Source organism: Nocardia sp. NPDC051929 (genome assembly GCF_044548645.1).
Classification (GTDB): Bacteria; Actinomycetota; Actinomycetes; order Mycobacteriales; family Mycobacteriaceae; genus Nocardia; species Nocardia sichangensis.
Genome location: NZ_JBIUCG010000027.1, coordinates 1 through 114,963 on the forward strand (window position 1 = coordinate 1; position 114,963 = coordinate 114,963).

Below are 114,963 nucleotides of genomic sequence, written 5' to 3' on the forward strand. Positions count from 1 at the left end.
GGTTCCTAGACAGCTCCACTTCACAGCCGGAGGCCTTCACCTGTCAGCCGGACTCACCACAGTGAGTAGGCCGGACAACCTCCCTGGACATCACAACTAGCCGCTTCCCGCACCGGGCAGACGCACGGTGAATGCGGTGTGGCCGGGTTCGCTGGCCACCGAGATGTCACCGCCGTGCGCCTTGACGACCGCCGCGACGATCGCCAGACCGAGGCCGGTGCTGCCCGCCCGCCGGGAGCGCGACGAGTCGCCGCGCGCGAAACGCTGGAACACCGTCGGCTGCAAGGTTTCCGGGATTCCGGGTCCATCGTCGGTCACCCGCAGCACGGCTCCTCCGTCGCCGTGGAATTCCAGCGAGGTGAGCACCGTTGTGCCAGGGCCGGTGTGGACCCGCGCGTTGGTCAGCAGGTTCGCCAGCACCTGATGCAGCCGGGCCGCGTCACCGGTGGTCACCACCGGCTCGTCGGGCAGCTCCAGATCCCAGTGATGTTCTGGCCCCGCGATGTGCGCGTCGCTCACCGCGTCCACCGTGAGCTGGGTCAGATCCACCGGTTCGTGTTCGAGCCCGCGCCCGGAATCCAGCCGGGCCAGCAGCAGCATGTCCTCGACCAGACCCGTCATCCGCCGGGACTCGGACTCCACCCGGGCCATCGCATTGGCCACCTCGCCGGGCACCTCGGCTCGTTTGCGTTGCGCCAGTTCGGCATAGCCGCGGATGGCGGCCAGCGGGGTGCGCAGCTCGTGGCTGGCGTCGGCGAGGAATTGCCGGACCCGGGTCTCGCTGTCGTGGCGTGCCGACAACGCACCCGTGATGTGATCGAGCATCCGGTTGACCGCCGCGCCGAGCTGTCCGACCTCGGTGCGCGGATCGGCGTCCGCGACCGGAACCCGGACGGGCACTACCACCTCGCCGCGCCGCAGTTCGAGTCCGGCCACCCGCGCGGCCGTCGCCGCGACCCGATCCAGCGGCGCGAGAGCGTGCCGGATGAGCCAGATGCCGACCAGTGTCGCGACGATCGAGACGACCGCCGTGACGATCGCCAAGATCAACAGAACACGCAACAGCGTCGCGTCGACGGCGGTCAACGGCAGGCCGGTGACGACGATGTCGCCCGACCAGGTGGTGTCCGCGACCACTCGATACCGGCCTTGGCCGCGGAGATCGACGTCGACCGGCTTCCCGTTGGCCGCCACCGCGGCGAGCTGCTCTTGCGCGGCCCGCGACAACGCTTCTTGAGTGCCGTCGGCCGCGTTGCGGCCCGCCTTGGCGACGTTACCTTCGTGGACGATGGCGCCGATCATGTCGGGCTGGATACCGCGCCGGTTGAGGAAGTCGGGTCCCGGGCCGTTGTTCGGCGGCGGTGGCGGGGGTGGAGGCAGCGGCGGCGGCTGCTCACCGCTGGGGCGGGGGCCCAGGCTCGGGCCACCGCCGACCTCGCCGAGCGAACGCTTCTGCACATCGATCAGTTCGGTGTCGAGTTGGTGTACCAGGAACTGGCGCAGCGCGAATTCGGTCGCGGCGCCGATACCGACGACCACGATCACCAGTAACAGCACCTGCCCGACCAACAGCCGTGCCCGCAGCGACCAGCGCCGTGGCATCAGCACCCGGCGCGCCGCCTCAGCCTGCGGGCTTGAGGACATACCCGGCACCGCGCAGGGTGTGGATCATCGGCGCGCGTCCACTATCGATCTTCTTCCGCAAGTAGGAGACATACAGCTCGACTATGTTGGACCGGCCGCCGAAGTCGTAACTCCACACCCGATCCAAGATCTGTGCCTTGCTCAGTACCCGTTTCGGGTTGCGCATGAAGAACCGGAGCAATTCGAACTCGGTGGAGGTCAAGACGATCACATCGCCCGCTCGGGTGACCTCGTGACTGTCTTCGTCCAGCACGAGATCACCGACCACCAGCTGCGCGTCACTGTTCTCGGTGGCGACGCCGGTTCGGCGCAGGAGCGAGCGCAGCCGCAGCACCACCTCCTCGATGCTGAAGGGCTTGGTGACGTAGTCGTCGCCGCCCGCGGTCAGCCCGGCGATGCGGTCCTCGACCGAGTCCTTGGCGGTCAGCAAGAGCACCGGCAGGTCCGGATATTGTGCGCGTAGTTTGCCCAGCACCTCCAGCCCGGTCATGTCCGGCAGCATCACATCGAGCACAACCACATCGGGGCGGGCCCCGCGGGTCTTGGCGACGGCGGTCCGGCCGTCACCCGCGGTAGTGACCTCCCATCCCTCGTAGCGCAACGCCATCGACATCATCTCGGCCAGAACGGGCTCGTCGTCGACCACGAGCACGGTGATCGGGCTGCCGTCGGCGCGGCGCATGACAATTCGTTCGGCCGGCCCGTTCCCGGTGGTCGTCGCGGACATCGTTTCACCATGGCGAGTAACGCTTGGGGTCCGCTGTGGTGCGGCTATGTGTTTGCTGTGAGGGTGCGACCAGCGGAAACGGGCTCGCGCGGCGGAGGTGCGGGTATGCGAAGCCGGTCGGTTCACAGCTGGCACATAGCTTCCGCCAACGAGGGACAAATGTTGAGACTCAACGATTCTCGCGTCGGCCGCAGAGCAGTGGCCGACGGTTTCGGACCTGATCCGACAACAGGAGGAACGCAGATGAGTTTCACATCGAAGCTGGCAATGAGCGCCGTGGCCGGTGCGCTCGCGCTCGGCGCCCTCGGCATCGGAGCCGGTGTGGCCGGCGCTGATGCGCCCCAGGGCCAGGGACCGGTGCCCGGACAACAGTGCCCGCCTCCCGGCGATCACCAGGGTCCTCCGCCCGGTGATCACCAGGGCCCGCCTCCTGGCGATCACCAGGGTCCTCCGCCCGGTGATCACCAGGGCCCGCCGCCCGGTGACCGTCAGGGTCCTCCGCCCGGTGATCACCCGGACGGCCCGCCGCCGCAGTGCCAGCCCGGACAGTGATCCGCTGCACCTCACAACACATGAGCTGAACAACTGAACAGATCGAGCGCGGCGGCGGACCGAACGTCCACCGCCGCGCTCGCGGTCCACTGTGGCGTTCGCCTGCCCGGGACGAATGCGGCTCGGTGCACACCTGGTGGAGCAGTGCGTCCCGATCGCGGTGCACCGATGAGCGGGCAGAAGATCGCGGGTGCCGATCAGCGATGGTCATTCGAATGTTCAGCCGTTTGATCACATCGACTGCCAGGGCCTCTCGATTCGGCGGATAATCCTGCTGTGGGTTGGCATTGGGGGGTTGATGACCGCAAGCAGAGACGATGAGGCCGGTCGCGAGCCGGGTGGGACTCGCTCGGATCTGTCGGGCAGCGCCGGCGATGTGGTGCAGGCCCGAGACATCGCCGGTGGGATTCACTTTCATCCTCCTGGCCGAAGCGCGGGCGGTGAGACTGTGCCCGTTCCCGCCCAGTTGCCGGCGGATGTCCGCGGTTTCGTCAACCGACTCGGAGACATCGAGCAGCTGGACGGCCTGCTCGAGAATGGCTCAGAGAGGATTGGATCAGCCCGGGTGTGTGTGCTGACCGGGACTGCGGGGGTGGGGAAGACCTCGCTTGCCGTGCACTGGGGGCATCGAGTCCGGGGCCGGTTTCCCGACGGTCAACTGTATGTCAACCTCCGCGGATACGACCCTGGTGAACCGATCACCGCCGGCCAAGCGTTGGAACGATTTCTGACCGCATTGGGAGTTGCCCCGGCGGCGTTGCCACCGGATCTGGAGACGCGGAGCGCGTTGTTTCGCTCGCTGCTCGCGCAACGCCGGGTGCTGATCGTTCTCGACAATGCGGCCACGGTCACACAGGTTCGTCCCCTGCTTCCCGGTGCCGGGCGCTGTCTGGTCTTGGTTACCAGCCGTTCCCGGCTCTCGGGCCTGGTCGCCCGCGACGGCGCGCATCGACTGACCCTCGACCTTTTCGACGAATCCGCGGCCGTCGCACTCCTGTACGAGACCGTCGATGGATATCGTTCCGGCGATACCGAACAGGACATCGCCGAACTCGCCCAGCTGTGTGCCCGGCTGCCGCTGGCGCTGCGGATCGCCGCCGAGCGCGCGGCGGTGCGACCGCATATGCCGATGGGTGAACTGATCGGCAACCTTCGAGACGAGTCACATCTATGGTCCGCGCTGTCGGCCGAGGATGACGATGAGGCCGACGCGGTGCGGACGGTATTCGCCTGGTCGTATCGAGCATTGCCTGCCGAGGTCGCGCGCATGTTCCGGCTGCTCGGATTGCATCCCAGTCCAGAATTCTCGGTCCATGCCGCGGCGGCCATTGCCGCTGTCCCTGTCGCCGAGGCGAGCCGGCTCTTGGACGTACTTGTCGGAGCGCACCTACTCGATCAAATCGGCCACGACCGTTACCAGTGCCATGACCTTTTGCGCGCCTATGCAGTAGACCAGGTCGGGCACGAGGACACCACCGAGGGCCGTGACGCCGCCATCGAGCGAGTCCTGGCATGGTACGTGCACACGATCGCGAACTGCTTGACCAATCTACCGATCCGCCTCGTCGAACCGATTCAGGATATCCACCCCGACGCGCCGCCGGACAGTGTTCAACCGTTGGTATTCACAGACTCCGGCGTGGCGTCGGCCTGGTTCGATGCCGAACGCGCCAATTTCGTTGCTTGTGTGCGACTGGCCGTCAAGAGCGGCAAGAATCGAACGGCCTGGCAGATCCCGATCTTGCTTCATCGGCTGTTCCCTGTGATCAACGCCTTCGACGACTGGTTGCTCACCACGGAACTCGGGCTCGAAGGCGCGCGACGGCTGAACGACAGCGCGGCCGAAGCGCTACTTTTGGAGTCGTTGAGTATGGCGTATCGGCAGAGTCATCATCTGGACGAAGCCGAAGCGACGGGCCGGTCAGCGCTCGAGCTGTTCCGGCAGATCGGCCATCACCGGGGCGAAGCACTGACCTCGAATCTGCTGGCACTCATGAGCATCTCCGCTCGGCGACCGAATCTCGCCTACGCGTATCTCGATCAAGCGGAGATGCTAGCCGAACAGTACGACCACTCCGACATCGTCGTGATCGTGCTGGCAAACCGACTGTGGGGTTACATAAATTTCGACCAGTTCCAGGAAGCCTACGATAGTTCGAAAGAACTCATCGGCTCAGGCCGTTTCTCAGACCACCCTACACATGAAATTGTCGCCCTGATAAGCGTCATGCGCGCCGCTCACAAATTGGGCCGATATGACGAGGCTGCTCGCTGGGCTGAGACAGTACTCACGAAGTCGCCTTCGAAACTGGGCGAAGCGACCATCCTTCTTTATCACGGCGACATCCAGAAGGACAGCGGTGACCTCGAGTCGGCGCTGGTCACGTATCACCGTGTGGTGGTCACCAGTCGGCAATTCGGCGATCGCAACCGGGAAGCGGATGCGCTCGATGCTACAGGCGTCACCTACGGGCTGCTCGGCCGGTGGGATGAAGCGGCGAGCTTCCACCTAGAGGCGATTGCGCTTTACCGCAGTATCCACAGTAGGTGGGGTACGGCAGTGGCGCTCGACCACCTCGCTCACGTGTCGGTCGAACTCGGGAAGCCGGATGATGCGGCGCGTTACTGGAGCGAAGCATTGTCATTGCTAGACGAATTCGACGATGCGGCTGCGGCATCATTGCTCGACTCGATCGAATCATCCCTTCGGGGGTCCCCTTCGCCGAATCATGGATCAGACGGTCCGGTCGACGCATAGACACAGGAACATGGCGCCCGATGCTCTGCATCTTCGAGCCCCGATACATGTAGGAGGACAGATGGACCCGATTTCCTTGAGCGTGTTGCTCGCATTGATCACGCAAGCGGCGGCGGGGGAGGCCGGTAAGAGTGCGTGGAACGGGCTGGCGCGTTTGACGCGGCGTGCGTTCGGTGACGAACATCGCGCGGATCGCGCACTGCAGCGAGCGCAGGACGATCGCGACGGTGCGATCGACTTGGCCGGGCATTTGATGAACGGTGCCGCTGCTGATCCGGTTCTCGCAGACCTCATTCGCACCTGGATCGATCACACTCAGCAAGCCGCTGCCGACGAGGCTGTGATCAACACGATCGGCGGGCAAGCCCAGGTCCACGGGCACGTCGTACAGGCGCGCGATATCGGAAACGTCCAGCTCGGCGGACGCGACAACCCCGCTGTGTAGATCCTCTCCTCGGCGTGATCGGTCGTTTTCTTCGAGATCCATATACCGCAGCCGAGTGCCGGACCGTCACTTACGCGGTGGATCGCGGCCTCCCCATAGGGTTGTGACCGACGGGCGGGTCCGCCGAAAGGAGTTGCCGATGGACGCCGAACACTTCCTGCCTTTCCGTAAGAGCGCGGTGATATCGCTGTGTGCCGACGAACTCCCCGAAGCGGAGCGCGAGTCGTTCGTGGAGTTCGCGCGTCTGCTGGCGGCGTTGGTGCACAACGAGTTCCATGTGCGCGGTGAGGCTGTGCTCGATGCCTATCAAGTGGTCGATCCAGCGGAGGACGAACGGGCGATCCGTCTTGCCACCCCCGAGCACCGGGCCGCCGCGCGGGCGCGGGTGGAGAGCGAGCTGGTCGCGCTGGCCGAGTCGGCGGATTTCACGCGCATCGATGCCGCTGAGATCGATCGCGCGTTCGCCGAGCACTCGCTGGTGAAGGTGCGATTGGAAGTCGACGCGGACGACATCGAAACGGCGATGTTCTTCCGCCGCGGGGTCGCGCAGCGCACCGAGCAGGTGCGGTGGCTGTTCGGTCTACGGCGGCGCAGCATCGAATTCACCAGCTACGGCAAGGTTCTGGTGTACGTCGCGTTCACCGAGCGCGCGGAGGCGGTCGCGGATCGGCCCAACGGCGGTGTGCTGCTGAAGTTGTTCCAGAACGTCCCGAGAAACGACCTCGAGATGCTGTATCCGAGCGTTCGCGTGCGGATGCGGCCACTGGACAAACTGCTGATCGGTGTGCCCGCGGTGGTCTCGGGGATCGTCGTGGTCGCCACCAAGCTGGTCGCTTCGCTGGGGCCGCTGCTCTTGCTGCTGGCGTTCTGGGTGGGGTTGCGCGAGGAATCCGTGCGGCTGGATCAAGCCACGCTGGTGACCCTCGGCGCCGGGTTGGCTGCCTTCGGCGGCTATCTGGTGCGTCAGTTCTCCAAGTTCAAGAACCGCAAGATCAAGTTGATGAAGACGCTGTCGGAGCATCTCTATTTCCGCAACCTCGACAATGATGCGGGAGTGTTCCACCATCTGCTCGGTGCCGCCGAGGATTCGGAGGTGAAGGAAGCCGTGCTGGCATACCACTTCCTGCGCACCGCCGATCGGCCGCTCACCGCCACCGAACTCGATCGGCGCGTGGAGGACTGGTTCCGGCGGCAATGGGGGACGACCTTCGATTTCCAGATCCGCGACGGACTGCGCAGACTCCGGAGGTGGGAACTTCTCGTCGAGGACGAGCACGGCACGCTGAGCGCCGTGCCGCCGACCGAGGCGAAACAGCGGCTCGACCATCACTGGGACAACCTTTTTTCCATGTCCGCCAACCGGCTGACGAAGGCGTGAGCCTGTGCAACCAGGCCGCCGAGCCGACGGTGTCGGCGGCGAGTTCGGCGAGCTTGTTCGAATGCTCAGTGAACTGCGGCTGACGCGAACACAGGCCTATTCAGGAAACCGGCGGCCAACCGACCGGCACAGTTCAACCACTGCTCACGGAGTGGCACGGTTGTCTCGACAACGTCGAGCCCGTCGAACATAGGTTTCGTCGATGCGTCTACCGGCGAGCGCATTTCGGGATCATGCCGTTATGGACGTGCCCTCGAGCGCGTCTACACGATGCGCGGCGAGGACAACGGCACCCAGTCGAGCGGAGTCAGGGCCGTTTGATCACCGCCGCGGGCAAGGGCTTGACATTACCCCAGGGGCAGGGTTCGAGCATGGTGGCATGAACGAGATGAACACGGAATTGCCCGAATTCGTCGCGGCGTCGGCCGGAACGTTGGGCGTACCGGGTGTCGCGGTCGGGGTGACGGTCGGCGGTCGAGAAGACTTCGCTTGCCACGGGGTTACGAGTGTGGTCAACCCGCTTCCGGTCGACCGGGACACGATGTTCGTGGTCGGGTCGGTGAGCAAGACGTATACGGCGACCGCATTGCTGCGGTTGGTCGCCGAGGGACGGGTGGAGTTGGACGCGCCGGTGCGGCGGTACGTCCCGGAATTCGCCCCTGCCGATGCGGCCACGGACGAGATCACTGTGTTGCGGCTGCTCAACCATACGGCCGGGTTGGAATGGAAGCTCGGCGTCGACACGGGCGAAGGAGACGACGCTTTGGCACGGCACGCGGTGAAACTCGCCGAGGCGCGGCTGATCGCGGAACCGGGAGGGCGGGCGTCCTACAGTCAGGCGGGGTTCAATCTGGCAGGCCGGGTCGTCGAGAACGTCACCGGGTCGACCTTCGAACGGGCGGTCGCGTCGCTGTTGTTCGAACCGCTCGGGCTGACACACAGCTGTTATTCCGTCGACGACGTCATGACCCGGCGGTTCGCGGTGGGTCACAACGTCGACGCCGACGGTGTGCTCGCCGTCGCCCGGCAATGGAAGGACAACCGCGCGAACAATCCCGGCGGTGGCGTGGCGACGTCTGTCCGCGATCTGCTGCGCTGGGCGCGGTTCCACCTCGGCGACGGCCGGACCGAGGCAGGCGAGCGCATCCTGCCCGCCGAACTGCTGCACCGGATGCGGGAGCAGACCGTGGAGCTGCGCGGGAGCACCCTGGGTGACGCGCTCGGGATCTGCTGGTTCCTGCGCGAGGTGAACGGTGTCGCGACCATCGGGCACGGCGGGTCGGGCAACGGTCAGTTCGCCGACTTGCTCATCGTGCCGGAGCGCGATTTCGCCGTCGCGGTGACGTCGAACGCGGGCCCGGACACGGGGCTGGCGTTCAACCGGACCGTGGTGAAATGGGTGCTCGAACACTACCTCGGTGTGGTCGAACGCGATCCGGAGCCGCTGCCCTACGACGTGGCGCGGGCAGGGGAGATCGTCGGGCATTACGAGAACGAGATGATGCGGCTGACGCTCGACACCGACGGGGCAAGGTTGACGATCGAATGCGCCATCAAACCCGAGATCCGTGCCGCCGCGGTGACCGATCTGCCGCCCGACCTGCCACCGGCTACCCTCGGCCTGCTGGCCGGCGACGCGGACGAGTACATCGTCACCGAAGGCGGTCTGCAAGGTCAACGCGGGTTCTTCACCCGTGACGATTCCGCCGCCGTGACCGGAATCGATCTCGCCGGGCGCTTGTTCGCCCGGGTGCGATGACGGCGGCGGGCACCGAAGGGAGACAGGCGTGATCACGATCGGGCAGCTCGCGCGGTATGCGGGCGTGACGATCAAGGCCGTGCGCGTCTACCACGAACGCGGCCTGCTGCCCGAGCCGCCGCGCGACTCCTCCGGCTATCGCCGCTACAGCGCCGAGGACGCCATCGATCTGGTCAAGATCAAGACATTGGCGCGATCCGGCGTGCCCCTGGCGCGGATCAAGGAATTGCTGACCGGAATTCCGACGAGTTCGCGGCGGCGATCGCCGAGATCGACCGCATGCTCGCCGAACGCGCCGAGGAGATACGCCGCACCCGCGAGCAGATCGCCGAACTGGGCTCAGGCGATCGTCTGTTCGTGTCCGCCGATGTCGCCGAATACCTCGCGCGCCTGCGCGAACTCGGGGTGAGCGACCGGGCGGTCCGGATGGAGCGCGACATCTGGATTCTGCTGCAATCGGTCGCTCCGGAACAGGCGTCGGACTGGGTCGCCGACAAGCTCGACGCCATCGACGATCCGCGATTCCGGGCCATCTACCTCGACTACGACGCGGCATTCGACTGGTCCCCCGACGACCCGCGGCTGGTGGACCTCGCCGACCGCACCCGCCGGTGGATCATCGGCAGACGCACCGGAGCCGGCCGGACCACCCCGGCGCTGGATCCGAAACTGGTCCGCCTGGTGAACGAATCCGTCGGAGTCACCTCGCCCGCCTGGGAACGGCTGACGAAGATCGCGCAGAAGGCGACCACCGAGTAGCAACCGCCCGGATCGGCTCGGCAATCGCATTGCGGTACAGCTGTTTCGAGAGTGCGTTACTGTCCTGCGGACCCGTGCGCCGGCGATCCGGACTGCTCGGGCGGTCATGTCGTACTCCGGAATCGAGGCAAGCGTATGAACCACAAGCTCTGGTTGCTCGGACGGTCCGTCACGGTCGGTGCTCACATCATCGGCGAGAAAGTGTTCCGGCCGAAGGCGCGCGACGTCGAGGACGTCCCGGTGTCGGGTGAGACGCTGACCCCACAGTGGCTGACGGCCGTGCTGTGCCGCGATGTCCCCGGGGCCGAGGTGCTCTCGTTCGAAACCGCGAACGGCAGCCGCGGAACATCGACCCGCGTCGCGATTCGCGTCGACTACAACGACGCGGGACGGCAGGCGGGCTTGCCGACCGACCTCTTCGCGAAGACGACGACGGCCTTCTCGCAACGCATCCTGCTCGGTGGCGGAAAGATGATCGACGGCGAAACCCGTTTCTTCCGTGACTTCCGCCCCCAGGTCGACATCGAAGCGCCGATCGGCTACTGGGGTGCCGCCGATTCGGCGTCCTGGCGATCGATCGCCTTGATGGAAGACATCGCCTCGACCCGTGGTGCGCAGTTCGTCGAGCCGAACGCCCCGGTCGCCCGGGACCAGATCGAAGACCTGGTGCGCAATCTGGCTCGACTCCACCGCACCTTCTGGAATCACCCGTCGATCGCGGACCTCAAGACCACCACCGAGGCGCTGCGGGCATACCTCGCCGCCATCGACATGAAGAAGCGTTGCGAGGTCGGTCTGCGCCGCGCCGCGGCGGTGGTCCCGGAGGCCCTGCACGACCGAGCCGACCGGCTCTGGGCCGGTGTCGAGCGGGCGATCGACAACGCGACGAACGAGCTTCCGCAGACTCTGTTGCACGGTGACCCGCACATCGGGCAGACATATCGAACCGCCGCCGGGCGAATGGGATTCGTCGACTGGCAGGTGGTGATGCGGGGAGGCTGGGCACACGACTTCGCCTATACCGTGAATTCGGGATGCGAGCCCGAGGACCGGCGTGCTTGGGACCGTGAACTGCTGGCGGCCTACCTGGACGAACTCGGAGCCCTCGGCGGCCAGGCGCCGTCGTTCGAGGACGCGTGGCTGGCGTACCGGCAACAGTCCATGTTCGCGTACGCGGCGTGGGCGTTCACGATCGGCAGGGCGGCGTATCAACCCAAGATGCAGCCGGTGGAGACTTGCCTGACGCTGTTGAAGCGAATCACCACGGCCATCGACGACCACGACTCACTGGACGCTCTCGGCGTCTGACCCCGAGTTCGTCCACTGCCTCCGTGTTGTCGCGGCCGGGTCGATTCCGGCCGCGCAGCGGATCGGCAGGCATTCTGCGAAGCTTGTTCTCGTCCGCGGTGAGGGTCACGGTCCACGCGCGCTATACCATCGCTTGGTTCCGGCACAGTCGCCGTGAGTTCGCTCCAGTGCAGTGTCCAGGCAGGGAGCGGTGGTTCAGCAGTCACGTTGTGCAACACCAATGTTTGGAGTTCGCTCTTTGAGTACGCCGCAATCTCATGCTCCGGCTGGGTCGTGCCCGGTCCTCCACGGCTCGCCGATCGAATCCGACGAACAGCGAGTGCCCATGTACTCGCCCGAGTTCGCGGCCGATCCGCACCGTGTGTACCGCGAGATGCGCAGGCGCTATGGGTCTTTGGCGCCGGTGGAGTTGGCCCCCGGCGTCCCGGCGACCTTGGTGATCGGCTACGGCACCGCGGTGCGGATCCTCAACGATCCCGACCATTTCCCGGCCGACCCGCGCGCCTGGCAGAAGAACATCCCCGCGGATTGCCCCATTCTTCCCCTGCTGGAGTGGCGGCCCATGGCCAGTCGCAGCGCCGGGACCGACTTCACCCGCTACCGTGGGGCGATCACCGCCAGCATCGATGAGGTCGACCTGTATGCCCTCCATTCCGTCGTGGAAGGACTGGCCACCCCGCTGATCAACTCGTTCTGCGAAGACGGGTCCGCCGAGCTGATCCGCCAGTACGTGTTCCCGCTCGTCTTCCAAGCGGTGAACTATCTGCTCGGCTGCCCGCCGGAGATCGGGGCGCAGGTCGCCGCCGGTACGGCCGCCCTCCTCGAGGGTGTCGACGCCGAGAAGGGCAATCAGATGCTCGGCGAGGCGCTGATGAGCCTCGTGACACTCAAACGCGCCGAACCCCAGCGCGACATCACCTCGGTACTGCTGCGGCATCCCGCCCGGCTCGACGACGTCGAGGCGTCGCACCACGTGTCCCAGGTGTACGGCAGCGGCATCGAATTCCAGCTGAACCTGATCACCAACACCCTGCTGCTGATCCTCACCGACGAGCGCTTCGGCGACAGTATCCTCGGCGGAAACCTGTCGTCCCGCGATGCCATCGACGAGGTCTTGTTCAACGACCCGCCACTGGCGAACCTGCTGATCACCTATCCCCGTCACCCGATCCTCATCGACGACGTCTGGTTGCCCGCGCATCAGCCCGTCGTCATCAGCATGGCCGCGTGCAACAACGACCCCGCGATCCGCACCGGCGACTTGACCGGCAACCGCTCCCACCTGGCCTGGGGTCTCGGCCCGCACGCCTGCCCCGCGCGTCCGCTGGCCTACCTGATCGCGCAAGAGGCCATCGACCAACTCCTCGACGCACTGCCGGAGATCGAACTGAACCTGCCGAACCGAACTCCCGAGTGGCGACCGGGCCCCTTCCACCGCGCCCTGACCGAATTGCCGGTCACCTTCCCCCCGACCTCTCCGCTGAACATCTGACGCAACGCTGTCGAGGCTTGCGGCCTGCGGCCGTCATACGACAGGTGCGCGCCGCTACACACCCGACGACAGTTGGCGGCGTGAGGTGCTGACCGCTCTCGATCGGGCGGAACTGCTTCTGCTGGCGTGGCGGGCCCGGACCGGGTCTGCTATCCGCCCGGTCTACGAACGTGCGGGTCGCGCGATGCCGGGACTTCCCTCCGACCACTGGCCGCGCTCGGAAAGATCGTTGTCGCCGTACGGTCACCGGGCTTCGCCGCGACCCCGCTCGAGTGCGGCGGGGTCGCACGTACGCACCGTGATCATCAACTGGCGCTACCCCGCGATCGGCCGGACGTGAGGCGGCCGGTGGGGGCCGCCAGGAGTGCGGTCGGCGGGGATGCTGGTGGCGCTGGCCGCGTTGCCGGGGGTGAGGTTGGTCTGGCCGCCGGGAGTCAGGTTGGTTTGCGGCCCGCATGCCAGGTTGGGCCAGGAGCAGGTCGGTAGGTTGGGGTCCTGGCCGGCCTGGGCCACGCCGGCCGTCAGCAGCCCCATGCCCAGCAGGGCGGGTGCTGCGGCGATCGCCAGGGCGCGGGCGAAGCGGCGGGTGCGGTGGGTCGAGCGCTGGTCGATGGTCATATGGGTGCTCCTTCGTGTCGGTGTGGCGGGAAGGTCCCGCTGTCGTCATTTATGACGCTGTCCAGACTCATCGACGCTGGTCCGGGCCGAAAGGACACCCAGGGTGCGCGGCAGCGCACCCTTCTCGTGGTTCGATCCCACCAAGGTGTCGGGTTCCGGTTGCCCACGCGGACACCTTTGCGCGTCGTCCACGGCATCGCGTTCTCGATCAGCACGGGCGGCGACATCGTCTGCGGCCGCGGAATCGGGACCGCCGAGGATGGCGTATCGGGATACAGCAGCCTGGCAATCGGCGGCGACCGCCGACTCCGCCGCATTGGCCGGGCGAGCGGAGTGGACCGACTACAAGGCGATCATCCTGCAGGCCACGCGCTGATCTCCGGATCGAAACGAATGCCGGTCACCCAGCGCGTGAACACGATGGCCCGCAACAGTTTTCGGCGATCGCTGCGGGCTCGCTCTGCCGACACGCCATCAAACGTGGGAGAGCTGCTCGCGCAGCACCGTACTCAAGGTGACGGGTTCGCGACCGAGCAGGGTGGCCAGTGTCGGGTCGACAGTGGCGAACTCGCCGACTCGGCTGGCGGCGAAGATGCCCAGCAACTGATCCGCCCGCTGCGCGGGAACGCCTTGGCCCACCAGCTCATCCCGGAACTTGTCGTCGGGTGTCGTGGTCCTCGTCACGGCGCGGCCCGTGATCTCGGTGGCGATACCGGCGATGTCGTCGAAGGTGAGCGCTTGCCCTCCGGTGAGCGGCGGCGTGGGGCCGTCGAAGCGGCCTTCGTCGGCCAGGATGGCGGCGGCGGCTTCGGCGAGGTCGGCGTGCGCGGTCCAGCTGAACGGCCCGTCCGCGGGGAGTTCGAGCTGACCGGATTCCACTGCGTGGCCGAGGAAGTGCGCCGCGCTGGTGGCGTAGAAGCCATTGCGCAGCGACGTGAACGGCACACCGCAGGCGCGTAGTGCGTCCTCGGTGGCGGCGTGATCACGGCACGCCTGGAAGTGCGACGAGGCACTGGCTCCCATCTGGCTGGTGTAGAGGATGCGCCGGGCGCCCGCGGCGACGGCCGCTTCGATCGCGGTGCGGTGTTGTTCGACGCACTCTTCGCCCATTTTGTCGACGGAGACGATGAGTATCTGAGAGGCGCCCTCGAAGGCGTTGGCGAGGCCGGCGGCGTCGGTGAAGCTTCCCTCGCGTACCCGTACCCCTCGCTCGGCGAACGCCCGCGCTTTTCGCGGGTCGCGGACGCTGACGCCGACTCGGTCCGCCGGTACGCGCGTCAGCAGTCTCTCGACGATCTGACGTCCCAGCTGTCCGGTGGCTCCGGTCACGATGATCACGATGCGCTCCTGTGTTACGGCGATGGTTCCAATGGAAACATTTGAATGGTATCACTGATACTAACAATGGAACCAGTGAAGCGGTATCGTTGATATATGACATCGCGCGCACGCGGCACCGATGACGCAACTACCGTCGAGTCCGGCACGGCCACGGGCCGCGAGCAGACCCGGCAGCGGGTCATCGAGGCCGCCATCGACCTGCTGACGCGTGGGGGTCGCGACGCGGTCACCACGCGCGCGGTCGCTGATGCGGCGGGCTTGCAGCCGCCGGCCATCTACCGGCTGTTCGGCGACAAGGACGGGCTGCTCGACGCGGTGGCCGAGCACGGCTTCGCCGCGTTTCTCGCCACCAAGCACGTCGACCCCGATCCGCCGGACCCCATCGAGGACCTCAGAGCCGGCTGGGACGTCGCAGTCGAATTCGGTTTGGCCAACCCCGCGCTGTACACGTTGATGTACACCGAACCCGTCGGTACCACCTCGGCTGCCTTCAAGGCCGGCATGGAGATCCTGATGGGCCGAATCCGGCGCCTCGCCGCCGGCGGCTGGCTGCGCGTCGACGAGGAACTCGCGGCCCAGATCATCCATGCCACGGCGCGCGGCGCAGTGCTCACCTGGCTCTCGCTGCGCGAGGAGCGGCGTAACCCGGCCTTGTTGACCACCCTGCGGGAGTCGATGGTCGCCGCCGTCACCAACCAACAACCGGCGGTGCGAGACGCGGGCCCGGCAGGCGCCGCCCGCGCCTTGCGCGCCGCACTGCCCGAGCAGACGACCCTCAGCAGCGCGGAGCAAGATCTACTGCGGGAGTGGCTGAACCGCCTTGCCGCCGACGGCTGATCGCCGACCCTCGATCTTCCCGGCGCCGACACCGTCGGATGCCGCGGCAATCGGGTGCCGAGCCGCGGCCAGCCGCGCGAGCGCGGTTTCGGTGAAGACCGACAACCCGAGGGCGGGGTTGTATCCGTGAATTTCCTTGACGTCGAGGTCGGCGAGGAAATAAAGGATCTCCGTCGAGACCACCTGCCCTGGAACCAGTATCGGGAAGCCGGGCGGGTAGGGCACCACGAAGGTGGCCGATACCAGGGGCTTCCCCTTGGCGAGCCGTCGCCCGGCATCGCCGAGCAGGACGTGTTCGCGGTCGGACTCCGCATACCCGGCGTAGAAGGCCGAACGCATATCGCCGAACGAGCTGGCGCCGTCGGGACGGAAAGCGCTGTCGAACTCGCTGAAATCGGGCAGTGCGGGCAGATCCTTGGTGATCTCCTCGACCCGGCGCTGTTGCAGGGCGCGATCGGCCCTGCCACCCGCGCTCCGGCTTCTCTCGAAGTCGGTGGCGACCCGGCGCAGCACGTCGAGCAGGTAGTGCACGCTCGACCAGGTGACGCCGATCGTGAAGATCAACAGCACACTGTTGATCGAGGTCTTGTTGATCTGGATGCCGAACCGGTCCATCAGGATCTTCTCGCGGAAGTCGTACCCGTTCATGCCGGTCTTGCCGATGAACAGGGTGACCCGGGTCGGGTCGAGCACGAACTGATCGGACCGCCACGCCTCGTTCCATTCCGCCAAGCCACCCTGTCTGACCTGCCGGTAGGAGATGACTTCGGAGGGGCGGAACTCGTCGGGCACCAGGTCGTCCTCGTCGAGGATGCGGAACCACTTCCCGATCAGCCGGTCCTTACGGACGCGGTGGCGGAACACGAGCGCCATGTCGTAGACGTTGCGGACCAGCTGGAAGCCCTCGATGTCGACCTGCCTGCGCGCCAGGTCCAACGACGCCAGGAGTTGCTGGTTCGGCGAGGTCGAGGTGTGGGTCAGGAACGCCTCGGCGAACGTCTCGCGGACGAGAGCTTTGAAATCCTGGTCGCGGACATGGATCATCGACGCCTGCCGAAGCGCGGACAGCGATTTGTGGGTGGAATGCGTCGCGTACACGCGCACCCGCGCACGCTCGGGGTCGGGAAGCAGCCTGCGCTCGCTCCACTCGGCACGGTCGACTCCCCGCATCGACGCACGCCACCCGCGGTACTCCTCGGCGTACCCGGGCGAGGACAACATCGATCGGAGTTGCTCGGCGGCAACCATCGCGGTGCGCTGTCGCGCCCACGGCACGGCGGTCGCGAACGCGTACCACGCCTCGTCCCAGAGGAAGCAGATGTCCGGCTTGATCGCCAGAACCTCCTCCATCACGCGCTGGGGGTTGTAGACGATGCCGTCGAAAGTGCAGTTGGTCAGCAGCAGCATCCGCACCCGGTCCAGTTGTCCGGCCGCATCGAGGTCCAGCAGTGCCTTCTTGATGGTGTGCAGGGACACGGCTCCGTAGATCGCGAACGGCGCGAGCGGGTAGGCATCCAGGTACAGCGGGTACGCTCCGGCGAGCACCAAGCCGTAGTGGTGCGACTTGTGGCAATTGCGGTCGATCAGGACGATGTCGCCCGGCCGGGTCAGGGCCTGCACGACGATCTTGTTCGCGGTGGATGTGCCATTGGTGACGAAGTACGTCTGATCGGCGCACCACGTCTCGGCGGCTTTGTCCATCGCCGCCCTGATCGTGCCGTGTGGGTCCAGCAGTGAGTCCAGCCCGCCGGAGGTGGACGACGTCTCGGCCATGAAGATGTTGCGGCCGTAGAACTCGCCCATGTCCTGCAGCGACTTGGAGTTGAAGATGCTGGCGCCACGCGCGACGGGAAGCGCGTGGAATTGGCCGACCGGCGCGGCCGCGTAGGCACGCAAGGCATCGAAGAACGGTGTGGCGAACCGGCTGCGGACGCCCGCGAGCACCGTGCTGTACAGGTCGGTGACGTCGTTGAGGCGGTAGAACGTGCGATCGTAGACGTCCGTCTCGTCCTCGGTCTCCGCGGCGATCGACTCGTCTGTGAGCAGGTACAGGTCGATATGCGGTCGCAGCTTCCTGATCCACTCGCCGCATTCGACCCAGTCGTGGTTGCGGTCGGTCACGTTCACGTCTTCGTTGGCGCCGAGCAACGTGGTCATCAACGGCGCGCGGTCGCTGGAACGGAGGGGGAGGTCGTGCCGGATGATCGCCGCCTGAATCTCGCCGTTCAACGCGACGGCGGTGATGGCGTCCTCGATGCTCGCCACGACGAGCAGTTCGAACTGCACATCGTCCGATGGGTCGCGCAGTGCCCGCAGGCTCTCCGCCAGGCCCGCGGGAGCGTCGGGCGGAGCGTCGTCGCCGAGCAGGACGGTGTAGAACTGCTGCTCTTTGGCCCGCGCCACGAGTTCCTGATCTTCCATCGGCGCGGAGGTGTCGAACAAAGCCGCACGGTCGCCGTACTCGGAGAGCAGGCGCACGGCCAGCGACACTTCGTCGGTGAGCCGCGCCGTCGCGAGATCGGCGAGATAATCGCGAAACGCCGCCAATCTCGCCGGTCCCGGGTACAGCCAGTACCGCTCATAGGTGCCGAGTCGATCGAGAAGACGCCGCACCCGAGCGGCTTCGTGGGTGGCGTCCAGCCCGGCCCGATTGACATCGGCGAGCCGACGGCACGCGTCGTCGAGCAGATTCCAGGTGTCGATTCGCGAGTACGACGGGTTCGCCACCGCCGCCAGCGCGGAAACCGAAAGCCCTTTCGGGCGCTCGCCGTCTCGGTGCATGTCGTCAGTTCCTCCCCCTCGATGGGCGAAGTGATCTGTCGAACGCGATAGACCTAATTGTGCCTCGCGGCAGATCGAATTCCTAGCCGAGCGAAGAGAGCGCCTCGGCAGGTTCCTCGCCGCGGTTCTCGCTCGATGGCCGCCCGCGATATTTCCGTGGCGCCGAAGCGAGGTACCTACAATGATCGTGTGACGACTTTTCGTCGCGATAGCGAAGTCGAACTCGGCGACTACGTCGGAGGGATCGCCGCCCGGATGAGCGAGCGGGTGACGGAAATCGGCACGACCATCCGGCGCAAACTCGAGGAAGAAATAGCCGAACTGCGCGAGGACACGCATTCGCTGGAACTGCTCGGGGCCAGCGTGCACGCGAACGTCGAGACACTGTTGCAGGCGCTGCGCCACAATATTCCGGTCGCGCGCGTCCAGGCGCCGACGGCGGCGATCGAATACGCCAAACGGCTTGCTCAGCACGAGGTTTCGCTCAATGCTTTGATTCGCGCCTACTGGGTGGGGCAGCGACGGATGAGCGAACTGGTGTTCGCGGAGGTGCGGGCCGCCGATATCACGCCGCAGCAGCGTGTCGATGCCCTGCAGACCATCACTACGACGCTGTTCAACTACATCGACTCGATCACCCGGCAGGTCGTCGCCGCCTACCAGGGCGAGCGGGAACAGTGGTTGGAGAATCAGAACAGCATTCGCACACTCCAGGTCCGTGAAGTGCTGACCGAGACGAGCGCCGTCGACGTCGACGCGGCGACCGAGTCGATCCGCTACCCGCTGCGCTGGCATCACCTCGCGCTGGTGCTGTGGTATCCGGAGCTGAGCACCGCCGGTGACGAGCTGCCCCGAATACAGCGGTTCGTGCGGGAACTGGCCGAAGCGGCGAACGCGTCGGCGCGCCCGCTGTTCGCCGCCGTCGATCGGGTCAGCGCATGGGCCTGGCTGCCCTACCGGTCGGTTCCCGCCGACCCGGTCGGCGCCGTACGCAGGTTCGCACGCGACCGGGCCGACGCTCCCTGTTTCGCGATCGGCACGCTCGGCGCCGGCGTCGAGGGCTTCCAGCGGTCCCATCGGCACGCTCAGGCCGCGCGCGCGGTCGCGCTCGCCCGCGGCACGGACGATCCGACGGTCTTCTCCGCGACCGATCCGGGACTGTCCGCCGCGGCGCTGCTGGGTGGTGACATGGCGGAAGCGCGGGACTGGGTGAGCGAGGTACTCGGCGACCTGGCCTCCGACAACGACAACGACGAGCGGCTCCGCGAGACGTTGCGGGTCTTCCTGCGCACCGGATCGAGCTACAAGGCCGCGGCCGCGGAAATGAACCTGCACTTCAATTCCGTGAAGTACCGGATAACGCGAGCGATCGCGCGGCGGGGTCGACCGATAGACGACGACCGGCTCGAGGTCGAGATGGCGTTGCTGGTGTGCCAGTGGTACGGGGGCGCGGCATTGCGCCGAGGCCCGGCGTAGCGCAGATCGTTTTCACCTCCTGGCTTGAAACCCATCACCCCAAAGCGAAGGAGAAGGCGATGTCCACCATCCACTTCAAGGAGACGACGAACTCGACACCGGAGCAGTTCGTAGCGGCGCTCACCGATTTCGGGCCGGGCCGCTCACAGGTGTTCGGCAACAGCGCCGACGAATACCTCGAAGTGCACAACCAGGGCCGCCGTGAGGCCGACGTCACGGAAGGCTCGCACGGCATCTGGGAACGCCTGCACTACGACTGGTCGAATCCCGAGCGGGTCGTCATGACGACCACCGACTCGAACGTATGGGGCGGCCACTCGGGCCACACCTACACCTTCAACCGCCGGTCGGACGGGAAGACCGATGTGGATGTCGTCATCGTGCGCGAGGGCAAGAACCTGAAAGGGCGAGTCCTCGAAGTCGTGGTCGGGACCGTCGGCAAACGCGTCCTGCGCCAGGCCCTGGACAAGACCGTGAAGGCCATCGAAACCCGCGACAACGGCGGAGGAACGGCCGAACGCCCGTAACGGGTCCTGCGTATCGGCGGTCAATCGCCGAGGTCGGGTGGGGTGGTGGCCAGCAGGCGCGGGTCCGGATCGGAGCCGGCCATGGCGAGGGCTCCGGCGGCGGCTCGGCCGAGCTTCCACAGGTCACGAGGATCGCGTTTGTTCAGTCCGTCCACCAGTTGTCGGAGAACGGTGAGCTGGTCGAAGTAGATCCGTTCGGTCACCAGGTTCTCGTGCTCGTCGAAGACGAAGTAGGCCGTCATCCTCGTGCGGTGCCGGGAGCCGGTCGGGGGAATCTTGCCGAGTGATCCGAGATGTGTTCCGAGCAGCCAGAATTCGACGATGACGGCGTCATGGCTGTGCCGGAGCGCGATGAGTTCGTGGTCCTGATCGGGGAAGGCGACGCGGGTGTCGTGATAGTAGCCGCGCACTTCGCCGTCGCCGTCGTGGACGAGCATCTGCGCGATGATCTCGTAGTGCGGGTGGGGGAATGTCGACAGGGTGGCGTCCCAGTCCTGGCGGACTTCGTCGCGGAAGTGGTCGAGAACCAGTTTCTCCCGGGCGCGCAGCACGTCTTCGGGCGGCAGGTGGAATCGGGACGACATGGGAGTACTCCTTCGAAGCCGGGTCCATCAGTGCTGTGGCCGTGACTGCGCATGGGCCTGGCGCCCGGGTTGGTCCATGTGCCGGTGAGTTCGCTGGGGGAGGAAACCGCGGGTACGGAAAGCGCATGCCTCCGATATCCACAGTGTGGGTTAAGTGAGGACGAACTTATACCCACGCCGTGGATATAATCAAGGAGGTGTGCGGTCCGGCTCCTCGATCGGGCGAAAAATAGGTATACCCCCGGGTAATTTCACCGTCGCTCGACGTGGCTCAGCGGGGCAGTCTGGAGCGGAACTTGCCAGCACCGCCTCGGGGAGGCCCGTATGCACACGAACCAGGTCGAGCACACTTCGAACGTCGTCGGAGGTGGCAGTGAGCTGCGCGCGGACGACATGTTGATGATCTACCGCTGCATGCGGTGCGAGAAGTTGCTCGCGCCGATAACGTCCGGGTGCTCGTCCTGCGGATCCGACGACCTCGAAAGTGTGCCGTCGTCGGGTGCGGGTTCCGTCGTGTCATGGCGGGTAGTGGATCGGGCCCCGACCGACAGGCAGGGCGGGTTGGTGCCGCTGACGATCGCCATCGTGGAGCTCGACGAAGGCCCGTGGGTCTACACATCGCTCGAAGGCGAGATCCCCTCGTCCGCGGGCCCGTCGGTGCGCGTTCAATTCCAACCCCATCCCCCGGAAGGCAGGTTCCCGGTCTTCGCGGTCAGCACCCGTTTGCCCTGACAGTCCGACTGCGCGACCCGCTGGATAAGTCCCGGCGATATCCTGGGGATACGTCACCGGGAGGTGTGCAGTGGTGGGTTTGCCAATGGGCTCGGATGGGGTGAATCGGTGTAGTCGATGACCGATGCCGATCCCTTCGCGACGCAACGCGACGCGTCCGGTTCGGTCGCGGCGGAATTGGCGGCGGCTGGGCTGGAGGACGCCGCCGAGATCGGCCGGGGTGGTTTCGGCGCTGTGTATTGCTGCAGGCAGGCTTCGCTCGACCGAGTGGTCGCGGTCAAGGTCCTCACCGCCGATCTGGACGAGGACAACCGGGCCCGGTTCTTACGCGAGCAGCGGGCCGCGGGCAGGTTGACCGGCCATCCCAATATCGTGCATGTCCTGCACGCAGACGTCACCGACGACGGTCGCCCCTACATCGTCATGCCGTATTACCCGCACGGCTCTCTGGACGCACGGATCCGCGGCAGCGGGCCGCTGGGACTCGAGGAAGTGCTGCGGCTGGGGGTGAAGATGGCCGGGGCTCTCGAGACGGCGCATCGCGCCGGGGTGCTCCATCGCGACGTCAAGCCCGGAAATATTCTCTACACCGACTACGACGAGCCCACGCTGGTGGATTTCGGCATCGCTCATATCGGAGGCGGGTTCGTCACCGGCGCGGGCATCGTGACCGGGACGCCCGCCTTCACTGCTCCGGAAGTGATCGGCGGCGAGGCGGCAGGCCCGGCCGCGGACGTCTACGGCCTCGGCGCCACCTTGTTCGCCGCGATCACCGGCCATGCGGCCTTCGAACGCCGCGACGGCGAGCAGTTGGTGGCCCAGTTCCTCAGAATCACCTCCGAGCCGGTACCGGACCTGCGCGAGCACGGCATTCCCGAGGCCGTGGGAGCCATCATCGAACGTGCCATGGCCGGTGACCCGAACAGCCGACCTTCCGCCGCGGAACTGGGTGAGCAACTCCGAGAAGCGCAGACCCGTCATGGTTTCCCTGTCGATGAAATGGCGTTGCACACTCCGCTCGCGGGGGAGCCCGAGGCCGAGTCACCAGGCCGGCAGTTGCCTGCGACGGGGTCGCGGCAGCATCGAGCGACGGAGGCGTCGTCGGGTTCGGGGAAGCTTCCGCTGGAACTGACCAGCTTCATCGATCGACGAACCGAGCTGACGCAAGCGACGAACTCGTTGTCGACCTCGCGGTTGGTGACCCTCACCGGGATCGGCGGAGTGGGCAAGACGCGGCTCGCGGTGCAAGTCGCCACCACTGCGCAACGCGACTTCGCCGACGGTGTGGTGTTCGTCGAGCTGGGTGAGCTGCGTGACGAATCGCTGTTGGCGAGCGTCATCGCGGGCGCGCTGAACTTGCAGGACCGATCGATGCGGCCGTTACGCGACGTACTCGCCGAGTTCCTCGCCGATCGCGAACTGCTGCTCGTGCTGGACAATTGCGAGCAACTGGTGGCCGCGGTGGCGGAACTCGCGGAGTCGCTGCTTCGCGCGTGTCAGCGAGTGCGCATTCTCGCGACGAGCCGCGAGCCGATCGGCCTCGCAGGGGAAGCGGTTCTGCCGATCCACCCGCTGGCCGTCCCCGATCCGGATCGGCTACCCAGGAACCCGGCCCGCAATGACGCGATGAGGTTGTTCAGCGACCGGGCCGCCACTGCCGTGCCGGGGTTCGAACTCACCGAGGACAACCAACGCCCCATCGCCCGGATCTGCCGGCAGCTGGACGGCTTGCCGTTGCCGATCGAGCTGGCGACGGCCTGGTTGCGGGTGATGTCGCCGGAACAGATATTGCGACGCTTGACCGATCGGTTCGCCTTGCTCACTCGCGGCAGCAGGAGCGCACCGCCGCGGCAACAGACATTGCGCATGTGCATCGACTGGAGCTACGACCTGTGTACACCGGTGCAACAACGAGTGTGGGCTCAGTTGTCGGTCTTCGCGGGCAGCTTCGACCTCGAGGCCGCGCAATACGTCTGCGGAGAGGATCTGGCAGCGGAGAACATTCTGGATACGGTCGCGTTCCTCGTCGACAAGTCGATCCTCATTCGCGAAGAGTCGGCGGGCGTGGTGCGGTTTCGGATGCTGGACACGGTGCGTGACTACGGCCGCGAAAAAGGGGAGCGGACCGGCGAATACCTCGAACTCTGCCGTCGCCACCGTGACTGGTACGAACAGCTGGCGCTCGATGCGAATGCCGACTTGATCAGTCCTCGGGACTTCGAGTGGGTCGGACGGTTGCGCCGGGAGCAGCCGAACATGCGGCAAGCGCTGGAATTCTGCGTGTCCGACAGCCCCGAAGCCGGAATCCGGATCGCCAACGCTCTGTTGCCCTTCCGGTTCTCCCACGGCTCCCTCGCCGAGGAGCGTCGCTGGCTGGAGCGTCTGCTGGCCCGCCGCACCGGCACAGTCACCGTCGACCAGGCCGCGGCGATATTCGCGACCTCCCTCATAGCCGCAGTACAGGGCGACGTCTCAGGGGTGGCCGATCTGGTACGCGAAGGGCACGCGTTCGCCGAGCGGTCGACCGACCCGCTGATCCGCGCACACATCGACTTCGCCGATGGACTCCTCGCACTGTTCAACGGAAACCTTTCCGACGCCCGCCTGTATCTCGAGAAGGCCCTCCAGGTGTATACCGAGCGAGGCGGCCCTCTCCTCTTCCGAGTCGACGCGCTGACCTTTCTCGGTCTCACGCACGGGCTGGGTGACGACAGCGCGCGGGCCATCGAATATTTCGAACGCTCTCTCGCGCTCATCGAAGAACACGGCGGGACGGTATATCAGGCCTACGCGATGTGGGCGCTGGCCATTTCGTTGTGGCGTCGAGGAGATTCCGTGCGGGCGACTCGACTCATCGTGCGAGCACTGCGGGTGAGCAGGAAGGTGGACGACCGCACGAACCTCAGCATGTGCCTGCAAGCACTGGCGTGGATCGCAGCCGACCACGAAGCTGCCGAGCGTGTGGTCGTCTTGTTCGCGGCCGCCGAACAGATCGGCCGGTCCGTGGGTACCGCGCCGACCCAATTCCCAGAGCTGCTCGCTTATCAGGAAGAGTGCGAGCGCCGAACTCGAGAAGCCATCAGCGAGCACGCCTACGCCGCGGCCCACCGGGAAGGCGCCGCGCTCGATCTCGACGCCGCGATCGCCTACGCCCTGGGTGAACCGGCCTCACCCTCGGCGCGAAATCCCCTGGGCAGCAAATTGACCAAACGCGAGCGGCAAGTCGCCGAACTGGTCGCCGAAGGCCTGACCAACAGGGAGATCGCCGCTCGCTTGGTGATCTCGCCCCGCACCGCACAAGGCCATGTCGAACACGTGCTGACCAAACTGGGCTTCACCTCGCGAACACAGGTCGCGGCGTGGATAGCGGCCTCACGGAACCCTTCGGGAACATGAGCGAACCGTCACGATCGACTACGCATTTCTCTGTCAGGCCGACTGGACGATGACCACGCGGCCGATCCGTCGAGTCGGTGCGAGAAAGCCTGCGCGACAAGCCGCGTCCGTGACGATGCTCGGTCGGCGGCTACGCTCATCGCGGTATCGGCATAGGTCACGTGATCGACAAGGGGAAGGCGTAATGGAGGATCTCGCCGCGCGATTCGAGGAGCTGGGTCGCCTGGTACCGATCCCCCACCCATGGGACGTAACGGAGTACATCGCGCGGGTGGCAGAGTACCGGGAACGGCCGATCACGTTGTGCCCGATCGATGTCGGCGCACTCTCGGAGAACGGATGCGGCACCGGAAGCGGCCTGTGGATCGCCCGTGCAGGCGACGACGTGATCATGTACGGAGCCGACACCGAATGGCATGCCGATCACATCATCGCCCACGAGATCGGTCATATGTTGCTCGGCCACGGAGGAACCGCGAGCGGTACCGATGGTGCCGCGGCCGATCTGCCGTTGCGCGAATTGATGCCCTCGCTGTCGCTGGAAACGATCCGCAGCGTACTGCGCCGCCAGGATTACGGAAGTGAGCGCGAGCGCGCCGCCGAAACCTTCGCGGACCTGTTGCTCGTCGAAGCGATGCTGCCGAAGCGGTCGGCGAGCCGGTTCCGCTCGACGTTCTTCCGAAACCGGCATCGGTGAGATGACTTCCCCGATCCCGGGTTCGATCACCTGGCCCGTCCTGACAGGTATCGCGTTGGCGCTCATCGGTCGGTGGTGGCTGTTGCCGGACAGCGTCGTCGACCGGCTCGTCAACCGCGCGCTCGCCGCGGCTCTCGTCGAACACCTGTTGCGGGAGTCGTGGTTCGAACAGTCACTGACCCGGCTGCTGCCCGGCGACAACAGCGACGTGGTGAACATCGCCCGGCAGCTCTCGCTGGGAGCAACCGTGCTGGCCGTCTCGAATATCTACGGCATCGCCAAGCTGTGGGCAGGCGCAGACCCCGCCCACACGTGGCACAGGCAGCGGCGCTACTACCTGCTCACCCTCACCGCCACCGTTGTCATCCTGATCGCAGGGACGCCCGCCCGCCGCGCCGACCAGTTGATCGACCAAGCCCTCGGCTGGCCTGCCGTCGTGATCTGGATCGCGTTTTCCCTGCCGCTCGGTGCGACGGCTGTGCTCGTCAGCCGGGCAAGCGTGCGCGAGATGCGCGCCGCGGGCGATAGCCCCTGGCAGGAACGCGCACTGTACACGGTGGTCCTGTGCACCGCGGTGGGCATGGGGATTGTCGCGGTCGCATACCCGATCGATTCGCTTGTCAGTGTCCTGACCGGCCAACCGCCATTCGATCCCGAAATGCGCTGGAAAGCATGGTGCGGGTTCCTTCTCTCGGCGGTCGGCGCTCCCGCCGTGGTCACGGTGCCGCTGATCAGCGCCTTGGTCTCCCATGTCGGATGGGACCGCACCAGCCGATATCGCCGCCGCTTGCAGCCCATGTGGGCCGATCTCACCGCAGCCGTACCGGAAATCGTCATGGAGACGCGGCGCGACCTCGACGGCCGAACAGACCCGGCCATCCGTCTGCACCGCATGACGGTCGAGATCCGCGACAGTCTGCTGCATCTCAAGCGCTACAGCGACTGCCCCGACGATCTGGCCGCCACCGGCGGCGACCCGCACATCTATGCCCGTCGCGTCGCCGAGGCCATCGCAACGAAAGCTGCCGGGCACGCCCCGCGCGCGAGCCGGCTCACGCCGCGGCACCAAATCCAACCGGGGGCAAGGGATCTCACCGCGGAGCTGCGCCAGCTCCTCGCACTCGCCAAGGCATGGCCACACGTCCGCGGCCTGACAAAATCGCCGTAGCCGTCGCGCGTCGGTGTATCCGCCGCCGTCGACTGCTCGAAATTCCTCATCGGCGCCGTCGGAGTTCGAACGTCATCCCCGCGGCCCGCATACGGTCGGAGAGCGCGTCGCCCATCGCCGTCGCCGGAGTGAGGACTCCGGCCAGTCGCGGCAACTGTGCGCTGTCGAAAGCCAGGCACAGGCCGGCCTCGCCGAGCATCACCGCGGTCGCCTGATAGCCGGGGTCGCCGGTGCCGGAGAAGGTCGCCACGTAAACCGCACCCGACGAGGTGCGGGCGAAGGTTTTCATATCGAACCATCCTTCGGCGCGGGCCTCGTCGTTCGGCCCGGTGCCCGGTTCGGGAAGCATTCGATCGAGGAGCTTGCGCCCCATCGCGGATCTGGACAGCACCGCGCCTGCCGCCATGCCGGCGGCGATGCCCGCCGTGACCGCGGCGGCGATCAGCGGCGCGGCCGGTGAGTCTCCCGCATGCATGACTTCTCGGTAGCGGAAGTTCTTGCCGTACACCCAACCGAGCAGACCGTTGCTACGCCGGACGATCTTCGTGTTGTGCGGTGCCATGACGAACGTGCCGACCCACCCCCGCAACGTCGGATCGATGGTGTTCGCCCGGTGCAAGGCCTGGTCGGACTGGCAGCCGACGTTTGGATCCTTCGACTCGTCCGGACTCAACGAGTACGGGTGGGATAGCACCGACCGCTTGGCGGGGTCGTCCGCGATGGCCTCCAACATCGCGCGTGCGGAGTCGACTGTGCCCCCGCTGACGCCGCCCTGCACTGTCGCGACGAGGGTTGTGTCCTCGAGTGCGCCGGAGTTGTCCGCGACCGCGCGGCGGTAGAGCTGGTAGACGCTCAGGTCCGACGGAATCGAGTCGAAGCCACAGGAGTTCACGATCTTGGCCCCGCTGGCCACGGCCTGATCATGGAACCGATCGATAACTTCCTTGGTGAATATGGACTCGCCGGTGAGGTCGGCATAGTGCGTGCCCGCCTTCGCGCAGGCGGCCACCAGAGGCATGCCATAGCGCTGATACGGGCCGACCGTGGTGACGACGACAGTGGTCCGCGCGGCGAGTGCGTCGAGTGCGTCATGATCGGCGGCGTCGGCCACCACCAGACTCCAGGCCGCGGCGGCCGGCGCCAAGCTGTCGCGGACTGTTGTCAGCTTCTCCAAGGAACGCCCGGCCAACGCGATTCGCGCCGTTCCCGGTGCCGCGGCGGCGAGATACTCGGCGGTGAGCTTTCCGACGAATCCTGTTGCACCGAAGAGAACAAGGTCGAATTCTGGGCCTTCTTGCATGTCCAATCCACTTCCGGTCGATGTTGTGTCCGACATTTCGGCTGGATCGCAGTCGATCCCGCCATGTGCTGCATTACGTGCGCGCCCGGCGCTTCCGCCGAAACCGGCGAATGCCCGGCCGACCCGGCGCGACCCGATGGGGCCACAGGCATCCGTCGTGCCCCCGTCCGTGTGCGGTGGGTTGCTGGTTCGCGGTGCATTCGATCTATCCTCCTGTTCAGGTGGCAGTTTCGTTTGGGCGTGATGATCGAAACCGGCACCGTTGAAGGGCTCATGGTGTTGTGAGGGCGACGACCGGCCGCATGCGGGTGGCCCGCACACACGTCGACGAGGTCGCGGCGAGGGAGATCACGAAGGCGCCGACGACCGTCGCGGGGTACATCCACCACTGGCCGGAAGGAATCGGGGACCCGGTCTTCACGATGCTGTAGGGGACAGCGGTGGCCGCCGCCGCGATCGTGCCGAGAACTACCGCGATGCCTGTCGCGGCAATGCTTTCGACGGCGACCATACCCAGCACCTGACGTCGTGTCGACGAGATCATCTGGAGCAGACCGAATTCCCGGCGCCGGTTCCAAGTCGCCGCGATCGACGCATTGATGACGGCGATGGTGCAGAACGCGATGATCATCCCCACGACCAGGTAATTCGCGGCCGCGAACTGCGGGCCGATGTCATCGGGCGCGCGATCGATGATGCTGTCTTCGGTACTCTGCATGTACAGCGTGCCGGTCGCGATGCCGACGAGTAGCGCCAACGGGCCTACGACAGTGCTCGCGACCGCGGCGCGGGCGTCCACATTCCGCAGAGCCAATCGGACGACGCTGCTCCGCGCCAGTGCGCCGACCCGCCCGACCGTCGAGACGACAGCGGGACTCAACAGTGCCGCACCGATCGCGACGCCGATGCAGGCCGGTCCGGCGACTGCGGCCAGCAGCGGTCCGTCGGTCATGAACAGTGTGCCGACCCCGGAGCCGAGGCCGAGCAGCAGGAATGCCGCGCCGATCATCGGTTTCGCCAGGGAGACCGTGCCCTCTTCCGCGCCCGCCGCGTCGGCCAGGGCGAGCACGAGTGCCACCTTCGCCGCGCGTCGGCCCGCGACCAGGGCGGCCACGATCGCGGCCAGCAGCGAGACCGCCACGCCCGCACCGACGGTCCACCAGCCGGTAACGAGCTGGATCGGCCCGTGCACGACACCCACCGCGCGCATCCGGCCGAGCAGAAACGCACCGAGCCCGACACCGGGTGCGAGGCCGGCGATTACCGCGGGACCGGCCACCATGAGCGTCTCCACCAGCACCATGGCGCGCACCTGGTGGGGAACAGCACCGATCGACCGGAGCAGAGCCAGCTCCCGCCGCCGCTGCTGGATTACGAGCGTGACGGTGGAAGCGATGCCGAACGCCACCACCGCGACGGTCCAGCCGCCCATGATCGCCGCGAGGATGGCCATGGAGTTCGCGCTGTCGTCCGGTGCGGTGAGACCGGTCTCGGCGAGTGCGGCGAACGCGGTCAACAGCGCTGTGCCCGTGCTGATGACGCACGCCGAGGCGATATACGCCGAGGAACGAGCCCGGAGCGTGCGAAATGCGAAACGCCACATCATCGGACACCGCCGTGCCGGGCGAAGCCGTCGGTCAGCCTGGTCATTCGCGCGGCGACCGCGTCGGCGGTCGGCCGCCGCACAGCGTCGACCACGCGCCCGTCCGCGAAGAACACCACGGCATCGGCGACGGATGCGGCGACCGGATCGTGGGTGACCATCACGATAGTGCGGCCGGAGCGGTCGACGGCGTCTCGGAGCAGGCCGAGTACCTCGGCGGCGGCCCGGCTGTCGAGCGCCCCGGTCGGCTCGTCGGCGAAGATCACCGCGGGTTCGCTCAGTAGTGCGCGGGCGATCGCCACCCGCTGTTGCTGCCCGCCGGACAGCGTCGCGGGGCGCGCGTGCGCGTGCTGCGCGAGACCAAGCCGGGCCAAGACGTCGCGTACGGCGTCGACGGGGATCCGCCGAGAGGCAAATTCCGCGGGAAGCGTGACATTTTGCTGCACGGTCAAGGTCGGCACCAGATTGTAGGACTGGAAGACGAAGCCGATCCGATCCCGGCACAGCCGCGTCAGTGCGGTCTCGTCGAGCGCGGTCAGCTCGATTCCGTCGACCGTGACCGACCCCGAATTCGGTCGATCCAATCCGGCCGCGCACTGTAGCAACGTGCTCTTGCCCGAGCCGGACGGTCCCATGACGGCGGTGAAAGAGCCGCGCGGGAAGGCCAGGCTCACGTTGTCGAGCACCCGCGTTGTCGTGGGGCCCGCACCGTAGACCTTGACCACCTCACGCAACACCACGCTGTGGTGCGTGAGCTCCGGCTCAGGCGCCCGGTGTGAATACAGTGTACGAGTCATAATTGTGATGGTACCGAACGTATTCTCGCGGTGGATATCGAGACGCAGATACCTACTTTGAACAGGGATTTGATCTGCAAATAGCTCGTGGCTATCAACACGGATACGGTATCGAGTAGACTTTCGTCACCAACCATTTTTCGTGACGAAAAGAGCTTCGTGATGGCGACTTGCCAGGTGTGTGGCCGCGAACTGGCGCCCGCTGTACGGGGTAGACCAGCACGGTACTGCTCGCGCGCCTGCCGTGCGCGGGCGTACCGCGAACGCGTCGCGGTGAAGCAACAGGGAGTCGCCGAGCCGATCGAAGCATCAGTTGCCACACTCACGGTCGACAACGTGGTGCGCGCTGCGATTGCGCTGGCGGACCGCGAAGGCGGCGCGGGGCCGTCCATGCGCCGCACCGCGGCCGAACTCGGTGTCGGCGTGATGTCGCTGTACCGCTACGTCCCCGGCAAAGAGGAACTCGGCGGGCTGATGATCGACACGGTTTTCGGCGACCATCCGCTGCCGGAACCCGGTCCGCTTGGCTGGCGAGCGAAGTTGGAGCTGTCGGCCCGCCAGGAATGGGACATCTACCGCGAACACCCCTGGGTACCTCAACTGTTCGCCATCACGACCCGCCCGCCGGTCGCGCCACGCATGATGCGTTACACCGACTGGCGCATCCGGGCGGTGGACGGTCTCGGTCTCGATTTCCCGACCATGGTGCGCATCGCGATCATGGTCTCCACGCACACCCAGAGCGCCGCCTATCCGCTCGCCCGGGAGCGGTACGAGAGCAGCACCCGTGAGCAGTGGATCGGCGCACGCAGCAGCAAGGTCCGGGAACTCTTCGCTTCCGGCGAGCTGCCGATGATCGCACGCTTCGACGCCGACGCGTTCGATGCCTCTCAGCCGCAGAGCATCTTCGAATTCGGCCTGCGCTGCCTGCTCGATGGTGTCGCGAAAATCGTCCGCGGCTAGTCAGGGCGCCGCAGGGTGGATGCCACCGGTGGTCACGGTAGGCCGGCGAGGGCCGCGACGACTGCCCATGCGTCGGCACGTGGTTCCGAAGTCCAAGGGGCCGTTGGTTTGTGGATCCGTAGCGAGACCACGCCGTGCAGGGCGCACCACGCGCGCAGCGCGAGGTCCGGGGACTTCTCGGCGGCCGGTAACAGGTCGGCCAGACGATCCAGCAGATCCAGTCCCGGCCCGGTACCGGGCTCGATCGAGGGATCGGGTCGTTCGAACAGCAACTGGTAGGCGCCGGGATGATTCTCGGCCCACGTCAGATAGGCATCGATCAGCGAACGAAGCCGGTCGACGCGGGTGCCGTCGGGCATGTCCGCGGCGTCGAGCGCATGCCGCAGCCGGCCGAACAATTCCTCGGTCACGGCATAGTTCAGCGCATCTTGAGACGGGAAGTGCATGTAGACCGCGCTGGGCGCGACACCGCAGGCCCGGGCGATGGCCCGCAGTGACGGCGTCGGCAACGACTGCGGTTCCAGCAGCAGCTCGATCGCGGCGGCAACCAACTCCGCGCGCAGCCGCTCGCCCTCTCCGCGCGCTCGTCGTTGGCGTGTATCGGTCATCGAGGCTCCCTTGACATAGATCACTGAACAGATGTTAAGTATAGCTAGCTGAACACCTGTTCACCTTCAGGAGGCGACATGAAGAACTGGGATGGCGCGACGGCGGTCGTGACCGGTGCGAGTAGCGGAATCGGCGCGGCATTCGCCACGGCCTTGGCGGAAAGACGGTGTGACCTGATCCTGGTCGCCAGGCGCGAGCATCGGCTGCGCGAGCTGGCGACAGACCTCGAACACACCTTCGGTATCCGGGCTCGGGTCGTCACCGCGGACCTTTCGATCCCCGCGGATGTCGAGCGCCTCGCCGCCCTGCTGAGCGCGGACGAGCACCCGATCGACGTGCTGGTCAACAACGCCGGTTTCGCGACCCACGGCCCGCTCGCCGACCACGACCGCGCGCGCGTGCGCGAGGAGATCGCGGTCAACATCACCGCCGTCGCGGAACTGACCCGGGCGGCACTGCCGGACATGATCCGGCGCGGCCGCGGAGCGGTGATCAACATCGCCTCCACCGCGGCGTTCCAACCGATCCCGTTCATGGCCGTCTACGGCGCGACGAAGGCGTTCGTGCTCTCGTTCACCGAGGCGTTGTGGGGCGAGCTGGAAGGTAGTGGCGTCACCGCGCTCGCCGTGTGCCCGGGCGCCACCGATACCGAGTTCTTCGAGGTGGCGGGCGAAGCCGCCAGTGTCGGACGACGGCAGACATCGGAGCAGGTGGTGGCGACGGCTCTGCGCGAACTGGACCGTCGCACGCCCCGGCCGAGCGTGGTATCCGGGCTGACGAACGCGGTGTCCACGCGTCTGCCGCGGTACCTGCCGCGCCGCACCACGATTCGCCTGACCCGTGGATTGGTCGCCGCGAAATGACCATGTACGCCCTGCGTCCCAGCAGCCTGCGCGATATCTCTTCGATGCGCCGCCACCTACTCAGCGAACGTATCGTGGACGCATCGGCGCAGCGAACCTTCGACATTCTCGCCACCGGGGAAGGCCAAGGGGAGTGGGCCGACGGGTACCGGGCCACCACCTGGTACGGAAATGCTGCGCATGACGTGGGAACGATCCGCGACATTCACTTGCGCTGGATCACGGTGCGCGAACGATTCCTGGCCTGGGAGCCCGCCGCCCGTTTCACGTTCTCCGCCGATGCCATGTCGATCCCGCTGGCGCGCCGAATGATCGAAGACATCACCTTCGAGCCGCTCGGCCCCGACCGCTGCCGCATGGTCTGGCAGGTACACCTCGACCCGGCGCCGGCGCTGCGCCCGGTCGAATCACTGGTGATGCGGCGCCTTTTCGAGCCGATGTTCGACTCGTTCGCCGCCGGACTCGCCGGATTCGCTCGCACACATAGTACTCGCGGGATGGTTTGACCATGGCGGCTAGTGAAGTTGGCGGTCCCAGTCTTGGGCCCATGCGGTGATCGGTTGCAAGCTGTGGATGAGTCGTTGTCCGATCGGTGTCAGCGAGTAGCCGTTCACGTGGTCGACGATGCCGGCCGCCGTGAGTTCATGGAGCCGACGGGTCAGCACGCTCGAGGAGATTTCGCCGCATGCCGTACGCAGTTCGCGGAAGGTCGGTGGGTGTGCGGCTCTGTCGAGTTCCCAGATCACTCGCAGGGTCCACCGCCGCCCGATCAGGTCGAACAGGGCCATGATCGGACGGCCGGTCGAGGAGCCGCGGACGGGATGTCCGGGTCGTGGCGCGTCGGTGGGCATGGCTATCCGGCCTGGCTGGGCAGAGGTGAATCCTGCAGCCGCCGTGCCATTTCCGCGATCGCGATGCGCAGGGTTCCCAACGGACGCAGGAACAACGTGACGTGTGTGATCCGATCGGAGGCGTCGCGTTCCTCGCGCAGCATGCCCTGCAAGTGGTGATCCTCGACCTGTGCGGTGAACGCGAAAACCCCGTCCCGTTCGGCTCTCCACTGGTTCGTCTCGGTGATACCACCGAGCACTGTCGAGATCAGTCCCAGCACGTGTGTGGCGTCCTCGCGCCCGTGATAGTCGGCGACCGGGCTGGTGAAGATCGCGTCGTCCGCAAGATGCTGTGCGAGGTCCTGCGAGCGGTCGGCTTGCCAGAAGGAGAGAACCACACTGTCGCTCATGCCTCTATTTTAGAGGCATGAGCGACAGTGTGGTAGGCGCTGGTCCGGCGGCCGCAACCGCGGCAGACGAACTCAGCGGCTCGCGCGCAGTATGCGGATCGCGCGCAGTGCGGGGGGCGGTTCGCCCTCGAAATTTTCGGATCCGTCGAGGTAGCCGGCGATGAGGTCGGGGGCGGAGTGGTCTTCGAGGTCGGTGAAGCCGAGGGCGCGCAGCTGTGCGGCGAGGTCGTCGGGCGTGAAGTAGCTGAACACGGGTTCACCGAGGCCGGCCAGCCGATCGGCGCGGGCCTGCTGGTGCGCACGGTCCACATCGGTGTCCGCGGGCTGCAGGTAGTCGAAGACCACCTCGACCGGCTGGGCCTGACCGGCGATGTATTCGAGAGTGGCGTGGGCGGCGTCGGGAGTCAGATAGAAGACGACGCCGAGCCACACGAAGACGGCCGGGTCCGTCCGTTCGAATCCGGTGGATTCCAACGCCGCTGCCAGCGTCTGGGTTTCGAAATCGACCGGCACGAAGGTCAACGTCTCGGGGCGGTCGATTCCGGCGGTAGTAAGGCGTTCGCGTTTCCACGCTTGGGTGGCGGGGTGGTCGACCTCGAAGACACGCAAGTCCGGGCGCGGATTGCGGTAGGCGAAAGTGTCCAGACCGGCGCCGAGGATCACGACCTGCCGCACACCAGCGGCGATGGCCGCGGCCACGGCGTCCTCGGCGAAGCGCGCGCGGGCGGCGAAGAACAGTCGGCGGGGCCGATCGCTGACCCCGTCACCGAGGTGATCGGTTGTGGGTGTTCCCTTTTCGGCCAGGTCCTCTGCGGTGACGCCGAGTAGACGTGCCGCCAGGGGGTCGGTGAAGATTTGTGGTCGGTCAGCGATCTGGTGATAGGCGCGGGCGTACGCGGTGATGAGCGCTGTACGGCTGGGTCCGTCGTTATCCATGTTCGACAACCTAGTCACGAGTGTGGCGCACGCTCTATGAATTACTCACGCTCACTCCGATCTGCGCACCCGCAACCCGATGATCACCTCGCGACTGGTTATCGCGATGTCCGACAACCGCCGCCGGTAACGGCTGTGAACCCGCCAGGAACACCCCGCAGCCGGAACACGCCACCGGATCCTCACCGGTAGCAGCCTCGATTCCCACTGCCGAACCCGCCGCGCGCACCACCTCGATCCGCGCATATCCCTACCGAGGGTCAGGAGCCGTCGGATACACGGTCCAGAACGCTACCGTCGGCTATCGGCTATCGGCTATCGGCTATCGGCTATCGGCTGGACTACTCCGACCCCATATTTCCCATTAGCTGGGATCGGTACGGATCGAGCCAACCGGCCACCGCCCTCCAGTCGGCTGGGGTCATTCGAGCAAGAGGATGCGCCTCTGACTCGAGACAGTATGTGTGCAGGCGTCGACGCTGATCCGCTGCCGATAGCAGCGCTCTTCTGCATCGTGAGCAGAATCTGTTCGTTGTTGTATGGATGTTCTCGTCCATTGTTCTCCCGCCAGTAAATGCGCGAAGAGGATCGGAACCGGTTGGCCGGTCCCCGATGACGGGACCACCCGGTCTTTGAGTCCGGGTTGTATTCGATCCAGTTTCAGTTGGTGGTGCAGGCCACCGGGTGGTGGCGGTGGGTGCAGCGGGCAGCGTATTCGGCGGGTGTGAGATAACCCAGCGCCGAGTGCCGATGTCCCCGGTTGTGTTCGTCCTTGAAGTCGCCGATCACCACCCTGGCCTCGAGCAGGCTGGTCCAGTGGTTGCGGTTCAGGCATTCGGTGCGCAGCCGCCGGTTGAACGACTCGATGAACCCGTTGTTCCATGGCGTGCCCGGCGGGATATACACCATTCCGACCCTGTTCGAGCAGAACCGTTGCAGTGCTTGGGAAATCATCTCCGGCCCGTTGTCCATCCGCAGCACCTTCGGCGCGCCGCGGACCGCGAACACGTTCTCCAACTCAGCGACAAGTCGCTCAGCGGTGATCGACCGCTCCACCACGTGCAGCAGCGACTCGCGGGTGTGCTCATCGACCATCGACGCGATCTTCACCGCCCGCCCATCGATGGTGGAGTCGAACTGGAAGTCCAACGCCCACACCACCTTCGGCGCATCCGCGTCGATCGGCGGCATCGATGAAACACCCGCGCGTTTGCGCGGGTGCTGCTCACGCACCTGCAGTCCCTCCTCCCGCCACAACCGGTGCACCCTCTTCTTGTTCACCGCGTGGCTCTCGCCGAACCGCAGCGCTGCCCAGGCACGTCGGAACCCGTGACACGGATGTTTCGTGGCGTAGCCGCGCAGCCAGGCCCGCAGACCGGCATCCGGATCGGCTGGTGTGGCCGCCACCGGCACACGGCGATAAGTCGAACGCGAAAGCCCGACCACTCTGCACGCGAATCGTTCCGACATACCGAAACCGTCTTTCAGCATGTCCACGACGCGGCGGCGAGCGGCCGGGCTCACCATTTTCCCTTGGCGATCTCCCGCAGCGCGTCTTTCTCCAGCTCGGCATCGGCCAACAGTCGCTTCAACCGCGCGTTCTGCTCTCGCAGCTCCTTGAGTTCTTTCGCGGCGTCGGTGTCCATTCCGCCGTACTGGCGGCGCCAGTTGTACAGCGTGGCCGCCGAGACCTCCAGCTCGGCGGCGATCTCCTCACCCGAGCGGCCCTCCGCGGCCAGCTCGTCGGCACGGCGCAGCTTCCGCACGATCTCCTCCGCGGAATGCCGCTTGCGTCCTGCCATGTCCCTCAGTGTCCCTTCCGACCCTCATCAGGGCCATCAGGACTCTAATACCGAGCGGTCTCATTCAGTGGGAACGGGCCACGGTTGTGTAGCGCTATCGAGACCGAGCCGATCAGTCGTCGGTTACGAGCACTGTGTCCATGTCCACGTAGCTGCGAACAACCATGCGAATCGGTGACGTCCAGGCGAGCTGGATCGACGCGCTCAGGATCCGGCGACGCTATCGCGCGTCGGCCATGCCATGTACGGCGAACTGGCGCGTGACGTGCGTGGCACGGCGACTCGCTGACGAGCCTGCCTGAGGGGTCATCGGTGCGAGATTGCTCGAGTTCGGAGCGGCCTCGACAATGCGCATGCGCAGTTCGCGTCGGCGATCTGACCTGAGGCGGAGCGTATTCCAGCATCGGCTGGTCGCGTCGGGTCGATTCTGTCGCACCATTGGCTGTGCAGTGTTCGCCAGCCTTCGGGGGCCGTGCGGGTCCACTTCTCTTGCAGCTCTGCCGCAGCCAAGGCGGGGTTCTCGCGCTCGACTTCGTTTTCCGCGTGTGCGGCCCGGTCGACCAGCGCGGTCCAGCGGTGGAAATCCTGATGGAGTGCCTGTTCGGCCTTCTTGTGCACTGTCAGCTCCTTAGGTGACGGTTGTCGTTGTTTCTGAACCTGCGCTTCTGGATGGTGCGCTCGGATACCACAAGTCGGATCTGTATATCGCGAGCGTTGCTGTGGGCGGTGACTGGTTTGTGACGTGTCACGGCTCCTGGCTCACCTTGATTAATTGATGCACCGCATCAGATTTCGATCTATCGGTACTCGAATGTGCCGATGCCCCTCGCTGTGCGTATTGACACAGCTACATGCTCGGTCGGCTGCATGTGCGGTAGGTGCGGCCACGGCTACCATGCCCGTGGCGCCGAGGGCGACGCCGATGCGTTCGCGATTCGCGCCGCAGCGCTGGGTTAGATGTCGGCAGTCAGACATTGTGCATCGATCTCTTGTACGGAAGGATCGGATTCCGACAGCGCGTAGGGCTGCACGGACCCTTGGAGAGAGCCGCTGAGGCTCGCCGATGGAGCGGTCTTCTGTTGTCGGATGCTCAACTCTCCGGCGTCACGCATTCGCGCGGCTACCATCCCGTCATCACGGGGCTGACCGCGGTGTCGGGTGGCCAACGTTTGATGTCGGCTTGGTCACAATTTAAGCACAGACGGTTAACTATGCACAGGGCAAGTAGGGACTTTTCTATCAAAAGCCGCAGGTCTGCCATGGCTTCGTCGCCCAACCAGCGAATTTGCTGACTGCATGTGATGCATGTCACATGCGATATCTATTGACGGTTACCTGACCCTCTGTGTCCGACTTCCGGCTCGACGGAGCGGATATGAATTCGCCACCTGAGTGTGGTGGCGTGGGCCGGCCGCGAGGGCTGAGGGCTCTGCAACGAGTCGGTGCTACGTCGGCATGGTCTATTGCCGTGCGATGTTGTCGCAGTGCGGGATTCAGCCACCGCTGTATTTTTTGGGGAGGCGGAACGCGCCGCACTCGCGGCGCCAACTGCACATCCACGGAGCCAACGGGTCCGCACCCGAACACAACAAGCGCGCACTCGAATACATCTCCTCAGGACAAGTGCCGGTGAAAGACCTCATCACCCATCGCATCCCCCTCGAAAACGTGCTGGACGCCTTCTCGATCGTCAAGAACGGCGCGGCCATCAAGGTGACCGTGGAGCCTTGAGCTGTCGGCGGCCTTCCGTGCCCGGCCGCGGGCCGGGGACGGAAGAAGCCCTCTGCGGTCCGTGTCGCGTCACGGACCCAGATGGGCGACCGTGCACACGGGTGTGCAGAAGGTCGATCGGACGGTGAAGAACACCGCACCATCGCGAGTTGCGGTGCGCCGCGATCGGAGATCACCCGGACGCCGCCTCCTCGAATAGGTCAAGGGGTGACCGGCCACGCCCGGAGTTGTTCCTACAACGGCTGAGATCACTATCGAACCGGGAACGTCCGGCAGTCCTACCGGCTTGCAGTACCTGCGACGTGTCCGTGGCCTTGGCAGCAGATGTCGGGTGTGTGCCGATTCGTCGGCGGGTACCCGCAAGTTGCGCGAGCACTGAGGTTGTGGCGCTGGAATCAGGTGCCGAACAGCGAGCGAGGTTGTCAGAGATGCCGCGGGCTGGTGCGGAGCGTGAATGCAGTGTGGCCTGTCCAGGCCCTGTGGCTGACAGGGGGTTTTCCGCCGCGCCGGTCGGTTGAGGCGGGAAATAGGTATACCGCGGGTCATTCGACCGTCGCCGGGCGCGTCTTTCCATCGCAGGCTGGAGCGGAACCTGTCAGCACCCTCTCGTGGAGGCCCGTATGTACCCGCCTGACCTGGAGAAAACTGCGAAGTGCCTCGGCGACGACAGCGGGCTGTGCGCGGATGACGTGTTGATGATTCACCGTTGCGTGCGGTGCGCCAAGCTGCTCGCGCCGATCACGTCCGGGTGTTCGTCCTGTGGATCCGGCGAGCTCGAGCGTGTGCCGTCCTCAGGTGCGGGCTCGGTCGTGTCGTGGCGGGTTGTCGACCGAGCCTCGACCGATCGGCCAGGTAGGTTGGTGCCGCTGACGATCGCGATCGTGGCGCTCGACGAGGGCCCTTGGGTCTACACCTCCCTGGAAGGGGAGATCCCCTCGTCGCCGGGCCGGTCCGTGCGCGTTCGATTCCAGCCCCATCCATGGGAGGACCGGTTCCCAGTCTTCGCGGTCAGCGCCGATCCCCGAAATTCGGCGTAGTGGCCCGCGACGCGCCTATCCGATCGAGACTGATCGATGCACCGCTCACCAGATCAATCTGTCTACCGAGGCCACTTTGCCACGGGTACGTCGGTGTCCAACCAGTGCCGTAGCGGGTGGGCCTGCTAGATAGCGTGCGCTGCGGCTCGGACCAGCGCCGCGACAGTTGCCACGCCGGGCGAGTTTTCCGATTCCCGTCGGGCCAGCATGAGATCGACCGTTTCCGGCTGCCGGAGTGGTCGGTAGGTGACGCCGTCCAGTCCTAGGCTGCGGACGGGTTCGGGGGCGAGGGCGACGCCGAGGCCGGCGGCTACGGAGACGGCGAGGGTGGCGGTTTCGCTGACTTCCAGGACGGGAGGTCGGAATCCGGCGCGGGCGCATGCGTCGAGCACCAGGTGGTGCATGGTGGATCGGTCGCCGGAGGGGTGGGTGATGAATGTTTCGCCGTCCAGGGCGGCGAGATCGACCGGATCGGTGTGGGCGAGTGGGTGGTTGACGGGGAGGACGGCGAGAAGGTGTTCGGTGCGCAGTGTTTCGAGCACGATGTTCGGCGCGTCGGGGCTCCGTGCGAGGAGGTGGTGGAGTCCTCGGGCTGGTCCCGGTTCGGAGCTCGGTTGGGGTCGGACCAGTGCCAGGTCGTATTCGCCGGTGGCCAGGCCGTCGAGCAGTTGCGGGGACAGCAGTTCGCCGCGCACTCGCAGGTCGATGTCGGGGAGTTCGGTGCGGACCATCCGGGTCAGGCGGGGGAGGACGTCGTAGGTGGCGGTGCCGATGAAGCCGACCGAGACGCGGCCTGCGCTGCCGCGGGCGAATGCCGCCATGTCGTCGGTGGCGCGTGCGCATGCCGCCTCGATCCGCCGGGCGTGTTCGGTGAAGCGTTCGCCAGCGGGGGTGATCTCGACGCGGCGGGTCGAGCGGTCGAACAGCTGAATCCCGAGTTGGGTTTCGAGTTGTTTGATCTGCTGGGACAGGGCGGGTTGGGCGATGTGGACGCGAGCTGCGGCCCGGCCGAAATGACGCTCGTCGGCGAGGGCGAGGAAGTAGCGCAGGGTCCGCAGGTCGAAGTCCACACAGCAATCCTATCGCCGCTACTTATCAATGCGCGTTAAATGAGTATTGGACTGCATCAATCGAGGTGTTTACCGTCGAGGCGTGACCGATTCCTTCGTCTATGCCGCGGCGCGTACGCCGTTCGGGCGTTTCGGGGGTGCGCTGGCCGATCAGCGCCCCGATGATTTGGCCGCCGCGGCCCTGTCCGGTGTGCTCGCCAAAGCACCGCACCTGTCTCCTGATGCGGTGGGGGATGTGATCTGGGGGTGTGCGAATCAGGCCGGGGAGGACAATCGCAACGTCGGCCGGATGGCGGTGCTGCTGGCCGGGCTGCCGACCGGGGTGCCGGCGACCACGGTGAACCGGCTGTGTGGCTCATCTTTGGATGCGGTGATGAGCGCCTCGCGGATCATCGAGGCCGGTGACGCGGAGGTGGTGGTGGCCGGGGGTGTGGAGTCGATGACGCGGGCGCCGTGGGTGCTGCCGAAGCCTTCGCGGGCCTTTCCTGCCGGGAACGTCACCGTGGTCTCTACCACGCTGGGCTGGCGGCTGGTCAACGACAGGATGCCTGCGGAGTGGACGGTGTCGCTGGGTGAGTGCAACGAACAGCTCGCGCAGTTTTTCGGGATTTCCCGTGCCCGCCAGGACGAGTTCGCTTCCCGCTCACACCTTTTGGCGGACGCGGCGTGGGATGCGGGTTTCTACGACGACCTCGTGATCGCGGTCGGTGGCCTGGCCCGCGACGAGGGCATCCGTCCCGGCTCCACTGCCGAGAAGCTGGCCGGATTGAAACCGGCGTTCCGGGATGGCGGGTCGATCACCGCCGGGAACGCTTCGCCGTTGAACGACGGCGCGGCCGCGGTCCTGCTCGCGAGCGACTCAGCCGAGTTGGGTATCGATCCGCTGGCGCGGGTCGCGGGCCGGGGGACGTATGCGCTGGATCCGCAGGATTTCGGCTTTGCGCCGGTGGAGGCGGCGAACCGGGCGCTGGCTCGCGCGGGGATCGGCTGGGCCGATGTGTCCGCGGTGGAACTCAACGAGGCTTTCGCGGTGCAGTCGCTGGCTTGCGTGGATGCCTGGCTCACGCAAGGGCTGGCCGACCCCGAGATCGTCAATGCCAAGGGCGGGGCCATCGCGATCGGGCATCCGCTGGGTGCTTCGGGCGCGCGGATCGTGGGCACCTTGGCGCACCGTCTCATCGAATCCGGGCAGCGGTGGGGTGTGGCCGCGATCTGCATCGGTGTCGGTCAGGGATTGGCGGTCGTGCTCGAGAACATGCGGGAGGTGTGGTGATGGTGGAGGTCTGTGCGACGACCGCGGCGGCGGTCGCCGGAATCGCCGACGGCAGTACTGTGCTGATCGGCGGTTTCGGTATGGCGGGCATGCCCGTGCAGCTCATCGAAGCGCTCATCGAGCAGGGCGCGACCGATCTGACGGTGGTGTCGAACAACGCGGGCAACGGCGACACCGGCCTCGCCGCGCTGCTGGCCGCCAAACGGGTGCGCAAGGTGATCTGCTCATTCCCCCGTCAGTCCGACTCGTGGGTCTTCGACCGCCTCTACCGGGCTGGACAGATCGAGCTCGAGGTCGTGCCGCAGGGTACCCTCGCCGAACGCATCCGGGCGGCGGGTGCGGGGATCGGCGCGTTCTTCTGCCCCACCGGCGTCGGCACCCAACTCGCCGCAGGTAAGGAGACCCGCGAGATCGACGGCCGCGCTTACGTTCTGGAGTATCCCCTGAGCGGGGACGTCGCCCTCATCGGCGCCTATCGGGCCGACCGAATGGGCAACCTGGTCTACCGCAAGACCGCCCGCAACTTCGGCCCGGTCATGGCGACCGCCGCCACCACGACCATCGTCCAAGTCCAAGAGATCGCCGAAACCGGCGCGCTCGATCCCGAAGCGGTCGTCACCCCCAGCATCTACGTCGACAAGGTGGTCGCGGTATGAACACCGGCCCGCTCAGCAAGGATCAGATCGCGGCCCTGATCGCCGAGGACATCCCGCCCGGCGCGTATGTCAACCTCGGCATCGGCCAGCCCACCACCGTCGCCGACCACCTGCCCGCCGGTTCCGGCGTGGTGCTGCACACCGAGAACGGCATGCTGAACATGGGCCCCGCAGCGGTGGGTGACGACATCGATCCCGACCTCACCAACGCGGGCAAGATCCCCGTCACCGAGCTCCCCGGAAGCGCCTACTTCCACCACGCCGACTCCTTCGCCATGATGCGCGGCGGGCATTTGGATGTGTGCGTGCTCGGCGCCTTCCAGGTCTCCGCGACCGGTGACCTGGCGAACTGGCACACCGGCGCACCCGACGCCATCCCCGCGGTGGGCGGCGCGATGGACCTGGCCATCGGAGCCAAGCAGATCTTCGTGATGATGACGCTGTTCACCAAAGACGGCACCCCCAAACTCGTCCCGACCTGCACCTACCCCCTCACCGGCCTCGCCTGCGTATCCCGGGTCTACACCGACCTCGCGGTCTTCGACATCGAACCCGACGCAGTCGTCGTGCGCGACACCTTCGGCATCACACTCGAGGAGCTGGCGCGCCGCTTGGACGTGCCCCTGCGAGGCCGACGAGTAACGGCCTGACCGGAGTCACGTCCGGTCTTCCGGCTTCCCGAGTTGCGACCGCCGCAAGACAGCGTGTCACCGGTCGCCGACCGACCACGCGCGCGGTCCTGGAACGAACGGTCGCATCAGCGTTCACCAGGCACCAGCTTCCGGTGGACCGTTCAGCACCGGGAAAGAGGTCAAGTCCGAATGCGTGGTTTAGCGGATGGTGGTCCGCGTCAGGGCCAGGCGTGGCACTGACCAGACGTGAACGCCAGGTCGCAGAGCTTATCGCCCAAGGCGGCACCAACAAACAGATCGCCGCTGAACTGGTGATCTCTCAACGCACCGCCCAGGGCCACGTCGAGCACATCCTCACCAAGCTCGGATTCACCTCCCGCGCTCAGATCGCGGCGTGGATCGCAGAAGGCGCCGATCGACAAAATCAGTGAGCGCCTCGACCAGTTGTCGGTGTGCTGTACCTAAAGCAAGGTCGATACTCGGACACGCCCCACGCTAGGGATGTGTTGAGCGCTGGTGTTCCGCGCCTGAAATCCGTTGATTGATTCTAGGATTGCCGCGATCGCGGTCCGCCACGGCGAACACGTCGTGCAGGCGCATGCCGGTGCCGGTCCATCGGGACGTCCTGGAACGCTGGGCCCGCGGCGACGAGGGCGAAAGTATGAGATTTTGACTGGCTCGGGTCGAATCCGGCCCCATGCCGATGAACGAGAAAACCCCTTCCGACGCTGGTCGGAAGGGGTTTCCTGTGTCGGGCTGACAGGATTTGAACCTGCGACCACTTGACCCCCAGTCAAGTGCGCTACCAAACTGCGCCACAGCCCGTTGCGTCCGCTGTGCGGGCGCTCGAAGAGATTACCGCACGAGGCTGGAGGGGTGCTAATCGGCTGGTCAGAGGGGGTTGAAGGGTTGGGCTGGCCGGGGTGGATCGCCGGTCGGGGAGGAGTGGGCGGTCAGCGGTAGTCGTCCACGTGGTCTACGGCCCATTGGGCGAAGGTGCGGGCGGGTATGCCGGTGACCGACTCGGAAGTGGGGCCGACCGGGCTCGGTTCCGAGCCGGCCTTCGCCCACATGTCGAGGACGGGGCGGTAGTAGACGTCGGCTGCTTCCTCATAGGTCAGTTCGATCAGTCGGACCGGCTCGCCCAGGGCGGCGGCGATGGCGGCGACCTGCTGGTGGTGCGACAGGGATTCGGGGCCGGTGAGCGGGTAGGTCTTGCCCGCGTGGGAGGAGTCGTCGAGCGCCGCGATGGCCGCGTCGGCGATATCGGCCTCGTGGATGGGGGTCAGGTGCAGGTCGGGGAAGGGGACGCGGACGACGCGCTCGGCCCTGATGGTGGGAAACCAGGTGCGGGCGTTGGCGGCGAAGGCTCCCGGCCGCAGGACGGTCAGCGGCAGGCCGGATGCTCGCAGCGGGTTCTCGACCGCGAGATGCCTTGCGCCGATGGGGTTCTGGTCGTTCTCCACCGCGATGGACGACAGCAGCGCGACGTGGGCGACACCAGCGGCCTCGGCGGCGTCGATGAAGTTGCCGATGCCTTCCGCGGCGGCGTAGCAGAAGACCTTGTCCACGCCCGCGAGCGCGGCGGTGACCGATTCCGGGTCGGTCAGGTCGAGTCCGACGAGTTCGACATCGTCCGGCACGGTGGTCTCGGCGGGACGAGAGCTGGCCGCGCGCACCGGTTTTCCGGCCGCGCGCAGCTGGTCGACGACGGTCCGGCCGACGATGCCGCGAACGCCGGTGACGAGGTAGGTCATGAAATATCTCCTTCGGAGCGGGAATCGGTGAGATGGGCGAGAATGCGGCGCAACTGTTCGCCGTAGCGCTGCTCGAATTCGGCGGTCCGGGCCTCCACGCCGAACAGTTCGCGAACCTGGACCGGCAGCAGCAGTGGGGCGATGACCATCCCCATCACCGCGAGCTGGAACGCGGCCGGGTCGAGGTCGGCGGCGACCTCGCCGCGCTCTTGCCGGCGCCTGGTCTCGGCGATGTCGGTCTCGGAGATCGGGTGCGTACCGGTCGGCGCGGCATCGGACAATCCCCGCCACATGAGCAAGCGGATGCCGCGGGGGTCGCGCAGACCATCGCGGAGATAGTTCGTGACCACCTCCGCCAACGGCAGCGCCGGATCGCTGAAGGCGGCCTCACGCTCCAGCCAGTTCTGCTGGAGCGCCCGGTAGAGACCTTCCTTGCCGCCGAAGTAGTAGGTGATCAACTGCTTGTTGACACCGGCCCGCTGGGCGATGTCACCCACCCGGGCACCGGCGTAGCCCTTGGCGGCGAACTCCTCCAAAGCCGCCTCGAGCAGGCAGCGTTTGGTGCGTTCGGCGTCGCGGACGCGGTGAGCGGGATCAGGTGTGCGGTGTGTCGCCACATACCCAGATTAGGCCAGTATTTTACAACTGGCTAATTGTTTTAGACGCTCGGTGGATAGTCGAGGTGCGTTGCCTCGCACCGCGACCCGCCCCATCGCTGTCAAACGAACGCCAGGGGCGGAGACGCCGGAAAGGTCACCGGAACGGCCGCCGGTGCGCGGTGGAAGGAGCTCGGCAGCCACTCCAGTTCGTCGGCGGGGACCGACAGCCGGATCTCCGGAAGGGCGTCCAGCAGTTGGTCGAGCGCTTCCTGGACGATGACCATGGCGACCGACTGGGCCGGACAGGTGTGTGGCCCGGCGCCCCAGGCCAGGTGCGACCGGTTGCCCTGGCGCTCGCCCGCCACCGCCGCGGGATCGTTGTTGCACGCCGCCAAACCGATCAACACCGGTTGGTGCTGGGGCAGCCACACATTCCCGACGATCTGCGGCTGGTTCGGGTATCGCACGCAGGAATTCGCAGTGGGAGGATCGGTGAACAGCACCTCGTCGATGGCGTCCCGGGTGGACAGCGCTCCGCCGAGCAGTTCGCCGCCGAATCGTTCATCGGTCACCAGCAACAGCACGGTGACCGCGATGAGGTTCCACGTCGGTTCGGCGCCCGTGGTGTACAACGAGGCCATCTGCTGCACGAGTTCGGTTTCGCTCAACCGAGCCGGATGCTGTACCAGCCAGGACGCCACATCCGCCGCGGGCGCCGCGCGTTTGGCCGAGATCACCTCGAGCATCGCCGCGGCGAGCGTTCGATGGCTCGCCTCCGCCGAGGCCGCGTCGGCGGCGTCGCGCAGGCTCATCATCGCCGTGTAGGCGTTCTGCCGGACCTCCGGCGGGAATCCCAATACCTCTTCCAGCACCCTGACGGTGAGCGGGATCGCGTACTCGCTGAGCAGATCCGCCGAACCGGCCGCGCAGAAACCGTTGATCAGCGACAGCGCGGTGCGTTCCACGGTGTCGCGCAGCGTGTGCAGGTCGATGCGATCGAGGCTGCCGGTGACGGCGTTCCGGTAGCGAGCATGCTCCTCTCCCGCCGTTCGCGACGCGTCCGGCCGCCAGCGCATCGCCCACGGCACCGGACATCCTTCCGGCACGTTCTGTTCCCATTCGCTGGGATCGGCCGAGAAATGCACGGCGTCGGTGAGCACGTCCAATGCCGTGCGGTAATCGATGATCAATGTCGCGGGCACCTCCGGCGCTACTTCGACCGGGACGAGCGGGCCGTGATCGCTGCGCATCCGCCGGTATGCGGCGTGCGGGTCGGCCGCGAACTCGTTCGAATACAGCTTCATCCTCGCGCACCGTGGCGATCGAAGGGCAGCGCAAGAGACGAGGGATCAGTCAAGACAGGCTCCTGGAAGGAAATGCACGATCGGGAGCGGGATCCGCGCGACTTCTCTGGCGTACGCGAATCCGGCCCTGCGCGGAATAGCCGGGTCGGCTACCGAAGGAAAGCGTGTGCGAGAGAACGACGACACGCAGTGGGTGAAAATAGTCGCAGGCCTGCCGATCGGATCGTGAATCCTGGTGATCCGTGTACCCGGTGCCACCTCGACACTTCTGAACTCCCCTGCTTACGCCGCCGGCATTCGGTGCCACGGCCGAACCCGGCCGTCATACCGACCGGTCCGCCAAAAGTGTTCGACCGCAGCGTAATTCGACTAACGGGGGGAGCATACCGAGGTCTGTCGTCCTTCGCAGCGCGAGCAATTCGAGACAGTCATGCCCCGCGAGACATTCGCCTCCGCGACGTTCTGCCCGGGCATGAATATTTGTAAACGCATCTCTAACAAAGCGTGAACTGATCACCCCCCGACGTGGTGCGTCAAACCATGACACTCGTGGGCGACGACTGCGCAGGGGCCTGCACGACAGTCAATTTCGAACGTTTGCGCAGCGTGAATCCCAGCGTCTCGTACAAATGGATCGCCGACGTATTGCCGGCGGAAGCGTGCAGAAACGGTGTCTCACCCCGCGCGCGGATGCCCGCGCCGACCGCGCGGACCAGGCGCGTAGCGAAGCCGCGGCCACGGAATCCGCCGTCGGTGCACACGGCGCTGATCTCGGTCCAGCCCGGCGGGTGCATGCGCTCTCCGGCCATCGCCACGAGTCTGCCGTCGACCCGCAGCCCCAGATAGGTGCCCATCTCGATGGTCCGTGGAGCGAATGGGCCGGGTTGGGTGCGAGCGATCAGCTCGAGGATCTCGGGCACGGCCGCCGCGGTGAGCCGTTCCAGTTCCGGGTCGTGGGCGACGCGCAGGGCGGTGCCGTCCATCTGCACCGAGTCCATGTGGTTCAGGACCGTCCAGCCGTCGGGCGGCACGTGGCCGTAGCCGCGCAACGCGGTGCTGCCGCCCGGCCCGAGAAGTGTGGCCAGATCGGCCCAGTCTCGTTCGTCCAGCACCGGCGGGTGGCCGACGAACCTGGCGACCTCCGGGTCGTAGCGGCCGATCCGGCCCACCCAGCCGGCGAACCGGCGGTGTTCGCCACGCAGCGACGCCCGCACCGGGTCGTCGAGCGGGTGTAGCGAGGTATCGACGTCGACAATCGAATCAGTGGTCACCGCGCACTCCTCCACAACAGCGTCCGACGAGAGAACGTTAGCGAGGCGCACGATCACCCGACACGGGTTGCGCTCACCGCGATTCCGATGCATCGACCGCGTGGAGGCGCGGGCGGGTCATCGCGCGTGTGTCGAAACCATCGACGTCTGCGGCGTATTCGCGCCGGTGCGGAAGTCGGGCGCGAACGCCGCCACTGTCGCCAGGGCCGAGGCCGCGAAGCACAGCAGCACCGCCCAGCCCAGTGACGCCGACGACGCGGTTCCACCGAATGCCAGTAGTACGCCGGTGGTCAGGGCGATGCAGAATGTGGCCGACAGCCGCTGCGTCAACTGCAGGAAGGACGCGGCCACCCCGTGCAACGACGAGGGGGAGAACGCCAGCGTCACCGCCCGCAGCGGCGGCTCCACCACGCCGCTGGTGAGACCGCAGGCGACTTGGATCGCGGCCAGCACGAGGAACAGAATCCACCCGTCCAGGAACAGTGTCGTGGCGGCGGTCGCCGCCATGCAGGCGGTTTGGACGACGAGCCCGTAGGCTACGACCACGGACCCGTGCACCGCGAAAAGCCGTTGCGCCCAACGCGCCGCGAAGATCCGGGCCAGCGCGGAGGGAATCAGTGCCAGCGCGACCACCAGTGCGGGGATCTTGTGGACCTGGAGGAAGTACACCGTCTTCACCGTGGTGAACGCGAGCATCGATCCGAACCACAGCAGCGCCACCACATTTCCCGTGACGTAGCCCCGGGAACGCATCAACGGCGGCGCGAACAGCGGCAGACGGCCGCGGCGGGCGTATGCGCGCTCCCAGAGGGCCAGTCCGATGACGAGAAGTCCGCTCGCGACGACGATGGCGGCGACTGCTGGGGCGGGGAGACCCGGATCGATGACGGGGATCGTGACGATGACGACGAGCAGTCCGAGCGCCGCGATCCCTGGGAGGTCCAGATCGGTCGAGCGGCGCCCACGGACGTCGCGAGGGAGCCCGCGGAGGCCGAGCGCGACCGTCGCGAGCGTGAACGGCACGGGCAGCACCAGTACGGCGCGCCAGCCCAGATCCGGCGGCAGCATCCAGAGTGCCGTTCCGGCGAGGACCGGCCCGGCGATCGCGGCCAGCGCGCCCGCGGTGGTGTACGCAGCGAGAGCGCGCAGGCGGGCGGCTCCGGTGAAGACGTCCTGGATGACGCCGAGCACCTGCGCGCTGATCACCCCCGCGCCGAAGCCCTGCACCAACCGGCCCGCGATCAGCGGCCACGCGCCGGGGGCGAACGCGGAGACGACGGCGCCCACGAGGAACAGCCCGAGTCCGGCGACGAACAGGTTGCGGCGGCCGTACGCGTCGCCGAGCCGCCCGGCGGGGGCGAGCCCGAGGCCGAAGGTCAGCGAGTACGACGCCAGGTACCACTGCACGTCCGAGTTCGCCAGACCGAGCGTCGACCGCACGTCCGGCGCCGTGAAAGCGACCGCCGCGGAGTCGAGCAGCGTCGCGAAGCCCGCCCCCAGGCAGCACCAGAGAGCGGCAGCCCGATCGCGGATGACCGGTGGGCGGGTGACCGAGGATTGCGGTGAGTGCCTCAACTCGGCACCTGTCCCGCACCACCGTGCGGCCTGATCCGGCCGCCGGTGGTCGTCGCATGCATGCCGGAAGTATCGAGCCGCGACGAATCGATCGGAAGCTTTAAGATCGCCCCGATCTCATGGCCGATGCCCGGCAGGCGGGCCGGAGAGGCGCCGAATCTGACGCTTTCTTGACCTGCCGGTCGAAAACTATTACGGTTCAAATCATGGGCAGGCCGCGCAACTTCGATCCGGACACGGTGGTGGAGCGGGCCATGGAGGCGTTCTGGACCCATGGGTACGCCAACACCTCGCCCGCGCAGCTGGCCGAGGCCACCGGGGTCGGCAAGGGGAGTCTCTACCACGCTTTCGGTAGCAAACGCGCGTTGTTCGACCAGGCTTTGGATCGCTACGACCGGCTCGGTGCCGAGCTGGCCGCCGAGATCCTGTCCCGCCCGGGTTCCACTCGCGACTGTCTGGCCACGTTCCTGTGCGGTCTGGTGGATTCCGACCTGGCCCAGCCGGTTCGGCGCGGCTGCTTGGCGGTGAACACCGCCATGGAACTGGGCGGACACGACCCGGAGATCACCCGCGCGGTCCGCGCCATGCAGGACCGTGTGATCGGAGCGTTGGAGGCTCGCATCGATCAGGGGCGGCGCGACGGTGACGTGCGCGCCGGGGCCGACCCTCGGGCGGCGGCCGAATTCTTGATGAACACCATCGTCGGCCTGCGAGTGATGGCCAAGACCTACGATGCGCCCACGTTGCATCGCGTCATCGATACCGCTTTGACCAGCCTCTGAATTCCGATGCCCGACCGTCGGCCCGCTTGCTGCCCACATTGTTGACCTGTAGTTCAAGAAAGAAAGGTTCCCTCATGGATCTCGAACTGTCCGGCAAGACCGCCGTCGTCACCGGCGCCGGTCGCGGCATCGGCCTCGCGGTGGCGGAGGCGTTGACCGCCGAAGGTGTCCGGGTGGTCGGCGCCGCGCGCACCATCACCCCCGAGCTCGAAAAGGCCAGTGTCGCGGCCGTTCCCGTCGACCTCTCCACTTCCGAGGGGGCGACTCGGTTGATCGATGCCGCCCTCGAAGAACTGGGCGGCGTCGATATCGTGATCAACAACGTCGGCGCGGTGAACGCCGCGCGCCTGGAGTTGGGCGGATTCCTCGAGGTCGATGACGCGCAGTGGCGCGAGCTGTTCGACCTGAATCTGTTCAGCGCGATCTGGGTCACCCGTGCGGCCCTGCCGAGCCTGCTGGAACGGCGCGGCTCGATCGTCACCATCTCATCGATCAACAAGCATCTGCCCGCCGCGGGCCCGGTCGGTTACAGCGAGGCCAAGGCCGCGTTGACCGCGCTCACCAAGCGGCTCAGCGAGGAGTTCGGGCCGCGCGGAGTGCGGGTCAACACCGTCTCTCCCGGCGTGGTCGGCACGCCGCTGTGGCGTGGACCCGACGGCGTCGGCGCCAAGTTCGCTGCCGCGCAGGGACTTTCGCAGGAGGAACTGCTCGCGGCCGTGCCCGAGCAGTTCGGCATCGCCTCCGGCCGGATCAGCGAGCCGGAGGAGGTCGCCGCTCTCGTCGCCTTCCTCGCGTCACCGAAAGCCGCGAATATCGTCGGTGCGGACTACGTCATCGACGGAGGCACCTTGAAGATCGCCTGACGAGGTCCGCGACGGGAGTGCTCTCGTGCTCCCGTCGCATGGTCTTCCGCGTCGAATACGTTCGCGCACTTGGTATCACGAGCTTCGCCGGTATCTGTCGCGTCCGGAAGCGTCAGCATGTAGCGTGGCTGGTCGGACGGCGCGGATAGGAGCGGACTGGTGCGTGTCCATCATTTGGATGCCGGGGGAACCCGTCCCTTCGGAGGCCGTTTGTTCGACGGCCGGCCGGGGTTTCGGCGTACGGCCGCCGGAGCTTGCCACTGTTTGTTGATCGAGCACTCCGCTGGATTGGTCCTGGTCGACACGGGTTACGGCGAGCAGGCGCTGTCGCGGCCGGATGTCTGGGTGGGGCGTCAACTCATCCGGCAATCGAATCCGGTTCTGGACCAGCCGATCGCACGGCAGGTCGAGGCGCTGGGCTTCTCCCGCGACGATGTCCGCGACGTCATCGTCACGCACCTCGATCTCGATCACGCCGGTGGCCTCGCCGATTTCCCGCAGGCCACCGTGCATGTGCACCGGGCGGAACTCGATGCCGTCGCGGGCCCCTTCGGCAGGCGCGAGAAGTTGCGGTATCGGCCGGTGCAATTCGAGCACGGACCCGAGTGGTCGGTGTACGACGAAACCGACAGCGACGCGGAGCGCTGGTTCGGGTTCCAGGCGGTGCGTGAACTGCGGGGGCTGCCGCCGGAAATCCTCATGGTTCCGCTGGCCGGACACACGCGCGGTCATGTCGGCGTCGCGGTCGACACCGGAAACGGCTGGCTGTTGCACGCCGGTGACGCATACACCTATCACGGGCAGATGCGTGCGAAGCCGTCGATGCCGTTGGGCGCGCGAATCTTCCAGTGGTACGTGGACACTCGGCGACAGTCCCGCATCGAGAATCAGCAGCGGCTACGGGAACTCGTCCACGACAACGGCGACGCGGTGACGGTCTTCTCCGCCCACTGTGCGACGGAGTTCGAACGACTTCGCGGTTGACACCCGACGCCCGCAGCGGCACGCGCCTATGATCCGACACCGAAGGATCGGTGCGACGGCCGGCGCCGAAGGCCGGGTTCAGCGCCGGGCGATCGCCCGCGCCACGCTGCGGAAGAGTTTGCGCCGAAGGCTCGTCCGTGCCCTGGCGAGCAGCGGTGGCTCCGGCGCCGGTGCGGTCGCACCGAAGCGGGGGAAGAGCGCGATAGCATTGTCGCGCTGGATGTTTCGCCGCGTGCTGTCGTCACATCCGGGAAAAGTGTCGAGCCCGGCGTTGAAATAGTGGACCGCGGGTTCGGGCGCGAAGGGCCAGTCGCTGCCGTAGAGCACGTGCCCGGGTTCGGCGAACGCGAGCAGGGACGGCAGTGCCGCCGCGCTTGCCGACAACGCGGTATCGAAATAGAACCCGGCGAAGTCGTCCAGGATGTCCAGCGGGCTGCGCCCGGTGTCGTTGAAGATGGCCAGTGCCATGCGGTGTGCGGCGTAGGGGACAAACCCGCCTGCGTGGGCGAGGACGAAGCGGACGTTGGGATACCGCCGCCGAATGCCATTGCGTACGAGCAGGTACGCCGCGCGGGTGGTGTCGAGCAGGAAATCCGCGGCGAATGGCGCGACGCCCGGCACGGCGGGCGCGGGCAGGTCCGCGGGGTGGACGAACGCGACGGCCGATCGCCGGTCCAGCACCCGGAAGAGGTCGTCCTGCCCGTCCTCGCCCAGATAGGTCCCCGCCGCGTTGCCGAGCAGCACGACGCCGTCGGCGTGCAGGTCGTCGAGGGCGCGTCGAGCCTCGTCGGCGGCAGCGGTGACGTCGGGCATGGCGAGGGTTGCGAAGAACCCGAACCGGTCGGGTTCGGCCTGCGCCAGCGCGGCGGTGTAGTCGTTGACCGAGCGGGCGAGTGCGGCCGCCTGTGCCGGGTCGGCCAGGAACGTGGTGCCGGGCGTCGACACCGACAGCACCGCCGAAGCGATCCCGGCCCGCGTGATCGACGCACGCGCCGCCTCGGGACTCCACTCGGGCAGTGCACGCCCGCCCGGGGCGGTCACACCGTGCACCCGCAGCGCTTCGGCATAGTCCGGCGGGATCAGGTGCTGATGCACGTCGATGCGATTCATGGGGTTTTAGCAGTCCTTTCTCCGGGCGCACCGGGCTCGAAGAGGTCCGGACCCTCACTCTGGCGCACCCTCGGGTCGTTGCGCAAGCAATTCTGATGATTTCATCATTGTTGCTTGACAGACTATTTCTACATAACTGATGATTGCATCAGATCAACGATCTGGGAGGTAGTGGTGACAACCGACAGTGCCGCCGAGACCGGGCGGATGATCCGGGTCGGCAATCGAGACATCTTCTACAGCGAAGCCGGCGCGGGCGTCGCCGTGGTGCTCTTGCACGGGGGCGGACCTGGAGCCAGCGGCAGGTCGAACTACTCCCGCAACATCGAGGCGCTGGCCCGGCGTTTCCGGGTGATCGTTCCGGACATGCCCGGCTACGGGCGCTCGACCAAGCGCATCGACCAGTCCGATCCGTTCGGCGACTTGGCCGCGGCGGTCGGTGGGTTGCTCGACGCCCTCGATATCGACTCGGCACACCTGATCGGCAACTCCTACGGGGGAGCGGCGGCGTTGCGGTTGGCCATGGACCGACCCGAGAAGGTGCGGAAACTGATCCTCATGGGCCCCGGTGGGGTGGGCACCACGCGCGCGTTGCCGACCAAAGGCTTGCAGTCGCTGCTGTCCTATTACGGCGGTGACGGCCCGAGCCGGGCCAAGCTGGCCGAGTTCATCCGCGAGTATCTGGTTCACGATGCCGGCGGTGTCACCGAGGAGATCATCGACGACCGTTATCGGGCCAGTCTCGATCCCGACGTGCTCGCCGATCCGCCCTTGCGGCGTCCCTCGGGACCGTCGGCATTGCGAACGCTGTGGCGCATGGATTTCACCCGCGACGCCCGGTTGCCGGGCGTGCGCAATCCGACGCTGGTGATCTGGGGCGCCGAGGACAAGGTGAACCGGCCCGACGGTGGGCGCATGCTCGCCGAGCGGATGCCCAACTGTGATCTGTACCTGGCGGCGGAGACCGGCCACTGGGTGCAGTGGGAGCGCGCGGAGCTGTTCAACGCGCTGGCCGTCGCGTTCCTGGGAGCGGCGTGATGAGCGAGCGCACGGGCCGGGCAACCGGTGGGTCGGTGTTCGGCGCGGTGCATCTGGGCTATGTCGTCGTGCATTCGCGGCGGCTGGCCGACTGGCGCCGGTTCGGCGGGTTGGCCATCGGGATGCACGTCGACGAACTGGACACCGACATGTTGCGCTTCCGTCTGGACGACCACGCCTGCCGCTTCCTCATCCGGCACGGCACGGCCGAGGACGTCACCGCGCTGGGCTGGCAGGTGGACGACCACGAGACCTTCGACCGCATCCTTGCCCGGGTGAGCGACCGCGGCGTGCCGATCGAGGAAGGCACCGCCGAGCAGGCGGCCGCGCGCGGCGTGCAGCGCCTGTGGCGCTTCCCCGGCCCCAAGGGCATCGCCACCGAAATCTTCACAACGCCGGTGACCAGTCCGGAACCCTTGCGGATGCTCAGTTCCGGCTGGGTCACCGGCGAGGCGGGGATGGGCCACGTGGCGATCGTCTCCCGTGAACCGGAGTCGATGCGCGGCTACTACGACACGGTGTTCGACGCGCGGTTGACGGACTACATCGACGAAAACATCTCCGGCTTGACGATGAAGATCCGGTTCTTGCGAGTGAACGAGCGTCACCATTCGATCGCGATCGCGAACCTGCGCGGGATGAAGATCGATCCGCTGCGAACTCGGGTGCAGCACATCAATATCCAGTCCGCGAGCCTGGAGGACATGCTGGCCGCGTTCGGCCGGGTCACCGATCTGGGTTTCCGGATGGCGTGGTCGGTCGGCCAGCACACCAACGATCGCGAATTGTCGTTCTATTGCGTGACGCCGTCCGGTTTCGAGCTGGAGGTCGGCTGGAATCCGGTGGTGATCGGCCCGGAACTGGAATCGACCTGGGAACCGAGCACCTATCAGGGCATCAGCATCTGGGGCCACACCACGGTGGGGGAGACGGTGCTGGACAAGTTCGCCCAGTTCCGGCAAGCCCTGCGGACCATCAGGACTCCGGAACCCACTGTCGCCGAACTGACGGGAGGACTGTCGCGATGAGCGACTTCGATGTCGATGTGGTGGTGGTCGGCCTCGGCCCGACCGGTTTGACCCTGGCCAACCTGCTGGGACGGCGAGGGGTGCGAGTGCTGGTGCTGGAGCGGGAGCCGGAGTACTACGGGATGGCCCGCGCGGTGTACACCGATGACGAAGGCATGCGGGTCTTCCAGACCGCCGGGGCCGCGGACGAATTGGCGGCGGACATGAACGTCGATTCGACCGTGCAGTGGGTGCGCGGGGACGGCTCGGTGCTGGCGCAGTTCCATCAGACCGACCGGCCGCTGGGCTGGCCCGTGGTCAACTTCCTGTACCAGCCGTATCTGGAGAACACGCTCGAACGGGCACTCGACCGCTATCCGCACGTCACGGTGCGGCGCGGTCGCGAGGCGGTCGACTTCGACCAGGATGCCGACGGCGTGCACGTCGAGCACGCCGAATGCCGGGGTACGGGCTACGGCAAGCGCCCGGCGGACACCGATCCGCGCACGGCCGAACGGGTGCGGGCGAAGTTCCTGGTCGGCTGCGACGGCGGCCGGAGCGTAGTGCGCACCAAGCTCGGTATCGAGATGTCCGGCACCAGTTTTCCGGAGCGGTGGCTGGTCGTCGATCTGAGAGCCCGTGACGGTGTCGATGCGTTCCGGCATCTGCCGTATTTCAACTTCGTGTGCGACCCGGAACTGCCGATCGTGTCCTGCCCGCAGCCGGACCGGCATCACCGGTTCGAGTTCATGCTGTCGGAATCCCAGACCAACGAGGAGATGGAGGACCCGGAGACCGTACGCCGCTACATCGCACGCTTCGTCGACCCGGACGAAGTGGAGGTGCTGCGCAAACTCGTCTACACCTTCAACGCGGTTGTCGCCGATCGCTGGCGCGACGGGCGGATCCTCGTCGCGGGCGACGCCGCGCACATGACCCCGCAGTTCATCGGTCAAGGCATGAATTCCGGAGTGCGCGATGCGGACAACCTGTCCTGGAAGCTGACCGCGATCATCGAACACGGTGCGGCGCTGGACATCCTGGACAGCTACGAGTCCGAGCGGAGGCCGCACGCGAAGGCGATGATCGATCTGTCGGTATTGAACAAGCAGATCGTCTCGCTCGACAACAAGCTGCTCGCGGCGGCCAGGGACATCGGGCTCACCACCGCGCTGCGGGTGCCGGGGCTCGGCGGCTGGATCCGCGGCGCGAAAATGAAACCGCGGCCGCGCTTCCGTCGCGGCGCCTACCTCGGTCTGCCCCGGCGCGTGCTGCGTGGTATCGAGGGAACCCTTGCCCCGCAACCGGACATCCGCGACTACAACGGACGTCACCGGCGCTTGGACGAGGCGTTGGGCATCGGATTCGCGGTCCTGGGCTACGGCACCGATCCGCGCCGGGCCTTCGGGCCGGAGCAACTGGCATTCCTGCGTGGTCTCGACGCCGCCTTCGTCACCGTGTATCCGCTCGGTGGACGCCCGCAGGGCAAACCGGGCGACGGCCGCGACGACGTCACCGACATCGAAGACCACACCGGCACTCTGACCCGCTGGTTCGGCAAGGCCGGACTGCGCCCCGGCGGCGTCCTCGTGCTGCGCCCCGACCGATTCGTCTTCGGCGCCGCCGCGGCCGGGCACGGCGCGTCATTGGTCACCGAACTCGCACGGCAACTGGGCATCTTTCCGATGTCGCGAGTGGAACAGCACGACCTCCGCGCGCAGTACGAGCAGGCCTGACAACCTCGCGCGGCATGTTCACAGCTGCGGCCGGGGTGGCAGCGGCCCGGACGCACCGGCATCCGCATCGGGCTGCCGGTCCGAGGCCCGCGCGCTGCCTTGCCGCCCGATCCGGCCTCAGGGAGTCGGGCGAGTCGCGATTGGCCTCGAGTTTGCCGAGATGGACCGTTCTAGGACGTGCTCTCGTGGAGCGAGGTAGCGTGAAGATGTGTCGGCCGAGGCCGGCCACGGGAAACAGCGTGGTCGTCCCCGTCGGCAGCGCGTGGTCGGTGCGTTCACATCGTGGTCCGTACCCGGCAGGAAGCCGCCCGGCGGCTTCCGCTGAACAGCAGTGCCGGTTCGTGCGAAAGATCCGCCATCATGAGTGTTCACGCCCCCCTTTACCACGAGGTGCTCTCCCGCGAGGAGTTGCCGGACGAGTTCTTCGGGCTCTTCCTCGACCCGACCCGCACCTACAGCTGTGCTTTCTGGTCCCACCCTGACGACACCCTGGAAAAAGCCCAGACGGCGAAGATCGACCTGGCCTTGGCCAAGTGCGATCTGCAGCCGGGAATGGCCCTGCTGGACGTCGGTTGTGGCTGGGGCTCCACCATGCTGCGCGCCATGGACACCTACGGGGTGAACACGATCGGGCTGACCCGCAGCCGTAACCAGTACCGATACGTGCGGGACATGCTCGTCGACCGGCTGATCCGGGGCCGTCCGTACGGTGGGGTGCGCGTGCAGGGCTGGGAGGACTTCGACCGGCGCGCCGACCGGATCGTCTGCATCGGAGCGCTGGAACACCTGCCGGTGGACCGCTACGGAGAGTTCTTCGATTTCGCCTACCGGATCATGCCCTCCGACGGGGTGCTGCTGTTGCAGACCGTGGTCAGCTACAGCCGCGAACATCTGCGGGCACACGGTACCCAGATCACCAGCGACGACTTCGCGTTCTTGCGATTTCTGCGCGAGACCATCTTCCCCGGCGGCGAGCTTCCGCTGCCGACCGGTCATCATCCCAAAGGGGTCACCGAATACGCCGAGGACGCCGGATTCACCGTCGCCGACATCCAGGCACTGGGACCGCACTACACCACGACACTGGACTGCTGGGCCGACGCCCTCCACGAAAACCGGGACCGGGCTGTCGAGCTCGCCGGGCGGGACACCTATAACGCCTATATGCGGTATCTGACCGGTTCCGCCGATTACTTCCGCCGCGGGCATACCGACGTCATGCAGTTCACCTGTCTCAAACCCGACGCTCGGCGCCCGCCGCACTGAATCCGTACCCTCGCCTGCCGGGCGGCGGCCGCATCAGCGATTCGCCTCCGTGGGGAACAGGTCGTCGTCGCCGGTCGACGGGCTCATGCCGTGCGTGCCGGGGTCCGCGGCCCATCGCACGTCATCGCGCGGGTACCGGATGGGCAGCGGTAGCCTGCGTCTGCGGAGCTTGAGGTTGATGAGCGTCATGTCGCCGTTGTAGTGGGCGAGGACACGGGGGTCCATGACCGCACGCCACAACGGGGGGATCGCGGCGAGCACGACCATGGTGGCGTAGCCGGCGGGCAGTTGCGGCGCCACGTCGCAGCTGCGCAGGGTCTGATAGCGGCGGCCGGGGTTGGCGTGGTGATCGCTGTGGCGCTGGAGGTGGAACAGGAAGATGTTGGTGACCAGGCGGTCGCTGTTCCAGCTGTCGCGCGGCGAGCAGCGAGCGTAACGCCCGTCGGGTCGGCGGGTACGCAGCAGTCCGTAGTGTTCGACATAGTTGACGGTTTCCAGCAGGCCCGCGCCGATGAGCGCCTGAATGGCGAGGTACGGCGTGACAACGGGGCCGAAGGTCACGATCAGGCCGCCGAACAGCACCGCGCTCATCGCCCAGGCCTGCAACAAATGGTTACCGGGACTGAACCAACGTTTGCCGTTACGGGCCAGGCGCGTGCGTTCCAGCGCCAGTGCCGACCGGAACCCGCCCATCATGGTGCGCGGCAGGAACTGCCACAGCGATTCGCCGAAGCGGGCGCTGGCCGGGTCCTCGGGTGTGGCGACGCGGACGTGGTGGCCGCGGTTGTGCTCGACGAAGAAATGTCCGTACCCGGACTGCGCGAGCGCGATCTTGGCCAGCCACCGTTCGAGATGTTCGGCGCGGTGGCCGAGTTCGTGGGCGGCGTTGATACCGATGCCCGAGACGAAGCCGAGAGTGACCGCCAAGCCGAGCTTGTCGGCGAGGCTCAGCTCATGGCTGGCCCACATATAGCCGGCTATGAGCAGGCCGATGAATTGCATCGGCAGGAACAGAAAGGTGCACCACCGGTAATAACGATCGTTGGACAGCGCTTCGTAGTCTTCGTCGCGCGGGTTGCTTCCGTCGTCGCCGATGAACCAGTCCAGCAACGGGATCACCACCAGCACGATGATCGGGCCGATCCACCAGAACAGTTCCAGTCCGGTGTGTGCCACCAACGTGGAAGGCAGCAGTGCGCAACCCGGGGCGATCAAGCCGAGAATCCAGAGGTACCGCTTGGGGTCGCGGGCTCGCGTGTGCTCGAAGATCGTCATAGTCATCTCGCCGATCCGTGAGGACGACACTCAACCGACAGTTCCGACTGCGGACAACACCTGAACCATGCGCGCCAATCCAGGATAACTGGAAGTTCGCCAGGTGGTGGTGAACCGTGGAAAGCGCTGCCTGAGCGGGCAATCCTCATCATGCGCACACGGTCCGACGCCCGATCGGTGGGGAGGTTTTCGGGACCCGTCTCGCGTGTGTCGCCTGTTCGGCTCGGTGTGGCGTGGACGGGATCGGCAACGGTGCGCTTGTTCGCCGCTGTGACGTCGACTGTCTGGAAGCGCTGCGGATTTCGACAGCCGAGGTTCGACAGCCGGCCTTCGGACGGTCGAAGTTGCCGGATCCGACGCGGGTCGATTCGTGCCAGATGTCCGAGTGTCACCGTTGCGCACACCTGAGTGGCTCAGGTCGGCGGGGGTGAGCCAACTCCGACATCCGCACCTTTCGTCCCGATTTCGACACAGCTAGCGAAGATCAACAGCAAATTTTCTGCAAATCGATGCACCGGCTCCGAGGCATCGGGAGACCGTGGGGTGCGGCTCCGCCTGCCGCACGGACGCCTGTGCTCCTCCGGGCAGGCAGTCGGCCGCGGCTCGGTCGTGAAAACCGAACCGCGGCCGACCATGGTGCACGAAGTTCGCGGCACTACGAGCAGAACCTCTGTGCGCGGCGCGGCGCGCCGAATCTCCGATTCAGATACTGACGGTATCCGAGTTGGTCGTGCTTTCGCAAATCAGGGCAGCGCTCCGCAGTTGGTCGGCGCGGGCTGGCCCGCGAGCCGTTCGGTCATCCAGTCCTGCGAGGCACCCAGCGACGGGAAGAACGCCAGTACGTGGGTAACCCGCAACCCGGTGATGACGCTGGGTAACTCGGCATTCGCATTCAACTGGACGGGTGCGCCACCGCCGCACCATCCGGCGGCCAGTTCGCGCACGGGCACGTACGGCGCGCCCTCGTCGGCCTGGTTCGAGGCGATGAGGACGGGCACTCCCGGGGTCATCGTGCCGACCCGCTGGTCGTTGAACGCCGCCTTCAACACCGGCGACTGATCGATCACCGCCGTCAGTGGTTGCCCGCTGGTGGTCCACTGTGAGGTATTCGGGAACTGCTGGGCCAGTCCCAGCGGCACGGCGCACTTGTCCATCGACTCGCGCATGATCGCCTTACCGGTGTCGTTGAGTTCGGCGTCGAGCACCGGCCGGGTCTCGGGGTAATTGGCGGCGATGCCGTTGAGGATCCACGCGAAGGCGGGTCCGAGCGGGGCTCGTCCGTCGTTGAAGGCGATGAAGTACTCGTCATCTACCACCGGCCCGCCGACGTAGGCGCCCCGCACGTTCAGATCGGGGGCGTAGCCCGGCTGCAGTTCGGCCGCGCCCGCGGAGGCCATGCCGCCCTGGGAGTATCCGTACAGAATGACCGGCGATCCGGGATTCAAGCTGGTGCCCGGCAATTGCAGCGCCGCGCGCGCGGCGTCGAGGACCGCGTAGGCCTGAGATTTGCGGTTGAGGTAGTCGTGCACATCCGGTGTGCCCAGACCGTGGTAGTCGGTCACCATCACCGACATGCCGCGGGCCAGCAGCGTGTAGATCGCCAGTACGTCGTATTCGACGATTACGTCGAACGGGGGCTGGTATTGGACGAATTGCGCCAGCAATTTCGACGGCGCGCACTGATCGCCTTGCCCCTTGGTGCCGACCGCGTAGGAGATCAGCGGTCGCTCGCCCGGACCGGTCCACGGCTGGGACGGTTCCAGATATGTTCCCGTCACCGCTGTGCGGGCACCGTGGGTATCGCTGCTGGTGTACATGATGCGCGTCGACGTCGCGGGGACCTGCCCTGGGACGCCGGGGACCGAGATCGCCAGCCGCGACCCTTCGGTGCGGATGATGGAGCCCGGTGCGCCCGCCGGTGCCGCAGGCGGGATGTAGAAATCGTCGCCGGCGACGGTTTCCGCCGCAGGTTCCGTCCATGCGTGTGGGGCGGCGACGGCCCCACCCCCGACCACGAGGAGGGTTCCCGTCAAAGCTGTGGCCAATCTGAGTATTCGGCTCCTCACGATGCGATCCTTCCTGCGATTGGGATACCCCTGGCATCTAGAATCGGATACTGAGAGTATCTGTAAGGGGTCGAAATTGTCCGGGAATAGCGATGAGTGTCGGCGGCTCGCGGGGGCGGGGCGTTCCCGGCCGACCCGGGCGCAGAGCCAGGCGCGGACGCGCGCTGTTTTGATCGCGACCGCCGAGCGGCTTTTTCTGGAGGACGGTTTTCAGGCCACGACTCTGGACAAGGTCGCGAAAGCCGCCGGTTTCACCAAAGGGGCGGTGTATTCGAACTTCCGCACCAAAGACGAGTTGTGTCTGGCGGTGCTCGACGAAATTCACGCTGAGCGGGCGGCGGAGGTCGCCGAGATCATCGCCGCGCCGACGGCCGCGCAGCGACTGCTCCGGATGACGGAATGGGCCGAACGGGTGGTCGGCGAGCCCGACTGGACGCATCTCGAACTGGAGTTCAGCGTGCACGCTCGGCGTGACGAGCACCTGCGCGCCGAGTTGGCGACCCGGCTCGACAACATCGTGGGCATGGTCGGCGCCGCCTTGCGCGCGACGGACGATCTCGACACCCCGATGCCCCGGGCCGAAGCCGCCGTCGCCGTGCTGGCCCTCGGCGTGGGGCTGGGTCTGTTCCGGTCGATCGATCCCGGCATCCCGGTCGCGGGAATGATCTCCGCGCTGCGCGCGATCGCGGGGTTGTCTCCAGGCGACTGATCGGGGCGGCGCGCGTCCGGTCCCTCGGGGTGGCGCCGCACCGGTCTTGCGGTCACGCCGCGCGCCGCTAATATAAGTCAAAACTTATCAAGGAGGTTGTCATGGCGTTGCTCACCGATCCCGCCGCCATCGCCGGGCTCGTGACCCGTGAGGTCCGCACCGGATCCCGCGACGGCGTACCCACCCGAATAGCAGTCGCCCGTCGGAACTACCCGACCGATCGAGCGGATCTCTGGGACGCGCTCACCGATGCCGAGCGGATTCCGCGCTGGTTCCTGCCGATCAGCGGTGATCTGCGGGTCGGCGGGCGCTATCAGCTCGAAGGCAACGCCAACGGCGTCGTCGAACAGTGCGACGCGCCGGAGCGGTTCGCCGTGACCTGGGAGATGGGACCGCAGATCTCCTGGCTCACCGTCGTTCTCACGCCGACCGCGGACGGCACCGAATTGGAGTTGCTGCACGAGGCGCCGGTCGCCCCCGAGTTCTGGGCGCAATACGGGCCGGGTGCGGTGGGCGTCGGCTGGGATCTCGCCCTCATGGGTCTCGGGCTGCACTTGTCGAGCGGAGATCCGGTGGACCCGGCCGAGGGGCTGGCCTTCCCGACCACACCCGAGGGCCTGACGTTCGTCCGGACGGCGGCTCTCGGCTGGGCGCAGGCGGCCGTAAGTGACGGTGACGATCCAGACGCCGCGAACTCGGCGGCGCGGCGGACGATCGACTTCTATACGGTCGTCCCGGAGGACGGCGCCGAGTCCTGATGGATCGATCGCCGGCGAAGATCTTCGAGGCGCTCGGAGACCCCGTCCGCCGGTTTCTTCTCGAAATGGTGGCGGCCGAAGAGCAGCCCGCGGGCGCGCTGGTCGCCGCCGTGCAGCAGCGCACGCGGATCTCCCAGCCCGGCGTCTCCCAGCACCTCAAGGTGCTCCGCGACGCCGGGCTGGTACACGTCCGCGCCGAGGGCACACGACGGCTGTACGCCCTCGACCCCGCCGGTGTCGAGGCCGCGCGGGCTTGGCTGACCGGGCTGGCGGACCCGATGCGCCATTTCGCTCAACCGCTCGACGCGCTCGCGACGGAGATCGCCCGTGGAAAACGCACGCGCCGCGGGGCCGGTCGAACCGGCGGCGAGGATTCCGGCAGGCGAACTCGCCACGCATGAGTGGCGGGCGCACCGGGCGTCGCCGCGGTCAGCAGCGGCCGAACACCACGGCCGCGTTGTGGCCGCCGAATCCGTACGAGTTGTTCAGCGCGTACTCGATGTTCTGGGTGCGCGCGCTGCCGTGCACGATGTCGAGATCGATCTCGGGATCCTGGTTGTCGAGGTTCAGGGTGGGCGGCACCACACCGTCGCGCACGCTGAGCACGGTCAAGGCGGCTTCGACCGCGCCCACCGCGCCTACGGAGTGCCCCAGCGCGGATTTGGGGGCGTAGACCGAGGGGTGGTCGCCCACGGCCGCCCGGATCCCCTTGGCCTCCGCCAGGTCGCCGAACGAGGTGGCCGTCGCATGGGCGTTGACGTGGTCGATGTCTTTGCCGCTCACGCCTGCCGTTTCCAGCGCGCGGCGCATCGCACGAATGTTTCCGGCGCCCTCCGGATGCGGGAGCACCATGTGGTAGCCGTCCGCGGTCAGGCCCGCCCCCATCAGGCGAGCCAGGGGCTTCGCGCCTCGCGCCCGCGCGTGGTCTTCGGACTCCAGCACGAACAGCGCGGCGGCTTCGCCGAAGACGAAACCGTCGCGGTCACGGTCGAACGGGCGCGACGCGCGCTCGGGCTCGTCGATCCGGGTGCTCAATGCCCGCATCATCGCGAATCCGGCCACCGCCAGCGGGTTGATGCGGCCTTCCACACCGCCCGCCACGATCATGTCGGCTTCCCCCAGGATGATCGAGCGCCACGCGTGGACCAGCGCCTCGCATCCCGAAGCGCACGCCGAGACGGGTGTGATCACGCTGGCTCGCGCACCGAGCTCCAGCCCGACCACCGCGGCGGCGCCGTTCGGCATGGCCATGGGCACCGCGAAAGGGGACACCTTGCGGTAGCCCGATTCCCGCATCAGGTCGTTGGACTCGATGATCGTGTCGGCGCCACCGAGACCGGTGCCGATGCAAACGCCGAGTCGATCGGGATCGACCTCCGGGCGGCCCGCGGTGTCCCAGATCCGTTTGCCCATGACATAAGCGACCTGCTGGACGTAGGACATGCGGCGCTTCTGGACGCGGCTGAGCTCTTCGGTCGGATCGAGCTTGAACTGGCCGCCGATGTCGACGGGCACCTGGAAACGCTCGAAGTCGGGGTCCTGCACCTTGGCGATTCCGGTCTCTCCGGCGAGCAGTCCCTTCCATGTCGCATCGGTGCCGGTGCCGACGGCGGTCGACATCTCGACAGCGGTCACGACGACGCTCCGGAACCCTCCGTTGCTGGTCGAGAAGTCCGTCAAATCGGACATCAAACCCCTTCTTTCGGCTTGTCGGCTCGCATACTCGAGCGAGGCTATGTGCGCGCCGGAAGACCGGGGTAGTAGCCCGAGTGCCGTTCACCGCTACGATCGGGCCATGCAACCGGATGGGGGAGAGCGTCGGGTCACGGTGGTCATTCCCGACGAAGTAGTGCTTCTGGACGCCGCGATCCCGATCGACGTGTTCGGATCCGACCCGAACTACCGGCTCGAGGTGTGCGCGGTCTCGCGGACGGCGGCGACCTCGGTTCCGGGGCTGTCGTGTGTGACGGTGGCCGGGCTGGAGGCGCTGCGTGACGCGGAGACGGTGGTGGTGCCCGGGTACGCGTCCTTCGCGACGCCGCCGCCGGAACCGGTGCTGCGAGCGCTTCGCGCGGCCCACGGCCGCGGCGCGCGAATGCTGTCGATCTGTACCGGTGCTTTCGCGCTGGCCGCCGCGGGGTTGCTGTCGCACCGGCCCGCCACGACGCATTGGCGGGCCGCTCCGTTGCTCCAGAGCGAATACCCCGACGTCGAGGTGCACGCGGATCGGCTGTTCGTGGACGACGGCGATGTGCTGACCTCCGCCGGAGTGACCAGCGGTATCGATCTCTGCCTGCACGTGGTGCGCAAAGACATCGGCGCTGCGGCCGCCAACGAACGGGCTCGCGATCTGGTGGCGCCCCCGGTGCGCGAGGGCGGCCAAGCCCAGTACACCCGGCAGTTCGCCAAGCAGACCTCCTCAGGCGCGCTCGCCGAGACACGGGCGTGGATTCTGGCGAACCTCGACCGCAGGCACTCGCTCGAGGATCTCGCCAAGCGTTCGAATCTCTCACGCCGCAGCTTCATACGGCGATTCCGGCAAGAGACCGGAACCTCCACGCACGTTTGGATCACCAGCGCGCGCCTGAACCAGGCGCGGGAACTGCTCGAGACGACCGAACTCCCGATCGACCAGATCGGCTACCGCGTCGGCCTCGGGAACCCGGCGAACACCAGGGCTCTGTTCAAGCGCCATCTCGGTGTCAGCCCGGGGCAGTATCGGCACATGTTCACGATCGGCAACGAAAGGCAGCAGGGAAGCTAGCCGGGCAGCCGTTCCGCGGGATAGCCGTGCAGCCGCCGGTCGGTGTCGCCGACGACGACCGGGTGGCCGACCAGGTCGAACATCGCGATATCGGAGTGGTGATCGCCGAACGCCGTGCACGACGACAGGTCCACGGCCGTTCGCTCGGCGTAACGCAGCAGCGCCGCGGACTTGTCGGCGCCGACCATCGTCGCGGGCACCTCACCGGTGTATCTGCCGCCCGCGGTCTCCAGCGTCGTGCACAAGACCGACGTGGCGCCGACGGCTTCGGCGATCGGGTGGAGTGCGGGGACGAACGAGCCGGACACCAGGACGATGCGAGTCCCGGCGCGGCGCAACTCGTCCAACCGGCGCCGCACCGCGACATTGAAGAACGCCGAATCCGCGGCACGGGACGCGAACCAGTCACGGCCGGTGCGCGACACCTCGGCGACTTGGCGGCCGGCCCAGTGCCGATAGAACCACCGATGGGATTCGCCGCGGCTCATCCCCGCCGCGCGCAGCGCGCGGAACTCCTCGAGCACGGCGTCGGCTTCCTCGCCTCGAGCACGGCGTCGCGCGTCGAAGACGAACAAGGACAGGAAGGTGACATCACGGACCAACGTTTCGTCGACGTCGACGAAAGCCGCTGGGACGTGGCGGTCGTCGACCGCAGGCGCGCCGGCGGGATCGGGAGCCGCGTGCGGTTGGTTCACGAGGCCGCGGCCTCCGTCTGAACAGCGGATTCCGCGCGTCGCTCGGTTTTCCCCGTGCCCTGGGGCGCGCCGTCGTCGCGCAGGGTGTGCGGGACACCGAAGAGTTTCAGCAACGGCGCCGTCATCGCCGTGGTGATCAACGCCATCATGACCAGCAGCGAGTACAGCCGCTGGTCGATGACGCCGATCGTGAGCCCGACATTCAGGATCACCAGTTCCGTCAACCCCCGGGTGTTCATGAGCGCGGCCAGCGCGGCGGATTCCGTCCGGCCGGTCCGGCCGAACCGAGCCGCCGAGTAGGTACCGCCGAGTTTCCCCGCGAGCGCGGCGAACATGATCGCCGCGAACTCGGCGATACTGGTGCGATCCAGACCGCCCAGGTCGACCTGGAGGCCGGCCACCACGAAGAACGCGGGCAGGAAGATGCTGCTCAGCAGTTGCGCGCCGCTGTCGACGGCCGCGCGCAGCCGCCGGGGGAAGACGACCCCGAACAGGAACGCGCCGAAGATCAGGTGCAACCCGATCCATTCGGTGGTCGCTCCCAGCAGAAGGGCGCCGGAGACGCCGACGAAGACCATGTTGGACGGGTTCTTCTCGGATCCGGCGCCCGCGATGCGGTCCAGGGCGGGGCGCACCGCCCACCACAACACCACGACCAGCGGAACGAACAACAGCAACCGCCAGTGGTGACCGAGGCCGGGCCGGGCGATGCCGATGACCACCGCCAGGACGCACCAGGCGAGGACGTCGTCCAATGCCGCGCAGGTCATTGCCGTCTGGCCCAGCCGGGTGCCGAGCAGCTTGCGGTCGTGCAGGATGCGGGCCAGCACCGGAAACGCCGTGACGGCCAAGGCGCAGCCGATGAAGAGCGCGAAGTTCAGCCGGTTGCCGCCGTCGTGCCGGGCCAGCGCCCACACCGCGACGGCGGAGCCGAGCGCGAACGGTGTGAGGTAGGCCGACAGCGCGACCGCGGTGACCGATCGTCGCCGTCCCGCGACGGACCGCAGATCCATCTCGAGGCCCGCCGAGAACATGAAGATCATCACGCCGACGTTCGCGAATGCCGTGAGATACGAGCGAATATCGTGCGGGAAGACGGTCTCGGACAAGTGCGCCCCGAGCAACGTCGGGCCCGCGAGTACGCCTGCCACGATCTCGCCGATCACCGGAGGCTGGCCCAATCGCTCGGCCAGCCAACCCAGCACACGCGCCGCGGCCACGATCAGTACGAGATCCAACAACAAGAAGATCATTTGGTCGCTCGGCAACGCCTCGACTCCGTTCCGACATCGAGGGGAGGAGCGGATCCGATTCTCGCACGGGGTATTTCCGTGACGCGTCGACCGCAGTGTGAATCCCCCGAAACATGGACTGCCTGCGCTCAGACGATATCGCACCGGCCCGACGAGCGAGAGTCGAGAGTGATCTACGACACATTCGCGAGGGTGTCGGCGCGGGCTGGCGCAAAGGTGTGCATGTCTGTCGCGAAAGGTACTGGCTGGTCGCTCTTTCCGTTCGGAATACTTCGATCCATGGCGTGCGCCGGTCGGAGGGCGCAGCCGAGGGGAGTCGACGTTGTTCGAAGGTAAGACAGTACTCGTAACCGGTGCGGCAACCATCATCGGCACCGAAGTCGCTCGCGTCTTCGCCGACTATTCGGCGAATGTCGTACTGGGTGACCTGGATACGGACGGGGGAGAGAAGGCGGCCGCCGAGATCGGCGAGCGCGCTCTCTTCGTACCCGTCGACCTGCGCAGCGATTCGTCGGTCAGGTCGTTCGTCGCGGACGCGGCCGACGCGCACGGACGCATCGACGCGCTGGTCAACATCGCCTGCGTCTACGGTGACGACGGGCCTGGCGCGGATGCGCGGGCCGAGTGGCTCGAGGTGCTGAACACCAATGTCGTCGGTACGGCGATGTTGTGCGAAGAGGCCCGAAACCGACTGCGGGACACGGCGGGGTCCATCGTCAACTTCACCTCGCCCAGCGGGCGAGTAGCTCAGGCCGGGCGCGTTCGATACCCGGTCAGCAAGGCGGGGTTGTTGCAGCTGACCCGCAGTCTCGCATTGGAATACGCGGGCGACGGGATCCGGGTGAACAGTGTCTCGCCGGGCTGGACCTGGTCTCGCGTGATGAACGAGATCACCGAAGGGGACCGAGCCCGCACCGATGCGGTGGCCTCCCGGTTCCACATGCTGGGCAGGGCGGGAGACGCACGCGAGATCGGCGAAGTCGCGGCGTTTCTCGCCTCGTCCAAGGCGAGCTTCGTCACCGGAGCCGAATGGACCGTGGACGGCGGTTACTCGGCCCTCGGTCCCGAGCAGACCACTTCGGCGATCGAACTGCTCCAGCGTGAGCGGCCGGGACCGCACGCAACTTCTCTGGCTTAGGAGTTCCGCAATGACTGCAGCAACAATTTCGGCGACATCCCTGCTGACCGCGGTGCGTTCGCTGGTTCCCGATCTGGCGGCACGTCGCAGTGAGATCGATGCGGAGCGCAGGCTTCCCTCCGACATCGTCGAGCGGCTGCGTGAGATCGGTGTGTACCGCATGTGTTTCAGTGCGGAGATCGGTGGCCCCGGCCTGACGTCGCTGGAGCAATTCGAGGTCGTCGAGGCGCTGTCCTACGGCGACACCGCCACCGGCTGGTGCGCCATGATCGGCGCCGCGACCGGCATCTACGCCGGCTATCTCGACGAGCGGGCCGTCGCGGAGCTGATGCCGACCCAGGATCTGATCACCGCGGGACTGATCTTCCCGGCCGGCCGCGCCGAGCGGGTGGCGAACGGTTATCGCTTGACGGGGCGTTGGAAGTTCGGCAGCGCCATCACGCACGCGGACCTGGTCATCGGCGGCGCTTTCGTGACATCGGGCGGTCGCATGGAAGAGACCGCGGAGGGCGCGCCGGTCGTCCGGCTCTTCTTCATGCCCCGCGATCAGGTCGCCGTGTTCGACACCTGGGACACCACGGGCTTGCGCGGCAGCGGCAGCAACGATTACGCGGTCGAGGGTCTCTTCGTCCCGGAGCACCATTCCTTCGCGTTCAGTGAACGGAAGAGCTGTCGCGGGAAGCTGTCCGAACCGGAGGCGCTGGCCCGCATCATGCCGGGTGTCCCGCTCGGCACGGCCCGTGCGGCCCTCGACTACGTCCGCGGCCTGGCGGAGGGGAAGACGGTGAACGCGACCGGTCAGAAGTGGGCGGACAACTACCGCGCCCAGTACCTGCTCGGTGAGTGCGAGATGGAGTACATCGTCGCGCGCGGCGCTGTCGTCAACACGGTGGAGGAGCTGTGGAACGCGTTGGACCACAGGCGTTTCGCGGACTTGCCGACCGATCTCCGGATCGCGACCGCCTTGGCGAGGACCAACGCGTTCCGCGCCGCGCAGCGCATCCTCACCCGGCTGTGCGAACTCGTCGGCACCGATTCGATCTACCGGCCGAATCCGCTGGACATCTGGCTGCGTGACACGAACACGATGGCGCGGCACATCATCGCGCACGACCAGGTGATCCAGTCCACCGGCGCCTTCGTGCTGGGCGGCAGGCCGGAATTCCCCTTCGTCGTGGGTCTGGGCTGATCGCGATGGAAGTCGATAATCGCAAGCGGCTGCCGTCCCTGACCGGACTGCGGTTCTTCGCGGCGTTCTCGGTGTTCGTCTTCCATGTGATGCTGCCCGCCTCGCCGATACCGCCTTACAAACCGGTCAATCTGTTCGCCGACCCGGATATCGCCTACGACGCGGCATGGGTGGTCGGCAAGGCGGGTTTTCTCGGGGTGTCGTTCTTCTTCGTCTTGAGCGGCTTCGTGCTGACCTGGTCGTGGAAACCGGGATCGAGCAAATTGCAGTTCATTCGGCGGCGAGTGGTCAAGATATTTCCCAATCACTTGACGCTGTGGGTGGCCTCGATGGTGTTGTTCGCGGCGGCTATCACGCCGTGGAAGGCATGGCTGCCGAATTTATTCCTGATCCATGCCTGGTTCCCGCAGAATTACATCAACGCGGGGGTCAACACGCCGTCCTGGACATTGTCCTGTGAGCTCCTTTTCTATGTTCTGTTCCCGTTCTTGATACCGGTCGTACTGCGCATCGAGTCGAAATACCTGTGGTACTGCGCCGCCGCCATGGTGGCCGGCATCTGTGTGATCGTGCTGCTGACCGCATTCGTCATACCGAGTTCCGAGAAGTCGGAGCTCACACCCATACCCGTATTGCAGCTCTGGTTCGGCTATCTCTTTCCGCCGTCGCGGCTGTTCGAATTCTTCCTCGGCGTGTTCGTGGCACGGATAGTGCAAGAGGGGCGCTGGATACGGGTGCCGCTCTGGGCGTCTCTCGCAGCGGTGGTCGCGGGATACGTGGTGGCGATGTACACGCCGTTCTACGTCGGCTTCGTCCTGGCGACCGCGGTGCCCCTCGCGCTGTTGATCGGGTCCGCCGCCCAGTCCGACCTCGACGGCGCCTCGCGGTTCCTGTCCAGCAGGCTCATGGTGCGGCTCGGTGAGATCTCCTTCGCCTTCTACATCTGTCAAGGCGTGACGCTGTTCTACGTCCGCCGCACGATGGACGCCGCCACCTTCAGCGCGCCGGTCGCGGTATCGCTGATCGTCGCGTTGTTCTTCCTGAATATTCTCGCCGCATGGTCTTTGTTCACCTTTGTGGAATCTCCCGCGATGCGCCGCTTCGCCCGGCCGAAACGCGTCGCGGTTGTCGCGGAAAAGGTGGCGAGTTAGGCGCTTCGGTTTACTGTCGGCAACAATCGAATTACCTGTTCGGCGGTGCGTGGCGATGCCATGCACCGCCGAATTGCCTTCCCTGCGGTGGAAAACAATATGGTTGCCGCCCTGTCCGGGCGGCGCTATCCTGGTGTTATAAACCACAGAACCGTTTAAAACATGGGGGGTGCTGGATCAATTGGGGTAGGTGATTCGGATCCGGCTGTGAGCATCGGGGCTCGCGGTTCTCGGGTATCGAATGAATTTCGGCACTGAATCCGTATCCCAGCACGACGTTCTGATCGCAAGCAGATGCCGACGGCTCGCTCCGCGCTGATCGCGGGAATTTTTCTGTGCCGTCCGGTTGCGTGCGCTCTTTTTGTGTGTCCGGAAGGTAGTGATGAGTACGACTGTCGACAACGGCTCCGAGCGACTCCAGGAGCTCGAGCGACCACAAGCCCACCCGAGACCCGACGACGACGTCGAGTCGGTTGCCACCCGGATCCTTCGCATGGTCTTCGCCCGTCGGCGCAGTGCCGAGGAGAAGTCGCTGTGCGATGTGGCTCCCTGTGCGGACTGCTTCGCGCCGCACCTGAGCAAAGTGATCCGATACATCGAGGCCGGCGTGCCGGTCCATTTCATCATCCCCGCGTTCCCGGCGAAGTCGCGCAACCGCCGCAAGACGCTGGGGCGGCTGCCCGACATGGCGGAAACTCTGGCGATCGAGTCCCTGCAGGGATTCTGTGACCAGATCTCGGCCGTCTACCGGCCGGGCGCCATCGTCACCATCTGCTCCGACGGCCACGTGTTCAGTGACACGCTTGGCATCCCGGACGTTCACGTGGACGACTACGGTGACGAACTCCGCCGCGTCATCCGCTCGACCGGCGGCGGCTCCGTCGGCCTGTACGGCCTGCGCGACGCCATGCCGGAGATGTCCTGGGACGAACGCAGGCGCCGCCTGCTCGCCGAGTACTCCGACGGCATCGACGCGCTGCGCGAGGCGATCCGGACGGAACCCGCGGCCCGGCGCATGTTCAACGGAATACACCGGTTCATGGTCGAGGACAACGCCGTGCTGTTGCCCGACCTGTCGGCCACGAAGCGGCGCAACCGATCGAAGGAGACCGCTTACGCGGTGGTGCAGCGCAGTCAGGCGTGGAGCCGTCTGATGGGAGAGATCTTCCCCGACGCGGTGCGGCTGTCGATCCATCCGCAGACGAATCACTCCGAGAAGATCGGCTTCCATCTGCTGCGGACCCAGGACAGCTGGCTGACTCCGTGGCACGGCGTGGTGCTCGACGACGGAACGAACTACTCGCTGGTCAAGCGGATGCACGCCGAGGAGCTTGGTGCTCGTCTGGTGTGGCGCAACAGTCGCCCCAGTCATTTCGTCCTCGGACGGACACCAGAGATCGAAACACAGTGAACCTGAGGAGACACATGACGAAAAGCTTGAACGAGGTACTGCTCGAGGGGGAGCCGCTGCGGCCGTTCGGCCGCCTGGTGGAGTCCGGTTCGGAAGGACGAACCCTCGCCGATGTGCCGGTCGAGGAACTGCTCGCGCTGGCGCTGGATGCGAAAGTGGTCGTACTCCGCGGATTCGGCCTGCTCGGCAAGCAGGAACTCGAAAACTATTGCCGGACAGCGGGAGAGATCCTGCAATGGAACTTCGGGTCGATCCTGGATCTGGTGGTCCGGGACACTCCCGACAACTATCTGTTCGACAAAGGCGATGTCCCGTTCCACTGGGACGGCGCGTTCGCCGAGCAGGTGCCTCGATTCTTCCTCTTCCAATGTCTGCGCGGCGAGGGCGCGGGCGGCGAGACCGTGTTCTGCGACAGCGTCCAAACCTATCGGGACGCCCCGGAAGACCTGAAAGAACTGTGGGCCCGTACCTCGATCACGTACCGCACCGACAAACTCGCGCACTACGGCGGCCTGGCCGAATGGCCCTTGCTCGGCACCCATCCGGCCACCGGCGAGACGACGATCAGATACGCCGAGCCCCTGGATCCCGCGCGCTACGCCAATCCGCTGTTCTTGACCGTCGACGGCATCTCGGCCGAGGACGGCGTGCGCGTCATGGAGGACCTGCGCGAGCGGCTGCACGACGCCCGCTACTGCTACGCCCACGAGTGGCGGACCGGCGACATCGTCGTGGCCGAGAACCACGCTCTGCTGCACGGCCGGAACTCGTTCACCGGGTCGGTCTCGCGGCACCTCCAGCGCATCCAGATCATCTGAGAAATCGGCCATCAGGGAGGAATATCAATGGCTAATTCAATCTCCGGACCAGCGGACGACTACGACGTCGTCATCATGGGTGGTGGGCCCGCCGGGTCCACGCTCGCCGCGATGCTCTGCCGCGACACCGATCTGCGTGTGGCGGTGTTCGACCGCGAGGTGTTCCCGCGCGAGCACATCGGCGAATCGGGTGCGCACCCGCTGGTCCCCGTTCTGCAAGCCAGCGGCGCGCTCGAGAAGGTGCTGGCGAGCGAGTGCTGGATCCAGAAGTTCGGCGGAATCTACCAGTGGGACACCGAGCGGCCGTTCGTCGGCTTCTTCGAGCACTCGGACTATCTGGTCGACGGTGTGTACCGCTGGTCGGTGCACATCAACCGCGCCGAATTCGACACCGTGCTGCTCGAGCACGCCGAGTCCTGCGGCGCGCACGTCTTCCAGGGCGTGCGGGTGGTGCGGTTCCTCGCCGACGCGGACCGGGCCACGGTCGTGCTGGAGGACGGAACCGAGGTCACGGCACGCTATTTCGTCGACGCTTCCGGCCGGGCGAATCAAGTGGCCGCCCGCGGGTCGCAGCGCGACAAGCAGTGGCTCTCGGACTACCGCAACGTAGCCGTGTGGTCGCACTACCGCAATTGCGTGCCCGCCCAGCGGGCGGCGGGGGACTGGAACGTGTTCCGCGCGGACGATCTGTCCCCGATCTACGCGGTGGCGTTCGAGCACGGATGGGTGTGGTACATCCCGACGCCCCGGCTGGTCGACGGCGTGCGGGAGACGGTGTGGTCGATCGGCGTCGTGACCAATCCGGAGTCGATCGCGCGGGTGGATCTGCGTGATCCGGACATTTTCCTGAAGACGATCAAGTCGATTCCGGTGCTCCAGGATCTGGTGGCGAACGCGGAGCCGATCCGTGACGAGATGCTGACGGCCACCAACTATTCCAGGGTCAGCGAATGCTTCGGCTCGTACGAGGATCGCTGGATGGCGGTCGGGGACGCGTCGTACTTCGTCGATCCGCTCTTCTCCTCCGGCATGTCCTTCGCCGTCACGCAAGCGTGGGCGGCCGCCTTGGTGCTGCGCAAGACGTTCGACCAGGAGTTGGACGAGCGATCCAAGCGAGATCTGTGGCGGGACTACGACGTCGAGTGGCGCGGGATGGCGGAGACCTGGGCGCTGAGTATCGATCAGTGGTACCACGAGATCTCTCGCTCGCATCCGGACAGCCCCTACTGGAGCGCGGAAGGCAGGCGAGTCGAAGCCGACAACGCGACGGAGGGAACCTTCCAGGCGTTGCTGAACACCGCGCTGGTGCCCGACCTGCTGAACATCATGACCAAGGGCACCCGAGATCCGCGCGATCTCGCCAACGAAGGACCGTACCTGCGGGCCTTCACCGCGGCCGACGCGGTCGAACTGGCGCAGGACGACATCGTGGCGCTGTCTCCGGACGCACGCATTCGCACCGGCGTGGCGGCGGACATCCCCGGCTTCAAGGGGATGTCGCCGCCGTTCGAGATTCCGCAGGTGGTTCGCGACGGACTGGCCGCCTACTGGCGGGACCCCATCGCCAACAGCGACGCGGCGCCGTCGCCGCTCGCCGACGCCGTTGCGTGCCATCGGATCTACTCCGCGGCCGACCCGGACATCGAGGTGCGGTGCCTGGAGCGCGACGGTGGCGAGCAACTGTGGGAGACGCTGAACCGTGGTCCCGCCCGGTGGTCGGAGCTGGCGCCACAGTTGACGGTGCTGCAAGGGCGAGCCCTGAAGCGCTTGATCCGCGCCGGGTTGGTGGTGACGGGACCGGACTCGCAGCAGCGGGTCGACTAGGTCGAGGACATGAGGTCATTGGCTGTTCTGGCCGTCGACGACGTGATTCCGTTCGATCTCTCGGTTCCGCTCGAAATCTTCGGGCGGGCCATGCAGGAAGACGGCACCGCGGCGTACGAGGTTCAGGTCTGCGGGGTGCAGTCGGACGTTCCGTCGAAGTTCTTCGACATCTCATGTCCCGGGGGAATCGACTATCTCGAGGACGAGGCCGAAACCATCGTCGTGCCGGGAGCGATGAGTTATCGGTCGCAGATACCGGATCGGTTGCGAAAGGCGTTGGTGCGCGCCCATGAGCGCGGTGCGAGGGTGGCATCGATCTGCTTGGGCGCGTTCACCCTCGCCTCGGTGGGGTTGCTCGACGGAAAGCGTGCGACGACGCATTGGATGGCCGCTACCGAACTGTCGAGGAGCTATCCGCGCGTTCGAGTGGATCCTACGGTGCTCTACGTGGACAACGGGAGCATCCTGACTTCGGCCGGCGCCGCGGCCGGGTTGGATCTGTGCCTCCATATGGTGCGCACGGATTACGGGACCGCGGTGGCGGCGGATACCGCCAGGTTGTCGGTGATGCCGCTGACCCGCGACGGGGGACAAGCGCAATTCATCGTGGAACGTCCGCGCTCGGAGGCGGACAGCAAGTCCATCAATCCCACACTGGAGTGGGCGGAGATGATGCTCAGTGAGCAGATCACCGTGCTGGATCTCGCGGAACGAGCCGGAGTCAGCAAGCGCACGCTGATCCGGCGCTTCCACGAGCAGGTCCGGATGACGCCGAACGAGTGGCTCCAGACCGCCCGGGTGCGCAGGGCGCAGGTGTTGCTCGAGACGACCATTCTGACGATGGAGTGCATCACCGTTCGAACGGGATTTCCTTCGGTGGCCGCATTCCGGAAGGTCTTTCGCAAGACCGTGGGGGTGACGCCGCAGGAGTACCGGCGGGCCTTCCGCTGACCCGTCGCGCGGCTGTCCGCGTGACCCGTCGTCTCGCCGTGGATTCGCGTACCGGTCCGGATCCACGGCGAGAAGTCCCGGGCGCGAGGCCTGCGGGTTCCATGGGTCTGCCGAGGCGGGAGCCGCCGACACGAGAGTGTCGCTCTACTCCGTGTTTCCGCGGTGGCCGCAGTTTTGGTTCATAGTTGGTGCTTCGGTCCCCACGGCGAAGGAGATCATGGTGCCCACGGCGAATTTCGGTACGAAGGACGATCCTGGTTTCGAGCTGGCGCAGAGTCCCGATCTGATCGTGGTGCGCACGCACAGCGGTCGCGGGATCCGGCGGCAATCAGGGTCGGTGCGGACCCCGCTCGGCGCCGAACTCGACGACGCGACACTGGTGCAGGCCTACCCGGAGGCGGGGGTGGAGGTCTACCGGCTGCCCGCGGGATCGAGATCGGTGGAGCAGCGCAAGCCGGTGCTCGACGCCGCGCCGGAGGTGCGGTTCGCCGGGCACGTCCTGGTGGATCCTGGCACCGGGGAACCGGTGCTCTATACGGAGAACATCTTCGTGAAGTTCGTCGACCGCGTCGATCGGGAGCATTGTCTCGCTGTGCTCGAAGCTGCGAATCTTACTGTGAAGCAAGAGGTTTCGTACGCGAACAATGCGTACTTCACGGCGGCAACGGAGGGCACCGGCCAACAGGTGTTCGACATCGCCGCCGCGCTGCTGAATCGCGACGACGTCGAGTACTGCCATCCCGAGCTGATCCGCAGCCGCGCCAAGAAGACCATCTTTCCCCAGCAGTGGCATCTGAAGAAGACCGCCATCGGCGGTGTCACGATCGACGCGCATGCCGGAGTGGAAGCCGCCCACGCGATCACCCGAGGGGCCGGGGTGACGATCGCGATCGTCGATGACGGCATCGACATCGACCATCCCGAATTCGCCGGTGCCGCCAAGATCATCGCGCCACGGGACGTCACGGCGAAGACCGGCGATCCGCGCCCGAAGGACAGTTTCGGAACCGGCCCCGACAACGGTGACAATCACGGCACCGCGTGCGCGGGCGTGGCCTGCGCCAACGGCACGGCCGGAGCATCCGGAGTAGCGCCGGAAGCCCGGCTGATGCCGATCCGGCTCGCCTCCGGGCTCGGTTCGCAAGCCGAGGCGGACGCCTTTCAGTGGGCCGCCGACCACGGCGCGGACGTCATCTCGTGCAGCTGGGGCCCGGCCGACGGCGCATGGTTCCAGCCCGGCGATCCGGCGCACAACCGGGTCGTGGCGCTGCCCGCGAGCACCAGGCTGGCAATCGAGCACGCCGTCACCAGCGGACGCGGCGGCAAGGGCTGTGTGGTGCTGTTCGCGGCGGGCAACGGCAACGAGTCCGTCGACAACGACGGCTATGCCGGTTTCGCGAAGGTCATCGCCGTCGCGGCCTGCAACGACACCGGTAAGCGCAGCGTGTACAGCGATTTCGGCAAAGCGGTGTGGTGTGCGTTCCCCAGCAGCGACATCGGGCACCGCCCGTTCGGGCATCCCGCCCCGCTCACGCCCGGAATCTGGACGGTGGACCGGCACGGTGCCGACGGCTACAACCCCGGCACGACGGCGTCGGGCGACGCGGCGGGCGACTACACCAACGACTTCGGTGGTACGTCCAGCGCTTGCCCGGGAGCAGCCGGGACAGTCGCCCTGATGCTGTCGGTGAATCCCGGGCTGTCCTGGGTCGAGGTGAAGAACCTGCTGAAAGGCGCCTGCGACAAGATCGATCCGCAGGGTGGCGGCTACGGGTCCGACGGCCACAGCGACAAGTACGGGTACGGCAGGATCAACGCCCTCGCCGCGGTGCGAGCGGCGCGGCCGGAGGGAGCCGAATCCGCCGCCGATGCGGTGCTCACCGTGGGAGGAGACTGAGGGGGTGACGGCGGAGGGCGTTCGGTTGATCGTGGTGGACGCCGCGAATGTCATCGGTTCACGACCCGACGGATGGTGGCGCGACCGCCCGGGTGCCGCTCGGCGACTGCTCGAGCGGATTGCCGGACTGCCGGAACGTCTGGCGGAACGCACCGAGGTGATCGTGGTGCTCGAGGGAGCGGCGAAGACCGCGGTCGATGCGGCGGACCCGGAGGTCGGCGGCGTGCGGGTGGTGCGGGCGGACGGTTCGGGCGACGACGCGATCGTCGGTGTGGTGGCCGCGGCTCGTGCGCAGGACGACCGCCGTCCGATCACCGTGGTGACGGCGGACCGGGGACTGCGTGACCGCGTGGCGGTTCAGGGCGCGGATGCGGTCGGTCCACGCTGGTTGCTCGACCGCGTCGGCTCCTGACGCGGTCAGCGCCGGGCGGTAGGTCTCGCATTGATGACGCCCGGCGTTTCACCCATCTGTCCAGTCCGTTTTGCGGCAGTCTGAGCGGTATGACCGCCTCCGACGTCGTGGGGATGCCGTTGCTCTACCTGGTCGAGATCTCCGAGCCAGGTTACTTCAATCGGCCGTGGTGGAAGATCGCCAGCACCGGCGCGCCCGGTCAGGTTCGCGCGGCGCTCGCCGAACTGGCCGTGCGGGTCGAGCGGGACGTCCAGCGCGCCGGCGGCGCGGGTCGGTGCTGGTACCGCTACGACGTGCGGTGGTCCGACGGCGCGATGCTCGAGTGTTTCCAGGGCGCGATCCGATCGATACTGATACCAGGGGAGTTGCGCTGCCTGGCCGTCGCCCTGACCTCTGCGACGACCGTCGATTTGCGCTCCGCCGAGCGTCCGCCCCGCTGAGTTGGCACTGTTGACAGACGCGTAGAGCCCCGAAGGCTTCGGGGCTCTACCCGTATCCGCGACTCAGTCCAGCAGAGCGGTTGTTTGGCGTCCTGCTGTGCGGCACTCGCGTGTCCCGCCTCCGTGCGAGCCTCGGCGCAGCAGATCGCGGCCATCATCCGTCGCCCGGATCAGGCGGGCCCGCCCATGAGCCGTATCGGACGAGACTGCCATGGCCGCTCCAGACGAGATAAGTTGCTTGCGCGATGCAACTATAAAGTGATTGCTTGCGCTAAGCAACTAGTGTTGCGACGGTCCTCGGCCGGTCACGGATATGTGCGGTCAGCAGATCGGCAGCTATCTACACGGCGGCGCGGGAATACCACCACCCCAGGGGTGTCACGATGCCACCCTGTGGGTTTGCCGGGCGCTCCCTGCGGTCCCTGGTTCTGCGGTTATGGCCAGCGCACAGTAGTAGCCGAACTCCCGATGCCGATCGCTACGAAGGAACCACGAGATGCAGCCGACTTTCGTTCACCACATGAGGCAACAGGTTGCCGAATATGGGGATGCCAGGTCATACACCTATCTTCGTGAGGCCGGGCTCGAGCTCAGCGAGGAGATCCGCACCTACCGTGAACTCGACCGTGACGCCAGAGCGTTCGCGGCTTGGCTCGCGGGCCGTCCGGAGTCGGTCGAGCCGGTCGTGCTGCTCTATCTCGACGGTATGGCCTTCTTGCGGGCGTTTCTCGGGTGCCTGTACGCCGGGGTCGTGGCAGTTCCCGCGCCCGTGCCGCACGATGCGAACAGCACGCGACGACTGGCAAGTGTGATCGCGGATTCCGGCGCCCGATTGGTACTCACGACCGCGCACTTCCAGCCGCTGGTCGAAGCGGCTGCGCCCGTGACCGTAGTCGCGGCCGACGGTCCGCTCGGTGAGCCCGACGCGTGGCGGATGCCCGCCATCGACGCCGCCACGATCGCCTTCCTGCAATATACGTCCGGCTCAACCGGCACACCCAAAGGCGTTGTCGTGACCCACGGCAATCTCATGCACAACGAGGCCGCCATCGCCGCGGGCGGGATGAACGATGCCGGCACCGGCGTCGGTTGGCTTCCGCACTTTCACGACATGGGTCTGATCGGGCTGCTGCTGGGGGCGGTATACGCCGGCGCGAACCTGGTGTTCATGGCGCCGACGACGTTCCTCAAGCGCCCGGTGCGCTGGCTGCGCGCCATCGACAAGTATCGCGGGACCTTCACCGCCGCACCCGATTTCGCCTACGACCTGATCGCGCGCCGGGTGACCGACGAGCAGTTGGCCGATCTCGATCTCAGCACGCTCGAGATCGCGCTCAGCGGCGCCGAACCGATCCGTGAGCGGACCATGGCGGCGGTGCTCGAACGGTTCGCGCCCGTGGGTTGGCGGCCGACGACATTCCGGCCGGCCTACGGCCTGGCCGAGGTGACGCTGCTCGCCAGCGGCCGAACCGCCCCTTCGGCGCCGGTCTTCCTCGACATCGGCCACGAAACTCGGCTCGTCGGCTGCGGACACGCGGCCCGTGGTCTCGATATCCGGATCGTCGACCCGCACCGGCGGCAACAGCTGCCGGAGAACACCGTCGGCGAAATCTGGATTCGCGGCGGCAGTGTCGCCGTCGGTTACTGGAACCGCCCAGAGGAGACCCGCGAAACCTTCGAGGCTTACCTCGGCACCGAGGGACCGTTTCTGCGCACCGGTGATCTCGGTCTGCTGAGTGACAACGAGTTGTTCGTCGCGGGCCGTCTGAAGGATCTGTTGATCGTCAACGGACGCAACGTCTATCCCCAGGACATCGAGGGGATGATCGGCGAGTTGCATCCGGCGTTCGCGGGCAGTGCAGGCGTCGCCATATCCGTCGATGCGAGCGGCCGGGAGAGGCTTGTCGTGCTCCAGGGTGTCAAGACGGCGCTGCAAGGCGACACCACCCTCGCCCAACTCACCTCGACGATCAAGTCGGCGATCGCTCGCAGGTTCGACGTGCCCGCGCCGAATGTCGTTCTCGTCGCGCCCAGGTCGGTGCACCGCACTACCAGTGGGAAGGTCCGGCGCAGCTCGATGCGGAAGGCGTTTCTCCAGGGCCGCGTCGCGAATGTGCTGCACGAGGATCTCGAACCGGCGCTGAGCCGATCCATGACCGTCTGATCGATCGAAACCCGCCGAGGAGCCTGAAACATGTTCAGCGCCATCACTGTTCGCCCGAAGACGATCGAGGATTGGCTCGTGGAGCGCGTCGCGGATTACACCGAGCGCGCACCGCACGAGGTGGATCCGTCCGTCCCGCTCGCCGAGCTCGGCCTGGACTCCGTCTCGGCGGTGAACCTGTGCGGTGAGATCGAGGACCGATGGTCGCGCGAGGTCGACCCGATCCTGGTCTTCGAGTACCCGACCATCGCCGATATCGCCGCCTACCTCGCCGCCGAATTCACCCTCGCCGCATGACCGACATCGCCATCGTCGGCATCGACTGCCGATTCCCCCAAGCACCCGATCCGGCCGCGCTGTGGCGGCTGCTGATCGACGGACGTGACGCGATCTCCGAGGTCCCGGCGAGCCGCTGGACCGCCGCCGACTTCCACGACCCGGCCGGTGCGCCCGGCACCATCAACACTCGCGGCGGCGGCTTCCTCGACGACGCGGACGCGTTCGACGCCGAGTTCTTCGGCATCCCCCCGCGCGAAGCCGAGGCGATGGACCCGCAACAGCGATTGCTGCTGCAAGCCACGTGGCGGGCCTTCGAAGACGCCACACTCGACCCGCGCGGCGAGGCCGGTTCGCGGACCGGGGTGTTCGTCGGCGTGATGGCCAACGAATGGGCCAACCTGCAGATGAGCGACTACGCCGCGATCACGCCGCAGCACGGCTCCGGCAACGGCTACTTCATGACCGCCAACCGGCTGTCCTACCAGTTCGACCTGAGAGGACCGAGTGTCGCGGTCGACACGGCCTGCTCGTCGTCGCTGGTCGCGATCCACCTCGCCTGCGGCGCGCTGGCTTCCGGCGAGTGCGACCAGGCCGTCGCCGGTGGCGTCAACCTCGTGCTCACCCCCGCCGTCGGCGTCTTCTACACCCAGGCCGGTCTCTCCGCTCCTGATGCTCGGTGCAAGCCCTTCAGCGGCAGCGCCGACGGGATCGTGCGCGGCGAGGGCGTCGCGGTGCTCGTGCTCCGGCGGCTCGCCGACGCGCAGGCGGCCGGCCTGCCGATCTACGCGGTGATCAAGGGCAGCGCGGTCAATTCCGACGGGCGGAGCAACGGCATCACGGCGCCGAACCGGTGGGCGCAGCAGCAGGTGATCGGGGAGGCGTGCGAGCGTGCCGGGGTACGGCCCGAGCAGGTGGATTTCCTCGAGGCGCACGGCACCGGAACGGTGCTCGGCGACATGATCGAGGTCAAGGCGCTGGGGCAACTGCACGGGCGCAACCGGTCGCGGCCGTGCGGAATCGGTTCGATCAAGGGCAATCTCGGTCACACCGAGGGCGCGGCGGGCGTCGCGGGCCTGATCAAGGTGGCCCTCAGCCTGCGGCACGGTGTCGTTCCGCCGTCGCGGTTCGCAGATCAGGAGAATCCGCGGCTGCGGATGAGTCAGCAGGGTCTGCGTCTGCTCACCGACGCGATGCCGCTGGACGGTCCCGGCTACGGCGGAGTCAGCAGTTTCGGCCTCGGCGGCACGAACGCCCATGTCGTGCTGGGCAGCCCGCCCCTCACCGGAACGTCAGGGACGCCCGGTGGCGGAGTGCTCACCCTGTCGGCGACCGACGCGGAAGGCTTGCGGCGCAATGCCTATCGCCTTGCCGATGCCTTGGCGGCCATGCCACAGGATCAGTTCGCGCAAGTCTGCTGGACCAGCAACCGAATCAAGTCCTCCGGTCGCGCCAGGCTCGCTGTCGCCGCGGGCGATCGCGACGCCGCGATCGCCCGGCTGCGCGACGGTGCGGAGACCGGGGTGGTGCGGCCGGTCGGCGTCGGCTGGATGTGCACCGGCCAAGGTTCGCAATTCGCGGGCATGGCACGCGTGTTGGACGCGGCCGTCCCGCTGTTCCGGCACGCGCTGGAGCAGGTCGACCAGGTCATGGCGGCCCATCTCGGCCGGTCGGTGCGCGAGCTGATGCTCGACGAGCACACCGAGATCGACCGCACCGAACTGGCGCAACCGGCGATCTTCGCGATGGAGTACGCCTTGGCCGAGTCGCTCGCCCGCACCGGCGTCCGTCCGGCCTGGGTGATCGGACACAGCATCGGCGAGTTCGCGGCGGCGGCAGTGGCGGGCGTGTTCGACCTGGACGACGCCTGCCGTCTCGTCGTCGCACGAGGCGAGCTGATGCGGCAGCTCCCGGAGGGCGGCGCGATGCTCGCCGTGCGAGCGGACCCGGCGGAAGTCGCCGGAATGCTCTCCGGCCGAACGGACGTCGCGATCGCAGCCGTCAACGGTCCGGGGGAGATCGTGTTGTCCGGCGCCGCCCCGGCGATCGTCCGCATGCGGGAGGCGCTCGCGGCGCGTGGGGTCGGAACCAGGCCGCTCACCGTATCGCACGCCTTCCATAGCCCGCTGATGGAACCCATGGTGGAGCGGTTCGAGGCGGTCGCCCGCGAATGCGCCTATCGGACACCGGTTCTGCCGCTCTATTCGACAGTGCGCGGTCGCCTGCTCGACGCGAACGAGACGATGGACGCCACTTACTGGACCGAACACGTTCGCGCCACAGTGCGCTTCGGCGAGGCGGTCGAGGCCGCGCTCGGCACCGATCCGAGCCATGTGATCGAGATCGGGCCGCGCCGCGTCCTCGCCGCGCTGGTGGGCCGGATCCGTCCGGATCCGGCGCCGCGCTGCCTGACGCCGAGCCCCGGCCCCGGCGCGACCGGCGGCGAATTCGCAGACGTCGTCGCCGCGCTGTACCGCGACGGACTCGACCCCGACTGGGACCGGCTCTACGAACCCGCGCAGCGCGTGCGCCGGAGGCTGCCCGGCTACGAGTTCGCCACCGACCAGCGATTCTGGGTCGACCCATCCACCACGCCTTCCCGATCCACGCAAGCCGAGGAAACCTCCATGGACCAGTTGATCGCACTCTTCCGGGAACAGAACGCCGTCCTGGCGAGTCTCGTCGGCGCGCCCGGAGAGCAGCGGGCGGGCGCCGCGTCCCTGACGGAGCCGACGGTGCGCCAGCAGATCCCGGTGCCGACGACCACCGCGAAGCCGCCGCCCGCACCGGAAGCGGTCGCGGCCGTCGTTCGCGCGGAATGCGCGAGGGTCAGCGGATTCCCGGCCGATCGGCTCCGCGATGCCCAAACCCTCGGCGCCGACCTGGGATTCGACTCCCTCATGGTGACCGACCTGATCGCCGCGCTGGTTCGCAAACTACCCGCGGCGACCATCGACCCCGCTCGGTTCACGCCAACGACGACGCTCGGTGACGTCGTCACCCATGTCACGACCTCGGCGGGTGCGACCATTCCGCCGCAGAGCGCGCAAGCCATGGCCGCCGAGCCGACCGAACCCCGGCACACGGTCATCGAGCCGGAGTACCGGATCTCGGAATTCGGGGAGGTCAAGGCGATCGCCGACCGGTTCTCCGGCGTCGAAGCACTCGGTCTGTCCAACCCATACTTCCTGATCAACGACGGCATCACGCGGGACACCTCCGTCGTAGACGGCACGTCGGTGCTCAACTTCTCCAGCTACAACTATCTGGGGTTGTCCGGTCATCCGGCGGTCGTCGCCGCCGTGCAGGAAGCCGTGGCGCGCTACGGCAGTTCGTGCTCGGCCAGCCGGATCCTCTCCGGCGAGAAACCGGTGCACCGCGAACTCGAGGCCGAAATCGCGGGCCTGCTCGGCACCGAGGACGCTATCGCGTTGGTCGGCGGCCACTCCACGAACGTCACGATCATCGGGCACCTGGTCGGCCCGGAGGACCTGGTGATCCACGACAGCCTCGCGCACGACAGCATCGTGCAGGGCTGCAAGCTGTCGGGCGCGACCCGCCGCCCGTTCCCGCACAACGACCACGCCGCCCTCGACGAACTGCTGACCGAGATCCGCGGCCGGTACCGGCGGGTGCTGATCCTGATCGAAGGCGTCTACAGCCAGGACGGCGACATTCCGGACCTGCCCGCGATCATCGCGGTCAAGAAGAAGCACAAGGCGCTGTTGATGATCGATGAGGCGCACAGCATCGGTGTGCTCGGCGCGGGCGGTGGGGGCATCGGCGAACACTTCGGCGTCGCCCGCGACGATGTCGAATTGTGGTCGGGAACGATGTCGAAGGCGCTCGCCGGATGCGGCGGGTACGTCGCGGGCAGCGCGGAGCTGATCCGATTCCTGAAATACACGACTCCGGGGTTCGTCTACAGCGTCGGCATGACGCCGATGAACGCCGCCGCCTCGGCCGCGGCGATCCGGCAGATGCGGTCCGACGGCGAACCGCTGGAACGCCTACGCCACAATTCCCGGCTGTTCCTGGGACTGGCCCGGCAGGCGGGCATCGACACCGGCGACAGCCATGACACACCGATCGTCCCGTGCATCGTCGGCGACTCGCTGAAGACGCTGAAACTGTCGAACGCGCTGCTGCGCCGCGGCGTCAACGTCAACCCGATCCTGTACCCGGCGGTGCCGGAGAATCTGGCGCGCCTGCGGTTCTTCGTCACCGCCTGCCATACCGAAGACCAGATCCGCGACACGCTCGAGATTCTTGCCGAGGAACTCGCGTTGCTCGCCGACAGCTGACGCGCGACTCGGCTGTCGCCGGTCGGACGCGTACCGACGGTGGCCACCGGTCCGCGGCGACCGGAACGGCTGCGTCTGTACCGCGACGCGCACCGGACCGCTGTAGCATCAGCCGGGTGCCATTGCCGCAGCTCAATCGGTAACGGCGACTTTCCGCGGGTTGGATGGACGATGAGGGCCGGGCACGGCGTCCGCTGTCGGGTGTTGTTCGAACGCCGTCGACGCAGTCGGCCAGGAGGGTTCACGGGCGCCGTACACGTGTGACTGCCAGGTGAAGGGTTCGAGCGGCGATTCGGTTCCCGCCGCGTGCGTCCGGTCGACTCCTGATCCGAGGGTGCACGCCGAGCCGATCGATGCCGGCTACCGCGGTGGACGAGGCCGCCTGCCTCGCCGCCGACCGTAGCGCTCGCATCGGAGGTAGGGCACAGCCATGATTCGCTCGATCGTGCGAACCGCGACCGCTCTGACGGTCGCCGCCGGTACGTGGTTCGCGGGTGCTCCGGCGCCCGTGGTCGCGTCGCCGCCGCTGGATGTGGTGGTGACCGGCGGCGCGATCTCCGGCCGCGCCGTCGACGGGATCACCGAATACTTCGGCATCCCGTTCGCCGCGCCCACCGGGGGCGAAGCGCGGTTCGCGCCGCCGCGCCCCGTGTCGCCGTGGCCCGGCGTGCGCCCTGCGCGCGACCACGGGCCGCAGTGTCCGCAGACGGGATACCTGCCCGGCATACCGTCGCTCGCGCCTACCGGCGAAGATTGCCTGACCATCGATGTCTACGCGCCGGACGGCGACCGCGACCGCGCGCGGCCGATCATGGTGTTCTTCCATGGTGGCGGCTATCTCGACGGCTCCAACACCGAATACGACGGTCCCACCCGGATGGCCGCGGATGGCGACGTCGTCGTGGCCATCCCCAACTACCGCCTCGGACCGTTCGGCTTCCTGGCACTGCCCGAGCTCGCGGCCGAATCCGGCGGCGCCACCGGTACGGTCGCCATCCAGGATCAGCAAGCCGCGTTGCGCTGGTTGCGCGACAACGCCCACGTCTTCGGCGGCGATCCGGACAACATCACGATCTTCGGGGAGTCGGCCGGCGCCGTCAGTGTCTGCACCCACTTCGCCGCACCCGGCTCCGACGCCCTATTCGCCAAGGCGATCATCCAGAGCGGTCCCTGTGCCCAAGCGCCCCTGGCACCGAGCGATCGTGCCGACGCTTTCGCGCGCTCGCAGCGCTATGCGGACAGTGTCGGATGCGGCGACGCCGCGACCCGGCTGGCCTGCCTGCGCGCACTGCCCGTATCGAGACTCCTGGACTCGCCGATCGCCCGATCCGAGGGGGAGAATCCCATTTGGTTTCCCGCCATCGACGGCGTCGTCATCACTCGGACACTCGACGAGGGCCTGGTGGGGGATCCGAGGAAAGCGCCGATCCTCATCGGGACCACCACCGCGGAAGGTGCGTTGATCGTCGCCGAAACCGACTATGCCCGCGGCCACATCCCGGACGCGGCGAGCTACGAGCGTTTCGTGCGCCGGTCCTTCGGCGCCGACGCGGACCGCGTCCTGGCCCGATATCCGCTGGACCGATTCCCGTCACCGGCAGCAGCCCAGGTCGCGGTGATCACCGACAGCGAGCTCGCCTGTCCCACCATGTCCACCAGCCGAACGGCGCGCGATGCCGGACATCCACTGTGGCAGTACGAATTCGATCAGGCGCCGCTCGGTGCCGCCAATCCGGTTCTGCCCGGCGCCTTTCACTCCGCCGAGCTCTACTATCTGTTGACCAGATTCATGGGCGTGCCGATTCCTTGGACCGGCGCGTCCGCCGCTTTCGCCGCGCAGATGCAGCGATGGTGGACCACCTTCGCCCACACCGGTGACCCGAACGCGCCGGGTTCCCCCGAATGGCAGCCCTGGCCGGCGTCGACGGGAAACGGCCCCGATGGATCCGCTCTGCTCATGCGGGCGACCGGCAGCGTGATGACGGACGATTTCGCCGCCAGGCACGACTGCGCGTTCTGGGCGGAAATCGACCGCTGATCCATCGCCCGAAGTCCGTGATGGACTGTGCTTTTCGTTGTTCTCCGGCTCTTGATCTTGCCGTGCCGCTTCGCGCTGGGTTATGGTCGTCGCCATGACTGCCGGGTCGGCGACACGCCGCACACAGAACGGTTACCCGGCCGCGCTGTGATCATCAGGCGGGCCAGGGGCCCGCCGCCTTCTTCGCGAATCCCATGTCACTACAGGGACGCCGGAAGGAGGTGAAACACATGTCCCATTCGGAATCACCGCAGCGCGGATGGCCGGACTTCGTCGCCGCACACGCTCGGGGCGGAGTGCTGGAGGCCACTGTCGTGCAGATCGCGCCGTTCGGCGCGTTCCTGGAGGTCGCTCCAGGAATTCACGGATTGCTGCACCGCACCGAGTGGTCCACCGAACCGCAGGTCGGTGCCACTCTGACGGTGCGCATCCTCGATATCGATACCGAGAGGCAGCGGGTCGCTCTGGCGCACGCTGAATAAGGCTCGGCACGACCCCAAGACTATCCCGGCCATGGTGACGGGCTCGCGGCGAATCGTCCGGCCGGCCCTGCCGCCGGGAATAAGATGATGTTGTCACCGCGTGCGGTGTGCGGTCGAAGTCCGCTTCGATCGCCGGGATCAGGTGAGACGCTGCAGGTAGGAGCATACTTACGCGATGAACGAATCGGGCGACTCAACCGTGGACACGGCCGAAGGCACCGTAGCCAGGGTAGTCGGTGCGGGGATCCCGCAAGCCACGGGAAGCTTCCGGTTCTGGTTCGCCGACCAGCACTGGGAGTGGTCGGACGAGGTCGCCGCGATGCACGGCTACGGACCCGACGCGGTGACGCCGACGACCGAGTTGCTGCTCGCGCACAAGCACCCCGAGGACCGGGATCACGTCGCGGAGGCGATCGAGAAGTCGGTGCGCAACGCCGAGCCGTTCTGCAGCCGTCATCGCATCATCGACACCGCGGGTGTGCCGCACCATGTGCTCGTGCTGGGCGACACCATGACCGACAAGAACGGCACCGTGGTCGGCACCGCGGGCTACTACGTCGACCTGACGGCCACCATCGCCGAGGACCGCCAGGATCTGCTCGACGACACGCTGCCGCGACTCGTCGAAGCGCGCGCGCTGATCGAGCAGGCCAAAGGCGTGCTGATGCGGGTCTACCGGATCAACGCCGACCAGGCATTTCACGTCTTGCAGTGGCGCTCGCAGGAGACCAACGTCAAGCTGCGCGACCTCGCCGCCCAGCTCATCGCCGAAATCGACCGGCTGCCCCCGGCGCCGCCCGGGGTGCAGACCGCCTTCGACCACATGCTGCTCACCTTGCACGAGCGCATCCCGAAGTCGTAGGGAGCGGTCCTAGTGGTCGCGCAGCACGGCACCGACCCCGTCGTGCAGGGCTGCCACGGCGTCGACCAGGACGATCTCGGCCCCGATCGCCAGAGCGGCCACCGGCAGCGCCTCGTCGGCGCGGCGCATCTCACCGGCCGAGCCGTTCGTGGCCGGGCCGATCAGGGGGTTCGGGGCCGACCCGGCCAGCACCAATCGGTCACCAAGCACCCCGCGATCGAGCAGTAGCCGCTCCACGGTGGCGGCGCGCAGCGCGCTGGTGGTCGCGGCCAGTCCGGCCACCGCCAAGCCGTCCGGGCGCTCGATCTCGGCGGCGAAGCGCTCGAGGACCCGGCGGCGCCGCTGCGCCGCCACCCGGTGCAGAATCTCGCGGACCTCGGCGTCGAGCGCCTCGGGGTCCGAACCCGGTGTCAGCGTGCCGGTTTCGGCGTCGATGACATCCCTGCCCTTCGCATCGAACACCGCCCGAAGTTCCGCACGTGCCAAGGCTTCCCCGGCGAGCACGACGACCTCCGCGCGCACGGTATCGGCGAGCCGGTCCAGCTCGCCCGCGAACTCGCGGACGTCGCGTCGCGCCGTGTCCTCGATTCGCTGCCGGATCGTGCGGTGCGACCAGTCGTCGCGCCGAGGCTCGAGCGCCGGATGGCCGGCGCTGCGGAGGGTGTGCCTCGTTTCGCTGCCGTGGCCGTCGAGTCCGTACAACTCCGAGCCCACTCGGCCCACGAGGGCGACGACATGCGGTACTTTCTCCGCCTGCGCCTCGATCAGCGGCAGCAGGTAGGGCAGGGGCGACACGCGGACGGTCTCGATGTCGGGCGGGCTCGGTAGACGTTCGTCGGCGAGCACCTCGGTCTCGTCGGCGATGAGCAGCCTGCCGCATCGCCCCCGCGCAGGCGGGTGCAGTTCGATCGCCTGGGCGAGCAGCCTGCGGATGCGCGGCCGGGCTCCGCTGCGGTCCAGTTCGGCGTCGATCGAACGCCAGTGCAGCTCGGTGTCGCGCGCCGCGTCCTCGGTGTCGTGGGAACTGTCGAAGCAGACCGATGCGAAGGGCCCGTGCTTATGGATGATGCGGCGGAGGTCGGCCATCGGTATCACCTGGGCATCCCTGGCCGCGGAGGTCCGTGCCGGTGGCCGTCGGAAACCACCGGCGACCACTCGGTCCGTGCCGCTCGGCGCCAGGTGACTTCGTCGTGTGTGCCGACGGCTTCGGTTCGGTGCACCACAGTCGGCGGGTACCCGGGCGTGTCGAGCCGAATCAGCGAACGCAGGTGCTCGGGCGCGGCGCCTTCGTGTGGGAGCGCGCTGCCACACGAGTTGTAGCCGAGGAATTTACGAAGCTTCCGGCTTCGCGGTCGGGTGTGACGATGCGGGGAAAGCTCCGCGGCTCCGACCGGAGCAACCGCCGCCGCTACCGCGCCGCGTTCCGGAGTCGCGTACGCGCGGCCGAGGCCGATCACTGTCAGCGCGACTGCCGTGGATGAAGGCGACGAGTTGGCCGCGTGTGTTTCACCACCCGGTGCTTTTTCGGTTTCGTGTAAGAAACCCGGTCGAACCCGCTATTTCCACTGTTCAGCGCCGAAAAATGTAAACAAGCGACCGCTTGGTGTCCAGATCGTAAACCGAAAAGAGCGGTTTGTTTCACGTTGGCTGTGGTAAATGTGGGGTGTATCGGATCGACAGCGCGGTCATCCGATAAAAGGGGCGAGGAACCCGCGCTGCTCGACGTTCAGCCGATTCGACGCGCTCTGTCGCGAAACTACCGGCGCGCACGGACACGAGGGCTCTCCGCAAGTATGTGTACGGCTACGTGCACCAGCGCAGAGGAACGTCATCGTGATCGAGAAACCCGAAGCGCCCGTCGCGGACGACGAAGAACGAGATCGGATCGTATGGCCCGACCCGAGCCCGCTGAGCAGTTGGTGGGCCGAAGTCATGGCGCATCGCCGGATCACCCGGCCACACGCCTCGGCCGCCGACCCGCGGCACAACTGACGAGCCGCGGGCTCGTCGGTTTCGCCGCGACGCGCAGAAGGCCGGCCGCCGCGGGCCGGCCCTCGGCGCGCAATTGCGGGCAGTGAGTTGTTCTACGACTTCCGCCCGAATGTGTGCAAGTGTTTTCCGCGACATAGCCGAAAGCGCCGCGCGCACAGGGCGATGAGGAATGTCGTTCGTGGCGTGAACAGTGGGCCGGGAGCGAGTTCACCGAAAACCCCGCGCGTTTACATGGCATTCACATTTCGCGGAGTTCGAAATCGAGGACTCGCTCCGAGTTCGGCTCGACTTGCGAGGATGTAGCGACTCGTCCCATCCATGACCGCCCCGCGAATTCCGGGGCAGGTCCGACCTGCCTTCTGTGTGGTCGTCACGCCGTTTCCGCCGCCGCGCCGGTGGCGTTTGCGGCGAAGTGCCGTAATGGGTTTGCGGCGGGGCCATCGCGAGCGACGATCCACGGTGTCGTCCTATCCGCTCGGCGGCGGCTGGCCGGCCTCGACGCGCGCCCGCTCGGGCGTCGCGCTGAGCGGCTCGGCCAAATCCTCCAGCGACCGCCCTTCCGCACGCACCCCATACGCCAGTTCCACCAGACCGGCCGCGAACATGGCGAGCGCGCCGATGGTGAACGCCAGGGCCGTCTTCCCCGGCTCGCCGTTCGCGGTCAGCCCGGCGAACACCAACGGTCCCGCGACGCCGCCCGCGACGGTACCGATCGCGTAGAAGAAGGCGATGGCCATGGCGCGGGTCTCCATCGGGAAGATCTCGCTGACGGTCAGATACGCCGCGCTGGCGCCGCACGACGCGACGAACAGCACCGCGGTCCAGCAGGCGGTGAGCGTGGTCGCGTTCAGGTGGCCCGCCGCGAAAAGCCATGCCGTGCCGAGCAGCAGCACGGCCGAGCCGAGGTAGCTGCCCGCGATCATGGGCTTGCGCCCGATCGTGTCGAAGAACTTGCCCAGCAGCAACGGACCGAGGAAGTTGCCGAAGCAGAGGACCGCGAAGTAATAGCCGACCCGGTCGTCCGGAATGCCGAACGATCTGGACAGGATGAGCGCGTAGTTGAACGTGACGGCGTTGTAGAGGAACGCCTGACCGATGAACAGCGACAACCCGAGCACGCTGCGCCGCGGATAGTGCCGCACCATCACAGCCGCGATCTCCCGGAAGGAGATGCTGCGCCGCTGCCGAATCCGGATCCGGTGATCGGAGACGTCGGCGAGCGAGGCGCCCGTGTCGTCCCGGACGCGCGCCTCGATCGCGGTGACCGAGCGTTCCGCGTCGTCTTCGTGACCGTGGATGAACTGCCAGCGCGGACTTTCCGGCACATGTCTGCGCACCAGCAGGATGATCAGGCCGAACACGGCGCCGAGCGCGAAGGTCAAGCGCCAGCCCACATTCGGCGGGAACAGATTCGTGTTCAATGCGACGATGGACAGCAACGCGCCGCCGACCGCGCCGAGCCAATAGGTGCCGTTGATGACGATGTCGATGCGTCCGCGGTACTGCTTGGGGATCAGCTCGTCGATCGCGGAGTTGATCGCCGCGTATTCGCCGCCGATGCCGAAGCCGGTGAGGAAGCGGAACAAGACGAACCACCACATCGAGAACGACAAGGCCGTCATGGCGGTCGCGAAGAGGTAGATCGCGAGCGTGATCAGGAACAGCTTCTTGCGGCCGAACCTGTCGGTCAGCCAACCGAAGAAGAGAGCGCCCGAGCCCGCGCCCGCAACGTACATCGCCGCCGCGACGCCGGAAACCTGTGCGGCCGTGATGGTCAGGCCGCTGCCCGGTTCCGAAAGCCGCGCGGCCACGCTGCCGACGACGGTCACTTCGAGCCCGTCGAGGATCCAGACGGATCCGAGCCCGATCACGATCATCCAATGCCACCGAGACCAGGGCAGGCGATCCAGCCTGGCCGGTATGTCGGTCGATATGGTTCGCACGGATCACCACCTTCGCAAGCCTGAGGGTCGGATACCCCGAGCCCGAGCGGCCAACCGCGCGGGTGGGTTAGGCTCGAACACGAGTGAAACGTGTTCTAGAAAGTGGCCTGTCGATGAAGACCATCTTTGCGCTGTGGGGCGTCGGTGACCTGCTCGCGGCGGACTTCGCGCCGCTCCTGACCGGGGCCGCCGCGGTGCAGGCGAACATCTCCGACGCGGCGGTCGAGACGGCGATGCTGCGCATCACGTCATTCGACGAACCGGTGCGAGCCGTCGTCAGCGTCTGGTGGGCGGACGCGCCGCAGGCGGAGGCGGCCGCGCGGGTGCTGAGCACCGTGGCCGAGCGGGTGGAAGGCTGGCATGTCGAGGAGGTGACGCCGATTCCCCCGCCGGTCACCGCGGTGCTCGAGCGTGCGCCGGGCCTGTCGAACTTCGCCTTCTTGCGTAAACCGGACGACCTGTCGCATGCCGAGTGGCTGGATCGCTGGCGCAACCAGCACACCGCCGTCGCCATCGAGACCCAGGCGACCTTCGGCTACGTGCAGAACGTCGTGACCGGGCCCGCGACGGCCGGTGCGCCGGACATCGCCGGGATCGTGGAGGAGCTGTTCCCGCTCGCGGCGCTCACCGATCCGCACGCCTTCTACGGCAGCGGCGGTGACGGAGCGGAGCTGGCGCGCCGCATCGATCGGCTGATGGCCAGCGTCGCGACCTTCGGCGGTGACCGGAACTTGGATGTCGTGCCCACCAGCCGATATCGGCTGCGCTGAGCGGTTCAGCGGCCGGAGCGTCCCGCCGATTCGCGCAGCGCGACGCGTGCGGCGCGCACGGCGGGATGGTCGCCCGTGCCGCGCCGGTAGGCGAGGTGCGTGCGCCGTCGCATCGGCAGCGCGCCGAGGATGACGCCCGGCGGGCAATCCCGCGTACCGAATTCCGGGACCAGCGCGACACCCTGACCCGCGGCCACGAGCGCGAGGACCGTGCCGAAGTCGTCGGCGTGATGCCGGATCCTGGGCGTGAAGCCCGCCGCCTCGCAGGCACGCATCGTCATGGTGTGGCACATTGTGCCGGGAGTGCTTGCGATCCAAGCGCTTTCGCGATGATCGGCGAGCGGTTCGGCGGTGCGCGCGGCGAGATGGACGATCTCCTCGAACAACGGCTCGCTGTGCAACGCGGGATCGGCGGGGACCGGAGCGTAGTCGTACTCCTGGATCAGCGCGACGTCCAGCGTCTCGGCGCGCAGCGCGTCGGGCGCCAGCGCCGGGTCCAATTCGGTCACACGCAATTCCAGCCGGGGATGCGCGCTGCTCAGCGCGACGAGCGCGGGGGAAAGGATGGTCCGCACCGCGGTCGGAAACGCGCCGATGCGCAAGGTTCCGGTGAGTTCGGTGCGGATCGTGGCCAGTTCGGCGGTGGCCTGCTCGAGCACCGCGAGAATCCGCTCGGTGTGCCCGACGAGCGCCACGGCCGCCGGGGTCAGCGTCACTCGCCTGCCCGTCCGCGTCAACAGTGGCACGCCCGCTTCCCGTTCCAGTGCGGCGAGTTGCTGGGAGACCGCCGAAGGGGTGTAAGCGAGGGCCTCCGCGACCGCCGCGATGGTCTCGCGGTGCGACAGTTCCCGCAGTAGGCGGAGTTTGCGGACGTCGAGCATAAGTTCAGCTTATGGTCTGCGACAGAAACGTGAACTGGATCTGATGAATTCCAGCGGCGAGGCTGATCGTCATGACGCTCGCAGGTCTTTTCGTTCCTCTGGTCACCCCGTTCACGGCCGACGGCGCACTCGCCGCGGACGCGCTGGAGCGGCTCGCCCGCCAAGTCCTCGACGACGGCGCGACCGGCCTGGTCGCGCTCGGCACCACCGGGGAGCCCGCGACTCTGACCGCCGCCGAGCGCGCGGAAGTGATCGCCGTCTGCGCGCGCGTGTGCCGGGAACGCGACGCGCCGTTGATCGTCGGCGCCGGATCGAACTCGACCGCGGCCTCCGTCGAAGCCCTCGCCGGTCTGGATCCGCGCACCACCGCGGCGCTCACCGTGGTCCCGTATTACACGCGCCCTTCCGAGGCGGGCGTGCTCGCGCATTTCCGCGAACTCGCGGCGGCCTCTCCCGCGCCGCTGATCATCTACCACATCCCCTACCGGACCGGACTTTCCCTGGGAACCGCGACACTCCTCGCGCTGGCCGACCTGCCCAACGTCATCGGCCTGAAGCATGCCGTCGGCGCCGTCGACGACGCCACCGTCACGCTGATGGCCGCCCGGCCCGCCGACTTCGCCGTACTGGCCGGCGACGACCTGTTCGCCGCGCCGCTGCTGGCCCTCGGCGCGTCCGGCGCGATCGCGGCCTCGGCCGCCGTGCACACTTCGTCGTTCGCGGCGATGGTCGCCGCGTGGCGCTCCGGTCCGGTCGATGTGGCGCGGACGCTCGGTCACCGGCTCGCGGTATTGTCGGCCGCGTTGTTCGCCGAACCCAACCCCGCGGTGATCAAAGCGGTGCTCGCGGCGCAAGGCCGCATACCGAGCCCTGCGGTACGGTTGCCTCTGCTGCCCGCGAGCGAGGCGGCGACTCGGGCCGCCTTGGTCGCACTGGCGGAATTTCCGGCAACGGGAACCCGTAATGACTGGTATTGCGGCCGTGAAGGTGCCACGCTTAAGCGGTGACACAACCTCCGGATACCCAGGCGGCTGGGCCCGACCCGGCCACCGACAAACTCGACGCGGCCGTCTTCAAGGTCGCCGGCGTCGTGGTGCTCGGCGCGATCATGTCGATTCTCGACATCACCGTCGTCAGCGTCGCGATCCCGACCTTCCAGCGCGAGTTCGACACGAGCTACGCCATCGCGGCGTGGACGATGACCGGGTACACGCTGGCGCTGGCCACCGTGATCCCGCTGACCGGATGGGCGGCCGACCGCTTCGGCACCAAGCGGCTGTACATCATGGCGCTGACCTTCTTCGTGCTCGGCTCACTGCTGTGCAGCACGGCGTGGAACATCGAATCGCTGATCGCGTTCCGCGTGATCCAGGGCCTCGGCGGCGGCATGCTGATGCCGCTCGGCATGACGATCATGACCCATGCGGCCGGTCCGCAGCGGGTCGGCCGGGTGATGGCGGTGCTCGGTGTGCCGATGCTGCTCGGCCCGATCGGCGGCCCGATCCTGGGTGGCTGGCTGATCGAGAACTTCAGCTGGCACTGGATCTTCCTGATCAACCTGCCGATCGGCGTGATCGCCTTGACGCTGGCGTTCATCGTGCTGCCCAGCGACAAGCCGGAGCCGTCCGAGTCGTTCGACTTCATCGGCATGCTGCTGGCCTCGCCCGGCCTTGCGCTGTTCCTGTTCGGCGTCTCCTCCATCCCGGAGCAGGGGACGGTGCTCGCGGCGCGGGTGCTGATCCCGGCCGCCATCGGCGCGGTGCTGATGGTCGCGTTCGTGTTCCACGCGCTGCGCACCGAGCACCCGCTGATCGATCTGCACCTGTTCCGCAACCGCGCGCTCACCTTCGCTGTGCTCACGATGGTGCTGTTCGCCATCGCGTTCTTCGGAGCGGGTCTGCTGCTGCCGACCTATTTGCAACAGGTGCGCGGTGAGTCGGCGCTGCAAGCCGGTCTGCTGATCGCGCCGCAGGGCATCGGCGCGATGCTCAGCATGCCGATCGCGGGCCGTTTCGTGGACAAGATCGGCCCGGGCAAGATCGTGCTGGTCGGCATCACGCTGATCTCGATCGGGACGGCCTACTTCGTCCAGCTCGACGCGGACAGCTCGTATCTCCCCATGATCGGCGCGCTGTTCGTGATGGGCCTCGGCATGGGCTGCACCATGATGCCGATCATGACCGCGGCGATCCAGACCCTCACCCACCAGCAGGTGGCGCGCGGGTCGACGCTGATGAACATCGTCAACCAGACCGCGGGCTCCATCGGCACGGCGACGATGTCGGTGGTGCTGACCAACCTGCTGAACAACCAGCCGCTGGCGCGCCCGGCGATCGCGGCCAACTTCGATCCCAGCTTGGCGAGCCAGCTTCCGCCGGGCGCCGTCGAAACCGGTCTGCAGCAGGCCGCGGAAGCGTTCAGCCACACCTATGTGGTGGCGCTGGTGCTGATCGTGCTCACCTTGATCCCGGCGTCCTTCCTGCCGCGGACCAAGCCGAAGAACCCGCAGGGGGCCGACGCGGCGACAGTGGTGCACGCCTAGCGGTACTTGTCCCGGGGTCGCCTGCCGATCCCGGGACCTACCGCCGTAGGGGCCGGGCGGATGCCGCCGCGGCCCCTATTTCTTGCCGTGGGCAAGGCCTGCGGTGGGCCGCCGCCGCGCCTCGCGGAGGAACGCCAGGACGGCCGGGCTCGCCACCAAGCGGAATTCGTCGAAATACGCGTGCCGTGCGCCCTCGATCAGATGTAGTCGCGCGTCGGGGATGCGCTCGACCAGCAGGGGAGCGTTCGCGGCGGGATTGAAGCGGTCCTCGGTGCCGTGCACCACGAGGGTGGGAACCCGTATGTCCGGCAAAACATCCCACGCATCGTGCTTGTTGCTCGCGTACAGATGCCTGCGCTTCGCGTAAACCGGCATGGCCGGGTCGCCGAGCGTGTTGTACGGGCCGGACGTGCTCGCCAGCCAGGCCGGGGTGTACATCAGTTCCAGTAGAGCCTGTCGCGCGGCGGCCGGGTCACGCTGCGCGAGCGACCTCCTGACCTCGGGACCGCGTTCGAATGCGTGCTTGCCGCCGGGGGAAGTGCAGCCGAGCACCAGGGAGTGCACCCGGTCCGGATGCAGCGCGGCCAGCCACTGGGCCACCCGCCCGCCCATGGACGTGCCGTAGACGGCGGCCTGCCGCACGCCGAGGTCGTCGAGTACCGCGACCACGTCGTCGGCGAATCCCCGCGTGCTGTACACCTCGTCGGGCTTGTCGCTGTCGCCGGTGCCGCGCCAGTCGAGTGTGATGGTGCGGTGCCCGGTCTCGAAGTCCGCGCGGATGCCGTCCCACCAGTGGTGGGTGTTGGCCTGACCGGCGAGCAGGACCAGCGCGCTGCCCGTGCCCGCCACTTGATAGGCGAGGCGAACTCCGTCGGCCGCCGTTGCGTAGGGCACCTCTACGAAATCCTTTCGTTCAGCGATCGCCGCGAAGCCCGTCGAAGACGATCTCCAGGCCGCGCCGCCACGACGGCGAGCCGGTGGTCTCGCCGAGCAGCGACAGCGCCCACACCAAGTTGACGACATCCTCGTCGGTCGCGTCGGCGCGCAGCGCGCCGGCATCCCGGACGCGCGCGAGCACCGCCGACAGGTGCGACATACCGCGATGGCAGGCCTCCGCCAGTTGAGCCGCCGCAGGATGATCCCCGGTGAACGCCTCGAGCAGTCCGCGATCGGCGGTGAGTCTGTTGAGCAGGTCTTCCACGAATCCGGTGAACGCCGTCCACGCGTCCGGTTCGGCCGCCGCCCGGGCGGCGATCTCGTCCACCGCCGCCAGCCGGGGCGGCAGAAGGGCATCGATCAGGATGTCGCGGGTGGGGAAGTGGTTGTACAGCGTCCCGATACTGACGCGGGCGCGCCGCGCGATCTCCTCCAGCGAGCCGTCGAGGCCCTGCTCGGTGAGCACTTCGGCCGCTGCCCGCAGCAGATTATCGCGATTGCGAGCGGCGTCCCGGCGCAGCGGTTTGGTCACGCGGTCATCCTACAGAACCTGAGGCACGCCTCAGATTCTGTGCTACGGTGATAAATCGAGGGGGGCCTCAAATTAAGGAGAACGCATGGCGGATCAGGGAACAGCAGTGATCGTCGGTGTCGGCCCCGGCCTCGGGATGTCGATGGCCCGGCGCTTCGGACGGGAAGGGTTCCGCGTCGCGCTGATCTCGCGCAGCGATGCACGGCACGCCGGGTACCTCGCGGACCTGGCGGAGCGTGGTGTACACGCCACCGCTCACGTCGCGGACGTCACCGACCGGTCGCGGCTCGGCGTGGTACTCGGCGACATCCATAAGGAGGGACCGATCGGAATGGTCTATTACGGACCCGGTTCCACGCAGCAGCCCGTGCCGATCACCGACATCGACGCGGCCACGGCGCGATCGGCGTTCGAGTGGGTGTGGCCCGCGGTCGACGTGGTGAGCGACGTGTTGCCGGGCATGCTCGATCGCGGGAAAGGCGCATTACTTTTCGCCGGCGGGCTCTCCAGCGTCCGCCCCATGCCCATGCTCGGCCACCTCGCCCTCGCCGCGGCGGCACTGCGCAACTACGCGCTCACCTTGAACGCGGCATTGGCCGAGCGCGGTCTCTATGCGGGCACGCTGACCATCGGCGGACTCGTCGAGCGCGGGGACATCCACGCGATGGTCACCGCCGACCCGGCGCGCTTCGGCAGCGCGGACGGCCACACTCTCGATCCGGACGACTTGGCCGATACCGCGTGGGGCATGTATCGCACCCGCGACCGCGCCGAAACGATCTTCGACGCCATCGGCGTATGACGGCGGAGGTCAGCCGTACAGGGCGATGAAGCGGTCCAGGGAACGTTCGATATCGCCCTTGACGGCGCGGGCCACACCGGATCCGATGGGGCCGAACAGCGGCGCGCCGCCGAGTTCGATGTCGACGGTGACCTCCGAACCGGAGCCCTTCGGGGCGACGAGCAGCTGCAACCCCAGTTTGGTGCCGCCTTTGCCCGCGCCGGTCAGTTGCAGGCGGCGCGGCGGCTCGGCGGCCCGCACGGTCCAGGTGACCCGGTTGCGCAGGCCCTTGACCGAGGCGATGCCGACCAGTTGGGTGCCGACGGTCAATTCGGCGGGAACCTCGCCGCGCCACGCTTCGTGCATGGTCAGCCATTTGTCGAGTTCGGCGAGGTTGGAGGTGTGCGTCCAGGCCTCCTCGGGCGAGATCGGAACGTCGACCGAGACCTTCAGCTTTGCCATGGGCGCATGGTATCCGGCTCCGGCGGTCCGGTCGGTGCGAGGCACGGCCGGTCCGGGCGGACTCCCCGCGCAGCGGTGGACGCTACTTCGCGGAATCGAATTCGAGCACCCGCCAATACATTCGTTGATGCGTCAGCGAACGGCCATTCCGCCTGTTCGGCTCGGCCGCCGTGGGCGTTCGCGGCATCCGCGCCGCCACCCGCGCTTCCGGTGCTGGTCCGACGCGCGGGCCCATACGCAGGACAAATGGTCCACGGGTTGCACGGCAGCCCAACATTATTGCGCAGCTATGTCGCGATCCGCGGCACCTATCGTCCCAGTTCCGGGAATCCGGAAAGTGTCTGTGGGATCGGCAGAGAGTTCGTTGGAATGCTGCTAATGTGCGAATGGTCGGGTTCTGGTTACCGTTCGGACACGATCCGGGCGGTCGGCGATTGACATGTAATCGCCTGTCCTGCGGGCACTGTGCGGTAGGCGCTCTCGGTGAGCGCCGGTGCCGTCGCGGGATTTCCGGTACTCCGACGCGGACCCCACCGACCGGTCCGTTCATGGTCGGCAGGCGAGGGAAGGCGAGCGAAGCAGGATGGCAGTGGGCCGATTCCTCGAGACCAGTCAACGACGAAAGAACTGATGAATCAAGATATCGCCGTGGTGCTTTCATGGATCCTCGCCGTCGCTTTGGTGATCGCCGTAGCGGGGGCGTTGTACGCAGTACAGTATGCCAGGGCTCAGCGGGCCAAGCTCGAGGCTCTGGCCAGGGAACAGCGCGCGACGGAGGACACGCTCGAGCGGTTCGCCGCCACTACGCTACCCGCGGTGGCCGAGTCGATCCGCCGGTTCGAGTCCCAGGTGCCCCCGGTCGAAGTCCAGGCGGGCATGGAGAATTCGCGGCTCGCGCAGATCCTGCGGTGGATCTCCGAGCGGTATGCCGACGATCTGAGCCTGATTCGCTCGGAGACCAGGGAGCTGACCAACAACGAAGGACAGCAGGCGATCAAGGCGGCCGAGGAGGCCGCGCGCAACGAGGTCGCCTCCGCATCGCGCCAGGCGACCAGCGCCGCGGTCCGCTCGTTCGGCACCTCCGTGGTCAGCCTCGGCGCTGACGTCAGCCAGGTGGTGAGCGCCGCGCTGCGTGAGCATCGCGACGATCAGGTGTACGAAACCCTCACCCGCATCGACCACACGGTGCAGCAGATGATCCGCCAGGCGCAGTCCTACGTGATCGTCTGCGGTGGTCTGCCCGGCCGCCGCTGGCCCGCGCAGACGCTGACCGACGTGGTCGGCGGCGCCATCGGCCGTGTCCGGGAATACCTGCGGGTGCGGCCCAACCAGCTCGACCGTGTCGTGATCAGCCGCGCGGTGGAACCGCTCGTGCACACACTGGCGACCTTGCTGGACAACGCGTTGCGGTACTCGCCGCCGACTTCCTACGTGGACGTCAACTTCCAGGAGGGTCACCACGGCGTCACCGTCATCATCGATGACGCGGGCGTGCGGATGAACGCCGAGCAGATGGAGGAGGCCCGCCAGGTGCTCGCGCACGAGCGGCCCGTCGACATCCACCAGCTCGGTCCGTCGCCGAAGGTCGGCTTCCCGGGCATCGCCGCGCTGGCCCGCCGTTACGGCTTCACCGTCTACATCGACGGCCCGAACGTCTACGGCGGCATGCGCGCGATGGTCTACATCCCGGAGTCGCTGCTGGTCACCCCGCAGAACGTCCAGGAGGTCGCGCCCGTGACCGAGGCAAAACCGGAGCCGGTCACGGTTCCCGCGCAGGACGCGCCGAGCGAACAGCCCGGCGAGAACGAGCCGTCGCTGTCGGTGAGCGAGATCACCAGCGGCGGGCTACCCAAGCGGCGACGCAGGACGGTCGCACTCGCCCCGGTCGGGCCGCGCACCGAACCCGGCCTCGCTCGCCCCGAGGTCGCCGCAGCTTGGCATACCGGCTCCAAGAGCGGCCGCGCCGCCGCATCTGATGACACGGAAGGGATGACATCCTGATGGCCACACCCGTGACCGACAGCAGCAACAAACTGGGCTGGCTACTCGAAGATCTCAGCATCACGGGTGTGCGGTTCTCGGTGTTGCTGTCCGACGACGGCCTGCGGATCGCGCACTCCACGGGGATCGCCCGCGACGAGGCGGAACGCTTCGCCGCCGCGGCCTCCGGCCTGCGTTCGCTCGGTAAGGCGCTCGGCGAATTCTGCGGTGACGCCACGAACGGCGTGCGGCAGAACATCACCGAGTACGACCAGGGGATGATCCTCATCACCGCGGCAGGCGAGGGCGCGCTACTCGGCGTCGCGACCACCAACGACATCGACGTGGGCCTCGTCGCCCACCGGATGAACGAGCTGGCAGGCCGGGTCGGACGCGAGCTCGGCAGCCAGCCGCGCAGGCGCGTTGACGGCAGCGAAATGCCATGATCGAGCGCAGCGAGCGAGTCAGAGGTACTGCGCCGCTGGGCAGCACGGAGCCGAGCGAGAGCGAGGTGCCGTCATGAGCAAGCCGCGGCGCGATCCGGACCTGGTCCGGGCTTATGTGCGCACCGGAGGGCGTACGCGCCCCACTCGCGAGCTGGACCTGGTTACTTTGGTCCTGACCGCCAAAGATCCACTCCCCGGCGCGTCGCCCGATGCGCGCCGGGTCATGGCCCTGTGCAGCCGTCGGGGTGCGCTGTCGATCGCGGAGATCGCTGCGTACCTCGACCTTCCGCCGTCCGTCGTGAAGATCGTCGCGTCCGATCTCATGGACGGCGGGCACCTGGTCACCCCCACCCCGGCCGAGTCCCTGCCGGAGATCGCTCTGCTGGAGGAGGTACTCAATGGGCTCCGTGCTCTCGCCGTCTGATCGCACCGTCGATTACGTGCCGGAGACCGTGACCCGCTCGGTGAAACTGCTGGTGGCCGGCAACTTCGGTGTCGGCAAGACCACGTTCGTGAGCAGCGTCTCGGAGATCAAACCGCTGCGCACCGAGGAGACCATCACCGAAGCCAGTGTCGGCGTCGACGACATGGCGGGGCTGCCCGGCAAGTCGCAGACCACGGTCGCGATGGACTTCGGCCGCATCACGCTCAGTCCCAAACTGGCGCTCTACCTGTTCGGCACTCCGGGTCAGCAGCGTTTCGTCCCCTTGTGGGAGGAGCTGGCCCGCGGTGCGCTCGGCGCGCTCGTGCTGGTGGACACCCGCCGCATCGAGAAGTCCGACGAGGTCCTCTCGGTGCTGGAGGAGCGCGGCGTCCCGTATTCGGTCGCCGTCAACCAGTTCGAAGGCGCCCGGCCCTACCCGCTCGACGAGGTGCGCGATGCCCTCGACCTGGAACCCGGGACTCCCCTGACGTCACTGGACGCCCGGGACCGAGGCACGTGCCTGCGTTCGCTGATCACGCTAGTCGAATTCTTGTTCCACCGTTTGGAGTCTCGCATTTGACCACGTCCCAGTCCTCGACCCACCCCGGGCACCTATCCAGCGGCGCCTGCCCGGTCGCACACGGATCGCCGATCGACACCGACGGTCCCAGAATTCCGCTCTATGCTGAAGGATTCGCGGCCGACCCCCACGGGATCTACCGGGAAATGCGCAGGCGCCACGGTTCGTTGGTCCCGATCGAACTGTCGCCAGGGGTGCCCGCCACGCTGGTGATCGGCTATCAGGAAGCCGTGCGGATCCTCAACGATCCCGAGCACTTCCCCGCCGATCCGCGCATCTGGCAGAAGAACATCCCCGAGGACTCGCCCATCCGTCCGATGATGGAGTGGTACCCGAACGCGCTGCGCAACAGCGGCGCGGCGCATGCCCGCTACCGGGGTGCCTACGTCGCGAGCATCGACGCCATCGACCTGCACGAGGTGCACTCGATGGTAGAGCGCATCGCGATTCCGCTGATCAATACCTTCTGCCAGGCGGGGTCCGCCGATCTGGTGACCCAGTACGCGTTCCCGCTCGTCTTCGAAGTGCTCAACCGGATCGTCGGCTGTTCGACGGAACTGGGGCAGCGGGTCGCCACCGGCATGGCGATGCTCTTCGACACCGTCGAGGCGGCCAAGGGCATGCAGATGCTCTCCGAGGCGCTGATGGAGCTGATCCACCAGCGCCGCGCGGAGCCGGGCGACGACGTCACGTCCCGGTTGGCGCATCACCCGGCCCGCCTGAACGACGAGGAGATGCTGTCGAACCTGATCAGCCTCTACGGCGCCGGGATCGAGCCGCAGCAGAACCTGATCACCAACACCCTGCTGCTGATGCTCACCGACGACCGTTTCGGTGGCGACATGCTCGGCGGCGCGCTGTCGACGCGTGACGCGCTGGACGAGGTGTTGTTCAACGACCCCCCCATGGCGAACTTCTGTATCACCTATCCGCGCCAGCCCATCCTGATCGACAACGTCTGGTTGCCCGCGCACCAGCCGGTGCTGATCAGCCTGGCGGGGTGCAACAACGATCCGGCGATCCGCGGCGGCGACCGCACCGGTAATCGCTCGCATCTGGCGTGGGCGGTCGGCCCGCACGCCTGCCCCGCGAAGTCCGTCGCGTCCGTGGTCGTGCAAGAAGCCATCGACCAGCTGCTCGACGCACTCCCCGAAATGCAGCTGGCCGTGCCCGCGGACGAAGTGGTCTGGCGGCCCGGCCCATTCCACCGGGCGTTGGCGGCCCTGCCGGTCGTCTTCCCCAAGTCCCCTCCGTTGAACATGGTGTAAGGAGAAGCGTCCGATGTCGCAAGAGCCGATAGTCTTGGATCTGACCGGTTCCGATATCCAAGGCGAAGCGGCGCGGCTGCGCGAGCGTGGGCCGGTGGCCCTGGTGGAACTGCCCGGCGGGGTGCCGGCGTGGTCGATCACCGATGCCGTCGTGCTCAAGAGTCTTCTGGCCGACCCGCGCGTCTCGAAGGACCCCAGGCAGCACTGGGCCGCGTTCATGAACGGCGAGATCACCGAGGAGTGGCCGCTGCACCCGTGGGTGGCGGTCGACAACATGTTCACCGCCTACGGCGCCGAGCATCGGCGGCTGCGCAAGTTGGTCGCCCCCGCGTTCACGCACCGTCGTACGGTGGCGCTTCGACCGCGCATCGAAGCGATCACCGCCGAGTTGCTCGACGAGTTGGCCGCGACCCCGCGCGGCACGGCCGTGGATCTGCGTGAGGGTTACGCGTATCCGGTGCCGATCCAGGTCATCACCGAGCTGATGGGTGTGCCCGAGCATCTGGGCCCAGGCGTGCGGAAATGTGTCGACGGATTCTTCGACACCTCGTTCGGTCCGGAGGAGGCCCAGGCCAACTACCTGGAGATGTACCGGCTCGTCAGCGAACTGGTGGCGTACCGGCGGGAGGCGCCCGGCGACGACATCACGAGCGTCCTGATCGCCAGCCGGGACGAGGAGGACGGCTCACAGCTGACCGAGAAGGAACTCGTCGACACCCTGATGCTGGTCATCAACGCCGGGCACGAGACGACGGTGAACCTGCTGGATCAGGCCATCTTCGCGTTGCTCACCCGTGCGGACCAGCGCGCCGACGTGGTGGCGGGGCGGATCCCTTGGTCGGATGTGGTGGAGGAGTCGCTGCGCTACGAGGCGCCGGTCGCGCACCTGCCGCTGCGCTACGCCGTCGAGGACATCGATATCGCCGACGTCCGTATTCCCAAGGGGGAGGCGATCCTGGCCTCCTACGTGGCGGCCAACCGCGATCCGAAGGTGCACGGTCCGAACGCCGACCAGTTCGACCTGCGGCGCTCGGTCAAGGATCATGTGGCCTTCGGTTACGGGGCGCATCATTGCCTGGGCGCGCCGCTGGCCCGGATGGAAGCCGAGATCGCCCTTCCGGCCATCTTCCGCCGCTTCCCGGACATGCGCCTCGCGGTCGATCCGTCCGAGCTGGGCACCGTGCTCAGCTTCATCTCCAACGGTCATTCCGAACTGCCGGTGTTCTTGGAGGCGACGGAGTAGGTCGGCCGGGAAGAACATCTCGATCACACCCGGCATGGGCGCTCAGCTGTCCCGCGCCGGGACTCGACAGCCCGCGTGTCCCTCGGGGATACGCGGGCGGAGGTGTTCCACCGTCGGCGTACGCGCTTGGGAACACGCACGATCGCACCGTTTCGGCACACGAGATATGCTCTGCTGCAGCGGAATTCGACGTAGTGTCGAATTCGCAACGCTCGCATGGCAATTCGCTTCCCGGGCTCCGGGGCGCTTGTCGTGTGCCCACCCTGCTCGTCGAACGTTCCGACTTTGGAGTCACGTTTTGACCCACCCACAGTCCTCGACATCGTCCTTCTCCACCGGCTGCCCGGTCCCGCACGGTTCACCGGTCGGCTCCGACGGACCCCGGGTCGCTCTGTACTCGGACGATTTCGCGGCGGATCCACACCGTGTCTATCGAGAAGCGCGCGCGAGATACGGTTCGCTGGTGCCGGTGGAACTGTCGCCCGGCGTGCCCGCGACGCTGGTGATCGGATATCACACCGCGGTGCGCATCCTGAACGATCCCGACCACTTTCCCGCCGATTCGCGGACCTGGCAGCAGACCGTGCCCAGTGACTGTCCGGTCCTGCCGCTGCTCGAGTGGCGTCCGGCCGCGATCCGCAACTCCGGCCTGGAGCACGCCCGGTACCGGCAGGCCACGGTGGCGGGCATCGATGAGATCGACCAGTTCGCGCTGCACAACACGGTGGAGCAGATCGCCGTCCCACTGATCAACACATTCTGCGGCGACGGCTCCGCCGATCTGATCTCGCAATACGCGTTCCCGCTCGCGTTCGCGGTGATCAACGCGATGCTCGGCTGCCCGCCGGAAATCGGGCAGCGGGCGGCGATGGGACTGGCCGCCATGTTCGAGGGCGTGGACGCCGAGCAGGGCAATGCGATGTTCAACGAGGCGATGTCGGACCTGGTGGCGCTCAAGCGAGCCCATCCAGGCGACGACATCGTTTCCCGGATACTGCGGCACCCTGTCGATTTCGACGACGAGGAGATGGTCCAGCAGGTGCTGATGCTGTACGGCGCGGGGATCGAGCCGCAGCAGAATCTGATCGTCAACACCCTGCGCCTGATGCTCACCGACCAGCGTTTCGCGGGCGGCATCCTCGGCGGCAGCCTGTCGACCAGGGACGCGCTGGACGAGGTGTTGTTCACCGACCCGCCGCTGTCGAACTACTGCGTCACCTTCCCGCGACAGCCGATGCTGATCGACGGCGTCTGGCTACCCGCGCACCAGCCGGTGGTCATCAGCATGGCCGGATGCAACAACGACCCCGCGATCAACACGGGCGCCTACACCGACAATCGCGCTCATCTCGCCTGGAGCGTCGGGCCGCACACCTGTCCGGCCCGGTCGGTGGCCTATCTGATCGCCCAGGACGCCATCGATCAGCTGCTCGACGCGCTGCCCGAGATGCGGTTGGGTGTTCCTGCCGAGCAGCTGACCTGGCGACCGGGTCCGTTCCATCGATCGCTGACCGCCCTGCCGGTCCTCTTCCCGGAATCACCGCCCCTGCCCGTCTATGTCCCGCAGCCGGAGGGGAGCGCGGCGCAGTAGCCGTGCTCCGTCCGGCAAGCCGCCGTCGCCGCGTTCCCGTCCAGAAGGAGGTTGCCGCTCAGAGGTCGTCGTGCACACAGCTGATGAGGGTGTGCGCCGGCCTGTCACCGATCCCCACGCATCACGCCGACCTTCGCCGTCGCGGCGCGCACGCGCCCGGTCGATCGCGTTCGTCGCATGTTCGTTCCTCTGGAGTTTCGTCTTTGACCACGCCACACTTCCCGCCGTCCACTTCCGCGAATGGGTGCCCCGTCTCGCACGGATCGCCGATCGACACCAGCGGCCCTCGTTACCCGTTGTATTCGCAGGAATACGCGGAAGATCCGCACAACGCATACCGCGAAATGCGCCGCCAGTTCGGTTCGCTCGTCCCGATCGAGCTGTCGCCGGGCGTGCCCGCCACCCTTGTGATCGGCTACCACACCGCGCTGCGCATCCTCAACGATCCCGACCATTTCCCGGCCGATCCGCGGATCTGGCAGAAGGACATTCCGGGCGAGTGCCCGGTCCTGCCGATGCTGGAGTGGCGGCCGAACGCGCTGCGCAGTGCGGGCCTCGAGCATCTGCGCTACCGCCAGGCGAACGTCGCCAGCATCGCCGGGGTGGACCTGCACGCGCTGCACGGAACCGTCGAGCAGATCGCCATCCCGCTGATCAACGCCTTCTGTGAGGACGGCGCGGCGGATCTCATCAGCCAATACGCGTTCCCGCTCAGCTTCGCGGTGCTCAATGCCATGCTCGGCTGTCCGGCGGACATCGGCCAGCAGGTCGCGACCGGTATGGCCGCCATCTTCGAAGGCGTCAACGCGGACAAGGGCAACGCGATGCTCACCGACGCGCTGTTCGAACTCGTGCAGATGAAGCGCAAGGACTCCGGCGACGACATCACGTCCAGGCTGTTGCAGCATGAGGCCGGGCTGGACGACGTCGAGATGATCCACCAGCTGGTCACGCTCTACGGCGCGGGCATCGAGCCGATGCAGAACCTCATCGTCAATACCCTGCTGCTGATGCTCACCGACGAACGTTTCGCGGGAGACTTTCTCGGCGGCAGCCTCTCGACGCGCGACGCCCTCGACGAGGTGCTGTTCAACGACCCGCCGATGGCGAACTACTGCGTCAGCTTCCCGCGCCAGCCGATCCTCATCGATGATGTCTGGCTACCCGCGCACCAGCCGGTGCTGATCAGCATGGCCGGATGCAACAACGACCCGGCGATCGGCGTCGGGCAGCGCACCGACAGCCGTGCCCATCTGGCGTGGAGCGTGGGCCCGCACGCCTGTCCCGCCCGGTCGGCCGCGTACCTGGTGGTGCAGGACGCGATCGATCAGATCCTCGACGCCTTGCCCGAGATGCGGTTGGGCCTGCAGCCCGGTCAGTTGAGCTGGCGGCCGGGACCGTTCCACCGTGCGCTGGTGTCCCTGCCGGTCGTCTTTCCGAAATCCCCTCCACTGACCGTCTTCTAAGGAGTCATCGATGGACACACAACCCCTGGTCCTCGACCCGCTGGGCGCCGACATTCAGGGTGAGTCCGCCCGTATTCGTGCGCGCGGGCCGGTGACCCCGGTCGAATTGCCGGGCGGCGTGCGAGCGTGGTCGGTCACCGACGCCGACGTGCTCAAGCGGTTGCTGGCCGATCCCCGGGTGTCGAAGGACGGCAAGCAGCACTGGCCCGCGTTGATCAACGGCGAGATACCCCAGGACTGGCCGTTGTTGCCGTGGGTCGCGGTGAACAACATGTTCACCGCGTACGGTGCCGACCACCGCAGGCTGCGCAAACTCGTCGCGCCCGCCTTCACGCACCGCCGCACCCAAGCGATGCGCCCGATGGTCGAGCAGATCACGACGGACCTGCTCGGCGCGCTCGCCGCGACGCCGGCGGGCGAAGCGGTCGATCTCAGGGAAGGTTTCGCCTACCCGCTGCCGATCCAGGTCATCAGCGCGCTGATGGGCGTTCCGGAATACCTGAACGCCGGTCTGCGCACATGCGTCGACGGCATCTTCGATACGTCGCTCGGGCCCGAGGAGTCCCAGGCGAACTACATGGAGATGTACCGGATCCTGGGTGAGCTCGTCGCCTATCGGCGGGAGACACCCGGTGACGACATGACCAGCCTGCTGATCTCGCACCGGGACGAGGAGGACGGCTCGCAGCTGACCGAGCAGGAGTTGATCGACACGTTGTTGCTTGTCATCAGCGCGGGGCACGAGACCACGGTCAACCTGCTCGATCAGGCCGTCTTCGCGCTGCTGACCCACCCGGACCAGCGTGCCGAGGTGACCGAGGGGCGTGCGGCCTGGTCCGATCTGATCGAGGAGGCGCTGCGGTACGAGGCGCCGGTGGCGCACCTGCCGCTGCGCTTCGCCGCCGACGACATCGAGATCGACGGCCTGCGCATCGCCAAGGGCGAACCGATTCTCGCCTCCTACGCCGGGGCCAATCGCGATCCGAAACTGCACGGCCCCACCGCGAGCGAGTTCGACGTGCGGCGAGCGAGCAAGGAACATCTGGCATTCGGCTACGGGGCCCATCACTGCTTGGGCGCACCCCTGGCGCGGCTGGAAGCCGAGGTCGCCCTGCCCGCGCTCTTCCAGCGCTTCCCGAACCTGCGCCTGGCGGCCGATCCCGCCGAACTCGGGAGCGTGTCCAGTTTCATCTCCAACGGGCACGCCAGGCTGCCGGTGTACCTGGCGGCGGACTAGGGGCTGGCCCGCGCCTCCGGTCGCTGCCGGGGGCGCGGTTCAGCGCAATGCTTCGACCAGGCCGGACTTGCGTGCCTTCGCGAGTCCGCGCCGGGCGAGAAAACCGTTGCCCAGCAACAAAATCGTCTTGTTCGGCGGCGCTTTGAATCCGGACGCGGTGTGCGGCGCGTACACCGCCTCGGTGCCGGAAACCTCGAGCCAGCCGGTGTTCTGCCGCGATTCCAAGCCGATCAACTGGGACCGATACTCGTGGGCCAGCAGCCCGGCGCGGCGTCCGCCTTGCGGCAGGCCCGCCGGGACGGTCAACCGCACACCGTCGGCGCTCGACCCCGTCACCTGCACCGGGACGACCGCCGGGTAGCCGTCGGCCTGCCGGTAGCCGAGCAGCCGGTGCGGCAGCTTCGTCGCCTGGGCCGCGGTCCGGGCGACGTCCACCCGGGGGCCCGTCCCCTTCGCCGGAGGCTGCTGTGTCGCTGGTTCGACAGAAGGCGCTGCGGCACCGAGGATCTCGGGCGTGCCCGCCGCGTCGAGGTCCGGCCATACGACGATGCGGTCGACGGTCACGGTCACGACCACTCGATCGGCGTAGTAGGCGCGCAGCCACCGGTCCCAGAACACACCGCGCCGCGGTGCGCCCAGGTAGGGCGTGGCCTGGGCGCCGAGGCGGTCCAGCGCCTCCTGGTCGGGCGTCGGGTCGAACGCCGCGGTGCCCTGCACCAGCACGAATCGCGAGTTTTCCCGGCTTCCGATGCCGTGCTCGCGCGCGTGATATGCCAGCGCCACTTTGGGTTCCCGCTTCATTCGCTCCAGCTTGCGTCCGAACCCGAGTGAAGTCGTGAACCCCACCGTGCCCGCGGCCCGGTCGCGCAGCCCGATCGGCGACACCGCCGACACCACCGCGCCGCCCGCGGGCGTCACATACGCTGCGGCGCAGGTCAGATCGCCGCCGAGAACGTCGTCCACCTCGTCCGGCCAGGTAACCGCCATGGGACGGATTTTACTGCGCCGCCCTTGACGACGCGGCCGTCCGGAGCCGAGAGTGCGCAGATGGTTTCCACCGCCGAGGCGGCAGACACGACGCTGCGCAAGGTCACGATTCGCCTGCTGCCCTTTCTCGGGCTGCTGTACTTCGTCAACTATCTGGACCGGGTGAACATCGGGTTCGCCGGGCCGAGCGGCATGAAGACCGAGCTCGGGCTCACCGAGACCGCGTTCGGATTCGCCTCCGGCATCTTCTTCGTCGGATACCTGCTGCTGGAGGTGCCGAGCAACCTGGCGCTGCACCGGTTCGGCGCCCGGCGCTGGATCGCCCGGATCATGGCCACCTGGGGGCTGGTGGCCACGGCGATGGCCTTCGTACCCGACGCCACCGTGCTGTATCTCCTGCGGTTCCTGCTGGGTGTGGTGGAGGCGGGCTTCTTTCCCGGCATCCTGCTCTATCTGACCTATTGGTACCCGCAGGCGCAACGGGCGCGGATCGTCGCGTTGTTCATGACCGCGGTGCCCATGTCCACCGCGTTGGGCGCGACGGTGTCCAGCTTGATCATTCGATACGGCGACGGCGTCTTCGGGCTCAGCGGTTGGCGTTTCATGTTCTTGGTCGAGGGGTTGCCCGCCGTCGCGCTGGCGGTGGCGACCTGGTTCTATCTGACCGACCGTCCCGAGCAGGCGGGCTGGCTGGCCTCCGCCGAACGTGAATGGCTGATTCGCGAACTCGCCGCGGAGCAGGCCACGTTGCGGCGCGCGGAGCACTGGACGGTGCGTCGTGCGCTGACCCATCCGCGGGTGCTCGGCCTCGCCTTCGTCTACGGCGGCATCGTCTACGGCCTGTATGCGCTGGGATTCTTCCTGCCGACGATCATCGACGGCTTCCAGCAGCAATACGGAACGCACTATTCGGTGGTGCAGCGCGGACTGATCAATGCGGTGCCCTACCTCGTCGGGGCCGTGGTGATGGTGTGGTGGGGCAGGCACGGCGACCGGACCGGTGAGCGGGCTCGGCACGTCGCCCTGCCCGCGCTGCTGGGCGGTCTCGCCATCCCGGTGGCGCTGTATCTCGGCGATCCGTTCGCCGCGATGATCGCGGTCACGGTGTGCGCGGTGGGCGTGCTCGCGGCGCTGCCGACGTTCTGGGCCCTGCCCGGCACCTTCCTGTCCGGCGCGGCGGCGGCGGGCGGCATCGCGTTGATCAACTCGGTCGGCAACGTCAGCGGTTTCGTCGCGCCGTACGTCACCGGTGGGCTGAAGGACGTGACCGGCAGCCAGCGCGCCGGGCTCTGGGTGGTGGGTTTGTGCATGATCGCCGCCGCGGCGGGCGTCATGACGCTGCGGCGGCGAACCGGCGACGCTGCCGTCGACCGGAACGCGGATCTGTGATCCTCGGCCTGCCCATGGCCTCGCTCGCCGCCGAGTCCGTGGCACGATCCGTGCCGCCGAACCGCGGCCGCCGAGGTGAGGGCCAGGCCGTATGCAGAGATGCGCTCGCAATGTGGCGACCGCCACCATGCGTTTTCAGTGTCGGCCCGGAAGTCGTTGTGGTGGACTATCATCCACGGCAATGTAGATCGGAAAGGGCTGATCTACCGGGCCGTCGTACGGGCGTCTCACCCTTGCCGACGTCGGCGTCTCAGACGACTTGCCGCCGCGGTTGTAGGGTGAGCGCTGCTCGTTCCGGCATGTTTGCGCGACGGTCGCGCGGGCATCCGGGGAAGACGCCGCATCACGCTGGGAGGACCGATGGCTACCGAAGACCGGACCGCAGTGTTCGACGCGGTGGTCGCGGCGGCGGACTATCCCGTGCTGCTGGTCACCGTGCAGGCGGACGGCCGGCGCGCCGGTTGTCTCGTCGGCTTCGCGACGCAGGTCAGCATCGAGCCGCGCCGGTTCCTGATCGGCCTGTCCAAGAAGAACTACACCTATCGGGTCGCGCAGCACGCCGACCGGCTCGCGGTGCATTTGCTCGGCAGCGAACAAGTTTCCCTCGCACGGCTTTTCGGCGGTGAGACCGGCGACGACATCGACAAGTTCGTGCACTGCGACTGGCGCCCGGGTCCGGGCGGCATCCCGGTGCTCAGCACGGTGCCCAGCTGGTTCGTCGCTCGTATCCGCGACCGCTACGACCTCGGTGATCACGTCGGGATGCTGCTGGAACCCGAGGACGGCGCCGTGCTGCGGCCCACCGCGGAGACGCTGCATTACCACTCGGTAGCGGATCTGGTTGCGGGCCATACCGTCTGAGTTGGTTCGGGACCGCCGCCCGGGCGCGAAAGCTATTTCAGTGCGTTCGCAAGTTCGAATCGTTCGGCGAAGGCGGACAACTCGTCTCTGGCTTGCTCAGGGTCCCCTGTGCTCGCGCTCACCACGATGCGCGTGACACCCTGTTCGGCCAGTCCCTCGACCCGCTCGACCGGCATGTCGATAGATCCCCAGCGCGTGTACTCGAACGCGCCGGGATCCCGGCCCGCCGCAGCGGCCGCGGTATGGGCGATCTCCAGCTGGGCGGCGCGTTCGGTGGGCCCGAGCACCCCGCCCGGGAAGTAACCGTCGCCGCGGGAACCGGCGCGCCGCGCCGCGGCGCGGCTCGATCCACCGACATGGATCGGCAGGTCGCCGCCGAGGGGTTTCGGATAACTGCACAGGTTCTCGAACCGGAAGAACTCGCCTTCGAAGCTCACCCCGTCCGCACCGCCGGACCACAGCAATCGCAGCACATCGATGGCCTCGTCGGCGCGGCGGCCTCGGGAGGCGAAATCGACGCCGACGGCCTGTGCCTCCCCGGGCAGGGTTCCCACCCCCACGGTGAGCAGGCGCATCCGTCCCTTGGACAGCACGTCGATCGTCGCGAGGCGTTTGGCCAGCACCACCGGATGGTGGTAGGGCAATAGCAGCACCGCGGTGCCGAGCAGGATCCGCTCGGTCGCTGCGGCCACGAAGCTCAGCGCGTCGAGGGGGTCGGCGAACGGCACCGAGGGCGTGATCTCCATCGGTCCGACCGCGGCGCCCGGGTACAGCGCGACGTGCTCGGGCAGGTAGATCGCTTCGAATCCGCAGCGCTCGGCGTGCTGGGCGTAGGCGATCAACCGGTCCGGGTCGACGCCGAAGAAGGGAGTGCTGTAGCTGACCGCGAACCTCACCGCGGCTCCTCGATCCGGTCGAACTCGCAGGCCGCCGCGAGCCGCTCGTGCAGCTGACCCCGTACTCGCTCCAGCCGCGCCAGGTACGAATCGACC

The 114,963-nt window shown here is 67.1% G+C and carries 102 protein-coding genes, 1 tRNA gene and 2 pseudogenes (1 of these 105 only partly in view); 68 read left to right on the top strand and 37 right to left on the bottom strand.

Going from position 1 to position 114,963, the window contains the following annotated elements:
* Positions 1 to 96: 96 nt before the first annotated feature.
* On the bottom strand, positions 97 to 1,644 hold the full coding sequence (locus ACIHAX_RS31095; RefSeq protein ID WP_397281216.1) for a sensor histidine kinase: 1,548 nt from the start codon (positions 1,642 to 1,644) through the stop codon (positions 97 to 99).
* Positions 1,622 to 2,326 (bottom strand): response regulator transcription factor, encoded by a 705-nt coding sequence (locus tag ACIHAX_RS31100; protein ID WP_364436537.1) that lies wholly within the window; start codon positions 2,324 to 2,326, stop codon positions 1,622 to 1,624. The genes ACIHAX_RS31095 and ACIHAX_RS31100 overlap by 23 nt, the downstream gene beginning before the upstream one ends.
* 328 nt (positions 2,327 to 2,654) lie before the next feature.
* On the opposite strand from ACIHAX_RS31100, the gene ACIHAX_RS31105 reads away from it, so the two are divergent.
* The 9 genes from ACIHAX_RS31105 to ACIHAX_RS31145 all read left to right on the top strand — a co-directional run bounded on the left by ACIHAX_RS31105 (position 2,655) and on the right by ACIHAX_RS31145 (position 12,822).
* Complete coding sequence (locus ACIHAX_RS31105; protein ID WP_364436481.1) at positions 2,655 to 2,960, top strand: hypothetical protein; 306 nt, start codon at positions 2,655 to 2,657, stop codon at positions 2,958 to 2,960.
* Positions 2,961 to 3,113: 153 nt separating this feature from the next.
* Entirely contained in the window at positions 3,114 to 5,681 is a 2,568-nt protein-coding gene (locus ACIHAX_RS31110; protein ID WP_397281218.1) for an ATP-binding protein, read from the top strand.
* A gap of 61 nt (positions 5,682 to 5,742) precedes the next feature.
* On the top strand, positions 5,743 to 6,126 hold the full coding sequence (locus ACIHAX_RS31115) for a hypothetical protein (RefSeq protein WP_397281220.1): 384 nt from the start codon (positions 5,743 to 5,745) through the stop codon (positions 6,124 to 6,126).
* Between the two features lie 139 nt (positions 6,127 to 6,265).
* Complete coding sequence (locus ACIHAX_RS31120) at positions 6,266 to 7,504, top strand: TMEM143 family protein (RefSeq protein WP_397281222.1); 1,239 nt, start codon at positions 6,266 to 6,268, stop codon at positions 7,502 to 7,504.
* A gap of 379 nt (positions 7,505 to 7,883) precedes the next feature.
* A complete protein-coding gene (locus ACIHAX_RS31125; protein WP_397281224.1) occupies positions 7,884 to 9,263 on the top strand; it encodes a serine hydrolase domain-containing protein in 1,380 nt (459 codons plus the stop codon).
* 28 nt (positions 9,264 to 9,291) lie between these two features.
* The gene (locus ACIHAX_RS31130) at positions 9,292 to 9,672 is read left to right on the top strand and encodes a MerR family transcriptional regulator (protein WP_397281226.1); all 381 of its coding nucleotides are present in this window, start codon (positions 9,292 to 9,294) and stop codon (positions 9,670 to 9,672) included.
* On the top strand, positions 9,621 to 10,022 hold the full coding sequence (locus ACIHAX_RS31135; RefSeq protein WP_397281228.1) for a hypothetical protein: 402 nt from the start codon (positions 9,621 to 9,623) through the stop codon (positions 10,020 to 10,022). The genes ACIHAX_RS31130 and ACIHAX_RS31135 overlap by 52 nt, the downstream gene beginning before the upstream one ends.
* Before the next feature lie 135 nt (positions 10,023 to 10,157).
* Positions 10,158 to 11,330: an aminoglycoside phosphotransferase family protein gene (locus tag ACIHAX_RS31140; RefSeq protein ID WP_364436491.1), complete on the top strand. Its 1,173-nt coding sequence runs from the start codon at positions 10,158 to 10,160 to the stop codon at positions 11,328 to 11,330.
* 325 nt (positions 11,331 to 11,655) lie between these two features.
* The gene (locus ACIHAX_RS31145) at positions 11,656 to 12,822 is read left to right on the top strand and encodes a cytochrome P450 (protein ID WP_356965521.1); all 1,167 of its coding nucleotides are present in this window, start codon (positions 11,656 to 11,658) and stop codon (positions 12,820 to 12,822) included.
* Positions 12,823 to 13,137: 315 nt separating this feature from the next.
* On the opposite strand, the gene ACIHAX_RS31150 is transcribed toward ACIHAX_RS31145, so the two are convergent.
* Complete coding sequence (locus tag ACIHAX_RS31150; protein ID WP_356965520.1) at positions 13,138 to 13,440, bottom strand: hypothetical protein; 303 nt, start codon at positions 13,438 to 13,440, stop codon at positions 13,138 to 13,140.
* 474 nt (positions 13,441 to 13,914) lie between these two features.
* A complete protein-coding gene (locus ACIHAX_RS31155) occupies positions 13,915 to 14,778 on the bottom strand; it encodes an NAD(P)H-binding protein (RefSeq protein ID WP_364436498.1) in 864 nt (287 codons plus the stop codon).
* A gap of 96 nt (positions 14,779 to 14,874) precedes the next feature.
* Here ACIHAX_RS31155 and ACIHAX_RS31160 point away from each other — a divergent pair, with 96 nt between their 5' ends.
* On the top strand, positions 14,875 to 15,618 hold the full coding sequence (locus ACIHAX_RS31160) for a TetR/AcrR family transcriptional regulator (RefSeq protein ID WP_356965518.1): 744 nt from the start codon (positions 14,875 to 14,877) through the stop codon (positions 15,616 to 15,618).
* Here the strand turns inward: ACIHAX_RS31160 and ACIHAX_RS31165 are convergent.
* Positions 15,577 to 18,399, bottom strand: a complete 2,823-nt coding sequence (locus tag ACIHAX_RS31165) for an aminotransferase class I/II-fold pyridoxal phosphate-dependent enzyme (protein WP_397281231.1) — start codon at positions 18,397 to 18,399, stop codon at positions 15,577 to 15,579. The two genes, ACIHAX_RS31160 and ACIHAX_RS31165, sit on opposite strands and share 42 nt — an antisense overlap.
* A gap of 255 nt (positions 18,400 to 18,654) precedes the next feature.
* Between ACIHAX_RS31165 and ACIHAX_RS31170 the strand changes: the two genes are divergently transcribed.
* Together ACIHAX_RS31170 and ACIHAX_RS31175 are read left to right on the top strand one after the other, a co-directional pair.
* Entirely contained in the window at positions 18,655 to 19,875 is a 1,221-nt protein-coding gene (locus tag ACIHAX_RS31170) for a PucR family transcriptional regulator (protein WP_397281329.1), read from the top strand.
* A gap of 59 nt (positions 19,876 to 19,934) precedes the next feature.
* Positions 19,935 to 20,402, top strand: a complete 468-nt coding sequence (locus tag ACIHAX_RS31175) for a hypothetical protein (protein ID WP_355076691.1) — start codon at positions 19,935 to 19,937, stop codon at positions 20,400 to 20,402.
* Positions 20,403 to 20,422: 20 nt separating this feature from the next.
* Here the strand turns inward: ACIHAX_RS31175 and ACIHAX_RS31180 are convergent, their stop codons facing one another.
* Entirely contained in the window at positions 20,423 to 20,986 is a 564-nt protein-coding gene (locus ACIHAX_RS31180) for an ester cyclase (RefSeq protein WP_397281233.1), read from the bottom strand.
* A 324-nt stretch (positions 20,987 to 21,310) separates the two neighbouring features.
* Between ACIHAX_RS31180 and ACIHAX_RS31185 the strand changes: the two genes are divergently transcribed.
* The 4 genes from ACIHAX_RS31185 to ACIHAX_RS31200 all read left to right on the top strand — a co-directional run bounded on the left by ACIHAX_RS31185 (position 21,311) and on the right by ACIHAX_RS31200 (position 26,979).
* Positions 21,311 to 21,718: an OB-fold domain-containing protein gene (locus ACIHAX_RS31185; protein ID WP_364436511.1), complete on the top strand. Its 408-nt coding sequence runs from the start codon at positions 21,311 to 21,313 to the stop codon at positions 21,716 to 21,718.
* A gap of 117 nt (positions 21,719 to 21,835) precedes the next feature.
* On the top strand, positions 21,836 to 25,114 hold the full coding sequence (locus ACIHAX_RS31190; protein WP_397281235.1) for a protein kinase: 3,279 nt from the start codon (positions 21,836 to 21,838) through the stop codon (positions 25,112 to 25,114).
* Between the two features lie 184 nt (positions 25,115 to 25,298).
* Positions 25,299 to 25,811, top strand: coding sequence for a hypothetical protein (locus ACIHAX_RS31195; RefSeq protein WP_355076685.1), 513 nt, complete (start codon positions 25,299 to 25,301; stop codon positions 25,809 to 25,811).
* Position 25,812: 1 nt separating this feature from the next.
* Positions 25,813 to 26,979 carry an MAB_1171c family putative transporter gene (locus ACIHAX_RS31200; RefSeq protein ID WP_397281238.1) on the top strand — a complete coding sequence of 389 codons (1,167 nt, stop codon included), beginning with the start codon at positions 25,813 to 25,815 and terminating at the stop codon, positions 26,977 to 26,979.
* Between the two features lie 46 nt (positions 26,980 to 27,025).
* On the opposite strand, the gene ACIHAX_RS31205 is transcribed toward ACIHAX_RS31200, so the two are convergent.
* The 3 genes from ACIHAX_RS31205 to ACIHAX_RS31215 form a co-directional block, all read right to left on the bottom strand.
* Complete coding sequence (locus tag ACIHAX_RS31205; protein WP_364436521.1) at positions 27,026 to 28,279, bottom strand: saccharopine dehydrogenase NADP-binding domain-containing protein; 1,254 nt, start codon at positions 28,277 to 28,279, stop codon at positions 27,026 to 27,028.
* 271 nt (positions 28,280 to 28,550) lie between these two features.
* Positions 28,551 to 29,885, bottom strand: coding sequence for an FtsX-like permease family protein (locus ACIHAX_RS31210; RefSeq protein ID WP_364436524.1), 1,335 nt, complete (start codon positions 29,883 to 29,885; stop codon positions 28,551 to 28,553).
* The gene (locus tag ACIHAX_RS31215; RefSeq protein ID WP_397281241.1) at positions 29,882 to 30,679 is read right to left on the bottom strand and encodes an ABC transporter ATP-binding protein; all 798 of its coding nucleotides are present in this window, start codon (positions 30,677 to 30,679) and stop codon (positions 29,882 to 29,884) included. Before ACIHAX_RS31215 ends, ACIHAX_RS31210 begins: the two co-directional genes overlap by 4 nt.
* A gap of 273 nt (positions 30,680 to 30,952) precedes the next feature.
* Here ACIHAX_RS31215 and ACIHAX_RS31220 point away from each other — a divergent pair, with 273 nt between their 5' ends.
* Positions 30,953 to 31,642: a TetR/AcrR family transcriptional regulator C-terminal domain-containing protein gene (locus ACIHAX_RS31220; RefSeq protein WP_364436530.1), complete on the top strand. Its 690-nt coding sequence runs from the start codon at positions 30,953 to 30,955 to the stop codon at positions 31,640 to 31,642.
* Between the two features lie 32 nt (positions 31,643 to 31,674).
* On the opposite strand, the gene ACIHAX_RS31225 is transcribed toward ACIHAX_RS31220, so the two are convergent.
* Positions 31,675 to 32,250, bottom strand: a complete 576-nt coding sequence (locus ACIHAX_RS31225; protein WP_364435818.1) for a TetR/AcrR family transcriptional regulator — start codon at positions 32,248 to 32,250, stop codon at positions 31,675 to 31,677.
* A 78-nt stretch (positions 32,251 to 32,328) separates the two neighbouring features.
* On the opposite strand from ACIHAX_RS31225, the gene ACIHAX_RS31230 reads away from it, so the two are divergent.
* A complete protein-coding gene (locus ACIHAX_RS31230; RefSeq protein WP_355076679.1) occupies positions 32,329 to 33,114 on the top strand; it encodes an SDR family oxidoreductase in 786 nt (261 codons plus the stop codon).
* Positions 33,111 to 33,620, top strand: a complete 510-nt coding sequence (locus ACIHAX_RS31235; protein ID WP_364435812.1) for an SRPBCC family protein — start codon at positions 33,111 to 33,113, stop codon at positions 33,618 to 33,620. Before ACIHAX_RS31230 ends, ACIHAX_RS31235 begins: the two co-directional genes overlap by 4 nt.
* Before the next feature lie 9 nt (positions 33,621 to 33,629).
* Here the strand turns inward: ACIHAX_RS31235 and ACIHAX_RS31240 are convergent, their stop codons facing one another.
* The 5 genes from ACIHAX_RS31240 to ACIHAX_RS31260 all read right to left on the bottom strand — a co-directional run bounded on the left by ACIHAX_RS31240 (position 33,630) and on the right by ACIHAX_RS31260 (position 37,710).
* Positions 33,630 to 33,965 (bottom strand): helix-turn-helix domain-containing protein, encoded by a 336-nt coding sequence (locus ACIHAX_RS31240; protein WP_355076676.1) that lies wholly within the window; start codon positions 33,963 to 33,965, stop codon positions 33,630 to 33,632.
* Positions 33,966 to 33,967: 2 nt separating this feature from the next.
* Positions 33,968 to 34,354: a hypothetical protein gene (locus ACIHAX_RS31245; protein WP_355076674.1), complete on the bottom strand. Its 387-nt coding sequence runs from the start codon at positions 34,352 to 34,354 to the stop codon at positions 33,968 to 33,970.
* Positions 34,355 to 34,426: 72 nt separating this feature from the next.
* Positions 34,427 to 35,290 carry a class I SAM-dependent methyltransferase gene (locus ACIHAX_RS31250; protein WP_397281245.1) on the bottom strand — a complete coding sequence of 288 codons (864 nt, stop codon included), beginning with the start codon at positions 35,288 to 35,290 and terminating at the stop codon, positions 34,427 to 34,429.
* A gap of 660 nt (positions 35,291 to 35,950) precedes the next feature.
* A protein-coding gene (locus tag ACIHAX_RS31255; RefSeq protein WP_364440028.1) for an IS3 family transposase occupies positions 35,951 to 37,092 on the bottom strand; the annotation gives its coding sequence in 2 pieces (ribosomal slippage) (positions 35,951 to 36,825 and positions 36,825 to 37,092; 1,143 coding nt in all).
* A 306-nt stretch (positions 37,093 to 37,398) separates the two neighbouring features.
* Positions 37,399 to 37,710 carry a hypothetical protein gene (locus ACIHAX_RS31260; RefSeq protein ID WP_364435804.1) on the bottom strand — a complete coding sequence of 104 codons (312 nt, stop codon included), beginning with the start codon at positions 37,708 to 37,710 and terminating at the stop codon, positions 37,399 to 37,401.
* 924 nt (positions 37,711 to 38,634) lie between these two features.
* Between ACIHAX_RS31260 and ACIHAX_RS31265 the strand changes: the two are divergent.
* Both ACIHAX_RS31265 and ACIHAX_RS31270 read left to right on the top strand, forming a co-directional pair.
* Positions 38,635 to 38,823 (top strand): annotated as a pseudogene (locus tag ACIHAX_RS31265) (alcohol dehydrogenase); the annotation flags it as partial.
* A 695-nt stretch (positions 38,824 to 39,518) separates the two neighbouring features.
* Positions 39,519 to 39,860: a Zn-ribbon domain-containing OB-fold protein gene (locus ACIHAX_RS31270; RefSeq protein ID WP_397281331.1), complete on the top strand. Its 342-nt coding sequence runs from the start codon at positions 39,519 to 39,521 to the stop codon at positions 39,858 to 39,860.
* Between the two features lie 125 nt (positions 39,861 to 39,985).
* Here ACIHAX_RS31270 and ACIHAX_RS31275 read toward each other — a convergent pair whose 3' ends face one another.
* The gene (locus ACIHAX_RS31275) at positions 39,986 to 40,930 is read right to left on the bottom strand and encodes a LysR substrate-binding domain-containing protein (RefSeq protein WP_364435798.1); all 945 of its coding nucleotides are present in this window, start codon (positions 40,928 to 40,930) and stop codon (positions 39,986 to 39,988) included.
* An 82-nt stretch (positions 40,931 to 41,012) separates the two neighbouring features.
* On the opposite strand from ACIHAX_RS31275, the gene ACIHAX_RS31280 reads away from it, so the two are divergent.
* The 4 genes and pseudogenes from ACIHAX_RS31280 to ACIHAX_RS31295 all read left to right on the top strand — a co-directional run.
* Positions 41,013 to 42,203, top strand: coding sequence for a thiolase family protein (locus ACIHAX_RS31280; RefSeq protein ID WP_364435796.1), 1,191 nt, complete (start codon positions 41,013 to 41,015; stop codon positions 42,201 to 42,203).
* Positions 42,203 to 42,859 (top strand): 3-oxoacid CoA-transferase subunit A, encoded by a 657-nt coding sequence (locus tag ACIHAX_RS31285; protein WP_364435793.1) that lies wholly within the window; start codon positions 42,203 to 42,205, stop codon positions 42,857 to 42,859. Before ACIHAX_RS31280 ends, ACIHAX_RS31285 begins: the two co-directional genes overlap by 1 nt.
* Entirely contained in the window at positions 42,856 to 43,509 is a 654-nt protein-coding gene (locus tag ACIHAX_RS31290; protein WP_397281248.1) for a 3-oxoacid CoA-transferase subunit B, read from the top strand. Before ACIHAX_RS31285 ends, ACIHAX_RS31290 begins: the two co-directional genes overlap by 4 nt.
* A 206-nt stretch (positions 43,510 to 43,715) precedes the next feature.
* A pseudogene (locus ACIHAX_RS31295) lies at positions 43,716 to 43,922 on the top strand (response regulator transcription factor); the annotation flags it as partial.
* A 320-nt stretch (positions 43,923 to 44,242) separates the two neighbouring features.
* On the opposite strand, the gene ACIHAX_RS31300 reads toward ACIHAX_RS31295, so the two are convergent.
* The 6 genes from ACIHAX_RS31300 to ACIHAX_RS31325 all read right to left on the bottom strand — a co-directional run bounded on the left by ACIHAX_RS31300 (position 44,243) and on the right by ACIHAX_RS31325 (position 49,997).
* A tRNA-Pro gene (locus tag ACIHAX_RS31300) sits at positions 44,243 to 44,316 on the bottom strand.
* A 128-nt stretch (positions 44,317 to 44,444) separates the two neighbouring features.
* Positions 44,445 to 45,248, bottom strand: coding sequence for an SDR family oxidoreductase (locus ACIHAX_RS31305; protein WP_397281250.1), 804 nt, complete (start codon positions 45,246 to 45,248; stop codon positions 44,445 to 44,447).
* Positions 45,245 to 45,865 carry a TetR family transcriptional regulator gene (locus tag ACIHAX_RS31310; RefSeq protein ID WP_355076658.1) on the bottom strand — a complete coding sequence of 207 codons (621 nt, stop codon included), beginning with the start codon at positions 45,863 to 45,865 and terminating at the stop codon, positions 45,245 to 45,247. Before ACIHAX_RS31310 ends, ACIHAX_RS31305 begins: the two co-directional genes overlap by 4 nt.
* Positions 45,866 to 45,966: 101 nt before the next feature.
* Positions 45,967 to 47,151 (bottom strand): cytochrome P450, encoded by a 1,185-nt coding sequence (locus ACIHAX_RS31315; RefSeq protein WP_364435781.1) that lies wholly within the window; start codon positions 47,149 to 47,151, stop codon positions 45,967 to 45,969.
* Positions 47,152 to 47,684: 533 nt separating this feature from the next.
* On the bottom strand, positions 47,685 to 48,422 hold the full coding sequence (locus ACIHAX_RS31320) for a GNAT family N-acetyltransferase (RefSeq protein WP_355076654.1): 738 nt from the start codon (positions 48,420 to 48,422) through the stop codon (positions 47,685 to 47,687).
* 117 nt (positions 48,423 to 48,539) lie between these two features.
* Positions 48,540 to 49,997 carry an MFS transporter gene (locus ACIHAX_RS31325; RefSeq protein WP_397281253.1) on the bottom strand — a complete coding sequence of 486 codons (1,458 nt, stop codon included), beginning with the start codon at positions 49,995 to 49,997 and terminating at the stop codon, positions 48,540 to 48,542.
* Positions 49,998 to 50,203: 206 nt separating this feature from the next.
* Between ACIHAX_RS31325 and ACIHAX_RS31330 the strand changes: the two genes are divergently transcribed.
* From ACIHAX_RS31330 to ACIHAX_RS31340, 3 genes are all read left to right on the top strand, one after another.
* A complete protein-coding gene (locus ACIHAX_RS31330) occupies positions 50,204 to 50,779 on the top strand; it encodes a TetR/AcrR family transcriptional regulator (RefSeq protein WP_355076651.1) in 576 nt (191 codons plus the stop codon).
* A 74-nt stretch (positions 50,780 to 50,853) separates the two neighbouring features.
* On the top strand, positions 50,854 to 51,642 hold the full coding sequence (locus ACIHAX_RS31335) for an oxidoreductase (protein WP_364435773.1): 789 nt from the start codon (positions 50,854 to 50,856) through the stop codon (positions 51,640 to 51,642).
* A 159-nt stretch (positions 51,643 to 51,801) separates the two neighbouring features.
* Positions 51,802 to 52,626: an MBL fold metallo-hydrolase gene (locus ACIHAX_RS31340; RefSeq protein ID WP_397281255.1), complete on the top strand. Its 825-nt coding sequence runs from the start codon at positions 51,802 to 51,804 to the stop codon at positions 52,624 to 52,626.
* Positions 52,627 to 52,704: 78 nt separating this feature from the next.
* Here ACIHAX_RS31340 and ACIHAX_RS31345 read toward each other — a convergent pair whose 3' ends face one another.
* Positions 52,705 to 53,736 carry an amidohydrolase family protein gene (locus tag ACIHAX_RS31345; protein WP_397281257.1) on the bottom strand — a complete coding sequence of 344 codons (1,032 nt, stop codon included), beginning with the start codon at positions 53,734 to 53,736 and terminating at the stop codon, positions 52,705 to 52,707.
* Positions 53,737 to 53,943: 207 nt separating this feature from the next.
* On the opposite strand from ACIHAX_RS31345, the gene ACIHAX_RS31350 reads away from it, so the two are divergent.
* The 4 genes from ACIHAX_RS31350 (at position 53,944) to ACIHAX_RS31365 (ending at position 58,783) form a co-directional block, all read left to right on the top strand.
* The gene (locus ACIHAX_RS31350; protein ID WP_397281333.1) at positions 53,944 to 54,774 is read left to right on the top strand and encodes an alpha/beta hydrolase; all 831 of its coding nucleotides are present in this window, start codon (positions 53,944 to 53,946) and stop codon (positions 54,772 to 54,774) included.
* Positions 54,774 to 55,802, top strand: a complete 1,029-nt coding sequence (locus tag ACIHAX_RS31355) for a VOC family protein (protein WP_397281259.1) — start codon at positions 54,774 to 54,776, stop codon at positions 55,800 to 55,802. Before ACIHAX_RS31350 ends, ACIHAX_RS31355 begins: the two co-directional genes overlap by 1 nt.
* On the top strand, positions 55,799 to 57,517 hold the full coding sequence (locus ACIHAX_RS31360) for a bifunctional 3-(3-hydroxy-phenyl)propionate/3-hydroxycinnamic acid hydroxylase (protein ID WP_364435760.1): 1,719 nt from the start codon (positions 55,799 to 55,801) through the stop codon (positions 57,515 to 57,517). Before ACIHAX_RS31355 ends, ACIHAX_RS31360 begins: the two co-directional genes overlap by 4 nt.
* A gap of 360 nt (positions 57,518 to 57,877) precedes the next feature.
* Positions 57,878 to 58,783: a class I SAM-dependent methyltransferase gene (locus ACIHAX_RS31365; protein WP_364435757.1), complete on the top strand. Its 906-nt coding sequence runs from the start codon at positions 57,878 to 57,880 to the stop codon at positions 58,781 to 58,783.
* A gap of 33 nt (positions 58,784 to 58,816) precedes the next feature.
* Here the strand turns inward: ACIHAX_RS31365 and ACIHAX_RS31370 are convergent, their stop codons facing one another.
* Together ACIHAX_RS31370 and ACIHAX_RS31375 are read right to left on the bottom strand one after the other, a co-directional pair.
* The gene (locus ACIHAX_RS31370) at positions 58,817 to 60,064 is read right to left on the bottom strand and encodes an alkane 1-monooxygenase (RefSeq protein ID WP_355076635.1); all 1,248 of its coding nucleotides are present in this window, start codon (positions 60,062 to 60,064) and stop codon (positions 58,817 to 58,819) included.
* 737 nt (positions 60,065 to 60,801) lie between these two features.
* A complete protein-coding gene (locus ACIHAX_RS31375) occupies positions 60,802 to 62,124 on the bottom strand; it encodes a lipase family protein (protein WP_364435753.1) in 1,323 nt (440 codons plus the stop codon).
* A 169-nt stretch (positions 62,125 to 62,293) separates the two neighbouring features.
* On the opposite strand from ACIHAX_RS31375, the gene ACIHAX_RS31380 reads away from it, so the two are divergent.
* From ACIHAX_RS31380 to ACIHAX_RS31390, 3 genes are all read left to right on the top strand, one after another.
* A complete protein-coding gene (locus tag ACIHAX_RS31380; RefSeq protein WP_364435750.1) occupies positions 62,294 to 62,833 on the top strand; it encodes a helix-turn-helix domain-containing protein in 540 nt (179 codons plus the stop codon).
* A 101-nt stretch (positions 62,834 to 62,934) separates the two neighbouring features.
* Positions 62,935 to 63,591: an SRPBCC family protein gene (locus ACIHAX_RS31385; RefSeq protein WP_364435747.1), complete on the top strand. Its 657-nt coding sequence runs from the start codon at positions 62,935 to 62,937 to the stop codon at positions 63,589 to 63,591.
* Positions 63,591 to 63,992, top strand: coding sequence for a metalloregulator ArsR/SmtB family transcription factor (locus tag ACIHAX_RS31390; protein WP_364435744.1), 402 nt, complete (start codon positions 63,591 to 63,593; stop codon positions 63,990 to 63,992). The genes ACIHAX_RS31385 and ACIHAX_RS31390 overlap by 1 nt, the downstream gene beginning before the upstream one ends.
* 28 nt (positions 63,993 to 64,020) lie before the next feature.
* Here the strand turns inward: ACIHAX_RS31390 and ACIHAX_RS31395 are convergent, their stop codons facing one another.
* Positions 64,021 to 65,280: a KasA/KasB family beta-ketoacyl-ACP synthase gene (locus ACIHAX_RS31395; RefSeq protein WP_355076626.1), complete on the bottom strand. Its 1,260-nt coding sequence runs from the start codon at positions 65,278 to 65,280 to the stop codon at positions 64,021 to 64,023.
* 106 nt (positions 65,281 to 65,386) lie between these two features.
* Here ACIHAX_RS31395 and ACIHAX_RS31400 point away from each other — a divergent pair, with 106 nt between their 5' ends.
* On the top strand, positions 65,387 to 66,355 hold the full coding sequence (locus ACIHAX_RS31400) for a helix-turn-helix domain-containing protein (RefSeq protein ID WP_364435740.1): 969 nt from the start codon (positions 65,387 to 65,389) through the stop codon (positions 66,353 to 66,355).
* Here the strand turns inward: ACIHAX_RS31400 and ACIHAX_RS31405 are convergent.
* The gene (locus ACIHAX_RS31405; RefSeq protein ID WP_364435737.1) at positions 66,352 to 67,050 is read right to left on the bottom strand and encodes an HAD-IB family hydrolase; all 699 of its coding nucleotides are present in this window, start codon (positions 67,048 to 67,050) and stop codon (positions 66,352 to 66,354) included. The genes ACIHAX_RS31400 and ACIHAX_RS31405 overlap by 4 nt on opposite strands.
* On the bottom strand, positions 67,047 to 68,318 hold the full coding sequence (locus ACIHAX_RS31410) for a cation:proton antiporter (RefSeq protein WP_355076621.1): 1,272 nt from the start codon (positions 68,316 to 68,318) through the stop codon (positions 67,047 to 67,049). The genes ACIHAX_RS31405 and ACIHAX_RS31410 overlap by 4 nt, the downstream gene beginning before the upstream one ends.
* 307 nt (positions 68,319 to 68,625) lie before the next feature.
* Here ACIHAX_RS31410 and ACIHAX_RS31415 point away from each other — a divergent pair, with 307 nt between their 5' ends.
* The 16 genes from ACIHAX_RS31415 (at position 68,626) to ACIHAX_RS31490 (ending at position 89,660) form a co-directional block, all read left to right on the top strand.
* The gene (locus ACIHAX_RS31415) at positions 68,626 to 69,441 is read left to right on the top strand and encodes an SDR family oxidoreductase (protein WP_364435732.1); all 816 of its coding nucleotides are present in this window, start codon (positions 68,626 to 68,628) and stop codon (positions 69,439 to 69,441) included.
* Between the two features lie 10 nt (positions 69,442 to 69,451).
* Positions 69,452 to 70,630 (top strand): acyl-CoA dehydrogenase family protein, encoded by a 1,179-nt coding sequence (locus ACIHAX_RS31420; RefSeq protein WP_397281266.1) that lies wholly within the window; start codon positions 69,452 to 69,454, stop codon positions 70,628 to 70,630.
* Between the two features lie 5 nt (positions 70,631 to 70,635).
* The gene (locus ACIHAX_RS31425) at positions 70,636 to 71,781 is read left to right on the top strand and encodes an acyltransferase (protein ID WP_356965413.1); all 1,146 of its coding nucleotides are present in this window, start codon (positions 70,636 to 70,638) and stop codon (positions 71,779 to 71,781) included.
* Between the two features lie 382 nt (positions 71,782 to 72,163).
* Positions 72,164 to 73,192 carry an isocyanide synthase family protein gene (locus ACIHAX_RS31430; RefSeq protein WP_364435725.1) on the top strand — a complete coding sequence of 343 codons (1,029 nt, stop codon included), beginning with the start codon at positions 72,164 to 72,166 and terminating at the stop codon, positions 73,190 to 73,192.
* Between the two features lie 14 nt (positions 73,193 to 73,206).
* Positions 73,207 to 74,010, top strand: coding sequence for a TauD/TfdA family dioxygenase (locus ACIHAX_RS31435; protein WP_364435722.1), 804 nt, complete (start codon positions 73,207 to 73,209; stop codon positions 74,008 to 74,010).
* A gap of 27 nt (positions 74,011 to 74,037) precedes the next feature.
* Positions 74,038 to 75,834, top strand: coding sequence for an NAD(P)/FAD-dependent oxidoreductase (locus ACIHAX_RS31440; RefSeq protein WP_397281270.1), 1,797 nt, complete (start codon positions 74,038 to 74,040; stop codon positions 75,832 to 75,834).
* Between the two features lie 9 nt (positions 75,835 to 75,843).
* A complete protein-coding gene (locus tag ACIHAX_RS31445) occupies positions 75,844 to 76,785 on the top strand; it encodes a helix-turn-helix domain-containing protein (RefSeq protein ID WP_356965410.1) in 942 nt (313 codons plus the stop codon).
* Between the two features lie 220 nt (positions 76,786 to 77,005).
* Positions 77,006 to 78,682, top strand: a complete 1,677-nt coding sequence (locus ACIHAX_RS31450; protein WP_397281272.1) for a S8 family peptidase — start codon at positions 77,006 to 77,008, stop codon at positions 78,680 to 78,682.
* Complete coding sequence (locus ACIHAX_RS31455; RefSeq protein ID WP_397281274.1) at positions 78,654 to 79,094, top strand: hypothetical protein; 441 nt, start codon at positions 78,654 to 78,656, stop codon at positions 79,092 to 79,094. Before ACIHAX_RS31450 ends, ACIHAX_RS31455 begins: the two co-directional genes overlap by 29 nt.
* An 89-nt stretch (positions 79,095 to 79,183) precedes the next feature.
* Positions 79,184 to 79,534 (top strand): hypothetical protein, encoded by a 351-nt coding sequence (locus ACIHAX_RS31460; RefSeq protein WP_356965407.1) that lies wholly within the window; start codon positions 79,184 to 79,186, stop codon positions 79,532 to 79,534.
* Positions 79,535 to 80,054: 520 nt separating this feature from the next.
* A complete protein-coding gene (locus ACIHAX_RS31465) occupies positions 80,055 to 81,698 on the top strand; it encodes a fatty acyl-AMP ligase (RefSeq protein WP_397281276.1) in 1,644 nt (547 codons plus the stop codon).
* A gap of 30 nt (positions 81,699 to 81,728) precedes the next feature.
* Entirely contained in the window at positions 81,729 to 81,995 is a 267-nt protein-coding gene (locus ACIHAX_RS31470; RefSeq protein WP_356965404.1) for an acyl carrier protein, read from the top strand.
* Positions 81,992 to 86,278 carry an aminotransferase class I/II-fold pyridoxal phosphate-dependent enzyme gene (locus tag ACIHAX_RS31475; protein ID WP_397281279.1) on the top strand — a complete coding sequence of 1,429 codons (4,287 nt, stop codon included), beginning with the start codon at positions 81,992 to 81,994 and terminating at the stop codon, positions 86,276 to 86,278. The genes ACIHAX_RS31470 and ACIHAX_RS31475 overlap by 4 nt, the downstream gene beginning before the upstream one ends.
* Positions 86,279 to 86,723: 445 nt before the next feature.
* Positions 86,724 to 88,316: a carboxylesterase/lipase family protein gene (locus ACIHAX_RS31480; RefSeq protein WP_379252685.1), complete on the top strand. Its 1,593-nt coding sequence runs from the start codon at positions 86,724 to 86,726 to the stop codon at positions 88,314 to 88,316.
* Between the two features lie 230 nt (positions 88,317 to 88,546).
* Positions 88,547 to 88,798 (top strand): S1 RNA-binding domain-containing protein, encoded by a 252-nt coding sequence (locus ACIHAX_RS31485; protein WP_355076594.1) that lies wholly within the window; start codon positions 88,547 to 88,549, stop codon positions 88,796 to 88,798.
* A gap of 175 nt (positions 88,799 to 88,973) precedes the next feature.
* The gene (locus tag ACIHAX_RS31490; protein WP_355076592.1) at positions 88,974 to 89,660 is read left to right on the top strand and encodes a PAS and ANTAR domain-containing protein; all 687 of its coding nucleotides are present in this window, start codon (positions 88,974 to 88,976) and stop codon (positions 89,658 to 89,660) included.
* Positions 89,661 to 89,669: 9 nt separating this feature from the next.
* Here the strand turns inward: ACIHAX_RS31490 and ACIHAX_RS31495 are convergent, their stop codons facing one another.
* Positions 89,670 to 90,746 (bottom strand): hypothetical protein, encoded by a 1,077-nt coding sequence (locus ACIHAX_RS31495; protein ID WP_397281281.1) that lies wholly within the window; start codon positions 90,744 to 90,746, stop codon positions 89,670 to 89,672.
* A 747-nt stretch (positions 90,747 to 91,493) separates the two neighbouring features.
* Between ACIHAX_RS31495 and ACIHAX_RS31500 the strand changes: the two genes are divergently transcribed.
* Positions 91,494 to 91,652: a hypothetical protein gene (locus ACIHAX_RS31500; protein WP_355076589.1), complete on the top strand. Its 159-nt coding sequence runs from the start codon at positions 91,494 to 91,496 to the stop codon at positions 91,650 to 91,652.
* 467 nt (positions 91,653 to 92,119) lie between these two features.
* Here the strand turns inward: ACIHAX_RS31500 and ACIHAX_RS31505 are convergent, their stop codons facing one another.
* A complete protein-coding gene (locus ACIHAX_RS31505; protein ID WP_355076587.1) occupies positions 92,120 to 93,595 on the bottom strand; it encodes an MFS transporter in 1,476 nt (491 codons plus the stop codon).
* Between the two features lie 113 nt (positions 93,596 to 93,708).
* On the opposite strand from ACIHAX_RS31505, the gene ACIHAX_RS31510 reads away from it, so the two are divergent.
* Positions 93,709 to 94,365 carry an EthD domain-containing protein gene (locus ACIHAX_RS31510; protein ID WP_355076585.1) on the top strand — a complete coding sequence of 219 codons (657 nt, stop codon included), beginning with the start codon at positions 93,709 to 93,711 and terminating at the stop codon, positions 94,363 to 94,365.
* A gap of 5 nt (positions 94,366 to 94,370) precedes the next feature.
* On the opposite strand, the gene ACIHAX_RS31515 is transcribed toward ACIHAX_RS31510, so the two are convergent.
* On the bottom strand, positions 94,371 to 95,246 hold the full coding sequence (locus ACIHAX_RS31515) for a LysR substrate-binding domain-containing protein (protein ID WP_397281284.1): 876 nt from the start codon (positions 95,244 to 95,246) through the stop codon (positions 94,371 to 94,373).
* A gap of 71 nt (positions 95,247 to 95,317) precedes the next feature.
* On the opposite strand from ACIHAX_RS31515, the gene dapA reads away from it, so the two are divergent.
* Complete coding sequence (dapA, locus tag ACIHAX_RS31520; RefSeq protein ID WP_364435684.1) at positions 95,318 to 96,253, top strand: 4-hydroxy-tetrahydrodipicolinate synthase; 936 nt, start codon at positions 95,318 to 95,320, stop codon at positions 96,251 to 96,253.
* A complete protein-coding gene (locus ACIHAX_RS31525) occupies positions 96,250 to 97,788 on the top strand; it encodes a DHA2 family efflux MFS transporter permease subunit (protein WP_355076580.1) in 1,539 nt (512 codons plus the stop codon). The genes dapA and ACIHAX_RS31525 overlap by 4 nt, the downstream gene beginning before the upstream one ends.
* 75 nt (positions 97,789 to 97,863) lie before the next feature.
* On the opposite strand, the gene ACIHAX_RS31530 is transcribed toward ACIHAX_RS31525, so the two are convergent.
* Positions 97,864 to 98,682, bottom strand: a complete 819-nt coding sequence (locus ACIHAX_RS31530; RefSeq protein ID WP_397281286.1) for an alpha/beta fold hydrolase — start codon at positions 98,680 to 98,682, stop codon at positions 97,864 to 97,866.
* Positions 98,683 to 98,701: 19 nt separating this feature from the next.
* Positions 98,702 to 99,256, bottom strand: a complete 555-nt coding sequence (locus ACIHAX_RS31535; RefSeq protein ID WP_397281288.1) for a TetR/AcrR family transcriptional regulator — start codon at positions 99,254 to 99,256, stop codon at positions 98,702 to 98,704.
* Positions 99,257 to 99,341: 85 nt separating this feature from the next.
* Between ACIHAX_RS31535 and ACIHAX_RS31540 the strand changes: the two genes are divergently transcribed.
* Positions 99,342 to 100,058 (top strand): SDR family NAD(P)-dependent oxidoreductase, encoded by a 717-nt coding sequence (locus ACIHAX_RS31540; RefSeq protein ID WP_355076575.1) that lies wholly within the window; start codon positions 99,342 to 99,344, stop codon positions 100,056 to 100,058.
* A 9-nt stretch (positions 100,059 to 100,067) separates the two neighbouring features.
* On the opposite strand, the gene ACIHAX_RS31545 is transcribed toward ACIHAX_RS31540, so the two are convergent.
* The gene (locus tag ACIHAX_RS31545; RefSeq protein WP_067809684.1) at positions 100,068 to 100,499 is read right to left on the bottom strand and encodes an SRPBCC family protein; all 432 of its coding nucleotides are present in this window, start codon (positions 100,497 to 100,499) and stop codon (positions 100,068 to 100,070) included.
* Positions 100,500 to 101,129: 630 nt separating this feature from the next.
* On the opposite strand from ACIHAX_RS31545, the gene ACIHAX_RS31550 reads away from it, so the two are divergent.
* The 9 genes from ACIHAX_RS31550 to ACIHAX_RS31590 all read left to right on the top strand — a co-directional run bounded on the left by ACIHAX_RS31550 (position 101,130) and on the right by ACIHAX_RS31590 (position 110,734).
* On the top strand, positions 101,130 to 102,500 hold the full coding sequence (locus ACIHAX_RS31550; RefSeq protein WP_397281291.1) for a sensor histidine kinase: 1,371 nt from the start codon (positions 101,130 to 101,132) through the stop codon (positions 102,498 to 102,500).
* Positions 102,500 to 102,925 carry a roadblock/LC7 domain-containing protein gene (locus ACIHAX_RS31555; RefSeq protein ID WP_355076570.1) on the top strand — a complete coding sequence of 142 codons (426 nt, stop codon included), beginning with the start codon at positions 102,500 to 102,502 and terminating at the stop codon, positions 102,923 to 102,925. The genes ACIHAX_RS31550 and ACIHAX_RS31555 overlap by 1 nt, the downstream gene beginning before the upstream one ends.
* A gap of 73 nt (positions 102,926 to 102,998) precedes the next feature.
* Positions 102,999 to 103,349, top strand: a complete 351-nt coding sequence (locus ACIHAX_RS31560) for a DUF742 domain-containing protein (RefSeq protein ID WP_039805398.1) — start codon at positions 102,999 to 103,001, stop codon at positions 103,347 to 103,349.
* A complete protein-coding gene (locus ACIHAX_RS31565; protein ID WP_355076568.1) occupies positions 103,324 to 103,929 on the top strand; it encodes an ATP/GTP-binding protein in 606 nt (201 codons plus the stop codon). The genes ACIHAX_RS31560 and ACIHAX_RS31565 overlap by 26 nt, the downstream gene beginning before the upstream one ends.
* On the top strand, positions 103,926 to 105,197 hold the full coding sequence (locus tag ACIHAX_RS31570) for a cytochrome P450 (protein ID WP_356965394.1): 1,272 nt from the start codon (positions 103,926 to 103,928) through the stop codon (positions 105,195 to 105,197). Before ACIHAX_RS31565 ends, ACIHAX_RS31570 begins: the two co-directional genes overlap by 4 nt.
* 13 nt (positions 105,198 to 105,210) lie before the next feature.
* Complete coding sequence (locus tag ACIHAX_RS31575; RefSeq protein ID WP_364435660.1) at positions 105,211 to 106,440, top strand: cytochrome P450; 1,230 nt, start codon at positions 105,211 to 105,213, stop codon at positions 106,438 to 106,440.
* Positions 106,441 to 106,738: 298 nt separating this feature from the next.
* The gene (locus tag ACIHAX_RS31580; RefSeq protein ID WP_397281294.1) at positions 106,739 to 108,031 is read left to right on the top strand and encodes a cytochrome P450; all 1,293 of its coding nucleotides are present in this window, start codon (positions 106,739 to 106,741) and stop codon (positions 108,029 to 108,031) included.
* Positions 108,032 to 108,327: 296 nt separating this feature from the next.
* Complete coding sequence (locus tag ACIHAX_RS31585) at positions 108,328 to 109,497, top strand: cytochrome P450 (protein WP_364435654.1); 1,170 nt, start codon at positions 108,328 to 108,330, stop codon at positions 109,495 to 109,497.
* Between the two features lie 10 nt (positions 109,498 to 109,507).
* The gene (locus tag ACIHAX_RS31590) at positions 109,508 to 110,734 is read left to right on the top strand and encodes a cytochrome P450 (RefSeq protein WP_364435651.1); all 1,227 of its coding nucleotides are present in this window, start codon (positions 109,508 to 109,510) and stop codon (positions 110,732 to 110,734) included.
* Positions 110,735 to 110,773: 39 nt separating this feature from the next.
* Here the strand turns inward: ACIHAX_RS31590 and ACIHAX_RS31595 are convergent, their stop codons facing one another.
* Entirely contained in the window at positions 110,774 to 111,721 is a 948-nt protein-coding gene (locus ACIHAX_RS31595) for a hypothetical protein (RefSeq protein WP_364435648.1), read from the bottom strand.
* A 60-nt stretch (positions 111,722 to 111,781) separates the two neighbouring features.
* On the opposite strand from ACIHAX_RS31595, the gene ACIHAX_RS31600 reads away from it, so the two are divergent.
* Both ACIHAX_RS31600 and ACIHAX_RS31605 read left to right on the top strand, forming a co-directional pair.
* Complete coding sequence (locus tag ACIHAX_RS31600) at positions 111,782 to 113,110, top strand: MFS transporter (protein WP_364435645.1); 1,329 nt, start codon at positions 111,782 to 111,784, stop codon at positions 113,108 to 113,110.
* Positions 113,111 to 113,470: 360 nt separating this feature from the next.
* Complete coding sequence (locus ACIHAX_RS31605; RefSeq protein WP_355076557.1) at positions 113,471 to 113,971, top strand: flavin reductase family protein; 501 nt, start codon at positions 113,471 to 113,473, stop codon at positions 113,969 to 113,971.
* A gap of 32 nt (positions 113,972 to 114,003) precedes the next feature.
* Here ACIHAX_RS31605 and ACIHAX_RS31610 read toward each other — a convergent pair whose 3' ends face one another.
* A complete protein-coding gene (locus tag ACIHAX_RS31610) occupies positions 114,004 to 114,867 on the bottom strand; it encodes a TIGR03619 family F420-dependent LLM class oxidoreductase (RefSeq protein WP_364435640.1) in 864 nt (287 codons plus the stop codon).
* Positions 114,864 to 114,963, bottom strand: partial view of a MerR family transcriptional regulator gene (locus ACIHAX_RS31615; RefSeq protein WP_355076553.1) — the end only. The gene runs 275 nt beyond the window's last position; only the last 100 of its 375 coding nucleotides appear in the window; its start codon lies beyond the right edge, outside the window; it ends in the stop codon at positions 114,864 to 114,866. The genes ACIHAX_RS31610 and ACIHAX_RS31615 overlap by 4 nt, the downstream gene beginning before the upstream one ends.

Coding starts and splice junctions, on each gene's coding strand:
- ACIHAX_RS31095 (WP_397281216.1), bottom strand. CDS start 1,644: ATGTCCTCAAGCCCGCAGGCTGAGGCGGCGCGCCGGGTGCTGATGCCA.
- ACIHAX_RS31100 (WP_364436537.1), bottom strand. CDS start 2,326: ATGCGCCGCGCCGACGGCAGCCCGATCACCGTGCTCGTGGTCGACGAC.
- ACIHAX_RS31115 (WP_397281220.1), top strand. CDS start 5,743: ATGGACCCGATTTCCTTGAGCGTGTTGCTCGCATTGATCACGCAAGCG.
- ACIHAX_RS31120 (WP_397281222.1), top strand. CDS start 6,266: ATGGACGCCGAACACTTCCTGCCTTTCCGTAAGAGCGCGGTGATATCG.
- ACIHAX_RS31125 (WP_397281224.1), top strand. CDS start 7,884: ATGAACGAGATGAACACGGAATTGCCCGAATTCGTCGCGGCGTCGGCC.
- ACIHAX_RS31140 (WP_364436491.1), top strand. CDS start 10,158: ATGAACCACAAGCTCTGGTTGCTCGGACGGTCCGTCACGGTCGGTGCT.
- ACIHAX_RS31145 (WP_356965521.1), top strand. CDS start 11,656: ATGTACTCGCCCGAGTTCGCGGCCGATCCGCACCGTGTGTACCGCGAG.
- ACIHAX_RS31150 (WP_356965520.1), bottom strand. CDS start 13,440: ATGACCATCGACCAGCGCTCGACCCACCGCACCCGCCGCTTCGCCCGC.
- ACIHAX_RS31160 (WP_356965518.1), top strand. CDS start 14,875: ATGACATCGCGCGCACGCGGCACCGATGACGCAACTACCGTCGAGTCC.
- ACIHAX_RS31165 (WP_397281231.1), bottom strand. CDS start 18,399: ATGCACCGAGACGGCGAGCGCCCGAAAGGGCTTTCGGTTTCCGCGCTG.
- ACIHAX_RS31170 (WP_397281329.1), top strand. CDS start 18,655: ATGAGCGAGCGGGTGACGGAAATCGGCACGACCATCCGGCGCAAACTC.
- ACIHAX_RS31175 (WP_355076691.1), top strand. CDS start 19,935: ATGTCCACCATCCACTTCAAGGAGACGACGAACTCGACACCGGAGCAG.
- ACIHAX_RS31180 (WP_397281233.1), bottom strand. CDS start 20,986: ATGTCGTCCCGATTCCACCTGCCGCCCGAAGACGTGCTGCGCGCCCGG.
- ACIHAX_RS31185 (WP_364436511.1), top strand. CDS start 21,311: ATGCACACGAACCAGGTCGAGCACACTTCGAACGTCGTCGGAGGTGGC.
- ACIHAX_RS31190 (WP_397281235.1), top strand. CDS start 21,836: ATGACCGATGCCGATCCCTTCGCGACGCAACGCGACGCGTCCGGTTCG.
- ACIHAX_RS31195 (WP_355076685.1), top strand. CDS start 25,299: ATGGAGGATCTCGCCGCGCGATTCGAGGAGCTGGGTCGCCTGGTACCG.
- ACIHAX_RS31200 (WP_397281238.1), top strand. CDS start 25,813: ATGACTTCCCCGATCCCGGGTTCGATCACCTGGCCCGTCCTGACAGGT.
- ACIHAX_RS31205 (WP_364436521.1), bottom strand. CDS start 28,279: ATGCAAGAAGGCCCAGAATTCGACCTTGTTCTCTTCGGTGCAACAGGA.
- ACIHAX_RS31210 (WP_364436524.1), bottom strand. CDS start 29,885: ATGATGTGGCGTTTCGCATTTCGCACGCTCCGGGCTCGTTCCTCGGCG.
- ACIHAX_RS31215 (WP_397281241.1), bottom strand. CDS start 30,679: ATGACTCGTACACTGTATTCACACCGGGCGCCTGAGCCGGAGCTCACG.
- ACIHAX_RS31225 (WP_364435818.1), bottom strand. CDS start 32,250: ATGACCGATACACGCCAACGACGAGCGCGCGGAGAGGGCGAGCGGCTG.
- ACIHAX_RS31230 (WP_355076679.1), top strand. CDS start 32,329: ATGAAGAACTGGGATGGCGCGACGGCGGTCGTGACCGGTGCGAGTAGC.
- ACIHAX_RS31235 (WP_364435812.1), top strand. CDS start 33,111: ATGACCATGTACGCCCTGCGTCCCAGCAGCCTGCGCGATATCTCTTCG.
- ACIHAX_RS31240 (WP_355076676.1), bottom strand. CDS start 33,965: ATGCCCACCGACGCGCCACGACCCGGACATCCCGTCCGCGGCTCCTCG.
- ACIHAX_RS31245 (WP_355076674.1), bottom strand. CDS start 34,354: ATGAGCGACAGTGTGGTTCTCTCCTTCTGGCAAGCCGACCGCTCGCAG.
- ACIHAX_RS31250 (WP_397281245.1), bottom strand. CDS start 35,290: ATGGATAACGACGGACCCAGCCGTACAGCGCTCATCACCGCGTACGCC.
- ACIHAX_RS31270 (WP_397281331.1), top strand. CDS start 39,519: ATGATTCACCGTTGCGTGCGGTGCGCCAAGCTGCTCGCGCCGATCACG.
- ACIHAX_RS31285 (WP_364435793.1), top strand. CDS start 42,203: ATGGTGGAGGTCTGTGCGACGACCGCGGCGGCGGTCGCCGGAATCGCC.
- ACIHAX_RS31290 (WP_397281248.1), top strand. CDS start 42,856: ATGAACACCGGCCCGCTCAGCAAGGATCAGATCGCGGCCCTGATCGCC.
- ACIHAX_RS31305 (WP_397281250.1), bottom strand. CDS start 45,248: ATGACCTACCTCGTCACCGGCGTTCGCGGCATCGTCGGCCGGACCGTC.
- ACIHAX_RS31315 (WP_364435781.1), bottom strand. CDS start 47,151: ATGAAGCTGTATTCGAACGAGTTCGCGGCCGACCCGCACGCCGCATAC.
- ACIHAX_RS31330 (WP_355076651.1), top strand. CDS start 50,204: ATGGGCAGGCCGCGCAACTTCGATCCGGACACGGTGGTGGAGCGGGCC.
- ACIHAX_RS31335 (WP_364435773.1), top strand. CDS start 50,854: ATGGATCTCGAACTGTCCGGCAAGACCGCCGTCGTCACCGGCGCCGGT.
- ACIHAX_RS31345 (WP_397281257.1), bottom strand. CDS start 53,736: ATGAATCGCATCGACGTGCATCAGCACCTGATCCCGCCGGACTATGCC.
- ACIHAX_RS31350 (WP_397281333.1), top strand. CDS start 53,944: ATGATCCGGGTCGGCAATCGAGACATCTTCTACAGCGAAGCCGGCGCG.
- ACIHAX_RS31355 (WP_397281259.1), top strand. CDS start 54,774: ATGAGCGAGCGCACGGGCCGGGCAACCGGTGGGTCGGTGTTCGGCGCG.
- ACIHAX_RS31360 (WP_364435760.1), top strand. CDS start 55,799: ATGAGCGACTTCGATGTCGATGTGGTGGTGGTCGGCCTCGGCCCGACC.
- ACIHAX_RS31365 (WP_364435757.1), top strand. CDS start 57,878: ATGAGTGTTCACGCCCCCCTTTACCACGAGGTGCTCTCCCGCGAGGAG.
- ACIHAX_RS31370 (WP_355076635.1), bottom strand. CDS start 60,064: ATGACTATGACGATCTTCGAGCACACGCGAGCCCGCGACCCCAAGCGG.
- ACIHAX_RS31385 (WP_364435747.1), top strand. CDS start 62,935: ATGGCGTTGCTCACCGATCCCGCCGCCATCGCCGGGCTCGTGACCCGT.
- ACIHAX_RS31390 (WP_364435744.1), top strand. CDS start 63,591: ATGGATCGATCGCCGGCGAAGATCTTCGAGGCGCTCGGAGACCCCGTC.
- ACIHAX_RS31395 (WP_355076626.1), bottom strand. CDS start 65,280: ATGTCCGATTTGACGGACTTCTCGACCAGCAACGGAGGGTTCCGGAGC.
- ACIHAX_RS31400 (WP_364435740.1), top strand. CDS start 65,387: ATGCAACCGGATGGGGGAGAGCGTCGGGTCACGGTGGTCATTCCCGAC.
- ACIHAX_RS31420 (WP_397281266.1), top strand. CDS start 69,452: ATGACTGCAGCAACAATTTCGGCGACATCCCTGCTGACCGCGGTGCGT.
- ACIHAX_RS31425 (WP_356965413.1), top strand. CDS start 70,636: ATGGAAGTCGATAATCGCAAGCGGCTGCCGTCCCTGACCGGACTGCGG.
- ACIHAX_RS31430 (WP_364435725.1), top strand. CDS start 72,164: ATGAGTACGACTGTCGACAACGGCTCCGAGCGACTCCAGGAGCTCGAG.
- ACIHAX_RS31435 (WP_364435722.1), top strand. CDS start 73,207: ATGACGAAAAGCTTGAACGAGGTACTGCTCGAGGGGGAGCCGCTGCGG.
- ACIHAX_RS31440 (WP_397281270.1), top strand. CDS start 74,038: ATGGCTAATTCAATCTCCGGACCAGCGGACGACTACGACGTCGTCATC.
- ACIHAX_RS31445 (WP_356965410.1), top strand. CDS start 75,844: ATGAGGTCATTGGCTGTTCTGGCCGTCGACGACGTGATTCCGTTCGAT.
- ACIHAX_RS31455 (WP_397281274.1), top strand. CDS start 78,654: ATGCGGTGCTCACCGTGGGAGGAGACTGAGGGGGTGACGGCGGAGGGC.
- ACIHAX_RS31460 (WP_356965407.1), top strand. CDS start 79,184: ATGACCGCCTCCGACGTCGTGGGGATGCCGTTGCTCTACCTGGTCGAG.
- ACIHAX_RS31465 (WP_397281276.1), top strand. CDS start 80,055: ATGAGGCAACAGGTTGCCGAATATGGGGATGCCAGGTCATACACCTAT.
- ACIHAX_RS31470 (WP_356965404.1), top strand. CDS start 81,729: ATGTTCAGCGCCATCACTGTTCGCCCGAAGACGATCGAGGATTGGCTC.
- ACIHAX_RS31475 (WP_397281279.1), top strand. CDS start 81,992: ATGACCGACATCGCCATCGTCGGCATCGACTGCCGATTCCCCCAAGCA.
- ACIHAX_RS31485 (WP_355076594.1), top strand. CDS start 88,547: ATGTCCCATTCGGAATCACCGCAGCGCGGATGGCCGGACTTCGTCGCC.
- ACIHAX_RS31490 (WP_355076592.1), top strand. CDS start 88,974: ATGAACGAATCGGGCGACTCAACCGTGGACACGGCCGAAGGCACCGTA.
- ACIHAX_RS31495 (WP_397281281.1), bottom strand. CDS start 90,746: ATGGCCGACCTCCGCCGCATCATCCATAAGCACGGGCCCTTCGCATCG.
- ACIHAX_RS31510 (WP_355076585.1), top strand. CDS start 93,709: ATGAAGACCATCTTTGCGCTGTGGGGCGTCGGTGACCTGCTCGCGGCG.
- ACIHAX_RS31515 (WP_397281284.1), bottom strand. CDS start 95,246: ATGCTCGACGTCCGCAAACTCCGCCTACTGCGGGAACTGTCGCACCGC.
- dapA (WP_364435684.1), top strand. CDS start 95,318: ATGACGCTCGCAGGTCTTTTCGTTCCTCTGGTCACCCCGTTCACGGCC.
- ACIHAX_RS31540 (WP_355076575.1), top strand. CDS start 99,342: ATGGCGGATCAGGGAACAGCAGTGATCGTCGGTGTCGGCCCCGGCCTC.
- ACIHAX_RS31545 (WP_067809684.1), bottom strand. CDS start 100,499: ATGGCAAAGCTGAAGGTCTCGGTCGACGTTCCGATCTCGCCCGAGGAG.
- ACIHAX_RS31550 (WP_397281291.1), top strand. CDS start 101,130: ATGAATCAAGATATCGCCGTGGTGCTTTCATGGATCCTCGCCGTCGCT.
- ACIHAX_RS31555 (WP_355076570.1), top strand. CDS start 102,500: ATGGCCACACCCGTGACCGACAGCAGCAACAAACTGGGCTGGCTACTC.
- ACIHAX_RS31560 (WP_039805398.1), top strand. CDS start 102,999: ATGAGCAAGCCGCGGCGCGATCCGGACCTGGTCCGGGCTTATGTGCGC.
- ACIHAX_RS31565 (WP_355076568.1), top strand. CDS start 103,324: ATGGGCTCCGTGCTCTCGCCGTCTGATCGCACCGTCGATTACGTGCCG.
- ACIHAX_RS31575 (WP_364435660.1), top strand. CDS start 105,211: ATGTCGCAAGAGCCGATAGTCTTGGATCTGACCGGTTCCGATATCCAA.
- ACIHAX_RS31590 (WP_364435651.1), top strand. CDS start 109,508: ATGGACACACAACCCCTGGTCCTCGACCCGCTGGGCGCCGACATTCAG.
- ACIHAX_RS31595 (WP_364435648.1), bottom strand. CDS start 111,721: ATGGCGGTTACCTGGCCGGACGAGGTGGACGACGTTCTCGGCGGCGAT.
- ACIHAX_RS31600 (WP_364435645.1), top strand. CDS start 111,782: ATGGTTTCCACCGCCGAGGCGGCAGACACGACGCTGCGCAAGGTCACG.
- ACIHAX_RS31605 (WP_355076557.1), top strand. CDS start 113,471: ATGGCTACCGAAGACCGGACCGCAGTGTTCGACGCGGTGGTCGCGGCG.